109 protein-coding genes, 6 pseudogenes and 2 riboswitches (2 of these 117 running past the window's edge) are annotated in these 115,343 nt (G+C 45.1%); of the genes and pseudogenes, 82 read left to right on the forward strand and 33 right to left on the reverse strand.

Going from position 1 to position 115,343, the window contains the following annotated elements; genetic code table 11:
• From purL to JNUCC1_RS11390, 31 genes and pseudogenes are all read left to right on the forward strand, one after another.
• On the forward strand, positions 1-321 hold the end of the coding sequence (purL, locus tag JNUCC1_RS11240; RefSeq protein WP_156645601.1) for a phosphoribosylformylglycinamidine synthase subunit PurL. Its footprint begins 1,899 nt before the window's first position; the window shows 321 of its 2,220 coding nt (coding positions 1,900-2,220); its start codon lies off the left edge, out of view; its stop codon occupies positions 319-321.
• A gap of 22 nt (positions 322-343) precedes the next feature.
• Positions 344-1,722, forward strand: a pseudogene (gene purF / locus JNUCC1_RS11245) (amidophosphoribosyltransferase).
• A gap of 18 nt (positions 1,723-1,740) precedes the next feature.
• Positions 1,741-2,763, forward strand: coding sequence for a phosphoribosylformylglycinamidine cyclo-ligase (gene purM / locus JNUCC1_RS11250; RefSeq protein WP_156645602.1), 1,023 nt, complete (start codon positions 1,741-1,743; stop codon positions 2,761-2,763).
• A complete protein-coding gene (gene purN, locus JNUCC1_RS11255; protein WP_156645603.1) occupies positions 2,756-3,295 on the forward strand; it encodes a phosphoribosylglycinamide formyltransferase in 540 nt (179 codons plus the stop codon). The genes purM and purN overlap by 8 nt, the downstream gene beginning before the upstream one ends.
• Positions 3,296-3,416: 121 nt before the next feature.
• On the forward strand, positions 3,417-4,949 hold the full coding sequence (gene purH / locus JNUCC1_RS11260; protein ID WP_156645604.1) for a bifunctional phosphoribosylaminoimidazolecarboxamide formyltransferase/IMP cyclohydrolase: 1,533 nt from the start codon (positions 3,417-3,419) through the stop codon (positions 4,947-4,949).
• Positions 4,950-5,664: 715 nt separating this feature from the next.
• The gene (gene purD / locus JNUCC1_RS11265) at positions 5,665-6,900 is read left to right on the forward strand and encodes a phosphoribosylamine--glycine ligase (RefSeq protein WP_156645605.1); all 1,236 of its coding nucleotides are present in this window, start codon (positions 5,665-5,667) and stop codon (positions 6,898-6,900) included.
• Positions 6,901-7,743: 843 nt separating this feature from the next.
• Complete coding sequence (locus JNUCC1_RS11270) at positions 7,744-9,483, forward strand: adenine deaminase C-terminal domain-containing protein (RefSeq protein WP_197431718.1); 1,740 nt, start codon at positions 7,744-7,746, stop codon at positions 9,481-9,483.
• A 45-nt stretch (positions 9,484-9,528) separates the two neighbouring features.
• Complete coding sequence (locus JNUCC1_RS11275) at positions 9,529-10,599, forward strand: DUF3048 domain-containing protein (RefSeq protein WP_156645606.1); 1,071 nt, start codon at positions 9,529-9,531, stop codon at positions 10,597-10,599.
• A gap of 18 nt (positions 10,600-10,617) precedes the next feature.
• The gene (locus JNUCC1_RS11280) at positions 10,618-10,908 is read left to right on the forward strand and encodes a YerC/YecD family TrpR-related protein (RefSeq protein WP_156645607.1); all 291 of its coding nucleotides are present in this window, start codon (positions 10,618-10,620) and stop codon (positions 10,906-10,908) included.
• 537 nt (positions 10,909-11,445) lie between these two features.
• Positions 11,446-12,060: a CalY family protein gene (locus JNUCC1_RS11285; RefSeq protein ID WP_156645608.1), complete on the forward strand. Its 615-nt coding sequence runs from the start codon at positions 11,446-11,448 to the stop codon at positions 12,058-12,060.
• A 108-nt stretch (positions 12,061-12,168) separates the two neighbouring features.
• Complete coding sequence (tapA, locus tag JNUCC1_RS11290) at positions 12,169-13,038, forward strand: amyloid fiber anchoring/assembly protein TapA (protein WP_197431719.1); 870 nt, start codon at positions 12,169-12,171, stop codon at positions 13,036-13,038.
• Entirely contained in the window at positions 13,038-13,604 is a 567-nt protein-coding gene (sipW, locus tag JNUCC1_RS11295; protein ID WP_156645610.1) for a signal peptidase I SipW, read from the forward strand. The genes tapA and sipW overlap by 1 nt, the downstream gene beginning before the upstream one ends.
• A gap of 27 nt (positions 13,605-13,631) precedes the next feature.
• Positions 13,632-14,273, forward strand: coding sequence for an LPXTG cell wall anchor domain-containing protein (locus tag JNUCC1_RS11300; protein WP_156645611.1), 642 nt, complete (start codon positions 13,632-13,634; stop codon positions 14,271-14,273).
• Positions 14,274-14,375: 102 nt separating this feature from the next.
• A riboswitch (cyclic di-GMP riboswitch) is annotated at positions 14,376-14,464 on the forward strand.
• Positions 14,465-14,481: 17 nt separating this feature from the next.
• Positions 14,482-14,622 (forward strand): anti-repressor SinI family protein, encoded by a 141-nt coding sequence (locus tag JNUCC1_RS19045; RefSeq protein ID WP_331713761.1) that lies wholly within the window; start codon positions 14,482-14,484, stop codon positions 14,620-14,622.
• 360 nt (positions 14,623-14,982) lie between these two features.
• On the forward strand, positions 14,983-15,663 hold the full coding sequence (locus JNUCC1_RS11310; protein ID WP_156647092.1) for a heptaprenylglyceryl phosphate synthase: 681 nt from the start codon (positions 14,983-14,985) through the stop codon (positions 15,661-15,663).
• A gap of 18 nt (positions 15,664-15,681) precedes the next feature.
• A pseudogene (gene pcrA / locus JNUCC1_RS19050) lies at positions 15,682-17,897 on the forward strand (DNA helicase PcrA).
• 18 nt (positions 17,898-17,915) lie between these two features.
• Positions 17,916-19,919 carry an NAD-dependent DNA ligase LigA gene (ligA, locus tag JNUCC1_RS11320; protein ID WP_156645613.1) on the forward strand — a complete coding sequence of 668 codons (2,004 nt, stop codon included), beginning with the start codon at positions 17,916-17,918 and terminating at the stop codon, positions 19,917-19,919.
• Positions 19,920-19,932: 13 nt separating this feature from the next.
• Positions 19,933-21,060 carry a CamS family sex pheromone protein gene (locus JNUCC1_RS11325; protein ID WP_156645614.1) on the forward strand — a complete coding sequence of 376 codons (1,128 nt, stop codon included), beginning with the start codon at positions 19,933-19,935 and terminating at the stop codon, positions 21,058-21,060.
• Between the two features lie 111 nt (positions 21,061-21,171).
• Positions 21,172-22,722, forward strand: a complete 1,551-nt coding sequence (gene pruA / locus JNUCC1_RS11330; RefSeq protein ID WP_156645615.1) for an L-glutamate gamma-semialdehyde dehydrogenase — start codon at positions 21,172-21,174, stop codon at positions 22,720-22,722.
• Positions 22,723-22,948: 226 nt separating this feature from the next.
• Positions 22,949-24,214: a helix-turn-helix domain-containing protein gene (locus JNUCC1_RS11335; protein WP_156645616.1), complete on the forward strand. Its 1,266-nt coding sequence runs from the start codon at positions 22,949-22,951 to the stop codon at positions 24,212-24,214.
• Positions 24,215-24,226: 12 nt separating this feature from the next.
• A complete protein-coding gene (locus JNUCC1_RS11340; RefSeq protein ID WP_156645617.1) occupies positions 24,227-24,367 on the forward strand; it encodes a hypothetical protein in 141 nt (46 codons plus the stop codon).
• Between the two features lie 253 nt (positions 24,368-24,620).
• A complete protein-coding gene (gene gatC / locus JNUCC1_RS11345; protein WP_156645618.1) occupies positions 24,621-24,911 on the forward strand; it encodes an Asp-tRNA(Asn)/Glu-tRNA(Gln) amidotransferase subunit GatC in 291 nt (96 codons plus the stop codon).
• A 12-nt stretch (positions 24,912-24,923) separates the two neighbouring features.
• Positions 24,924-26,393, forward strand: coding sequence for an Asp-tRNA(Asn)/Glu-tRNA(Gln) amidotransferase subunit GatA (gatA, locus tag JNUCC1_RS11350; protein WP_156645619.1), 1,470 nt, complete (start codon positions 24,924-24,926; stop codon positions 26,391-26,393).
• A complete protein-coding gene (gene gatB, locus JNUCC1_RS11355) occupies positions 26,393-27,823 on the forward strand; it encodes an Asp-tRNA(Asn)/Glu-tRNA(Gln) amidotransferase subunit GatB (RefSeq protein ID WP_156645620.1) in 1,431 nt (476 codons plus the stop codon). The genes gatA and gatB overlap by 1 nt, the downstream gene beginning before the upstream one ends.
• A 66-nt stretch (positions 27,824-27,889) precedes the next feature.
• Positions 27,890-28,798: a diacylglycerol kinase gene (locus JNUCC1_RS11360; RefSeq protein WP_156645621.1), complete on the forward strand. Its 909-nt coding sequence runs from the start codon at positions 27,890-27,892 to the stop codon at positions 28,796-28,798.
• A gap of 112 nt (positions 28,799-28,910) precedes the next feature.
• The gene (gene rlmD, locus JNUCC1_RS11365; protein ID WP_156645622.1) at positions 28,911-30,287 is read left to right on the forward strand and encodes a 23S rRNA (uracil(1939)-C(5))-methyltransferase RlmD; all 1,377 of its coding nucleotides are present in this window, start codon (positions 28,911-28,913) and stop codon (positions 30,285-30,287) included.
• Between the two features lie 41 nt (positions 30,288-30,328).
• The gene (locus tag JNUCC1_RS11370; RefSeq protein WP_156645623.1) at positions 30,329-31,285 is read left to right on the forward strand and encodes a tRNA dihydrouridine synthase; all 957 of its coding nucleotides are present in this window, start codon (positions 30,329-30,331) and stop codon (positions 31,283-31,285) included.
• A 226-nt stretch (positions 31,286-31,511) separates the two neighbouring features.
• Positions 31,512-32,246 (forward strand): DUF1385 domain-containing protein, encoded by a 735-nt coding sequence (locus JNUCC1_RS11375; RefSeq protein ID WP_156645624.1) that lies wholly within the window; start codon positions 31,512-31,514, stop codon positions 32,244-32,246.
• Between the two features lie 83 nt (positions 32,247-32,329).
• Positions 32,330-32,572: an AbrB/MazE/SpoVT family DNA-binding domain-containing protein gene (locus JNUCC1_RS11380; RefSeq protein WP_156645625.1), complete on the forward strand. Its 243-nt coding sequence runs from the start codon at positions 32,330-32,332 to the stop codon at positions 32,570-32,572.
• Positions 32,569-32,964 carry a type II toxin-antitoxin system death-on-curing family toxin gene (locus JNUCC1_RS11385; protein WP_156645626.1) on the forward strand — a complete coding sequence of 132 codons (396 nt, stop codon included), beginning with the start codon at positions 32,569-32,571 and terminating at the stop codon, positions 32,962-32,964. The genes JNUCC1_RS11380 and JNUCC1_RS11385 overlap by 4 nt, the downstream gene beginning before the upstream one ends.
• Positions 32,965-33,080: 116 nt before the next feature.
• A complete protein-coding gene (locus tag JNUCC1_RS11390; protein ID WP_156645627.1) occupies positions 33,081-33,761 on the forward strand; it encodes an SDR family NAD(P)-dependent oxidoreductase in 681 nt (226 codons plus the stop codon).
• Positions 33,762-33,817: 56 nt separating this feature from the next.
• On the opposite strand, the gene hisC is transcribed toward JNUCC1_RS11390, so the two are convergent.
• The 8 genes from hisC to hisZ are packed head-to-tail and all read right to left on the reverse strand — an operon-like array spanning position 33,818 to position 40,748.
• Complete coding sequence (gene hisC, locus JNUCC1_RS11395; protein ID WP_331713762.1) at positions 33,818-34,882, reverse strand: histidinol-phosphate transaminase; 1,065 nt, start codon at positions 34,880-34,882, stop codon at positions 33,818-33,820.
• Complete coding sequence (gene hisIE, locus JNUCC1_RS11400; RefSeq protein WP_156645628.1) at positions 34,875-35,510, reverse strand: bifunctional phosphoribosyl-AMP cyclohydrolase/phosphoribosyl-ATP diphosphatase HisIE; 636 nt, start codon at positions 35,508-35,510, stop codon at positions 34,875-34,877. The genes hisC and hisIE overlap by 8 nt, the downstream gene beginning before the upstream one ends.
• Positions 35,507-36,274 carry an imidazole glycerol phosphate synthase subunit HisF gene (gene hisF / locus JNUCC1_RS11405; RefSeq protein ID WP_156645629.1) on the reverse strand — a complete coding sequence of 256 codons (768 nt, stop codon included), beginning with the start codon at positions 36,272-36,274 and terminating at the stop codon, positions 35,507-35,509. The genes hisIE and hisF overlap by 4 nt, the downstream gene beginning before the upstream one ends.
• A 3-nt stretch (positions 36,275-36,277) precedes the next feature.
• The gene (gene hisA / locus JNUCC1_RS11410) at positions 36,278-36,985 is read right to left on the reverse strand and encodes a 1-(5-phosphoribosyl)-5-[(5-phosphoribosylamino)methylideneamino]imidazole-4-carboxamide isomerase (RefSeq protein ID WP_156645630.1); all 708 of its coding nucleotides are present in this window, start codon (positions 36,983-36,985) and stop codon (positions 36,278-36,280) included.
• A 24-nt stretch (positions 36,986-37,009) separates the two neighbouring features.
• On the reverse strand, positions 37,010-37,594 hold the full coding sequence (gene hisB / locus JNUCC1_RS11415; RefSeq protein ID WP_156645631.1) for an imidazoleglycerol-phosphate dehydratase HisB: 585 nt from the start codon (positions 37,592-37,594) through the stop codon (positions 37,010-37,012).
• A complete protein-coding gene (gene hisD / locus JNUCC1_RS11420) occupies positions 37,569-38,870 on the reverse strand; it encodes a histidinol dehydrogenase (RefSeq protein WP_156645632.1) in 1,302 nt (433 codons plus the stop codon). The genes hisB and hisD overlap by 26 nt, the downstream gene beginning before the upstream one ends.
• 6 nt (positions 38,871-38,876) lie before the next feature.
• A complete protein-coding gene (hisG, locus tag JNUCC1_RS11425; RefSeq protein WP_156645633.1) occupies positions 38,877-39,503 on the reverse strand; it encodes an ATP phosphoribosyltransferase in 627 nt (208 codons plus the stop codon).
• Positions 39,504-40,748: an ATP phosphoribosyltransferase regulatory subunit gene (gene hisZ / locus JNUCC1_RS11430; RefSeq protein WP_156645634.1), complete on the reverse strand. Its 1,245-nt coding sequence runs from the start codon at positions 40,746-40,748 to the stop codon at positions 39,504-39,506.
• 105 nt (positions 40,749-40,853) lie between these two features.
• Between hisZ and JNUCC1_RS11435 the strand changes: the two genes are divergently transcribed.
• The 3 genes from JNUCC1_RS11435 to JNUCC1_RS11445 all read left to right on the forward strand — a co-directional run bounded on the left by JNUCC1_RS11435 (position 40,854) and on the right by JNUCC1_RS11445 (position 42,739).
• Complete coding sequence (locus tag JNUCC1_RS11435) at positions 40,854-41,657, forward strand: histidinol-phosphatase HisJ family protein (RefSeq protein ID WP_156645635.1); 804 nt, start codon at positions 40,854-40,856, stop codon at positions 41,655-41,657.
• Positions 41,658-41,698: 41 nt separating this feature from the next.
• A complete protein-coding gene (locus tag JNUCC1_RS11440; protein WP_156645636.1) occupies positions 41,699-42,139 on the forward strand; it encodes an OsmC family protein in 441 nt (146 codons plus the stop codon).
• Positions 42,140-42,196: 57 nt separating this feature from the next.
• Positions 42,197-42,241, forward strand: a riboswitch (PreQ1 riboswitch).
• A gap of 6 nt (positions 42,242-42,247) precedes the next feature.
• Positions 42,248-42,739, forward strand: a complete 492-nt coding sequence (locus JNUCC1_RS11445) for a QueT transporter family protein (RefSeq protein WP_156645637.1) — start codon at positions 42,248-42,250, stop codon at positions 42,737-42,739.
• Between the two features lie 48 nt (positions 42,740-42,787).
• On the opposite strand, the gene JNUCC1_RS11450 is transcribed toward JNUCC1_RS11445, so the two are convergent.
• On the reverse strand, positions 42,788-43,129 hold the full coding sequence (locus JNUCC1_RS11450; RefSeq protein WP_156645638.1) for a cupin domain-containing protein: 342 nt from the start codon (positions 43,127-43,129) through the stop codon (positions 42,788-42,790).
• A 184-nt stretch (positions 43,130-43,313) separates the two neighbouring features.
• On the opposite strand from JNUCC1_RS11450, the gene JNUCC1_RS19055 reads away from it, so the two are divergent.
• The 3 genes from JNUCC1_RS19055 (at position 43,314) to JNUCC1_RS18270 (ending at position 45,772) form a co-directional block, all read left to right on the forward strand.
• A complete protein-coding gene (locus JNUCC1_RS19055; RefSeq protein ID WP_269448170.1) occupies positions 43,314-43,445 on the forward strand; it encodes a hypothetical protein in 132 nt (43 codons plus the stop codon).
• Between the two features lie 78 nt (positions 43,446-43,523).
• Positions 43,524-45,584 carry a catalase gene (locus tag JNUCC1_RS11455; protein ID WP_156645639.1) on the forward strand — a complete coding sequence of 687 codons (2,061 nt, stop codon included), beginning with the start codon at positions 43,524-43,526 and terminating at the stop codon, positions 45,582-45,584.
• Between the two features lie 8 nt (positions 45,585-45,592).
• The gene (locus JNUCC1_RS18270) at positions 45,593-45,772 is read left to right on the forward strand and encodes a hypothetical protein (protein WP_197431720.1); all 180 of its coding nucleotides are present in this window, start codon (positions 45,593-45,595) and stop codon (positions 45,770-45,772) included.
• 90 nt (positions 45,773-45,862) lie between these two features.
• On the opposite strand, the gene JNUCC1_RS18275 is transcribed toward JNUCC1_RS18270, so the two are convergent.
• Positions 45,863-46,030: a hypothetical protein gene (locus tag JNUCC1_RS18275; RefSeq protein ID WP_197431721.1), complete on the reverse strand. Its 168-nt coding sequence runs from the start codon at positions 46,028-46,030 to the stop codon at positions 45,863-45,865.
• Between the two features lie 185 nt (positions 46,031-46,215).
• Between JNUCC1_RS18275 and JNUCC1_RS11460 the strand changes: the two genes are divergently transcribed.
• Both JNUCC1_RS11460 and JNUCC1_RS11465 read left to right on the forward strand, forming a co-directional pair.
• Positions 46,216-46,701: a chemotaxis protein CheW gene (locus JNUCC1_RS11460; protein WP_156645640.1), complete on the forward strand. Its 486-nt coding sequence runs from the start codon at positions 46,216-46,218 to the stop codon at positions 46,699-46,701.
• A 30-nt stretch (positions 46,702-46,731) separates the two neighbouring features.
• Complete coding sequence (locus tag JNUCC1_RS11465; RefSeq protein WP_156645641.1) at positions 46,732-48,423, forward strand: methyl-accepting chemotaxis protein; 1,692 nt, start codon at positions 46,732-46,734, stop codon at positions 48,421-48,423.
• Between the two features lie 757 nt (positions 48,424-49,180).
• On the opposite strand, the gene yidC is transcribed toward JNUCC1_RS11465, so the two are convergent.
• Positions 49,181-49,999, reverse strand: coding sequence for a membrane protein insertase YidC (gene yidC, locus JNUCC1_RS11470; RefSeq protein ID WP_156645642.1), 819 nt, complete (start codon positions 49,997-49,999; stop codon positions 49,181-49,183).
• Entirely contained in the window at positions 49,954-50,319 is a 366-nt protein-coding gene (locus JNUCC1_RS11475) for a hypothetical protein (RefSeq protein WP_156645643.1), read from the reverse strand. Before JNUCC1_RS11475 ends, yidC begins: the two co-directional genes overlap by 46 nt.
• 217 nt (positions 50,320-50,536) lie before the next feature.
• On the opposite strand from JNUCC1_RS11475, the gene cyoE reads away from it, so the two are divergent.
• Positions 50,537-51,475, forward strand: coding sequence for a heme o synthase (gene cyoE / locus JNUCC1_RS11480; RefSeq protein WP_156645644.1), 939 nt, complete (start codon positions 50,537-50,539; stop codon positions 51,473-51,475).
• Between the two features lie 222 nt (positions 51,476-51,697).
• Here cyoE and JNUCC1_RS11485 read toward each other — a convergent pair whose 3' ends face one another.
• Entirely contained in the window at positions 51,698-52,390 is a 693-nt protein-coding gene (locus JNUCC1_RS11485; RefSeq protein WP_156645645.1) for a copper homeostasis protein CutC, read from the reverse strand.
• Between the two features lie 19 nt (positions 52,391-52,409).
• A pseudogene (locus tag JNUCC1_RS11490) lies at positions 52,410-53,410 on the reverse strand (DmpA family aminopeptidase).
• A gap of 145 nt (positions 53,411-53,555) precedes the next feature.
• On the opposite strand from JNUCC1_RS11490, the pseudogene mscL reads away from it, so the two are divergent.
• The 12 genes and pseudogenes from mscL to JNUCC1_RS11540 all read left to right on the forward strand — a co-directional run.
• A pseudogene (mscL, locus tag JNUCC1_RS11495) lies at positions 53,556-53,918 on the forward strand (large conductance mechanosensitive channel protein MscL); the annotation flags it as partial.
• Positions 53,919-54,157: 239 nt separating this feature from the next.
• Positions 54,158-54,616 (forward strand): hypothetical protein, encoded by a 459-nt coding sequence (locus tag JNUCC1_RS11500; protein ID WP_156645646.1) that lies wholly within the window; start codon positions 54,158-54,160, stop codon positions 54,614-54,616.
• Between the two features lie 42 nt (positions 54,617-54,658).
• On the forward strand, positions 54,659-54,805 hold the full coding sequence (locus JNUCC1_RS18280) for a hypothetical protein (protein ID WP_197431722.1): 147 nt from the start codon (positions 54,659-54,661) through the stop codon (positions 54,803-54,805).
• The gene (locus JNUCC1_RS11505) at positions 54,802-55,545 is read left to right on the forward strand and encodes a cytochrome c biogenesis CcdA family protein (protein WP_156645647.1); all 744 of its coding nucleotides are present in this window, start codon (positions 54,802-54,804) and stop codon (positions 55,543-55,545) included. The genes JNUCC1_RS18280 and JNUCC1_RS11505 overlap by 4 nt, the downstream gene beginning before the upstream one ends.
• An 18-nt stretch (positions 55,546-55,563) precedes the next feature.
• Positions 55,564-55,788, forward strand: coding sequence for a hypothetical protein (locus tag JNUCC1_RS19275; protein WP_331713763.1), 225 nt, complete (start codon positions 55,564-55,566; stop codon positions 55,786-55,788).
• Entirely contained in the window at positions 55,785-56,108 is a 324-nt protein-coding gene (locus JNUCC1_RS19280; RefSeq protein WP_331713885.1) for a TlpA family protein disulfide reductase, read from the forward strand. Before JNUCC1_RS19275 ends, JNUCC1_RS19280 begins: the two co-directional genes overlap by 4 nt.
• A 29-nt stretch (positions 56,109-56,137) precedes the next feature.
• Positions 56,138-56,821, forward strand: coding sequence for a response regulator transcription factor (locus tag JNUCC1_RS11515; protein ID WP_156645648.1), 684 nt, complete (start codon positions 56,138-56,140; stop codon positions 56,819-56,821).
• Positions 56,808-57,902 carry a sensor histidine kinase gene (locus tag JNUCC1_RS11520; protein ID WP_156645649.1) on the forward strand — a complete coding sequence of 365 codons (1,095 nt, stop codon included), beginning with the start codon at positions 56,808-56,810 and terminating at the stop codon, positions 57,900-57,902. Before JNUCC1_RS11515 ends, JNUCC1_RS11520 begins: the two co-directional genes overlap by 14 nt.
• A gap of 291 nt (positions 57,903-58,193) precedes the next feature.
• Entirely contained in the window at positions 58,194-58,391 is a 198-nt protein-coding gene (locus JNUCC1_RS11525; protein WP_156645650.1) for a hypothetical protein, read from the forward strand.
• A 36-nt stretch (positions 58,392-58,427) separates the two neighbouring features.
• A complete protein-coding gene (locus JNUCC1_RS11530) occupies positions 58,428-59,480 on the forward strand; it encodes a C45 family autoproteolytic acyltransferase/hydolase (RefSeq protein ID WP_156645651.1) in 1,053 nt (350 codons plus the stop codon).
• 28 nt (positions 59,481-59,508) lie between these two features.
• Positions 59,509-60,429 carry a DMT family transporter gene (locus JNUCC1_RS11535; protein ID WP_331713764.1) on the forward strand — a complete coding sequence of 307 codons (921 nt, stop codon included), beginning with the start codon at positions 59,509-59,511 and terminating at the stop codon, positions 60,427-60,429.
• A 79-nt stretch (positions 60,430-60,508) separates the two neighbouring features.
• A complete protein-coding gene (locus tag JNUCC1_RS11540; RefSeq protein ID WP_156645652.1) occupies positions 60,509-61,180 on the forward strand; it encodes a hypothetical protein in 672 nt (223 codons plus the stop codon).
• Between the two features lie 212 nt (positions 61,181-61,392).
• Here the strand turns inward: JNUCC1_RS11540 and JNUCC1_RS11545 are convergent, their stop codons facing one another.
• The 4 genes from JNUCC1_RS11545 to kynU form a co-directional block, all read right to left on the reverse strand.
• On the reverse strand, positions 61,393-62,736 hold the full coding sequence (locus JNUCC1_RS11545) for an FAD-dependent oxidoreductase (RefSeq protein WP_156645653.1): 1,344 nt from the start codon (positions 62,734-62,736) through the stop codon (positions 61,393-61,395).
• Between the two features lie 81 nt (positions 62,737-62,817).
• Entirely contained in the window at positions 62,818-63,657 is an 840-nt protein-coding gene (gene kynA, locus JNUCC1_RS11550; RefSeq protein WP_156645654.1) for a tryptophan 2,3-dioxygenase, read from the reverse strand.
• The gene (kynB, locus tag JNUCC1_RS11555; RefSeq protein ID WP_156645655.1) at positions 63,650-64,297 is read right to left on the reverse strand and encodes an arylformamidase; all 648 of its coding nucleotides are present in this window, start codon (positions 64,295-64,297) and stop codon (positions 63,650-63,652) included. Before kynB ends, kynA begins: the two co-directional genes overlap by 8 nt.
• Positions 64,297-65,562 carry a kynureninase gene (kynU, locus tag JNUCC1_RS11560; RefSeq protein ID WP_156645656.1) on the reverse strand — a complete coding sequence of 422 codons (1,266 nt, stop codon included), beginning with the start codon at positions 65,560-65,562 and terminating at the stop codon, positions 64,297-64,299. The genes kynB and kynU overlap by 1 nt, the downstream gene beginning before the upstream one ends.
• 484 nt (positions 65,563-66,046) lie before the next feature.
• Here kynU and JNUCC1_RS11565 point away from each other — a divergent pair, with 484 nt between their 5' ends.
• The 7 genes and pseudogenes from JNUCC1_RS11565 (at position 66,047) to JNUCC1_RS11595 (ending at position 75,320) form a co-directional block, all read left to right on the forward strand.
• Positions 66,047-67,735: an IS1182 family transposase gene (locus JNUCC1_RS11565; protein ID WP_197431723.1), complete on the forward strand. Its 1,689-nt coding sequence runs from the start codon at positions 66,047-66,049 to the stop codon at positions 67,733-67,735.
• Positions 67,736-68,363: 628 nt separating this feature from the next.
• Complete coding sequence (locus JNUCC1_RS11570) at positions 68,364-69,545, forward strand: aminotransferase class I/II-fold pyridoxal phosphate-dependent enzyme (RefSeq protein WP_156645658.1); 1,182 nt, start codon at positions 68,364-68,366, stop codon at positions 69,543-69,545.
• An 8-nt stretch (positions 69,546-69,553) separates the two neighbouring features.
• Positions 69,554-71,196: pseudogene (locus tag JNUCC1_RS11575) on the forward strand (thiamine pyrophosphate-dependent enzyme).
• A gap of 44 nt (positions 71,197-71,240) precedes the next feature.
• Positions 71,241-72,737 (forward strand): aldehyde dehydrogenase family protein, encoded by a 1,497-nt coding sequence (locus JNUCC1_RS11580; RefSeq protein WP_156645659.1) that lies wholly within the window; start codon positions 71,241-71,243, stop codon positions 72,735-72,737.
• A 71-nt stretch (positions 72,738-72,808) separates the two neighbouring features.
• Entirely contained in the window at positions 72,809-73,981 is a 1,173-nt protein-coding gene (locus tag JNUCC1_RS11585; RefSeq protein ID WP_156645660.1) for a saccharopine dehydrogenase C-terminal domain-containing protein, read from the forward strand.
• A gap of 81 nt (positions 73,982-74,062) precedes the next feature.
• Positions 74,063-74,806, forward strand: coding sequence for an IclR family transcriptional regulator (locus tag JNUCC1_RS11590; protein WP_156645661.1), 744 nt, complete (start codon positions 74,063-74,065; stop codon positions 74,804-74,806).
• A gap of 202 nt (positions 74,807-75,008) precedes the next feature.
• Positions 75,009-75,320, forward strand: coding sequence for a DUF3870 domain-containing protein (locus JNUCC1_RS11595; RefSeq protein ID WP_156645662.1), 312 nt, complete (start codon positions 75,009-75,011; stop codon positions 75,318-75,320).
• A 254-nt stretch (positions 75,321-75,574) separates the two neighbouring features.
• On the opposite strand, the gene JNUCC1_RS11600 is transcribed toward JNUCC1_RS11595, so the two are convergent.
• From JNUCC1_RS11600 to mreBH, 6 genes and pseudogenes are all read right to left on the reverse strand, one after another.
• Positions 75,575-75,901, reverse strand: a complete 327-nt coding sequence (locus JNUCC1_RS11600; protein ID WP_156645663.1) for a helix-turn-helix domain-containing protein — start codon at positions 75,899-75,901, stop codon at positions 75,575-75,577.
• 18 nt (positions 75,902-75,919) lie between these two features.
• Positions 75,920-76,372, reverse strand: a complete 453-nt coding sequence (locus tag JNUCC1_RS11605; RefSeq protein WP_156645664.1) for a hypothetical protein — start codon at positions 76,370-76,372, stop codon at positions 75,920-75,922.
• A 331-nt stretch (positions 76,373-76,703) separates the two neighbouring features.
• A complete protein-coding gene (locus tag JNUCC1_RS11610; protein ID WP_231784193.1) occupies positions 76,704-78,155 on the reverse strand; it encodes an NAD-dependent succinate-semialdehyde dehydrogenase in 1,452 nt (483 codons plus the stop codon).
• Positions 78,156-79,346 (reverse strand): acyl-CoA dehydrogenase family protein, encoded by a 1,191-nt coding sequence (locus JNUCC1_RS11615; RefSeq protein WP_156645666.1) that lies wholly within the window; start codon positions 79,344-79,346, stop codon positions 78,156-78,158.
• Positions 79,347-79,403: 57 nt separating this feature from the next.
• A complete protein-coding gene (locus JNUCC1_RS11620) occupies positions 79,404-80,552 on the reverse strand; it encodes a CaiB/BaiF CoA transferase family protein (protein ID WP_156645667.1) in 1,149 nt (382 codons plus the stop codon).
• Between the two features lie 812 nt (positions 80,553-81,364).
• A pseudogene (gene mreBH / locus JNUCC1_RS11625) lies at positions 81,365-82,370 on the reverse strand (rod-share determining protein MreBH).
• Between the two features lie 235 nt (positions 82,371-82,605).
• Here mreBH and JNUCC1_RS11630 point away from each other — a divergent pair.
• The 8 genes from JNUCC1_RS11630 (at position 82,606) to JNUCC1_RS11660 (ending at position 88,916) form a co-directional block, all read left to right on the forward strand.
• Positions 82,606-83,151, forward strand: a complete 546-nt coding sequence (locus JNUCC1_RS11630; RefSeq protein WP_231784194.1) for a lysophospholipid acyltransferase family protein — start codon at positions 82,606-82,608, stop codon at positions 83,149-83,151.
• The gene (locus tag JNUCC1_RS18740) at positions 83,136-83,360 is read left to right on the forward strand and encodes a hypothetical protein (RefSeq protein WP_231784195.1); all 225 of its coding nucleotides are present in this window, start codon (positions 83,136-83,138) and stop codon (positions 83,358-83,360) included. The genes JNUCC1_RS11630 and JNUCC1_RS18740 overlap by 16 nt, the downstream gene beginning before the upstream one ends.
• Before the next feature lie 116 nt (positions 83,361-83,476).
• Positions 83,477-84,472, forward strand: coding sequence for a glutaminase (locus JNUCC1_RS11635; RefSeq protein WP_156645668.1), 996 nt, complete (start codon positions 83,477-83,479; stop codon positions 84,470-84,472).
• Positions 84,473-84,492: 20 nt separating this feature from the next.
• Entirely contained in the window at positions 84,493-85,164 is a 672-nt protein-coding gene (locus tag JNUCC1_RS11640) for an SOS response-associated peptidase (RefSeq protein WP_156645669.1), read from the forward strand.
• A 454-nt stretch (positions 85,165-85,618) separates the two neighbouring features.
• Positions 85,619-86,092 carry a low molecular weight protein-tyrosine-phosphatase gene (locus JNUCC1_RS11645; RefSeq protein WP_331713766.1) on the forward strand — a complete coding sequence of 158 codons (474 nt, stop codon included), beginning with the start codon at positions 85,619-85,621 and terminating at the stop codon, positions 86,090-86,092.
• A 19-nt stretch (positions 86,093-86,111) separates the two neighbouring features.
• Positions 86,112-86,387 carry a YtxH domain-containing protein gene (locus JNUCC1_RS11650; protein WP_156645670.1) on the forward strand — a complete coding sequence of 92 codons (276 nt, stop codon included), beginning with the start codon at positions 86,112-86,114 and terminating at the stop codon, positions 86,385-86,387.
• A gap of 103 nt (positions 86,388-86,490) precedes the next feature.
• Positions 86,491-87,255 (forward strand): YihY/virulence factor BrkB family protein, encoded by a 765-nt coding sequence (locus tag JNUCC1_RS11655; RefSeq protein ID WP_331713886.1) that lies wholly within the window; start codon positions 86,491-86,493, stop codon positions 87,253-87,255.
• Between the two features lie 173 nt (positions 87,256-87,428).
• Positions 87,429-88,916, forward strand: coding sequence for a BCCT family transporter (locus JNUCC1_RS11660; protein WP_156645671.1), 1,488 nt, complete (start codon positions 87,429-87,431; stop codon positions 88,914-88,916).
• Between the two features lie 38 nt (positions 88,917-88,954).
• On the opposite strand, the gene JNUCC1_RS11665 is transcribed toward JNUCC1_RS11660, so the two are convergent.
• The gene (locus JNUCC1_RS11665) at positions 88,955-90,895 is read right to left on the reverse strand and encodes a heavy metal translocating P-type ATPase (protein WP_197431724.1); all 1,941 of its coding nucleotides are present in this window, start codon (positions 90,893-90,895) and stop codon (positions 88,955-88,957) included.
• Between the two features lie 281 nt (positions 90,896-91,176).
• Between JNUCC1_RS11665 and JNUCC1_RS11670 the strand changes: the two genes are divergently transcribed.
• From JNUCC1_RS11670 to JNUCC1_RS11695, 6 genes are all read left to right on the forward strand, one after another.
• Positions 91,177-91,569, forward strand: a complete 393-nt coding sequence (locus JNUCC1_RS11670; protein ID WP_156647098.1) for an OsmC family protein — start codon at positions 91,177-91,179, stop codon at positions 91,567-91,569.
• Positions 91,570-91,623: 54 nt separating this feature from the next.
• Positions 91,624-92,433 carry a YfkD family protein gene (locus tag JNUCC1_RS11675; RefSeq protein WP_442915472.1) on the forward strand — a complete coding sequence of 270 codons (810 nt, stop codon included), beginning with the start codon at positions 91,624-91,626 and terminating at the stop codon, positions 92,431-92,433.
• Between the two features lie 1,057 nt (positions 92,434-93,490).
• Entirely contained in the window at positions 93,491-94,798 is a 1,308-nt protein-coding gene (locus JNUCC1_RS11680; protein WP_156645672.1) for a Na+/H+ antiporter family protein, read from the forward strand.
• 49 nt (positions 94,799-94,847) lie between these two features.
• Positions 94,848-95,651, forward strand: a complete 804-nt coding sequence (gene pdaA / locus JNUCC1_RS11685; protein ID WP_231784197.1) for a delta-lactam-biosynthetic de-N-acetylase — start codon at positions 94,848-94,850, stop codon at positions 95,649-95,651.
• 120 nt (positions 95,652-95,771) lie between these two features.
• A complete protein-coding gene (mbcS, locus tag JNUCC1_RS11690) occupies positions 95,772-97,340 on the forward strand; it encodes an acyl-CoA synthetase MbcS (protein WP_156645673.1) in 1,569 nt (522 codons plus the stop codon).
• A 753-nt stretch (positions 97,341-98,093) separates the two neighbouring features.
• Positions 98,094-100,232: an ATP-dependent Clp protease ATP-binding subunit gene (locus JNUCC1_RS11695; RefSeq protein WP_156645674.1), complete on the forward strand. Its 2,139-nt coding sequence runs from the start codon at positions 98,094-98,096 to the stop codon at positions 100,230-100,232.
• Here the strand turns inward: JNUCC1_RS11695 and JNUCC1_RS11700 are convergent.
• Positions 100,214-101,233: a tetratricopeptide repeat protein gene (locus JNUCC1_RS11700; RefSeq protein WP_156645675.1), complete on the reverse strand. Its 1,020-nt coding sequence runs from the start codon at positions 101,231-101,233 to the stop codon at positions 100,214-100,216. The two genes, JNUCC1_RS11695 and JNUCC1_RS11700, sit on opposite strands and share 19 nt — an antisense overlap.
• A gap of 55 nt (positions 101,234-101,288) precedes the next feature.
• Here JNUCC1_RS11700 and JNUCC1_RS11705 point away from each other — a divergent pair, with 55 nt between their 5' ends.
• Positions 101,289-102,164, forward strand: a complete 876-nt coding sequence (locus JNUCC1_RS11705) for a ComEC/Rec2 family competence protein (protein ID WP_156645676.1) — start codon at positions 101,289-101,291, stop codon at positions 102,162-102,164.
• A gap of 35 nt (positions 102,165-102,199) precedes the next feature.
• Here JNUCC1_RS11705 and JNUCC1_RS11710 read toward each other — a convergent pair whose 3' ends face one another.
• Genes JNUCC1_RS11710 through JNUCC1_RS11720 form a run of 3 tightly spaced genes read right to left on the reverse strand, consistent with a single transcriptional unit; the run spans position 102,200 to position 104,206 of the window.
• Positions 102,200-102,757 carry a hypothetical protein gene (locus JNUCC1_RS11710; protein WP_156645677.1) on the reverse strand — a complete coding sequence of 186 codons (558 nt, stop codon included), beginning with the start codon at positions 102,755-102,757 and terminating at the stop codon, positions 102,200-102,202.
• A complete protein-coding gene (locus JNUCC1_RS11715; protein ID WP_156645678.1) occupies positions 102,757-103,317 on the reverse strand; it encodes a hypothetical protein in 561 nt (186 codons plus the stop codon). The genes JNUCC1_RS11710 and JNUCC1_RS11715 overlap by 1 nt, the downstream gene beginning before the upstream one ends.
• Positions 103,298-104,206 (reverse strand): ABC transporter ATP-binding protein, encoded by a 909-nt coding sequence (locus JNUCC1_RS11720; protein ID WP_156645679.1) that lies wholly within the window; start codon positions 104,204-104,206, stop codon positions 103,298-103,300. Before JNUCC1_RS11720 ends, JNUCC1_RS11715 begins: the two co-directional genes overlap by 20 nt.
• A 39-nt stretch (positions 104,207-104,245) precedes the next feature.
• On the opposite strand from JNUCC1_RS11720, the gene JNUCC1_RS11725 reads away from it, so the two are divergent.
• Positions 104,246-105,803 (forward strand): IS3 family transposase gene (locus JNUCC1_RS11725; protein ID WP_156645680.1). Its coding sequence is split into 2 segments (ribosomal slippage): positions 104,246-104,715 and positions 104,714-105,803, totalling 1,560 coding nucleotides; the frame shifts between segments, so codons are not numbered across the junction.
• A 164-nt stretch (positions 105,804-105,967) separates the two neighbouring features.
• Here the strand turns inward: JNUCC1_RS11725 and JNUCC1_RS11730 are convergent.
• Positions 105,968-107,230, reverse strand: coding sequence for an ABC transporter permease (locus JNUCC1_RS11730; RefSeq protein WP_156645681.1), 1,263 nt, complete (start codon positions 107,228-107,230; stop codon positions 105,968-105,970).
• 176 nt (positions 107,231-107,406) lie between these two features.
• Here JNUCC1_RS11730 and JNUCC1_RS11735 point away from each other — a divergent pair, with 176 nt between their 5' ends.
• The 7 genes from JNUCC1_RS11735 (at position 107,407) to JNUCC1_RS11765 (ending at position 113,154) form a co-directional block, all read left to right on the forward strand.
• Complete coding sequence (locus JNUCC1_RS11735; protein WP_156645682.1) at positions 107,407-107,721, forward strand: hypothetical protein; 315 nt, start codon at positions 107,407-107,409, stop codon at positions 107,719-107,721.
• A gap of 119 nt (positions 107,722-107,840) precedes the next feature.
• On the forward strand, positions 107,841-108,506 hold the full coding sequence (locus tag JNUCC1_RS11740) for a hypothetical protein (protein WP_156645683.1): 666 nt from the start codon (positions 107,841-107,843) through the stop codon (positions 108,504-108,506).
• Between the two features lie 157 nt (positions 108,507-108,663).
• On the forward strand, positions 108,664-109,947 hold the full coding sequence (locus JNUCC1_RS11745; protein WP_156643628.1) for an IS110 family transposase: 1,284 nt from the start codon (positions 108,664-108,666) through the stop codon (positions 109,945-109,947).
• Between the two features lie 477 nt (positions 109,948-110,424).
• Positions 110,425-111,093 (forward strand): hypothetical protein, encoded by a 669-nt coding sequence (locus JNUCC1_RS11750; protein WP_156645684.1) that lies wholly within the window; start codon positions 110,425-110,427, stop codon positions 111,091-111,093.
• A gap of 126 nt (positions 111,094-111,219) precedes the next feature.
• Complete coding sequence (locus tag JNUCC1_RS11755) at positions 111,220-111,597, forward strand: GntR family transcriptional regulator (protein WP_156645685.1); 378 nt, start codon at positions 111,220-111,222, stop codon at positions 111,595-111,597.
• On the forward strand, positions 111,587-112,450 hold the full coding sequence (locus JNUCC1_RS11760; RefSeq protein ID WP_156645686.1) for an ABC transporter ATP-binding protein: 864 nt from the start codon (positions 111,587-111,589) through the stop codon (positions 112,448-112,450). Before JNUCC1_RS11755 ends, JNUCC1_RS11760 begins: the two co-directional genes overlap by 11 nt.
• 2 nt (positions 112,451-112,452) lie before the next feature.
• On the forward strand, positions 112,453-113,154 hold the full coding sequence (locus JNUCC1_RS11765) for a hypothetical protein (RefSeq protein WP_156645687.1): 702 nt from the start codon (positions 112,453-112,455) through the stop codon (positions 113,152-113,154).
• Positions 113,155-113,290: 136 nt separating this feature from the next.
• Here the strand turns inward: JNUCC1_RS11765 and JNUCC1_RS11770 are convergent, their stop codons facing one another.
• From JNUCC1_RS11770 to JNUCC1_RS11780, 3 genes are all read right to left on the reverse strand, one after another.
• On the reverse strand, positions 113,291-113,545 hold the full coding sequence (locus JNUCC1_RS11770; protein WP_156645688.1) for a hypothetical protein: 255 nt from the start codon (positions 113,543-113,545) through the stop codon (positions 113,291-113,293).
• A gap of 542 nt (positions 113,546-114,087) precedes the next feature.
• Positions 114,088-114,405 (reverse strand): hypothetical protein, encoded by a 318-nt coding sequence (locus JNUCC1_RS11775; RefSeq protein WP_156645478.1) that lies wholly within the window; start codon positions 114,403-114,405, stop codon positions 114,088-114,090.
• A 233-nt stretch (positions 114,406-114,638) separates the two neighbouring features.
• Positions 114,639-115,343, reverse strand: partial view of an ABC transporter permease gene (locus JNUCC1_RS11780; RefSeq protein ID WP_156645689.1) — the 3' portion only. Its footprint extends 72 nt past the window's final position; 705 of the gene's 777 nt are visible here — the last part of the coding sequence; its start codon lies beyond the right edge, outside the window — the gene reads right to left on this strand; its stop codon occupies positions 114,639-114,641.

Raw genomic sequence — 115,343 nt, forward strand, 5'->3', positions numbered from 1 at the left:
AGTCACGATATTTCAGAAGGCGGACTTGGTGTTGCCTTGGCAGAAAGTGTGTTTTCAGATAAAGGGCTTGGGTTTGATGTTGCACTCAAAGGTGATCCGGTTGTTCAACTGTTCAGTGAAAGTCAGTCACGTTTCATTGTCAGCGTGAAACCAGAGCATCAAGAAGCCTTTGAGAACGGTATGGAAGACGCTGTGAACATCGGACGTGTTACAGATGATGGTCAGGTAAACGTCAGCGTAAATGGTGAACCGCACATCAATGAATCTGCAGAAACACTCAGTACGCTTTGGAAAAATGCCATTCCAGCAAAACTGAAATAAATTAAAAAGCGAGGCATGAACAATGTTTGGAATCTGGGGACACGAGAAAGCAGCAGAACTCACGTATTACGGCATGCATGCCATGCAGCACCGGGGACAGGACGGAGCGGGTATTGCTGTCAGTGATAAGAAAACGATCAGATTGCACAAAGATACAGGCCTGGTCAATGACATCTTTGACCGCCCGCAGCTTGAGCGGTTGCCTGGTGAGCGTGCAATTGGTCATATCCATTATGTGACCCACAGTGACACCGGGTATGAGAATGTTCAGCCTCATTTGTTTCATTCACATACCGGCAACATGGCTCTTGGTCATATCGGCAATATCATGAATTCGGATGAACTGCGGAGTGAGCTTGAGTGTGAAGGCAGTATTTTTCAAACCAAGTCAGACACAGAATTGCTTGCACATCTGATTAAACGGAATGGACAAGAACTCTCTGAAGAAACGGTCATATCGGCCCTTAAAAAAATGACCGGCGCCTACGCTTTTACAATTTTGACCGATGACAGAATGTATGTGGCGCTTGATCCTCATGGCATCCGACCCTTATCAATTGGACGGATCGGATCTGCCTATGTGGTTGCATCTGAAACGTGTTCGTTTGATTTGATCGGGGCGACTTTCGAACGGGAAGTCCTGCCGGGTGAGCTGATTACCATTACAGATGAAGGCATGACATCGGTCCGATTTGCCCTTAGGGAAAAACGGGCTTTATGTGGGATGGAATATGTTTATTTTTCCCGACCGGACAGTGATTTGAACCATGTGAATGTGCACGCATCGAGAAAACGCATGGGCATTGAACTAGCAAGGGAAGCCTCGGTAGAAGCAGACGTTGTGACAGGCGTTCCGGATTCCTCGATCTCAGCAGCCATTGGATATGCTGAAGAGGCTGGTCTGCCGTATGAAATGGGTTTGATTAAAAACCGTTATGTCGGACGGACGTTCATTAAACCGTCTCAAGAGTTAAGAGAGCAGGGCGTCAAGATGAAATTGTCCCCGGTCAGAGGCATTGTCGCCGGCAAACGTGTGATCATGATCGACGATTCCATTGTCAGAGGCACAACTTCCAGGCGGATCGTCCGAATGCTTAAAGAAGCCGGTGCGACAGAAGTCCATGTTCGAATCGCCTCACCCCCGTTACAAACCCGTGTTATTACGGAATTGATATGTCAACGAGGGAAGAACTGATTGCAGCGAACCAAACGGTCGAGGACATTGGGAAAGAAATCGGTGCAGACAGCATTGCTTACTTATCACCTGAAGGATTGGAGAAAGCCATTGTTAAGGATAAAACCATTCATCAGGGGATCTGCAAGGCGTGTTTTACAGGCAATTATCCGGTCACAACAGACACACTGGAACATTCTGCCGGCAATGAAAGCCGGACTAATTAGGGGAAAAGGTGGAGACAGATGGCAGACTTATATAAAGAAGCCGGTGTCGATGTACACAAAGGCTATGAAGCAGTCGAACGGATGAAAAAGCATATTGCCCGCACCAATCGTCCGGAAGTGATTGGAGACGTAGGTGCATTTGCCGGTCTTTTCAATATCGCATCGTTTAAATACGAGGAACCTGTTCTCGTATCTGGAACGGACGGTGTCGGCACAAAGCTGAAGCTCGCTTTTCAGTTGGACAAGCATGACACCATTGGCATTGACCTTGTGGCCATGTGTGTGAATGACATCGTCGCCCAAGGTGCTGATCCATTGTTTTTCCTTGACTACATTGCGTGCGGAAAGAACAATCCAGATATGATCGAACAAATCGTGTCTGGTGTTTCAGAAGGATGTGTACAGTCTGGTGCAGCTTTAATAGGCGGCGAGACGGCTGAAATGCCGGGAATGTATGACGAGGACACATATGACTTGGCGGGGTTTGCGGTCGGTATTGCAGATCGAAAAGCCCTCATTACAGGTGAAACAATTGCTCCCGGCGATACGATCATTGGTCTTGCCTCAAGCGGGATCCACTCAAACGGCTATTCGCTCGTCCGAAAGCTGGTTGAGGGTCTGGATCTGGACAAGCAGTACGATGGACTTGATCAAACGCTTGACCAAGAACTCCTCACGCCAACAAAATTATATGCTAAACCCATTGCTGCTTTGAAACAGGCCGTTACAATCAAAGGCATTGCCCATATTACCGGCGGCGGTTTTTATGAAAATCTCCCACGGATGATGCCAGAGGGAATGGGTGCTGAAATCAAACGTAACAGCTGGGAGATCCCTGGAATCTTTAACTTCCTGCAAAAACAAGGCGACGTGAGCGATGAAAATATGTTTGGCGTCTTTAATATGGGGATCGGGATGGCAATTGTCGTGGATGCAGCGGATAAAGATCAGGCATTGGAAGTCCTGCGGCAAAATGAGGAAACTGCATGTGTTTTGGGCACTGTCAGTCAAACGGAAGGCGTGGCTTTTATCGATGGCTAATGTAAGAGCAGCCGTATTTGCTTCTGGAACAGGCAGTAATTTTCAAGCCATTGCAGCATGTCCTGACCTTGCTTGTGACGTGGCTTTGCTCGTCTGCGATCGGCCTGGAGCCGGCGTGATTGATTTGGCTAAGAAGCTTGGCGTTCCGGCGTTTGTCATCAATCGTGACGATTTTGTCTCAAAGACAGATTTTGAAAAAGCAATATTAAGAGAGCTGGAAGTGTATAAGATTGATTGGGTGTTTCTGGCAGGCTATATGCGCCTGATCGGATCGGTTTTACTTGATGAATGGGAAGGACGGATCGTGAATATTCATCCGTCTTTATTGCCGGCTTTTCCGGGGAAAGATGGGATAGGAGATGCTTTCCGAGCAGGAGCCGCGGAGACAGGCGTAACCATTCATTATGTCGACAGCGGGATGGACACCGGAGAAATCATTGCTCAAGAGAAGGTTCCCATCTTGCCTGAGGATACAGAGGTCACGTTAAAACAACGCATCCAGCAAGTGGAACATCGCCTTTATCCCGAGTAATCAATCAGCTTGTCGGTGGGCTGCGGTAGACAGAGAACATTGCGCTCCAACATCAAACACGCCTGCTCTTTTGAGTCGGGCATACATAATCTAACCATATTCTTTCCAAGGAGTTGACATAATGAGAAAACGTGCATTGATGAGTGTTTCTGATAAAACGGGACTGGCCCCTTTTGCATCAGAACTCGCAGATCTCGGCTATGAAATTGTATCAACAGGCGGCACATTGCGGACACTGCTAGACGCAGGTATTCCTGCCGTTCAGGTCGCGGATATCACAGGCTTCCCGGAAATTCTTGACGGACGTGTCAAAACACTTCATCCCTATATTCATGGCGGATTGCTTGCCAAACAAGATGACGAGAATCATATGGCACAGTTGAACGAAGGCGGAATTGAACCCTTTCAACTTGTCTGCGTGAATCTGTATCCGTTTAAAGAAACGCTGCAGCAATCTGAAGCTACCAGTGATGAGATGATCGAGCAAATCGACATCGGTGGTCCGGCTATGTTAAGGGCTTCGGCTAAAAACTTCGCCAGCTTGACTGTCGTTGTGGATCCTGCTGATTATGATCAGGTGCTTGAACATCTTAAAAATAGTCCTGCCGACCTTGAGACACGGAAACGCCTAGCAGCAAAAGTTTTCAGTCATACGGCACACTATGACGCTATGATTGCGGGCTATTTCAACGATCAGATCGGCAATGCATTTCCGGAGACGCTCACCGTGACATATGAAAAGTCGAGTACACTCAGATATGGTGAAAACCCGCACCAGGCAGCAGCTTTTTATCAAACACCGATAGCACCTGAAAACAGCCTAGCACGTGCCAATCAGTTGAATGGCAAAGCACTTTCCTACAACAACATCCAGGACGCAGATGCCGCACTCGCCATGCTTCGTGAATATGAGGTGCCGGCAGCGGTTGCTGTGAAACATATGAATCCATGCGGAATTGGGTGTGGGGACGACTTAAATGAAGCGTTTGAAAAAGCATATAACAGTGACCCTGTCTCAATTTTTGGGGGAATTGTCGCTGTTAATCGTGAAGTCACTGCCGACCTCGCTGATCAGCTGTCTAAGATCTTCTTGGAAATAGTGATTGCGCCTCAGTTTACAGATGAAGCGCTGGCGATTTTAACGCAGAAAAAGAACATCCGGCTTTTAGAATTACCAATGACTGAACATGAGGAAAGGGAACACCTCTTAAAAAGTGTTACCGGTGGACTACTTGTTCAAGATGCAGATCAGCAACCCTTCAGCCGGGACGATGCGGTTTGTGTAACAGATCGACAGCCGACTGAAGCAGAATGGGAAGATTTGATGTTTGCTTGGAAAGCAGTCAAGCATGTGAAGTCTAATGCGATCGTGCTGGCGAAAGATGGTCAGACTATCGGAATTGGAGCAGGTCAGATGAACCGGGTCGGAGCGGCCAAGATTGCGCTTGAACAAGCAGAGGAGAAGGCTGAAGGCGCTGTAATGGGCTCAGATGCATTTTTTCCGATGCCCGATACGGTGGAAACAGCCGCCGCAGCTGGGATTACAGCCATCATTCAACCAGGTGGGTCCAAGCGCGACCAGGACTCCATCGACGCCTGTAACACCCATGACATTGCTATGATCCACACCGGCATGCGTCATTTTAAACATTAAATTCTATCTATGTCATCTTAGTTGATACAAACTGCGAACTAATGAAAACTTGAATGACTGCTTCTGGCAACTAACCATAATGAGAGTATCGTGATTTGCGCTGCGGGAAGTCGCTTTAACTTTATCACAGCTCAAGTGCGACATCTGTTCAAGAAACCCACTTTCACAGTGTCTTCTAGCCGCGGGCACGGCCTCAGCCTCCTTGCCCCGGCAAGGGGTATGTCGACGTTGCCCGCAAAGGGCGGTTTTAGTCGACCCTCCTTAATGTACTCGCTGTGGGGTCTTCGGACTCGTGCTGTTCCCGCAGGAGTCGACTTCCCTCCGCTCCAATCACTCTATGTAATTCAGAGGCTTGGACGGTTCTACTCACATAAGAGTTAGAGAATAACCTCTCATATCCAGCTCGGGGAAAACACGGAGACTCCCGTGGGAGCAAAAGCCTAGATGAGACCCCACAGCGCGCAGTAGGGGAAGGAAGGCTAAAACCGCGACGTCCTGTCGCAACGCCTTCATGACCCACATCCTGTGGGCCCGAGGCTCATCAGCGCCCACTGGACGCGGAGTGTTTTCCCCGAGCGGTTGCCAGTGGCAGCCATAAAATTCCAAATTAGATCTAACTAATTAGTTCGCAGTTTACGGAAACGGTGTCTTAGTAGATACCAACGGAGATATATAAGAAGAAAATCATTCATTTTTTAAAAAAGGGGTTGGTCTGATGAATGTACTTGTGATTGGTAAGGGGGGCAGGGAGCATGCGCTGGTTCAGAAGCTGTCGGAAAGTCCAATGGTGGATGAACTTTATGCTGCCCCGGGAAATGCAGGCATAACAGAAGCGACGTGTGTGGATATCGTTGAAACGGATATTGATGGCTTGATCGCTCTAGTCCATAGCAAAGACATCGGTATGACCATTGTGGGCCCCGAAGCCCCGCTTGAACTGGGAATTGCTGACCGGTTTCACGAAGCAGGATTGAAGGTATTTGCCCCAACCCAAAAAGCGGCACTTCTGGAAGGCAGCAAGAGCTATGCCAAAGCGTTCATGCAGCGCCATGAAATTCCCTCAGCAGCTTATGCGACATTTTCAGACCCTGAAGCAGCAAAGGATTATATTCAAGCACAAGGTGTCCCAATTGTCGTGAAAGCGGACGGACTTGCAGCGGGAAAAGGCGTTGTTGTGGCTGAAACGACCGAAGAAGCCATTGAGGCCGTTGATGATATGCTGGTCAACAAACGGTTTGCTGATGCTGGTGCCACTGTCGTCATCGAAGAATTTATGGAAGGGAAAGAGTTTTCTTTGATGGCCTTTGTAAATGGCAAGGACGTTTATCCAATGATCACAGCCCGTGACCACAAGCGCGCCTACAACCAGGATAAAGGCCCAAACACTGGAGGTATGGGCGGCTATGCACCTGTTCCAGATGTGAGTGCTGAAGATCTGACATTCAGCTATGAACACATCCTGCAAAAAACGGCTGACGGACTCATTGCGGAAGGCCGCTCTTTCACGGGTGTTTTGTACGCCGGTCTCATGATGACTCAAGAAGGTCCGAAAGTCATTGAGTTTAACACACGTTTCGGCGATCCCGAAACACAAATCATTTTGCCGCTTATGAAAAATGATTTGTTGCAGGTCTTTGAAGATGTGTTGGCTGGAAAAGATCCTGAACTTGAGTGGGAAGATCAAGCTTCTGTTGGGGTGGTTCTTGCTGCAAACGGTTATCCAGAAGCATACAAAAAAGGCATGCCAATCCCGCAAATCAATGGTAATGTCTATACAGCCTATGCCGGGGTTGCTGGGACAGACGAGCAGCTTGTGGCAAACGGCGGGCGCGTTCTTCTCGTTGGAGCCAAAAACGATACTGCTCCAGAAGCCGCAAAAACCGTGTACCAAGCACTCAAACAAATTGATAACAACACAGACTACTTTTACCGAACTGACATTGGTTTATAGAAATTGAAATATAGAGAGATCCAGTCCATTACACGACAGGATCTCTTTTTTCTTAGGCTTTTTGTATAGATTGTTGCTATTGATTAACACACAGTATCCGTAGACTGCGAACTAAGTGAGGACGTTATGACTGTTATGACTGCCTCGCCCCACCGATCTCCGGGAAAACACTGTGCTTTCCATGGGCGCTGCTGAGCCTCCTCGCGCTGCGCGCTGTGGGGTCTCACCGAGGCTTTTGCTCCCATAGGAGTCTCCGTGTTTTCCCGGAGCTCGGTGAAAATAAGTATTATACATTTTAATTTAGCACGTAATTTTCCATTATAAAAATTAGGTGTATTTAAAGCGAAAAAGTTATACTGCAGGAACGAGACGCAATGTTAAGGCTTGGACAGGACTGATTGAGAGAGTGTAATGGTTCAAATGCAATTATGTACAGAGCCGTCCAAGCCATAAAATTAAATAGGGTGATTGAAGCGAAGGACACTCGACTCCTGCGGGAATAGCATGAGTCCGAAGACCCCGCAGTGAGCGGTCTTTGCGAACGAGGAGGCTGAGGCCATGCCCGCGGAAAGCGAACTGTCCGTAGCGGAAATCACCCTACGCTTGTCACGCACATTGACTTGTCTTTTCACTTAACAGCCAGAACGAGTTTTCTCTACGTCGCTGTTTGTGTCTACTGTTTAATAAGGGTTTACTGTGAAATTTTAAAAATAAGGGAGATCCTGCTTATCAATTTTTTTGTATGCGATGTCATAAAAAAGTCACTTTCATGCTGAAAAGGTTTACCGTATTAAAGTTAAACTGTGGTAGAATAGTGTAAATTACTTTTTGGAGAGTTGCTTTATGTTGGAAAAAAACTTTCACTGGCGCAATACTGAAATGCGTAAACATGTGGCAGTTGTGGACGGGAAACGTGCTCCGTCATTGGTTTTGAAAGATGCTGTATACTTAAACGCGTATACAAAAAAATGGACGGAAGCGCATATATGGATTGATGGGGATCGGATTATTTATGTTGGAAGCGAATGGCCGGCAAACACAGACGGAACAGAAATTGTGGACTGTACAGACCAATACCTCGTGCCAGGCTATGTAGAACCGCACGCACATCCTTTTCAGCTTTATAATCCAGAGACGCTCGCACGTCAAGCGGCCGCTTATGGGACAACGACACTTGTCAACGACAACCTTATGTGGCATTTTTTATTAAATAAAAAGAAAGCGTTTTCCCTATTGGACGCATTCCAGAGTCTGCCTGTATCAATGTACTGGTGGGCTCGATTGGACTCGCAGACTGCTCTGCAGGACGAAGAATCCTTGTTTAATACGAAAGACATTTTGTCATGGCTTGCACATCCTGCTGTCATTCAGGGTGGCGAACTGACAGCTTGGCCGAGTCTTCTGGATGGGGACGATATTTTATTATACTGGATACAGGAAGCGAAACGGAAAGGCAAGCCTGTCGAAGGTCATTTAGCCGGGGCTTCAGAAAAGACATTGACGAAAATGAAACTGCTGGGCGTGGATGGTGAGCATGAAGCGATATCAGGAGAGGATGTCTTCAAACGTTTGGAGCTTGGGTACAATGTTGGTATGCGCTATTCATCCATCAGGCCGGATCTGCCGCAAATACTGGAGGAGCTGCTGGCCAAGGGGCTGACCAATTTTGAAAATACGACGATGACTACAGATGGATCTACACCGAATTTTTATGAGCAAGGTCTTATGAATATTTGTATTGATATTGCCATCCAGAAGGGTGTGCCGGTTGAAGAAGCGTATCAGATGGCGACGTTCAATCCGGCCCGGCATTTTGGGTTGCATGATCAAATTGGCAGCATTACCCCGGGAAGGATTGCCCACATCAATTTCTTGGAGGCGAAAGACAATCCGCATCCGAAGCGTGTTTTAGCGAAAGGCAAATGGGTGGCAGAAGACGGTGTTTTCCTGAAAGAACGACAGATCGATTGGGAGCAGCATGGTCTGGGCCCTGCCGAACTGAGTTGGGATATTGATGAAAGTGATCTGCAATTTTCGATTCCGGTGGGATTGAAAATGCTGAACGATGTGATCATTGAACCGTATGCAATTGAAGTGGATGTATCGCTGGAACAGCTTCCGATCAACAATGATGATGCATTTCTTGTACTGCTCGACAAACATGGGGAGTGGCGTGTGAATACAACCATTAAAGGCTTTACAAAAGAGCTTGGGGCAATTGTGAGCTCTTACTCGACAACGGGCGATATCGTTTTGATCGGGAAGAATAAACAAGACATGCGGACAGCTTTTCAGCGTATGAAGGCACTTGGAGGTGGCATTGTCGCCGTGCATAACGGCGATATTTTAACAGAAATGCCCCTTACGCTCGGTGGTGCGATGTACAACGGCAGCATGGCTGATTTAATTGCTAAAGAAAAGGAACTGCGTGAGATATTGGTTCAACACGGTTATCCATTTTCAGATCCGATCTACAGCATTCTGTTCTTGTCTTCCACCCACCTGCCTTATATTCGGATCACTCAGCAGGGCATTATTGATGTAAAAAAACGGGAAGTCCTCTTCCCAGCCATCATGAGATAGCGTATAGTAGAGACAGGCATTGACTTTTCGAAAAGGTGGAAACATATGAAACAACATTGGCGCATATGGACCGTCGTTCTGCTCGTTTTGCTTACGCTTACTGCATGTTCTGAAAATGAAGAAACAAAAGAAGCCGAACCGAATAAAACAAAGGACAGTGGTGTGACAACCAAAGAGCCGCCTGAAGAGGAAGCGGGTTATGACAATGTCTATCCTTTTACAGGCATTGGTACGAATGAAACTGTTAACAATCGGGCGGTCGGTGTCATGATTAACAACCACACCAAAGCGCGTCCGCAATCAGGGTTGTCCAAGGCTGATATTGTGTTTGAGATTCTGGCTGAAGGAAAAATCACACGTTTTCTTGCCCTTTTCCAAAGTCAGGAGCCTGAGGTGGTTGGACCTGTGCGCAGTGCGCGGGAATATTACTTCAACCTGGCTGACAGCTATGATGCTCTGTACGTTTACCATGGTGCGGCTGGCTTTATAGACAATATGATTCAAAAGAGGGGTATTGAACATTTGAACGGTGCGATCTATGATAACGATCAGCATTTGTTTAAACGGGAAAGTTTCCGCAAAGCCCCGCACAATTCGTATTTACTCTTTAATGCGGTGGATGATGTGGCCGCTTCTAAAGGGTATGCGACTGAGCATGACTATGAGCCGCTGCCTTTTCTTGATGAAGCAGCTTCAGGTGAAATCCCTGGGGATCAAGCTGACCATGTAGAGATTGTTTACTCCAATACCCCGATGGAAATTGTAGAATTTGACTATCAGTCAGAAGAAGGCACATATACCCGTTTTAATGACCGCGAACAAACAGTTGAATTGAACGATGAAACACCCATTTCCGTGGAAAACGTCTTTATCGTAGAAGCCCCGCATCAGATCATCGATGACGCAGGCCGCCGAGCCATTGATCTGGATTCAGGCGGCAACGCTTTTTTAATCCAAAAGGGCAAAATACAGCGAATTCAGTGGGAAAACCGCTCAGGGCGTCTTATTCCAGTTAAGGACGGCAATCCAGTTGGCTTTGTTCCTGGACAAACATGGGTCAATGTCGTTCCGGCCAACCCAGGCATTGAACAATCGGTGCATATTTCAAACGAATAAATCTCAGGAGGTGCCGGCATGCAAATTGATAAACTGCGCGGTGAACAACTCGATCAGTTATTTGAAGCCATCCTGTCCCTTGAAACGAAAGACGAGTGCTATCGTTTCTTTGATGACTTAGCCACCATGAACGAAATCCATTCATTGACTCAACGCTTTCAAGTGGCAAAAATGCTTTCAGAAGGCCAAACCTATCAAGCGATAGAGGATCAGACCAAAGCTTCAACCGCAACCATCTCCAGAGTACGCAGATGCCTCAACTACGGCAGCGGCGGCTATGAGATGACGCTTGAGAGAATGGAAAAGTAACAGATAAACAGATGAATCAGATCAGGACACCGAACGGGAGGTGTTCTGGTCTTTTTTTATGGTCTGCTTTGAATGAAAGTTTCTGAGCACATGATCATAAAAACGAGATGGAAAACATACCAATAACAGGGTTGAGGTTTATAGGGATGTATCTGTTCAGACAAATTAGTAGAGATTATGTTAAGTGTTCTTTAAAAAAAACGAAATACTGCGTAAAACAAAGGAAAGGAAAGAGGAACACAGCAAATCGTACGTTATAAAGCACATTTGCCTGTTTTTGACGTTTTCAATAAAGAACAAAATCAAGTACACTTCAGTTATCGTTCTCAACTAAGAGCATAGACCCAGTTAAAAAGAACGAATTGCTGGTGGCGCTATTACATACGAAAGGCGGGTGAATGTATCCGGGGGAAACTTTAAAAAAATAAAGCAGTTATTGATGCAGCAGTCGTTGGAGTATGAAATGAATCAGGTATTTCAAATGTGGCGAAAAAGTGTTGTCACACATCATATTAATAATCGGGGAGGAATTTTTAAATGAGTATTAAGAAAAAGTTAGGTATGGGCATTGCAACGGCAATATTGGGTGTCAGCTTGGTTGGCGGTGGAACGTTTGCTTATTTCAGTGATGAAGAAGTTTCAAACAATACTTTTGCAGCGGGAACATTGGATTTGGCTGTGAATCCAACAACTATAATTGATGTTGACAACCTTAAACCGGGTGACTGGATGAACCGTACATTTAAATTGGAGAACAATGGATCACTTGATATCTCTGAAGTGTTCATTCACACAGACTATACAGTCAATGATTATCATGGCGATAATACAGAGGATATGGGTAAACATATTCGTGTTAACTTTCTGAAAAACGAAGATAAAAATGGTGTTCTTCAACCAGAAGAAAATGTCATTGTATCAAGAACATTGGCTGAGCTGCAAGGCGACATGCCAGATGCTGTCAAAAACCAGATCTGGGCTTGGTTTGGCTGGGGAGATGAAGCGAGTGGCATGAAGGCGGGTACTTCTGATGACCTTTATGTCGAGTTCGAATTTGTGGACAATAATAATGATCAAAACATGTTCCAGAAAGATTCACTGGAACTTAAGTGGACATTCGAAGCACATCAAACAGATGGTGAAAGCAGATAAATCATTCAGAGAGGGGATCCCCCCCTCTCGTTTATAACGATTCATAAGACAAAAATTTCTGATTTTCTTTTTATGAATCGTCATAAGCACAGAAAGGCGGGAGCGGGCATGCGGAGTAAACGCGTTATTAAATTCGGAAAGAAAAATCGTCTGTTGATCATTCTAATGAAAACAAGCTTCATTTTCTATCTGGTCTTATTCACAGCGGGTTACATGATTTCAAGTACGACTGCCCACTTCTCCAGCACAACACAGATCAGCCAGCAGGTCGCGACTGGGACATGGAGCATATGGGATGGAAGTGATCTGGCATTCACTGAGGTGATTGATCAAGCTGAGGTTTCTTGTCCAGCGGAGATCACAACCGTGATCTCTAACAAGGGTGAGGGGGCTATGGAAGACACAAGCTTATATGAGGTGTATTATTCCGAAACCGGGAATCCGCAAGAAGATGGAGCAGCGGTAGCACTTAATGCGGGTGAAGGGATCATTGATGTTCTCGAAGCTGGTGAGATGGCTGAGCTTACATATGAGACAGATCAACCCGGCTTTTACCAGTTCGTTATTCATCAGCGTGAAGATCATCCTAGAGATGCACAGGTCTGGAGCGAAAAGATTGAAGTCATCTGTGAAACCGAGCCAGAACCTGAGGAAGAAGAACCACCAGCCACTGAAACTGACAAACAGGAAAACGAAACAGATGAAGAGCCTGAAAAAGCAAAGCAAAAAGAAAAACAACCAGAACAGCCTGAGGCAGAAGGGGAAACAGACCACTCAGAAGAGATAGAAGGAGAACCTGAAAAGAAGCAGAAAACCAAGGAAACAAACTCAGAGCAAGATTCAGCTAAAGATGAGGCTAAAAAGGAAAAACCATCAAATGACGATAAAAAGAGAGAGCAAAAGTCACCAGGCACTAAATCAGACCAATCAGAACAAACTGAGGAGCCTGCTGGTGTGAAAGAGGAGGAACCATCTTGATGAAAAAGCGGAAAGTGATGAAATGGGTCAATAATATTGTAACAACTGTATTGTTTGTGCTGCTCATCAGTGTCGCCACCATGGTGATGGTGACCAAGATTTCGGGCGGAGAGCCTGAAATGTTCGGCTATCAGCTTAAGACTGTTTTGTCAGGATCCATGGAGCCCGGTATTCAAACAGGATCAATCATTGCTGTCAAGCCTGGCGGCGATATGACACGATTCAAAGCGAATGACGTTATCACGTTTCAGGAAGAAGACGGTAAGCTGATCACCCACCGCATAACAGAAGTTCAAAACAGTGGTGACCATGTGATGTACCGGACCAAAGGCGACAACAATAATGCTGAAGATTCCAGCCCGGTATTATCCGGAAATGTGGTAGCAGAATACACGGGATTCACCGTTCCTTATGTTGGTTACCTTGTCAACGCCATTCAAACGAAGAACGGCGCATTCTTTATGCTGATCCCTGGTATCCTGATGTTGATTTACTCCGGATTCGTTATCTGGAAAGCGTTATCGGAACTTGAATTGAAACAAAAAAGAAACCAGGAATCATCTTAAACGGGCGTTGTAAAAGGAGGGGTCGGGTTGAAAAACATCTTATCGGTATGCACGATGCTGGCATTAGGGATCTGTGTTTTGATGCTGCCGGGACATACAGCTTTTGCGGAGACGGAAGAGAGCAGAGATGTTGTGCTGGACCTTTCTCCCAGTGGCTCTCTATTTAATATTGAAAATATGAAACCTGGTGATTGGGCGCCGAGAACAGTGACGGTTGAAAACAACGGATCTCAGAATTTCAGTTATACCATGCAGCTGAAAAATCAGCCATCAGATTTGTTGTTTGATGAATTATGGCTTGAAATTAAACAAGACACAGATGAATTGTACAATGGAAAACTCGCGGATTTTTCAAAGGTTACGGGCAGCTTGCAGTCAAAATCACAGGAAACGCTGGATGTCACCATCCGCTTTCCGGAACATTTGGGAAATGAATTTCAGGGCCTTAACACTTCCTTTTCTTTTGTCCTTAAAGCAGAAGGAGATGCCATAGCAAGCGGAACAGATACCGCCTACATTGATGGTATGATCGACAGCGGCACATCTGGTTTTAAACTGCCGTACACAGCAACATCCATGTTCATGTTTTTACTGGCAGGTCTTTTGACCCTGGCAGCTGGTCTGTTCATAGCAGTCTATCAGAGGAAAAGAGCCCTCAAAGCGGGTTAACGGGAATTATCGTCACAAACGTGACAAAACTAGTACACGATTGACAAAAGAAGACAGAAAATAAACATCCTTTCTATAGTATAATAGTCTCAGTAGAACATTCCCTGACAAGGGCAAACTCATTGAAAAATGACGACGCAAAATCACAGGTCTAATGTTTAACTTTACACGATGACGGCTGGATTTCCAGGGGATATGGGGCGGGAATGTGGAAAAGGTAACTTACAAACATGTATACGATGAAGAATGGGTCGAGCTGTTAAGGGAAGCCAAAGCGTTCGGGCTGACGCCCAAGGAAGTGAGGGCATTTCTGAACCGTGACAAAGAACCACAAGATATTATATGTTAAATAAAACAGGTGCAAACAGAAGGCCAATTCTTGTTTGCACCTGTTTTTTAATGTACAGAAAAATATTAGTGCCGTCACTGTACGTTCTTGCTTATGCTTTTCGGGGGTGAGCAAGACGCCTGCGCTTTTGATTCCTCCAGCTCCGGCGCCTACCCCCTCGAGTCATAAGCAAGAACGCTCCGTGGCACAGACCGCCACTGCACGTTCTTGCTTATGCTTTTCGGGGGTGAGCAAGGCGCCTGCGCTTTTGATTCCTCATAAGTTATCTGTGAAAGATATCAGGCACCCCAAACAGGTGCTTTTTTGTTATAATGAATGAACGTACTACAATGATGGAGGCGTCAGCTGTTGAACTATGCAATGAATGAGTGGAAACATATATTTAAGCTGGATCCGGCGAAAGAGATTTCGGATGAAGCGCTGGATGCGGTGTGTGAATCGGGCACTGATGCGGTCATTGTTGGCGGAACAGATGATGTGACGCTTGATGGTGTGCTTGATTTGCTGTCGCGCATTCGCCGTCACACTGTGCCGTGCATTCTGGAAATATCCAATGTCGAATCAGTGACACCGGGCTTTGATTACTATTTCATCCCGATGGTGATGAACAGCCAAGATAAGAAATGGATGATGGATGTTCAGCACGAAGCGATTAAAACGTTCAAGCCGATGATGAACTGGGAAGAGATTATGATGGAAGGCTACTGTATTTTAAATGAAGATGCAAAAGCCTTCACACATACGAACTGTCTGATGCCGGATGAAGACGATGTTCTGACCTATGCTTATATGGCAGAGCGGATGTTTCGTTTGCCGATTTTTTACATGGAGTACAGTGGTACATATGGGGATCCCGGTCTGGTGGAGCGGGTCAGCAATGAATTGGATGAAACCCTTTTGGTCTATGGGGGAGGAATTATAACACCAGAGCAGGCACAAGAGATGAAGACCTATGCAGATATCGTCGTGGTCGGCAACAGTTTATACACGAATTTAAAACAGGCCCTTAAAACGGTTAAAGCCGTTCAGGGTATGTCATAAAGGAAGGTGTGTGATCAAATGCATGAATTACTGAAAGGTTTGAATAAAGAGCAGCAGGAAGCTGTTCAGCATACAGACGGTCCTTTACTGATTATGGCAGGGGCTGGAAGCGGCAAGACGCGTGTGCTGACACACCGAATTGCTTACTTGCTCGATGAAAAGGATGTCGCCCCGCGCAATGTGCTGGCGATTACGTTTACCAATAAGGCGGCCCGTGAAATGAAAGACAGGGTGGCACGCCTTGTCGGTCCGGAAGGCGCATATATGTGGGTCTCCACCTTTCATTCGATGTGTGTGCGTATTTTAAGACGGGATATCGATCGAATCGGGTATAACCGCAACTTTTCAATACTGGATTCAGGGATCAGCTGTCGGTCATTAAACAAATTCTTAAAAACCTTAATATCGACCCGAAAAAATTTGAGCCGCGGGCGATGCTCGGGCAGATCAGTTCTGCCAAGAACGAACTGATCACACCTGAAAAATACAGCGCGGAAGTTGGCAATTTTTATGAGCGTCAAGTGGCGCAAGTCTATGAAAACTATCAGAAAACATTGCAAAAGAATGAGGCACTCGATTTCGACGACCTGATCATGCAGACGATTCAGCTGTTCAACCGTGTGCCTGAAGTGCTTGAGTACTATCAGCGCCGTTTCCAATACATCCATGTGGACGAGTATCAGGATACCAACCATGCCCAGTACCAGCTCGTGAAGCTTCTGGCAGCGAGGTTTCAGAACCTGTGTGTGGTCGGCGATTCCGATCAATCGATTTATCGCTGGCGAGGTGCGGACATCCAGAACATCCTAACGTTTGAAAAGGATTATCCGTCGGCAGAGACGATCTTTTTGGAGCAGAATTACCGGTCGACGAAAGCGATTCTTGAAGCAGCAAACACCGTTATAGACAACAACACCGGCCGCAAGCCAAAGAATCTGTGGACAGACAATCCCAGCGGCAAAAACATTCATTACTATCAAGGATCCACTGAACAGGAAGAAGCGTTCTTTGTGACTGAAAAGATTCAGGAACTGACAGGATCAGGCGGATTCACGCCTGCAGAGATCGCCATTTTATACCGGACAAATGCGCAGTCCCGTGCGATTGAGGAAACACTCATGAAATCCAATATGAACTATCAGCTGATCGGCGGCACCAAGTTCTATGAGCGCAAGGAAATCAAGGACATGACCGCGTATTTGCGCCTGATCGTCAACCCTGATGATGACATCAGTTTCGAACGGGTGGTGAACGAGCCCAAGCGGGGCATCGGTGCTACATCGATTGAACGGCTGCGGGCCTATGCGAATGCACATGATATTTCTTTGTTTACAGCGACAAAAGAAGTGGATTTCACAGGTGTTCCGAAGAAGGCAGCTCAGGCACTGGCAGAATTCTCAGGCCTGATCAAATCCCTGTCCCAGCAACAGGAATTCCTGACAGCAACAGACATGGTGGAAGCGGTTCTGGAGCGGACAGGCTATGAAACGATGCTGAAAAATGAACGGACCATTGAAGCCCAATCACGTCTTGAGAACCTGGAGGAATTCATGACCGTTACAAAGTCATTTGAAGAATCCAGTGAAGATAAAACACTTGTGGCCTTTTTGACAGACCTCGCTTTGATTGCGGATATTGACCGGGTTGATGCTAATGATCCCGATCATGAAGAAAAAATTACGCTCATGACGCTGCATTCAGCTAAAGGCCTGGAATTCCCGGTTGTCTTTTTGATTGGAATGGAGGAAAACGTCTTTCCCCACAGCCGGTCAATTTTTGATGAAGAAGAGCTAGAGGAAGAGCGCCGTCTTGCTTATGTCGGTATCACCCGAGCAGAGCAGGAGCTATACATGACAAATGCGAAAATGCGTACGCTATATGGCAGGACGAATATGAACCCGATCAGCCGGTTTATCAGTGAAATACCGGAACATTTAATCGAAGGCATAGAAGAAGCCCAACAAACGATGTTCGGCAGCCGTTCTTCGCAAACAGGCAGCGGGTTCGCCCCCGAAAAGCCCAAACCGAAACGCGCCGCTAGAAAAGTACGAACAACCGGAGCAGAATCAGAAGTTTGGGCACCCGGAGATAAACTGAATCACAAAAAATGGGGAACAGGTACGGTGGTGAAAGTCCAGGGTGAAGGCGATGCAATGGAATTGGATATCGCTTTTCCTGCGCCGACCGGTTTGAAGCGTGTGCTGGCTCAGTTTGCCCCGATTACAAAGCAGTAAGGAGTGACATGGCAAAAAATGAACAAACAAGATGCAGAAAAAGAAATCAATCATTTGCGGGAGTTGCTTAGACAGTATAACCATGATTACTTTGTGCTGGACGATCCATCAGTAACTGACGCAGAATATGATCAAACCATGCGCCGGCTGCTTGATCTGGAAGCGGAATACCCGGACCTCGTCACACCGGATTCACCTTCCCAGCGTGTGGGTGCGGAGCCAGTTGACGCGTTTGAAAAAGTACAGCACCGTGTGCCGATGCTCAGCCTCGGCAATGCCTTTAACGAACAGGAACTCAGGGATTTTGACCGCCGTGTCCGCCAGGGTGTCGATTCAGACATCACCTATGTCTGTGAATTGAAGATTGACGGGCTGGCAGTGTCTCTGACATATGAAAATGGACAATTCGTCCGCGGGGCAACACGAGGAGACGGCACAACAGGTGAAGATATAACAAGCAACCTGCGCACGATCCGGTCGATACCGCTAAAAGTCAAGGATCAGACAACGATAGAAGTGCGCGGTGAAGCGTTTATGCCGCACAAGTCTTTTCTAGGCCTGAACAAAGATCGGGATGAACGCGGTGAAGAGCCGTTTGCGAATCCGCGTAATGCGGCAGCGGGATCTCTGCGTCAGCTTGATCCGAAAATTGCTGCCCGCCGCAATCTGGATATCTTCTTATATGGTGTAGGCGAATGGGAAGACGGTGAGCTCGAAGCACACAGTGAACGACTGGATTATTTAAAGTCACTCGGATTTAAAACCAATCCCGAATGGAAGAAATGTGCCACCATTGATGACGTCATTGATTATGTGAACAAATGGACGGTCGAACGCCCAGAGCTCAATTATGAAATTGATGGCATTGTGATTAAAGTTGACAATCTTGAACAGCAGGAGACATTGGGCTACACTGCCCGCAGCCCGCGCTGGGCGATTGCTTATAAATTCCCTGCTGAGGAAGCTGTGACCACTCTGACTGGCATTGAACTGAGTGTGGGACGCACCGGTGTCGTGACCCCAACAGCGATTTTGACCCCTGTCAAAGTTGCAGGGACGACTGTGCAGCGGGCGTCACTGCATAATGCTGATTTTATCGAGGAAAAAGACATCCGGATTGGGGATGCTGTTGCGATTAAAAAAGCAGGCGACATTATTCCGGAAGTCATTCGTGTGATTATGGAAAAACGTGCGGAAGATGCTGAACCCTACGCCATGCCTGATGACTGTCCAGCATGCGGCAGTGAGCTGGTTCATCTGGAAGATGAGGTTGCACTCCGCTGCATCAACCCGGATTGTCCGGCCCAACTTCAGGAAGGGCTCATCCATTTTGTCTCAAGGGATGCCATGAATATAGACGGACTGGGTGAGAAGGTCATTGCACAGCTTTTCAAAGAGAAGCTTGTTCAAACCATATCCGATATTTATCGGCTACAAAAACCTTCCTTATTGGAGCTGGAGCGGATGGGCGAAAAATCAGCCACAAACCTATTGAATGCCATCGAAGTGTCCAAAAATAATTCTTTGGAAAAATTGCTTTTTGGCCTCGGGATCCGTTTTATTGGCGCCAAAGCCGCAAAGACCCTTGCTGCACATTTTCGGACAATGGATGCTCTTTCGGAGGCAACTTACGATGACTTGGTTGCTGTCGATGAAATCGGAGAAAAAATGGCGGATTCAGTCGTACGCTATTTTGCCGAGCCACATGTAACAGAATTGCTTGAAGATCTGAAACAGCTGGACGTCAATATGATCTATAAAGGGCCTGAGCTCAGTGCGCCTGAAGCTGATTCACCTTTTAATGACAAAACAGTTGTTCTGACCGGGAAACTGGAGAATTACACACGGAATGAGCTTAAGGAAACAATCGAAGCTATGGGCGGATCTGTCACAGGCAGTGTGAGTGCGAACACTGATATTGTCATTGCCGGAGAAGCAGCCGGATCAAAATATGAGAAAGCACGTGAATTAGGGATCGACATTTGGGACGAGACGAAACTCCAAGACGTCCTGAATGCATAGGGAGCGACATAATATGAAAAAACTCGCAATCGGCATCATGAGCCTGTTCCTTGTTGTGACAGGCTGTGTACCGAATATGAATCAAGAAGAGGAAGTCGTGGAAAAAGAGGATGAACCAAAGGAAGAACCATCGATCGTTACAAGTTACCAGTTAAACGAAGAAAACTACCGGACCATTTTGCCATACAAAACAAGCGCGGCGCGTGGTGTGATTACAGATCAGGTAGCCAATCGTGTCGATATTGATGAAATGGAAGAAGGGCTCAAGCGGCTTTCCAAATCACACTTTGATCCGGAGAAGTACTTTTTTAGAGAAGGACAGTACTTGTCAAATGTCAAAACATTAATTGACCAATTGAACCCGGATAAAGACCCATTTGACGATAAAGAAGATGTAAGTCTTAAAGCGAAGGCAGATTATCAGAAAGAAAACCCACGCTATTTGTCTCATATTCTGGAGCAAAACTTTCTAAAGAAAAATGAAGATAATACTGTAGAAGTCGTTGGTGTATCAATCGCCCTCGCCCTAAAGTCTGTCTACCATTTTACAGTCGATGGTCACCAATACTCCAAAAAGCTGGATAAGAAAAAAGCACTTCAGGCCGGAAAAGAAGACGCCCAAGCCATTCTTGAAGAATTGCGCAAAAACGAAGAACTTCAAAACGTACCAATCATGATTGCTTTGTACCAAGAAGAAGACCAGGCCTCACCTGTACCGGGAAACTACGAAGCCGTTACCTATGCTGAGCCGCCCGGAAGAATGGTTGGGGATTGGGAACAGGTCAAGGAAGAAAATATTTTATTCCCTTCCAAAGAAGCTGAGGAAAAATATTTTGATGATTATCAAATGATGAAGCGTTTTGGCGAGGGCATTGCTGAATTCTTCCCAAACTATGTCGGATATGTCGGTAAAGGGTTTTATATCGATGAGAATCTAAAACAGTTGAATATCGAAATACCAATCGAGTTTTACGGCAAAGGTGAAAGTGTTGGGTTCACCCAATACGTATATGGACTTGTTAAAGAAACATTCGGCACACAGTATGATTTGCAAATTGAAGTCACATCAGAAAATCGAACAGAAAGTCTCATTTACCGAAAAGCAGGTGAAGATGAACCAAACGTATATATTACCAATTGAAAACGCATTTAATTGAAGTACTTAATGAAATACGTTAAAATATAGAGTGGAAAATGACTGGCCTAATCTACTTGAGCTGGTTTATAGATCAACAAGGGGAGGTTTTAAAAAATGGTCGTACCTTATAAACACGAACCGTTTACAGATTTCACAGTTGAAGAGAACAAACAAGCTTTGTTGAAAGCGATTAAAGCCGTTGAGGCAGACATGGGCAAAGAATACCCGCTGATCATTGGCGGCGAGCGCATTACAACTGAAGATAAAATTGTTTCAGTCAACCCTGCCAACAAAGAAGAGGTCGTTGGCTATGTTTCAAAGGCTGATAAAGATTTGGCTGAAAAAGCCATGCAAGTTGCTGATAAAACGTTTGAAACATGGAGAAAATCTGACCCGAAATTCCGTGCAGACATCCTTTTCCGGAGTGCTGCCATTATTCGTCGTCGTAAAGCTGAATTTACAGCGCACTTGATCAAAGAAGGCGGGAAACCTTGGAAAGAAGCCGATGCCGACGTTGCTGAAGGCATTGACTTTCTGGAATATTACGGCCGTCAAATGCTTGAATTGAAAGATGGCGTACCAGTCAACAGCCGCCCAATTGAATCTAACCAGTATCATTATATTCCGCTTGGCGTCGGTGTTGTAATTTCACCTTGGAACTTCCTATTTGCGATTATGACAGGTACAACAGTTGCTGCCATGGTTACAGGCAACACTGTGCTTCTGAAACCGGCAAGCGCTACACCGGTTATTGCTTATAAATTGATGGAAGTTCTTGAAGAAGCAGGTATGCCAGCAGGGGTCATCAACTACATCCCTGGCCCAGGCAGCGAGGTTGGCGACTATCTTGTAGACCATCCGCGCACCCGCTTTGTCAGCTTCACTGGCTCTCGCGATGTCGGCACACGCATCTTTGAACGTGCGGCCAAGATTCAGGAAGGCCAGAAGTGGCTGAAGCGCACTATTATTGAAATGGGCGGTAAGGATACAATTGTTGTAGATAAAGAAGCTGATCTGGAGTTAGCAGCTCAGTCAATCGTTCAGTCAGCATTCGGATTCTCAGGCCAGAAGTGTTCAGCATGTTCACGTGCCATCATTCACGAGGACGTGTATGACCAGGTGCAGAACCGTGTTGTTGAATTGACAAACGAATTGACAGTCGGCAACCCAGCAGATGAAAACAACCTATACATGGGTCCGGTTATTGACCAGGCAGCCTATGATAAAATTACCGGGTATATTGAAATCGGTGAAAAAGAAGGCGAATTGCTTGCCGGCGGTAAAGGTGACGACTCCACAGGCTGGTTCGTAAACCCAACTGTATTTGGCAACTTGGACCCTGATGCACGTATTATGCATGAAGAAATCTTCGGACCTGTCGTTGCGCTTGCTAAAGCGAAGAACTTTGACGAAGCCATCGAGATTGCGAACAATACAGATTATGGCTTGACTGGTGCTGTTATCACGAACAACCGTGAACACCAAGAGCAAGCACGCCAAGACTTCCATGTCGGTAATCTGTACTTTAACCGTGGCTGTACAGCCGCAATCGTCGGCTATCACCCATTTGGCGGATTCAACATGTCAGGAACAGATTCCAAAGCTGGTGGCCCGGATTATCTGATCCACCACATGCAAGGCAAGTCAACATCTGAAATGCTATAAGCTAACAACCAAATAACTTTAAAATGCCCCTTGCAATAAATGTAAGGGGCGTTTTCATAACCGATTTTCATAGATATAGGAAAGTAGGAAAGTTTTCAACGGGTTTAAAGGGGTTTATACCCCCTGACTTTCCCAATAACAGCCCATTAAATCTATGTTATGATAGATATACAGGAAAGTTAAGGAAAGTTCACCCGTCAAGAATTCAAAAGAGAGTGTGAACGCGATGGGAATAGGAGCAAAAATTAAATGGACACGCCTTGAACAGGGCATGACCCAGGAAAATCTAGCTGAAGGCATCGTATCCATGTCTTACCTGTCAAAAATAGAAAACGAACGCACCACTCCAAGCGTGGACATCGTTGAAATGTTATGTGCCCGACTTGGGATAGAAGCAGATGTCGACGTTGATGAGCGTTTGCATGAAAAAGTTCTTGAATGGTGTTCTTTATTAAGAGATATGCAAAACAGAGACAAAATTAAATACTTATACGAAGAAATTGTACAAATGCTGAGCATCAGCAGACTGAAAGCACATTTATTGTTTGAAATTCATCAGATTAAATATTACTTGATTTTTGCAGAGTATGATGAAGCGCTGGTTCAAATCAATAAACTAAAAAAAATTGATGATAGTTTTGATCTGCTTCAAAAATATTACTGGTATAAATTTAGAGGCAACTACTATTCACTTACTGGAGACCATGTAGAAGCTCTCAGGTTATATGAACTCGCTGAAGAAAATATGAAGCGGATGGAATTAGAAGATGAGGAAGTCGCCGATACGCAATATACAATTGCAGTTTCTCATAGCAAATTGCGGCAAACCTTGGAAACTATTGAGTATACAGAACCAGCATTAGATGTTTATCAAAAATCTTATAATTTCACTAGATGTGCACATTGTCATATTTTATTGGGAATCGCATATAGACGACTAAAAATGTATGATAAGGCAATTAAAAACCAGAATCTGGCAAAGCATTTGGGTGAGATGGTTAACAATAAACAAATTATACAGTTGTCCAATCAAAATCTTGGTTATTTACACTCAGTGCAAGGGAATCCAACCGAAGCCATTAACCATTATGAGGAGGTAGCATTCGCTGATGATGTACAACTTATTGAGAAAATAGCGGCTACCACAGCTCTCATTAGGGAATACCATAGTCTTAATAAATTAAAAGAAGCCAAAGAAATGATTAAAAAAAATAAGGAATTACTTGATACAAATATGTATAACGACGAATATAAGTATTTTTACTTTACAACCTACACATATGATTATGCGTTAAATGATGAGATAGAAAAGTTCGAATCAATCATTAAAGACGATTTCTTACCTTATCTGCGCAAAAATAAGGATTATGCAAACCTTGTAACTTATACAAGAATGATAGCTGATCATTTCGAAAGCCAGAAGAAATATAAGGAAGCATCTAAGTATTACAAGCTTGCTAATGTGAATTATGAGGAGCTTGTTGACATATAAAGGGGGATATAAATGAAGAAATTTGTTGCAGCAATTTTGCTGGGGTCCATGCTGACAGTTGCATTGTCACTAACAACAGGCCATTACACGGATCAAACGATTGAGCGTGAACCGCCAATCATCATTCAAGATGGCGTTACCACCGCTTCATAGCCTATGAAGTGCTGGTAGTAGTTTTTTTACCCTATTACTATATGATGTTTTTGCCTGAAATAGCTGTTGCTGTTTCAGGTCTTTTTTTGCTCTGGGATGCGCTGTGCGACTGTCAATAGTTGCTAAAGAGGCGTTCATTCTGCTATTATCAATAGTGTTGCATCAGTTTTTTTAGCGGAAAACTGATAGGTGATACAGTTATTTGGTTAAACTGTCTATAAACGATTAAACATAATAAATGGAGGTGCTGTTCATGGCTCATATTACTCGGGATCAAGTCATGCACGTGGCCGACTTGGCGAGGCTTGCGATCACTGAAGATGAAGCAGATGTCTTTGCTAAAGACCTGGACAATATTATCAGTTATGCTGAACAGTTAAATGAATTGGATACAGAAGGTGTAGAACCGACAACGCATGTACTTGATTTGAAAAATGTGATGCGGGAAGACGAAGCGAAAAAATGGGAACACCGTGACGCCGCTCTGGAAAATGCACCTGATGCACATAACGGTCAATTCAAAGTACCATCAATCCTGGAATAGGGAGGGACAACGATGTCATTATTTGATTTAAGCTTTAAAGAACTTGAAGAGAAGTTACATACCAAAGAAATCACAGCCCAGGACCTTGTCGATACGTCTTACAGCAGAATTCAGGAAGTTGACAGCAAAGTCCAGGCTTTTTTATCCCTGAATGAAGAACAAGCACGGGAAAATGCCCGCAAACTGGATGAAAATGGGCATGATGCACAGGCCAAGTTATTTGGTATTCCTGCAGGCATTAAAGATAACATTGCCATTCAAGGTCAGCCATTAACGTGTGCCAGCCAATTTTTGAAAAACTTTAACGATCCTTTGTATGACGCAACAGCTATCCAAAAGCTAAAGCATCATCAGTCGGTGACAATCGGTAAATTAAATCTTGATGAGTTCGCCATGGGCTCATCCAACGAGAATTCCAGTTTTACACCAACACGTAATCCATGGGACCTTGAGCGCGTGCCAGGCGGTTCAAGTGGTGGCAGTGCAGCATCTGTTGCAGCTGGTGAAGTCTTGTTTGCCCTTGGATCTGACACAGGTGGCTCTATCAGACAGCCGGCCTCTTTCTGTGGTGTTGTAGGTATGAAACCGACATATGGCCGTGTGTCCCGTTACGGACTGGTAGCCTTTGCTTCTTCACTTGATCAAATTGGTCCCATCACACGCCGTGTTACCGATAACGCCCGGGTTCTAGAGGTGATCGCAGGACATGACAAGATGGATGCGACCAGTGCAGATGTCGAAGTTCCTGATTACACCTCTTCTTTGAACGGAGACATAAAGGGTTTGAAAATCGCTGTTCCAAAAGAATATTTGGGTGAAGGTGTTTCCGAAGAAGTCAGAAATACGATTTTAAACGCCTTAAAAACGTATGAATCCATGGGAGCGACATGGGAAGAAGTATCCCTGCCCCACTCAAAATATGCGGTTGCAGCCTATTACTTATTGTCCTCATCAGAAGCATCAGCCAACCTCGCCCGTTTTGACGGTGTCCGGTATGGTGTACGTTCCGAGAAAGCTGAAAACATGATTGATATGTTTAAAATGTCCCGCAGTGAAGGGTTTGGCGATGAAGTGAAACGCCGGATCATGCTTGGAACATTTGCACTCAGCTCCGGGTATTACGATGCGTATTACAAAAAAGCCCAGCAGGTTCGCACGTTGATCAAACGTGACTTTGACGAAGTGTTGGCCAACTATGATGTAATTGTTGGACCGACCGCACCGACAACGGCTTTTAAAATCGGGGAAAAAATAGACGATCCGCTGACTATGTATGCAAACGACATTTTAACCATTCCTGTGAACTTGGCCGGAAACCCGGCATTGTCCGTTCCGGGTGGATTTTCGGAGGATGGCTTGCCAATTGGCTTGCAAATCATTGGACGACCATTCGCTGAAGGAACCGTCTATGAAGCGGCTTATGCCTATGAACAGGCGACAGAATTTTGTCTTAAAAAGCCTCATCTTGGAGGTGACGCATAATGAACTTTGAAACGATTATCGGACTTGAAGTCCACGTTGAACTCAAAACCGATTCTAAAATCTTCAGCTCGAGCCCGAATGCGTTTGGCGATCAACCGAACAGCAATGTGAACCCGATTGACCTTGGGTATCCAGGAACATTGCCGGTTTTGAACGAGGAAGCTGTGAATTTTGCCATGAAAGCAGCTATGGCGCTTAATTGTGACATTGCGACAGATACGAAATTTGACCGGAAGAATTATTTCTATCCGGACAACCCGAAAGCCTATCAGATCTCGCAATTCGATAAACCGATCGGCGAAAATGGCTGGATTGAAATTGAAGTTGGCGGGCGCAAAAAGCGCATCGGCATTACCCGTCTGCACTTAGAGGAAGATGCCGGTAAGCTGACACACGGTGACGATGGTTATTCACTTGTTGACTTCAACCGTCAGGGCGCACCATTAATTGAAATTGTCTCAGAACCCGACATGCGTTCACCGGAAGAAGCGTATGCCTACTTGGAGAAATTGAAGAATATTATCCAGTATACTGGTGTCTCTGATTGTAAGATGCAGGAAGGCTCACTGCGCTGTGATGCGAACCTTTCCTTGCGTCCAATTGGTCAGGAGGCATTCGGAACCAAGACGGAATTAAAGAACCTAAACTCGTTCACTTTTGTGCAAAAAGGTCTTGAATTTGAGGAAAAACGTCAGGAAAAAGAACTTTTATCAGGCGGTGTCATCGGTCAGGAAACCCGCCGCTATGACGAGAAAACAAAAGAAACTATTCTAATGCGTGTTAAAGAAGGTTCAGATGACTACCGTTATTTCCCGGAACCAGACCTTGTGCCGTTATATATTGATGAAGCATGGAAAGAACGGATCCGTCAGTCCATTCCGGAATTGCCGGATGCCCGTAAACAGCGGTTTGTTGAGGAACTTGGGTTGCCGGAGTATGACGCAGAAGTCTTGACCAATTCCAAGGAAATGGCTGACTTCTTTGAAGGGGCCGTTGCAGAAGGCGCCGATATTAAGCAAGCGTCCAACTGGCTGATGGGCGAGATCTCAGGCTATATGAACAAACATCTTAAAGAATTGAATGAGCTTGCGATTACCCCTGAATCACTTGGCAAGATGATCAAGTTAATCGAAGACGGCACCATTTCATCCAAAATCGCAAAGAAAGTCTTTGCTGAGCTTGTTGAAAAAGGTGGCGATCCTGAGAAAATCGTTAAGGAAAAAGGTCTTGTACAGATTTCTGATGAAAGCGAATTGACCCCGATCATTACGAAGATTCTGGATGAAAATGAACAATCCATTATAGACTATAAAAACGGTAAAGACCGGGCTCTTGGATTCCTGGTTGGACAGGTCATGAAAGCAACTAAAGGCCAGGCCAATCCGCCTATGGTCAATAAAATTCTCAAGCGAGAAATGGATCAACGGTGACATGGGAGGAGCGGCTGCTGAACAAACCGGCAGCCGCCGCTTATGTCTGAAATTGGAGGGATCTTTTTGAAACGAGCCCGTGTTATATATAACCCTACATCAGGGCGAGAGTTACTTAAAAAGGAACTCGCACATGTGCTTGAGCAGTTGGAAATCGCTGGGTATGAGGCAAGTGCCCATGCCACCATTGGGGAAAGTGATGCCATTCATGCGGCGCGAACAGCTGTGGAGCGGAAGTTTGATCTCGTGGTTGCTGCTGGTGGTGATGGCACGATTAACGAGGTCATTAATGGGATCAGTGAACAGGAATGGCGGCCTAAATTGGGCATCCTTCCAGGCGGAACGACCAACGACTTTGCTAGAGCCTTAAATATTCCCCGCGATATTAAAAAAGCACTTGAAGTGATTGTGGCCGGTGAAACGATGAAACTGGATGTGGGCCGTGTGAACGAGCAATATTTCATTAATATCGCAGGCGGCGGCAAACTGACAGAACTCACCTATGATGTGCCCATTAAACTGAAAACCATGCTGGGCCAACTGGCGTATTATATGAAGGGGATTGAGATGCTGCCCTCACTGAAACCGATTCGGGCGCGGATCGAATACGATGGAAACGTTTTTGATGAGAACATTATGCTGTTCCTCGTGTCCAACTCAAATTCAGTGGGCGGTTTTGAAAAACTCGCTCCGACTGCAAAACTGAATGATGGTTATTTTGACCTCATCATTTTGAAGGAAGCTAACCTTGCTGAATTCATTCGAATTGCGACACTGGCTTTACGTGGTGCACACCTTGAGGATAAGCACGTGATCTACACCCAAGCAAAGCATATCAAAGTGGACACCGAAGAAAAAATGCAGCTCAACATCGATGGTGAATACGGCGGACTTTTGCCAGGTGAATTTATTAATCTGCAAGAACACATTGAATTCTGTGTCCCAACTTCATTTATCGAAAAACAAAACACCTGACCGGGGTGACTCGGGCGGGTGTTTGATGTTGTTTTGAGTTTTTTGCCCCAGCATGAGATATGATAAGATATACATCATACACGTATGACAGCATATCTAAAAGGAGTTTCCAATGGCTAAACAGACCACACCTGTTCAAAAAAATGACCGACTGACCCTTAATATAGAAGACCTGACCCATGAAGGAAACGGCGTTGGCAAAATTGATGGCTATCCATTGTTTATCCCGTACGCCCTTCCAGGTGAAAAAGTAAATGTGCACGTCGTCAAAGTTAAGAAAAATTTTGGTTTTGGCAAGCTGCTTGACGTTCTGGAAGCAAGTCCTGACCGGGTAGAACCACCTTGCAATGTGTTTTACAAATGCGGTGGCTGTCAAATTCAGCATATGAGCTATCCGATGCAGCTCGACATGAAGCATAATCAGGTTAAAAATGTCATGAAAAAGATCGCTCACCTTGAACATGTGCCCGTTCACCCGGTTATCGGCATGGAAGATCCGTGGCGCTATCGCAATAAGGTCGCGATTCCGGTGGGAGAACATGAGGATGAGCTCATCACTGGGTTTTACCGCATGCGCAGCCACGATATCATTACCGATATGGATACTTGTGTTGTCCAGGACGAGGTAAATGATCGGATGATTGAAGCGGTTAGACGCATTGCTGACAGTCTCGGTATTTCTGCTTACGATGAAAAGACAGATCGTGGTGTACTGCGGCATATTATGGTGCGAACCGGGCAGGCCACAAGCGAAACAATGATCGTTTTAATTACCCGTACGGAAAAGTTGCCTCACCAGGATAAGCTCATCAAGGAATTGACTGAAACCTATCCTCATGTCAAATCGATTGCTCATAACATCAACAACAAGCGAACGAATGTGATTATGGGCAAAAAGACGCATGTCATCTGGGGCGAGGAATATATTTATGATACGATTGGCGACATCCGGTTTGCCATTTCCGCCAAGTCATTTTATCAAGTCAATCCTACTCAGACGAAAAATTTATACGACAAAGCACTGGAGTACGCTCAGGTCGGGCATAAGGATATCGTGATCGACGCCTACTGCGGGATCGGTACCATTGCATTGTTTCTGGCTCAGTCTGCCAAAAAAGTTTACGGTGTTGATGTCGTTTCCGAAGCTATCAGTGATGCCAAGAAAAACGCACACCTGAATCACATTGATAACGCAGAATTTTACGTGGGCGAAGCAGAAAAAGTGATGCCTTGGTGGCAGGCACAAGGTTTGAAACCGGATGTAATTGTCGTGGATCCGCCTCGCAAAGGCTGTGACGAAGCATTGCTCGAGGCTATGACTACCATGAAACCGAAACGTATCGTCTACGTATCCTGCAACCCATCAACATTGGCAAGAGACCTGCGAATACTAGAGGATGGCGGCTATGAAACCAAAGAAGTACAGCCGGTGGACATGTTCCCACAGAGCATGCACATTGAATGTGTAACAAAACTTGAGATAAAATAACAAAAGATAGTTCGACATCATTCGGGGGTGACAGGCACCTTATGGAAAAGAATAATTTTTGGGCTGATTTGCCGCGGCCGTTTTTTGTGTTGGCGCCGATGGAGGATGTGACACATGTGGTTTTCCGTCATGTGGTAAGTGCGGCAGCGCGGCCTGATGTGTTTTTTACGGAGTTTACAAATACAGAGAGTTTCTGCCATCCGGAAGGGATCTTCAGTGTGCGTGGTCGTCTGACCTTCACTGAGGATGAGCAGCCCATGGTTGCTCATATTTGGGGAGACAAGCCCGAACACTTCCGTGAAATGAGCATTGGTATGGCAGAGCAAGGGTTTAAAGGACTGGATATCAATATGGGGTGCCCTGTGCCAAACGTTGCTACTAAGGGGAAGGGCAGTGGTCTGATCCGGCGCCCGGATGTCGCTGCAGAGATTATCCAGGCAGCAAAAGCTGGTGGCCTGCCCGTTAGTGTGAAGACACGCCTTGGTTATACAAGTTTGGATGAATGGCGGGATTGGCTGACACACTTATTCAAACAAGACATCGCCAACCTGTCCATCCATCTGCGTACCCGAAAAGAAATGAGTAATTATGAAGCACATTGGGAGCTGATTCCTGAGATTAAAAAGTTGCGTGATGAAGTCGCGCCTGACACGCTGCTTACAATCAATGGAGATATCCCTGACCGTCAAACCGGCTTAGAGCTTGTGAATCAGTACGGCGTCGACGGCGTGATGATTGGCCGGGGGATTTTTAAAAATCCATTTGCCTTTGAAAGAGAACCGAAAGAGCACAGCAGTGATGAACTCCTGGGTCTTTTAAGGCTGCAGCTTGACCTCCACGACCAGTATTCCGAATTAGAACCACGTCCGTTCAAGCCTTTACGCCGCTTTTTTAAGATTTATGTGCGTGGATTTCGTGGCGCAAGCGAACTGAGGAACCAGTTGATGGATACTGAGTCTACAGATGAAGTGCGTGAGTTGCTCGACAGCTTTGAATAAAAGTCATATCATTCACGACCCTAAATTAAAGAACATACACTTAACAATAAAACACTCTCGACAGGATTCGACATAGTTCGGGAAGTGACAGGCACCATATCGACCCCGGTTTTCTCTTAAGAGGAAGCTGGGGTTTTAGTTGGTTTAAATATGAGGGGTGTGATATTGTATTATTGTGAAAATAATGTAATCATCATGCGTTAAAAAACGGTGAAGGAGCAGGGGGATGAACATTCGCGGTGGCAGGGCTGGTCTTAATTCTGTGAGTTTTGCTGGAGACAATTATTATGTGATTTCTAGATTGAAAAAAGGACAGGTTGTAACTAAGAAAAAAAAGATCAAGAAATATGAAAACAAACTAACCAGTATCATTGATGGTATTCCTTTTGTTCGCTCGCTCTCACTAATGCTTCGGTTCTTGCTAACAACCTGGAAAGTCTATTTGTTTGGTTTCCTGTTTATTATTCTAAGTTCCCTTCTGTTTAAGGGAAGCAGGGACCCTATTACGACGATTATAATCCAGATTAACGATTATATTGTGCTAATATTCCTCGTGATCGGTGTGGGGTTGGTCTTTAAAGTAACCTCTATTGCAAAATATCATGCTGCTGAACATATGGTGGCTAATGCTTATGTGGTGGATTCCGATCTGACAGTTGATAAAGTTAGAGTTCAGCCTAGAACACATAATCATTGTGGGACTAATCTGGTTGTCACAATTCTTTTCTTACTCGCTATCCTTCACATGTTCTTTGGCAGTACACGATGGATTTATTTGGGAGCTTGGGTGGTTGGATATGAAATTTGGAGATTTGAACCTAAATTCATATGGACTGTTATTCTGGCGATTAGCAAGACTGCACAATACATACTTTTTACATCCCCTCCGAGTGACAAGCACATTGTTGTTGCGATGGCAGCTATGCAGGGACTTGAGAAGGCAGAATTGAAAAATGATTAACGGTTCCCTTTATACATACACCAGTTAATTCAACATCTTATGTTATAATAATTATACAATCTTACAAGCGAGAGGTGAGTTAAATGGAAAGAAAAATAACTAAGATTGGCAATAGCTATGGGATCACTTTGCCGAAGCAATTGCTCAAGGAAGCCAATATGAATTATGGGGATCAATTACAAATGAAAGTGAAAGATGGTGACATCGTTCTTTCAAAGAAAAAAGAGGTCAAACTTCCAGAAGGGTTAAGTGAGGACTTTTTTGAGGTGCTGGAGCGGAATACACAGAAGCACAAATCGACAATAGAGGATCTCGTTGACAGATGACGAGATATTTGACGTATACAGAAATTGCAGCTATCAACCAATACACCATCCAGAAATTCAGCCCGTCCGAACAAATCGGAATTCATTCACCGGGTTTGCTGGATTCTGCTGTACACCGACCTCAACAATCCGCTTTCGGTAAAGATGCGTATAACACCATCTTTGAAAAAGCAGCCGCGTTGTTTGAATCAGTCGCACAAAATCACGCTTTTCACAATGGTAACAAGCGGACTGCCTTTCTATCCCTCACACAATTTCTCTTCTATAATGGCTATGATTTTGCAATGGAAACGCCAAAGAAACAAGCTGATTTTACTGTGGATGTTGTCAATAAACACTACACGACTACACAATTGGTGACTACAATTGAGGCGTATAGCTCACCCTTATGAAGTTCTCATTACACCCATGAGCATATAAGTAACCGTTTTCATGAGAGAATGCTACACTAAAGGTGGTAAATATTTACCTTAGAGAGCTTTTTAAAAGCAGAGAGGGGAAATTTATATTGGGTAAGTTAGACGGCAAAGTCGCATTGGTGACAGGTGCAGGAACAGGACTTGGACGTGCGATAGCCATTACCTTTGCGAAAGAAGGCGCAACAGTCGTCTTAAATGGAAGACGCGAAGACAAATTGCGTGAGGTTGAAAAGGAAATTGGTGACCACGCGATTGTGATTCCTGCCGATATGGCCGATGAAGCTGGTGTTAAAGGCTTGGTGGAAAAGCTTCAGACACAAACAAACGGTAAGTTGGATATTCTGGTCAATAATGCCGGTGGCGTTAATGCGATGGGCAAGGTTGACGAGATGACACTTGAGCAGTGGAAAAAGATGCTTGATCTGAATCTGTTCACCCAAGTTCTGGCAACTCGAGAGCTTCTGCCTATCTTGCGTGAAAGCAAGAGCGGTAAATTGATCTCTGTCACTTCAGGTATGGTTAACTTCTTCATGGAAGGTATGGGTGCTTATTCGGCAACCAAAGCCGCTGCTGAAAAAATGATGAAGACCGTGGCTGAGGAAGAAAAAGATACAGGCGTACAGGTTAATATGTTTGATCCGTTAAATGCGATATCAGAGGGGAACCCGCAAGGCCAATACGATCCGATGGATATTGTCGGAGTGTTGGTGGACTTAGCGGCTGCTCCTGGTGTGGAAAAACACGGTGAAATCATTAAGCCTGAAGTTTAAATAGTAAGAGCCAGCCAATAAGTCATGTGACTTGTTGGCTGGCTTTTTTAGCATGGTTAGGCATCGTTTAATATTTCACTAAGAACGGATAACAAGCGTGCCATATCCGTGCTTGTGCCAATGGTGATGCGCAGGTAATCTTTGGTTCTCGGTTTGTTGAAGTGTCTTACAATGATGCCCCTTTTTTTCAATTCCTCATATAATCTTGCTCCTGCGAACGTTGGATGCTGTACGAACAGGAAGTTTGTTTGGGACGGCAGTACTTCAAACCCTAATGTTTTCAAACTTTGAGCAAACGATTCCCGCGTGTCTATGATCTTGCTCGTAGTGGTCTTGAAATAATCAACATCCTCTATAGCGGCTTCAGCTCCTGCAATGGCCAGACGGTCAATTGTATAAGAATTAAAGGAGTCTTTGATACGCATTAACCCTTCAATCAAGTCTGGATTTCCCATTGCAAAACCTATGCGCAGGCCTGCAAGCGATCTTGACTTGGACATCGTCTGGACGACTAGAAGGTTATCATACATTTTGATGAACGAAACAGCAGAAGCCGCTGCAAAATCAACATAGGCTTCATCAATAATGACAACTTGATCAGGATTGTTCTGCAAAATTGCTTCAACATCCTGCAATGATAAAAACACGCTGGTCGGAGCGTTCGGATTTGGAAAAATAACACCGCCTTTTGAATTGAAGAATGTATCTGGCCGCAAGCTGAAATCAGGATTTAAAGGGGCAGTTTCATAAGGTATATTAAATAATTTCGCATAGACGGGATAAAAGCTATAGGAAATTTCGGGAAATATAATCGGCTGATTTGGTTCAAAAAAGGCCATAAATGAAAAGGCGAGCACTTCATCTGAACCATTCCCAATAAACACGTTTTCTTTGTTCAAATGATGATAGGCAGCTATTTTCTCCCGCAGATGGTCAACTGTTGGAGATGGATAAAATTGCATTCCGTTTTGTACGGTTTCCTGTATTGCTTCAATCACTTTGGGTGACGGGGGATACGGGTTTTCATTTGTGTTTAATTTTAATATGTCGGATCGGTCAGGTTGTTCCCCGGGGATATAGGGTTCTGTGCGCCTGAGCACTTCACTCCAGTATTTAGTCACCCGGACCACCTTCTTTTTCGATATGGCGACGATAGAGTTCAGTTTTGATGTCGCTTGAGGAAACACCGAGCGCTTCCATTAACACGAGTGTATGATAAGTCAGGTCAGCGATTTCCCAAGTAACTTCTTGTCGATCATCATTTTTAGCCCCAATAATGACTTCGCTCGTTTCTTCACCGATCTTCTTCAGTATTTTATCGATTCCTTCACGAAACAGATAGCTTGTATAGGCGCCTTCTTTCGGGTTTTGGCGGCGGTCACGAATGTTCTGCGTGATTTGCGTCATGATATCTGCTGATGGAGAGTCGGTGGTATATAAGTTTTTATGAAAACAGGTATGTGCTCCGGTATGGCATGCTGGCCCATGTCGTTCAACTTGTACAAGCAAGGCATCGTTGTCGCAATCATAGCTTATATGTTTGACAGACTGCGTGTTACCGGATGACTCTCCTTTGAGCCATAGAACCTGTCTCGATCGGCTGAACAACCAAGTTTCGCCTGTTTCGAGCGTTTTATCCAGTGCAGCCTGATTCATATAGGCGAGTGTGAGCACACGACCATCTTGTACGTCTTGGATAATCGCAGGAATTAAGCCGTTTTGATTAAAATGAAGCTCGTCCATTGTCATGAAAGGGGCCTCCTTATTTCTACACCATTTGCTGTTAACGCGGTTTTTAATTCATGCATGTCTATTTCATTGTAGTGAAAAACAGAGGCTCCAAGTGCTGCATCTGCTCTTCCAGGCTGGAGCACTTCGACAAAATGGTCAATTGTACCGGCTCCTCCACTCGCGATGATGGGAATGCTGACACTGGCGGCGGTGGCTTCAATCAATTCTAGATCATAACCATTTTTAGCACCATCCTCATTAATGGCATTTAAGACAATCTCACCCGCTCCAAGGGCTTCACCTTTTTTGGCCCACTCGATAACATCCATTCCAGCTGGCTCCTGACCGCCGTTAATATAAACGTCCCACTGGCCTTCCTTCATTTTTTTGGCATCAATTGAAAGGACGACCCGCTGAGATCCAAATCGTTCAGCTGCTTCTTTGATCAAAGAAGGATTTCCTACAGCAGCACTGTTGATGGATACTTTATCAGCGCCTGCATCAAGCGCTTCTTGAATATTATTTAAAGAGCGGATGCCACCACCGATAGTAAACGGGATTGTGATGACCGCAGCGATTTGTTGTGCAACACTCAGAAAAGTTGGCCGGGAATCGGTCGAAGCGGTAATATCATAAAAAACCAATTCATCTGCTCCTGCATCATTATACCGTTTGGCTGATGACACGGGGTCTGCCACATCCGTAATATCTAGGAACTTTTTTCCTTTTACAACCCTTCCATTGTCTACGTCAAGACACGGGATAATCCGTTTAACTGCCATAGGTTATACCTCCAATAATTTTTTGAGTGTCGTGGTGCCATCGTAAAGCGCTCTCCCGACAATTGCCCCGTATAAACCCATTTGACGCAAGGCGCGTATATCGTCTTCAGTTGTAACGCCCCCCGAGGCGATTATGTCAACGTCGACTGTGCTTTGGATGGCTTCGAGTTCTGTGAGATTGGGACCTTCCAGCATCCCGTCCTTGGATATGTCTGTATATATGACGGTTTGAACGCCAAGGTCTCGCAGCTTCTTGACAAAGTCCAAAGCGCGGACATCACTTGTTTCCGTCCAGCCTTCTGTTGCCATATAACCATTGCGTGCATCAATTGAGACGGCGATACGTGCCCCGTATCTGTCGCCTGCTGTTTTTAACAGGTGATCATCCTGAAGCGCGGCAGTTCCTAGAATAACGCGGTCAACGCCGGCATTTATATACGCATTTATCTGGGCTTGTGTGCGAATACCGCCTCCGACCTGGATTGGAATCGAGATTTGTTTAGCAATGTCTGTAATCAGGTTTTCGTTGACAGCTTGCGCGTTTTTCGCCCCATCTAAGTCAACAATATGGAGATACGCAGCATTTTCACGTTCCCATGTTTTTGCCATTTCAACGGGTGAGTCACTATATATTCTTTCTTGGTTATAATCACCTTGAATCAAGCGAACGCATTTGCCGTTTCGTATATCAATCGCTGGAAATAATATCATAGAATCATCCCTTTTTAATGTGTTTCAGATCATCCCTTTTGTACTTGGGATACCTTCAATACGACCTTTGATACTGGTTGCTTCATCAAGTGCTCGACCAAATCCCTTAAAAATTGATTCGATCATGTGATGGGTGTTATGGCCATAGGAGAGGGTGATGTGGAGTGTGACCTTCGCATGGCTTGTAAATCCGCGGAAAAATTCTTCCACCAATTCTGTGTCAAATTGGCCGGCTTTATCTTTTAAACCATCGACATGATAGACAAGGTAAGGGCGTCCGCTTATATCAAGGGATACCGTGGAAAGGGCTTCATCCATTGGAGTCGTAACACTGGCATACCTGGTAATGCCGTTTTTATCCCCTAAGGCTTCTGCAAATGCTTGTCCTAGAAGGATCCCAATATCCTCAACGGTATGATGCTGGTCGACTTCAAGATCGCCTTCGCAAAAAAGGGACAGATCAAATAATCCATGCTTGGTCATAAGAATGAGCATATGGTCAAAAAAACCAACGCCAGAGTTTATGTCAGCTTTGCCTTCACCGTCAATTGCCCAGTTCAATCGTATAGCTGTTTCTGAGGTGTTACGACTTTTCTTTGCTTGTCTCAAAACGTTCATCCTTTCTGATTTGAATGGCATTGGCATGAGCGGTCAGCTGCTCAGAACGGGCCAACGTGGTAATCATGTCTGCGGCCTGAAGCAAGGCGGTTTCGCTATATTGAATGATGCTCGATTTTTTCACAAAATCATACACCCCGAGTGGGGAAGAAAATTTAGCTGTCCCTGATGTTGGCAATGTATGATTGGGGCCTGCAAAGTAATCTCCTAAAGCCTCAGGAGAATAGTTTCCAAGAAATATCGCCCCTGCATGTTCTACGGCTTCTGTATATTTATGAGGGTCATCGATCATGAGCTGCAAATGTTCGGGGGCCAGGTCATTTACGATATTAATAGCCTCATCCATATTGTCGGCGATTATGATTGCCCCGTGACGCTCAAGTGACGTTTCGATAATCGCTTGCCGCTCCAGTTGTGCGGTTTGTTTTAAAATTTCTTTTTGAATCGCTTCTGCCGTTGCGAGAGATGTTGTGATGCAGATCGCTGCGGCGTCTTCATCGTGTTCTGCCTGTGATAGGAGATCGGCGGCGACAAAAGCTGGCGGGGCTGATGGTTCAGCAACAATACAAATTTCACTCGGCCCGGCAATCATATCGATGGCAACATCTCCATACACCCACTTCTTGGCACGAGCGACATACGCATTGCCCGGGCCGACAATTTTATAAACCTTTTCAACACTTTCGGTCCCATAAGCTAAGGCTGCAATTGCCTGGGCCCCGCCCAACTTGTAAATGGTTTTCACGCCTGCGAGATCAGCAGCTACGAGAACTTCGGGTGAGACCGAGCCGTTTTCGTCAGGTGGCGTTGTCATAACCAGATTTTTAACCCCGGCAATCTGCGCTGGAATAGCATTCATTAAAACAGTGGAGGGATAAGCTGCTTTTCCGCCGGGGACATACACACCGACTTTTTCAATCGGGGTTACCTTTTGGCCAAGCCACTTTTGATGTGTTTGTTCAAGAAACCATGACATTTCTTTTTGAGCTTCATGAAATGCTTTAATATGATCGCTTGCCGTTTTCAGGGCATGGATAAAATCTTTCGAAACATTGGTCCAGGCTGCTTCAATCTCTTTATCTGAAACCGTGAGCTGGTCCAAACGCGCGCCATCAAATTGCTCGGTTAAGGCAAATAAGGCTTGATCACCATCTGCTTGCACCTGACGAATGATGGTTAATACGGACTCATCCAATTGTTCATTTTGGTTCGACGTTTGACGAACCTTTTGCCGCTCAGCAAATTCTTTTCCACTAATAATCCTCATATATGCTCACTCCATCACCCTTTTGAGGTTGTTTATAAAAGTATGAATGTCTTTTGATTTTGTCGTAAAACTGGCCTTATTTACAATGAGTCGTGTACTGATCGCTTCTATCTGGTCCAGGACGACGAGGCCATTTTCTCGTAAAGTGGCTCCAGTTTCCATAATGTCGACGATGACATCAGACAGTCCGATTAAAGGGGCAAGCTCCACAGACCCGTTAAGTTTGATCAACTCAGCCGGAATGCCTTGTTTCTTAAAGTGTCTTTTAGCAACTTCAGGATATTTTGAAGCGATGACGACTTTGTTGTTTGAGTTAAGATCAGTATCTGGTTTTCCGGAAATAACAAATTGACATTCACCGAGTTTTAAATCCAGAATTTCGTATATATCAGCGCCTGCTTCAAGTATGTGGTCCTTGCCCGCTATGCCGATGTCTGCAGCTCCTTTTTCAACGTAAGTAGGAACGTCATCTGCTTTGACAAGGATCAATTTAACAGTATATTCCTGGTCAAAAAAGATTAACTTTCGATTGTTGGAAAGCAGATCTGGAAAAGTGTACCCCGCTTGTTCAAGAAAATTGATTGCATGTTCTGCTGTGCGTCCTTTGGCAAGCGCCAGTGTGATTTCATCCATTTATTCATCTCCAATTGCGATTTTTAACAGGCTCAGCAATTCTGATGCACTGGTGAAACGCTGGATCGTTTCTTTGCTGTAAAATTGATTGCCAGTTTGATAGAAATAAGCTGTGGTCGAACTGGAATCAGCTGGTCCTTCATGTTTTTCACCTAAGTGGGTGATCACCGAATACCCAGCGTTTCGTATGCAGCTGGCATATTTTAAAGCAGAGTTCTGTTGGCTTTGGCTATAGAATATGACCATATCTGTTTTTGAAGATGTATGGTCGATATGGGCATTATTTTGTTTCAGTGCTTTTAAGAGCCGATCGATTTCAAAGGCAAATCCTACAGCTGGAAGTGCTGTTCCGAACTGCTCTGCCAACTGGTCGTATCGGCCTCCCATCATAATCGGTTTGCCGTATCCGGCGACAAACCCTTGAAAGATCACGTCAGAATAATAATCCATGTTATTGATTAAGCCGAGATCGAAAACAACAGAATCCGTGACGTCGTATATCTCTAAAAGTGTGTATAAGGTGCTTAAATACTGTATTTTATCTTGCATGGCAGACGTTAAAGGGAGGCGCAAGACCTGTTTCAGCACATTTTGCGGATCGCCATATAGTAACGGGATAGCCTGCAAAATCTCCCTTGTGTCATTTGGAATGTTTAATTCAGACAGATAGGGCTGAATCTCGGCCAGGTTTTTTGATTGAATGATTGTTGTCAGGTGGTCTTTTTGATTGGGATTTAAATCAAGCTGTTTCATAACCACTTTTAAAAATCCTGCATGGCCTATTTCAACTTTAAAATCTTTAAAACCAAGATCCTTTAAAGCGTGAATAGCAAGGGCCATCACTTCAGCGTCCGTTTCGGGAGTCCCATTGCCAAAATGTTCAATTCCCGCTTGCAGGCGTTCTTTCAATTCCGCAGCTTCCTGATACTGACGAAAGACATTCAAAACATAAAACAAACGTGTTTCGGCTTGGAGCGATAATGCGTTCATACGGGTGATAGGGATGGTGACATCTGGCCTCATCACTAAGACCTCTCCTGATTGATCAATAACCTTAACCATGTTTTCTCGTTTAACCGTCCCGCTTACTGAATGGTATAAATCATAGTTTTCAAATGTTGACGTGCGTACCTGCTTGTAGCCATATGTTTGAAAACGATGTTTCAGTTTGGAGATCAGACCATAATAAGCTTGGAATTCGATCGATTCTGTTTCACGTGTGTTGTCAAATAAGTAGGGCTGCATAGGACGCCTCCTTTCACTTTATTACTTTATCACTTTAATTAGGTGAAGTTTTATAGTAGTATAATAGCCATATTGATTCATGTCAACACATCAGGAGGTTTTATTATGTTAGATTATCACATACACAGTCATTTTTCGGCTGATTGCGAAGCACCGATGGAAGCGGTGATTCAAGCTGCTATTGAAAAAGGACTCACAGAAATATGCTTCACCGAGCACATTGATTATGAGTATCCGGATCCATCCATCGTATTTGAATTCGATTTGAAACACTATGATCAGACGATCCGGCACTTTCAAAATATGTATGACGGCAGGATAAAAGTAAAAAAGGGAATAGAAATTGGTGTCCAACCTCATCTGCTGGAACGATATGAAACGTTAATGGAAGAGGAGGTCTTTGATTTTGTCATATGTTCCATGCACACAGTGGCTCGGCAAGATCTGCATTCGAAGGCTTTTTTTAAGGGGAAAACAATAGAAGAAGCACATGAGGTGTATTATGAAGAACTGCTGGATTGTGTCCGGCGTTTTAAAGGTTTCAATGTACTCGGTCATGTGGACTTGATTAAGCGCTATTCGGAACGGCCAAGTGAAAAGTCGTTTCAGCCTGTCATTCGTGATATTTTTAAAGAGATTATTGCTGATGGAAAAGGAATTGAATTAAATACATCGGGCACACGTTATGGGCTTAACAGTGGCATGCCGAGCTGCGATATTTTACAATTATATAAGGATAGTGGAGGCGAGATCATTACACTTGGTTCGGATGCGCATACCGAGAAAAACTTGGGGTATGATTTTCAGAACGCCCTTATTTTGTTAAGGGATATCGGATTTCGTTTTGTTGCATCTTTTGATGGTGGTGAGCCTGAATTTCATACGATTGAAAAGTTAATACAGCGTTGAACCTATGCTTATTTTGAGAAATTTAATAGGAAGGTGATGGTATGGCGGAACATACTTTTCGTTTGAAAGCAGATTGGCCGGGTGGCCGAAACAGTGTGGGGAGAATTGCGGCAGGGCATTTGCAGACGCAAATATCCATACCACCTGAAATGGACGGGCCTGGAGTCGGAACCAATCCTGATGAAATGTTGCTTGGCGCAGCGGCCACCTGTTATATCATTACTTTGGCTGCCATGATTGAACGCGCTGATTTGCCCCTTCAGGAAATGGAATTGCAGTCAGAGGGAATTGTCGACGTGACAAAAGGTGTCATCACATATAAACAGATCATTCACAAGCCTGTCATTGCTTTGACCAGTGCAGCTGGGGAACAAGATTATGTAAAACTAAATACTCTTATTGAAAAAGCAGAAGCCAATTGCATGATCTCTCGAGCTGTAAGAGGGAATGTGGATGTGTCCGTATCACCGACAATTCGATAGAGAGCCTATTGCTTTTTTCACGTTTTCATATATAATGAAATCGTTTGGTACACGATCCAAACCGTGGTTCGAAACCATCCCACGATAAAAAACTAGGGAGTGAAACACTTGAATATCAAAACTTTGGCTATCAATGCATTGGTAGCGGCTGCTTATGTCGCTTTATCCTTAATTGCGGCACCGATTGCCTTCTCGAACATTCAGTTTCGTATACCTGAGATGTTTAACCATCTCATCGTTTTCAACAAAAAATACTTTTTCGGCATTATATTAGGTGTTCTTTTGACGAACCTATTCTCGCCAACTGGGGTATATGACCTGGTATTTGGAGTGGCACATTCGGCTCTATCGCTTGGAATTGTTATCTTTTTTGCCTATTTTATTAAACATAAACTGACACTGCTTGTGATTAACACACTTGTCTTTACGTTTAATATGTTTATCATTGCTTTTCAGCTTTATCTGGCAGCTGATTTACCGTTTCTTTTAACATGGCTGACAACAGCTGTAGGCGAATTTGGCATTATGGCGATCGGTATTCCGGTCATGTATGCTTTGAATAAAAAATTAAATTTTAATCAGCTTATGGAAAGGCGTTAATAAAAACCCAGTTCAGGACAATACCTGGACTGGGTTTTTTATAACAGTTTAAACGTCTTGAGCGTATGAATCATCTGGTGTTTTACTTAAAATTACATGGATGCTTGTGTTGGTAAGACTGTTATTTGAAAATGACAGGTTCTCGTCACCGTTCACAAAAAAGACGTCACCTTGGACAGCGGGCGTAATGCTGCCATCAAAGGTAAATTCTCCTTCGCCTTCAATGACGTGCAAATGAACATTAGAGCCAGGATGTTTATGTTCTGGAAGCTTTTGGCCGGGCTTAAAGTTCAAAACGAAAACAGTGTCTTTGTTCTCTTTGTAGATGACACGCTTAGTAAAACGGTCATCATTGTATTCCATATACTGTTGAATATTTTCTTGCTTCATCTGTGATTCCTCCTTCTTTAAAATGGTGTACCCGTTTAAGGGTATTGGTATTCACGTCTCCTAGTATACGCGATCCATTGGTTGTGATCTCTTACTCGATAAAATTTTGGTAGAACGAAAACACCCAAAAATGTTCTTCTGTCGGCTTCAACCAGGCAGCCTTTTGAGGCGGATCCAACAATGTTTGAGAAAATGGAAGAGATCGCGCGCAGCAATCCTGAAACCGACTTTTACATGGGTGGCGATGGCGTACAATCTCATTTATGAATCAGGCTGGATTTCCTTCACAGAAGATATTCATGAAGTTATTCAATAAGTAAGTCATTAACACCGTTTCTCAAACATATGTATATGAGTGGAATTTAAATATGCTGAGAGGACAGGTGAATACATCATGGATGAGTCTTCAAACAACAGGAAACACCATGCCAAAGACGAAAAGGATGAGCAACTGGAGCAGTATCGTGAGCAAAATACAGGCGGTGATATGACAAGTGACGCCGGTATGAAAATATCTAATGACAGATGGTCGTTACGTGCTGGCAAACGGGGGCCAACACTGTTTCAGGACTTTCATTTTTATAAAAAACAATCGCATTTTAACAGAGAGCGCATACCGGAAAAGGTTGTCCATGCAAGAGGTGACGGGGCGTATGGGGAGTTTGAACTTTATAAATCAATGAAGCATGTGACAAAGGCGCACTTTTTGCAAGAGCCAGGTTGCAAAACGCCTGTATTTGTGCGTTTTTCTACTTTTATAGGCAGTAAAGGGGCAAAGGACACAGCTATAGACATACGCGGATTCGCAACGAAATTTTATACCCAGGAAGGCAACTATGACATGCTGGGGCTTTCGTTCGCGATTTTCGCCATTATGGATGCGATGAAATTCTCTGATTTAACACATGCGGTAAAACCAAATCCGCGTACAGGTGTGCCACAAGCGACCGTGGCTCATGATAATGCTTGGGATTACATCACAAGCAATCAGGAAATTGCTCATTTTGTGATGTGGCTGATGTCCAATCGCGGTCGGCCAAGAAGCTGGCGCATGATGGAAGGGTATCCCGTCAATACATTCCGGTTGATCAATGATCAGGGCAAATCTACCTTTGTCCGATTTGTGTGGAAACCGGTGCTCGGTGTCCATTCGCTGTTGCTTGACGAGGCTAATATTATTGGTGGTGTGGACCCTGACTTTCATAGACGTGATTTGCATGATGCTATTCGGAAAGGGGCCTATCCCGAGTATGAACTGGGTGTCCAGCTGATTGCTGAGGAAGATGAATTTAAATACGACTTCGACATCCTGGATGACACGAAGTTCTGGCCGGAAAATGTGATCCCTGTTGAGATCATCGGTAAAATGACATTGAATCGGTTGGTTGATAATCATTTTGCGGAAGAAGAGCAGTCTTCATTTGACCCGTCCACCCTTGTGCCGGGGATTGACTTTTCCAATGATCCTGTCCTGCAGGGAAGGTCTTTTGCCTATAGGGATACGGATTATCATAGGCTGGGTACTGCGAACATCAACCAAATTCCAGTCAATAAACCGATTGTTGAAACAAACTTCAACCAAAGAGAAGGCGTTGCCCGTCACCGCATTGATGTTGATTCTGTCCATTATCATGAGAATGCCTTAGCTGACAATACCCCTTCAGAAACACCTCCCGAAAAGGGCGGGTATGCGCATTATCCAGAAAAGGTTGAGGGCCATAAAACAAGAGAGAGACCAAGTGAATCGTACTTTGACTTCTTTTCGCAGCCAAGGCTCTTCTGGAACAGTATGTCCTCGGTTGAAAAGCAGCATATCGTTGAAACGTTCATTTTTCATCTTGGGTATGTTCAAAGTGAAATGGTCAGGCAAAAAGTTGTAGATATGTTTGCGAATGTGGATCAGGAGATGGCGGCGGCGATCGCTGCTGATGTGGGTGTGAATCCGCCAAGCCATGGAAATGTCCCTGTGTCAAAAAGCTCTCCGGTTCTCAGTGAGTCTAATTCACCGAGTTATGCTTATACACGCAAAGTGGGAATCTTAATTGCGGATGGCTTTAATGGTGAGGAAGTCAGGCGGACGCTGGATGCCTTTAAGCAGCACGGCGTGTTTACCGAGGTGGTCAGCAGCAAGCTTGGTCCGATTAAGGGGTCTGATGGCACAACGGTTAAAGCAGAAAAAACGTTTGTTTCAACATATTCTGTTCTGTATGATGCTCTTTATATTGTCGGTGGGAGCACGCACAACCAGGCCAATTTTGATCACCATGTGAAACATTTTATGAATGAAGCCTACAAACATTATAAACCGATTGGCATCGCCACAACTGCGCAGAATTACCTTCAAACCTCCCAGGCAAACAACCTGGCTGGCGTTGTGTTTGCAGCAAACAATCCCGACTTCGCTAAGGACTTTGTAGCAGCGATTGCAAAAGCAAGGTTTTGGGATCGGAAATAGAAAAGAATATGATCAAAAGCAGAGAAAACGGCAAAAGTGCTCATATGACGAGCGCTTTTGCCGTTTTGGATCATTCGAGAAAACACGCCGCTTTTCGAGGAGGCTATGTTATATCGGCGATTTCGGCAGGGATATCGGCGTTTTTGCGACGTATATCGGCGAAATCACCTTATTTATCGGCGATTTGATGAATATATCGGCGAATCCCATTTAATGCGTCAAAACTTAATGGGACGATGACACCATCGCAAATATCTTCAGCGTGTGAGGGGGATTGATCAGTTGTGTTCGGGTCGTTTTTCACACAACAGCAATGCCAGTGTTGCGATGGGGCCGAGGAGTAATGACAGCAGAAACCAGTTCAGTCCGCTTCTGTTCTTCCCCTGGGCGAGTCCGGCATTAATTAATGACAAGGTGCCCCACCCTACAAAATAACCGTCGTTCATCTGTTTCACACTCCTCTTGAACTATTATATCGATATGTATGCAATTATAATAACAGAAATTTTCCTCTTTCACATATCCCTTGAATTAACTTGAAATTAATGGAATCTATCCGATATGATTAATAGGTCAAAAGAATGAGAGTCTATTGAGATTACATAAAGTTTGTCAAAAAGGAGTAGGGCGGATGGATGAGATGATCAAAGTGATTGTGTGCCAACTGGACAACCAGACATATGGGGTAGACGTGCAGCATGTGTTATCAATTGAAGAAATGACCTCTTTAACCCCTGTGCCAAAAGCATCTGAGTTTATCAAAGGGATTCTTTATCTGCGGGGAGATATGATTCCTGTGATTGATTTAAAAGAAAGGCTTGAAATCAGAGGACAGAAGAATGCATCCACTCAACGGATTGTTATAGTGATGCTGGATGATGTTCAAGCCGGCTTTATTGTTGACGCAGCGACAGATGTAATTGATATTGAGACGTCAACAATCGAGGAGGCACCTGAATTACTGGGGAGTATTGACAAGACATTTATTCAAGGTGTGGCTAAGCGCGAGAATGACATACTGATCTTGCTGGATCTTGTCAAAGTTCTTAATTTCGAGGAAACCAATGAAGTGAAGCAGCTTGAAGAAGATCTATCGGAAGCACAGGAAACCAATTGATATAGAAGTGGATTAACAGGGGGATACATCATGAGAAAGATATTTAATTTTAAAAGTGTGCGGACGAAAATTCTATTTGGTTTTGGCGTTGTCATCGTCTTGGCCGTTGCCATTATGAGTTTGGCTTTTTTGGCTTTCAGTGATATTAGCGAAGAAACAGAGGCCATTGTGGAAGATCAGTTACCCCTGATCAAAGCAGGTGAAGGCGTAACATTGAATATGTCTGAATCAAATGCCCTTTTAAGAGGTTATTTTATTTATAAAGATGATTCAATTAAAGAAACTTTACGCGATGCTCTTGATGAAGGGGAACAATTGGAAAAACAGTATATGAAAATGACGGATGACCCCGAAGCGAAAGCATTATTTGCACAAAAGGAAGAATGGGAAGGGCTGGTGCAAAAAGCTATACGGGATATCGATTTCGGTTATCAGGATAGTGTCAGTTCCCTTATGTCTGAAATGAAGCCCATGTCAGATGAAATTATGGTCGGTTTTAAAGAACTGTCTGATCGGGAAATGGCTGCAATCGAATCGGCTGGCGAGGGTGTGCAGTCCACTTTAAAAGATGCTTCCTTTGTCATACTTGTGATCGCTATTGTGGTGCTGCTGGTCAGCATCATTATGGCGTTTATAACTTCCCGCGCCATTACCAAGCCTGTTAAAACAGTGGTGGAACGCATGAGTGCTTTGGCTCAGGGGGATCTCAGCCAAGAGCCGCTTACGACGCGTTCACGAGATGAGATTGCCGAACTGGTCCATGCCACAAACACCATGAATGCAAATAATCGCGAATTGATGCAGCATATTGCTTCTGTGTCAGAAACTGTATCGACTCAAAGTAAAGATCTGAACCAATCCGCCTATGAGGTGAAATCAGGCAACGAACAGATTGCGTCTACAATGGAGGAGCTTTCAACAGGTGCCGAAACCCAGGCTAACAGTGCAGGTGAACTCGCAAGTGTGATGAATTCATTTGCCGATAAAATTGAAGCAGCTCATCAGCATGGGGCACAGATTGAAGAACGTTCTCAAAGTATGACAGACCTGAGCGGTGAAGGCCGTGACATGATGAGAGCTTCGACAGAACAGATGACACGTATTAATGACATAGTGAAGAACGCTGCGGAAAAAATGCATGATCTGGATCAGAAATCCCGTCAAATTTCCACACTTGTTCAAGTGATCAATGATATTGCTGATCAAACGAACTTGCTGGCGCTAAATGCTGCCATTGAAGCTGCGCGTGCAGGAGAGCATGGAAAAGGGTTTGCGGTGGTTGCGGATGAGGTTCGTAAACTAGCTGAACAGGTCAGTCATTCTGCTGAAGATATTACGGGGATTGTCACGGATATCCAAACAGAATCCCAGTCAATGACCGTTTCTCTTAATGACGGGTTTTCTGAAGTGGAGCAGGGCACGAAGCAGATTGAATCCACTGGCAGTACCTTTGAAGAGATTCGGTCTGGTTTGTCTGGCATGGTTGAAGCCATTCATACGATATCAGATCATTTGGATGATATCGCTGGTGGTGGTCAGCAGATGAATACTGCTGTGGAAGATATTGCATCTGTTTCAGAAGAATCTGCTGCCGGTGTTGAAGAGGCAGCTGCTTCTGCTCAACAAGCAAGCAGCTCCATGGACGAAGTAGCCACAAGCGCCCAACAGCTCGCACATTCCGCTGAAGAACTAAACGGACTGCTGCAGCGGTTTAAACTATAACCCTAAAAACCCATTACAACCGCACTGCGTCAACGTGGATATTTCATTCAGCAAAAATCTTATATCTATAAACGTTTCAAGCCTATAATGCATAATAGATACAAACTGCGAACTAATGAAAATTTGAATGACTGCTTCTGGCAACTAACCACATTGAGAGTATCGTGATTTGCACTCCGGGAAGTCGCTTTCCGCGGGCACGGCCTCAGCCTCCTCGCGGAAAGACCACCGCTGTGGGGTCTTCGGACTCGTGCTGTTCCCGCAGGAGTCGACTTCCCTCCGCTCCAATCACTATATGTTAATGTGGTGCTTGGACGGTTCTGCTCAAAATTCAAGTAAGAACGTAACCGCTTCTTTAGTAGTTAGTACTAGGTCCACATATGCATATTAATTCGATTTATGCGTAACCACGGCTTACTTATGAGCATTTATTTCCGGTTATAAGTGATTTCAGCTCCTATATGCGCATTCGCACCTCCAACCGTTCTGCTTACGCAAGAGAAAGAAGGTGAGCATTCCACACCTAGCTCGGGGAAAACACGGAGACTCCCGTGGGAGCAAAAGCCTAGATGAGACCCACAGCGCGCAGCGCGAGGAGGCTCATCAGCGCCCACTGGACGCGGAGTGTTTTCCCCGAGCGGTTGCCAGTGGCAGTCATAAGTTAGTTCGCAGTTTACTTATATTGCGTCTTTGAGGATGGTGTACGTTATGCGAAAAACCCCTGTCACTACAGACAGGGGGCTTTTGTGTGTTTGTGTTATTGTTCTGTGACGGCTTCTCGTTCTTTTTGGCGTTTGTGGGCCAGGAAGATGCGTTTTGATATTAGGGTTTGAACGATGATGAACAAGCCGCCGACTGCCCAATACAATGGAAGGGCCGCTGGTGCATTTAAAGAAACGAACCCGATCATAATCGGAGAAATCAGCCCAATCATGGCCATTTGTTTCTTCTGCTGAGGGTCAAGCCCGATTTGTGAAACTCTGAATTGCAGGAAGTAAATGATCACAGCAAGGGCCGTTAACAGCAAATCGGTTTCGCCAAGATTAAACCAAAGAAAATTGTGTGTTGCAATTTCCGGGGTTTTGCGAATGGCATAATAAAAACCGATTAATATCGGAAACTGAATCAGCATGGGCAAACAGCCTGCCATTGAGGCCAGCGGATTGAAATTGTGTTTCTGATACAGCTGCATCGTTTCCTGCTGCATTTTCATTTGGGACTCTTTATCTTTCTTGCCTTTATATTTCTTTTGGATTTCGTCTAATTCAGGTTTGATGAATTTCATTTTGTCTTGCATTTCCAGACTGCTTCTTGTCTGTTTCAGCATAAACGGCATAACCGCCAGACGTATGAGAAGCGTAATAATGATAATCGCCAGTCCATAACTGTCATTTAAAAAATGGGCCAGACCTTTAATCAAGACTGAGAATGTGTAGACAAAATAATGGTTAAACCAGCCTTCAGTGTCTGAATTGATTGGTTCGTTCAGATCTGTACAGCCCGTCAGGACAAGCAGTAACAGGAGTCCGATCAGACCGTATTTTTTAACGAGCGTGAATATAGATGAGTGTTGCATAATAGTCCTCCTTGTATTTTCCGAGTTGGGTTGGAAATCAAGAGGACTTGGTCATCTCTATCATCATCAGGCGCATCTATTCGCTTGAAGATGTGTGTGAGTCTTGTTTGAATGCTCATGTTTTCTGTGAATGGCTGCTGGGAAAATACCGTGTTTTCATAGATCCCGGGGCTTTTCCTAAAATGCAACCGTTGTTTGATTGAAACAGGCTTGTGCATGTGGATGAGCTTCACAGCTCCCGCAGCAGCCCAGAACATACTGATATAAAAGTAAAACGGTGATGTGTCATTTAAAATTTCATTCAGCAACTCAATAAGCATCTATATTCACCTCCTTCGATTTAAGCTATAAATCATATTATATCATAGAATGAAAGCTTTCTTCGAGATTTCCTTCAATGCCGAGTGGACAAAATAACAACATTTTTGTGAACATATGGGAACTTGGTCGAGATTGGTTGGCGTTTGGATAGAATCGTGATATATTTATACATGTATGCACTGTTCTATTGCTGTTAATTATAAGGAGCTGCAATTAATGAATAAAATTGAAACCTTATCGACTGAAACAAATCAGATCAGCCAGGGAAAGCAGGATGTGGGGATGATACTGACAGACTTGAAATCTTTGTTTAAAGGACTTGTATTGGTCTTGAATGTGCTGCCAGTGGTAGTAGGTTTTTGGCTGGCAATTTATTTTACAACAGGCACTTTTTCAGGACAATGGGAGACATTTTTTCTAACCATTATTGGAAGTACGCTAGTGATGGCCGGTGCACTTGCGCTGAATAATTGGTATGAAGTGGATCTTGACCAGAAGATGGAACGCACGCAAGCACGCCCGACTGTAACTGGCAATTTTAATATGAAAACTGTTCTTTATATAGGGATCGGGTTAAGTGCTGCCGGGATGCTCCTGCTTTTATTTACGACTCTTGAAGCGGCTGTTTATGGGTTGATCGGCTGGTTTACGTATGTGGTTTTGTACACGTTCTGGTCGAAACGGAAGTATACATTGAACACAATCATTGGAAGTGTGTCTGGTGCGGTGACGCCGCTTATCGGCTGGGCAGCAGTAGATTCGGCTTTTCATATTGTGCCGATCACACTGGCATTGATTATTTTCGTTTGGCAAGTGCCACATACATTTGCGATTGCGATTAAAAGACATGATGAATATAAAGCTGCAGGTGTGCCAATGCTTCCGGTCGTTTACGGATTTGATATTACGAAGCGGCAGATGCTGATTTATATTATCGCATTGTTCCCATTGCCATTTTTTGTAGTGGGGCAGATCGGTGGGCTTTTTGCAGCAGTTGCTTCGGTACTGAACATAGCCTGGATTATGCTTTCGGTTAAAGGGTTCAAAGCAAAAGATAACCGGGCCTGGGCCCAGCGCATGTTTATATACTCACTAGCCTATCTTACAACCGTATTATTACTTATGTTTATCGTCACAGTTCCTTCGTTTAGTTAAAGAATTTAAATAAACCCACACAAAAACCTCCGGAGACGGAGGTTTTTGTGTTTCAATATGAAGGGTGTTTTATGTGATTTTCCGATATATGGGTCTAAGTCGCCGATATAGGTGTCAAAATTTCCGATATAACACACAGAATTCCGATATCGACAGTGAAATTTCCGATATATTAGTTGAACGTCAAATATATTTGGAAAAGCACAGTGCAAAAGGTGTTTGTTATTTGCCGAGTATTGTCTTGACCTGATCCATCAGTGCAGGGTCAAGGGGATGGTTGAATGCGCCGCTGGTGCGGACGCCTGAGCCGATGTGATAATCTTGGGCGCCGACTTGCTTATGCAGTTCGGCCAGGTTGTCTGTGTTGATTCCGCTCCCGGGCATGATCCGGGGGCCGCCTGTTGCTTCTGACAAGGCGACCAATTGTTTGAGTTCGTTCGCTGCTTCCGTGGACTTGTCTTTTCCGCCTGAAGTGAGAATGCGTGAGACATGCGGCGTGTATTTTACCAGTGTATGATAGGCTTCTGTTAGATCGTCTGTCTGATCGAACGCGCGATGAAAGGTGATGTCCATATCAGGGGCAAGTTCTATCACGCGGGAAAGCAGTGACTCGTCGATCTTTCCCGCCTCTGTTAAACAGCCAAAAACGATATGGGTTCCGCCCAGCTGCTGGATCATTTGAACATCTTCTGCAATGGCTTCTGCATCTTCGTCATCGTACACAAACCCGTAAGCGTGGGGGCGGACCATGACGTGTACGGGCAGTGGTGCGCCTGGAAGGATGCGTTTAAGGGTTCCGTAGCTTGGTGTCAGACCGCCAGCCTCCATAGCGCTGACGAGCTCTACGCGTGATGCGCCGAGTTGTGCGGCTTGTGCGGTGTCTTGCTTGTTTAGTGTAATCACTTCAATGTTCATTTTCTGTCACCTCGTATTGTTAGTCGCTTTTTACATTCGGTAAGGGGGCTTTCTTGACAATGCGTCCTTTTCTTCCTTGCGTTGTTTCAGCATGCAAGAGTGCATTCATAATCGAGGCTTCCGTTGTTTCGACGGCTGCTTGAAACAGTTTGTCCATTAGAGGGTTATCGTCTGGGATAAAATGCATCTTTTCTGTGCTGCCAGAGCCTCGACTGACAGTTTGAGCGGTCGAAAAAGCGATGGCAATATCGCCGCTGCCATTGGCAATGATGCTGCCGGTACGAGCCAAACCTGCGCCAGACCGTTTGGCGAGACGCTTAAGCTGGCGATCATAGAGCGGTGCGTCGGTTGCCAGGATGATCATGATGGAACCATCGGGCATCTTTGTGTCCTGAGGGGTCCAATCGGCAAACAAGGCATGTTCAGGCTTTCCGAAGTTCGTCAGCACCAGGCACCCGACGGTATAAGCGTGTTCATCTGTTTCTGCGAGTCGTGAAGCGGATCCGATTCCACCTTTAAACCCAAAGCAGACCATCCCTTTGCCAGCTCCGACTGCGCCTTGTTCAACTGAGCCGGCATGAGCATTTTCGATGGCGGATATGGCGTGCTCTGGTCTCACAGCCATGTTGCGCATGCTGTTCAAATAGCTGTCATTGCATTCACCTGTCACAACATTAAGAGAACTGGCAGTGTCCCGATGGTTTCATTTTGATCAAACATGTATTGCAGCGTGCCTTCCAGGACTGCGCCCACACTAAACGTATTCGTCAACATAATCGGCGCTTCCAGCAAACCGAGTTCGTCCAGCTGGACCAATCCGGTTGTTTTGCCAAAGCCGTTGATGACATGTGCGGCAGCAGGTACCTTATGTTCGAATAAGTCTTTTCCATGCGGCATGATTGCAGTAACACCTGTGCATATGGCATCAGTGCCGTTTAACGTGTCTTCAAGCGTAACATGGCCCACTTTCACGTCGGAAACATCTGTTAAACTGTTCGACGGGCCTTTTTTTAGTGTCATTGACGTGATTCCCCTTCAGCCTGTATTCCTATGATCAGCTTATCACCCATGCACGCAAATGGGAAATGATCATGAATGAAAGCGGCTGATACAGACATATATATGCAGTGTACAGGCTGATTTCATATATGCAGGGGGTTTTGTCGTGTGGAATGAATTTAAGGAATTTGCTGTCAGAGGGAATGTGATGGATCTTGCCATAGCAGTGGTGATCGGGGCTGCTTTTGGTAAGGTTGTATCGTCTCTGGTGGAAAACATAATGACACCGCTGCTCAGTCTCGTGCTGGATGTTGTCGATGTGTCCCATTTGTTTTTCACCATTGGGCATACAGACATTCTTTACGGTGAGTTTATGCAATCCATTCTTGACTTTGTGTTTATTTCGATGGCGACCTTTTTTCTAGTACGCCTCATTAATCGTTTTAGAAAAGAAGAAGAGAAGAAGGCTAAAACGAAAGAAAACCCAGAAGTAAAAGTTTTGAAAGAGATTCGAGAGCTTTTGAAACAAGACCAGAAACCGACGCATGTAAGCCAGAAACACATGGTTATCAATATTGCTGGTCGAAAAGATGAGCACAACCGGACACTATAGCGTACAGTCAAGCGGTTAGATAACGTTTGGAAGCTCAATCGTGATAGAATGGCAGAGAGGTTCTGATACAATCCAAAAAATTAAACAGGCTTTCATCAAATTTTCATAAACGTGTTTTATAATAAGGCTGAATGCGTGTTTCGGGAGGAAGATTTATGCCAGCAGCCTGGGTGTTGAAATCAATTGCCGTATTAGCCGGCAGTATTGCAGCGGGTTTTGTATTTTATATGTTGTTGAGTGCACTCGGCAAACAAGAGCGCAAACAGATGATGGAGGATGTGCTCGGAAGTATCATTAATTTCATTATTTACATATGGCTGGGGAAAATTTTGCTGAACCTGCCGACCATGTTCGGTGATCCGTTTGCTGTCTTGGCCTATCCGAGTGATTCCAAAGCGTTTTATCTGGCAACACTTTTCAGTGCCGTGCATATCGCTATCAAAGTGTACAAGGGCAAGCTGAACGCTTGGTCACATCTGCACGCATTGTTGTACGTTTTGGTTGGTGCGATGTTTACATTTGAGTTTATTGGCATGGCTACAGAGGATGGGGACAGCATTGGGGAGTTTGGCCCTGTTGTTTGTGCTGTTGTTGCTGATGGTGTTTCTGCATAATCGCATGGCGAAAGCGTTGCAGGTGCCATTGTATATGTTTGTATGGGGGCAGGCTATTTGGTCTTGAGTCTGAGCCTTTCTTATGTCGCCGTTTTTGATTATATGCTTGCCTGGTGGTACTTTGCCATAATGGCTGCTGGCGGCGGCATCATGTTTGTTTTGAGTTTTAGAAAGAAGGTGTCTGTATGACAGGAGCAGCGGATTTATCTATATGGTTAGCGCTTGGTGCAGGGATGTTATCTTTTCTGTCACCATGTACACTGCCGATTTTTCCGGCTTATTTATCTTATATTACCGGGGTGAGTGTTAAAGAGCTGCAGGGGAGTAAGGACGTTAAGATTCGCAGTAAGCTGCTTGTGCATTCGGTCTTTTTCCTGATTGGTGTCTCTTTGGTGTTTATCGGACTTGGTGTTGGTGTGTCCTTTCTTGGCTCGTGGATTCAAGGGTTGATGACTGGTGCATCAGGTGTGTTATTGCAGCGGGTTGCCGGGATCTTTATTATTGTCATGGGTCTTTTTGTGGGCGGCTGGCTGAATATCGGCGCATTTATGAAAGAGAAACGCATGAAGGTAACGAAAAAGCCTGTTGGCTACTTAGGAACGATTTTTGTCGGCGTCGGATTTGCGGCTGGATGGACGCCTTGTATCGGACCGATCTTCGCCTCTATCCTATTTCTGGCTGCAAGCAATCCGGGACAGGGCACATTGTATACGATTATGTATGTGATCGGGTTCGCTCTGCCATTCTTGATTCTAACCTTTTTCATTGGATCATCACGCTGGATTGTGCGATACAGCGGAATCATCATGAAAGTCGGCGGCGTGGTTATGATCATCATGGGTGTGCTGTTATTTACAGGACAGCTGACACGGATTTCAGAAGTGCTTCTGGACCTTGTTGAAGATACTTGGCTTGGGAATCTGGGCTAAACTGGGAGGAATTTAACGATGAAAAAAGCAATTATCGTGATTGTGATTGCCGCGATGTTCGGCTATGCAATATATGAATTTGTTGGCAGTTCAGGCGCGGACACAGGCGGTGAAACGTTTGATGAGAGTGAATATGATGTCGGTTTAGAGGTTGGCAATCTGGCGCCTGACTTTGAACTGACAACCCTTGAAGGGGAGAACCGCAAAAGCTGTCTGATTTCCGCGGTGAGCGTGTCTTTCTGAATTTCTGGGCTTCCTGGTGCGGCCCGTGCCGCTCGGAAATGCCGGATATGGAGAAGCTTCATAACGAAAAAGACGTCCAAATTCTGGCGGTGAATTTAACCCAAACCGAGAATAACCGTGAAAATGTCGAGAACTTCGTGGATGAATACGGATTGACTTTTAAAATTTTAATGGATGAAGAGACAACGGTTGCGAATAAATATCAAATCCAGCCGATCCCGACAACGTTCCTGATTGATTCTAATGGTTTGATTCACCGAAAAGCGATGGGTGCCTTAAATTATGAAATGATGGTTCAGGAATTGGATAAAATGGATTGATAACCTGACTTGAAACCGAGGTGGCCGCAATGAAACAAACGATTATGGTTGTTGAAGATGATCGTATGATCCGGCATCTTATCAAGCTTTATCTGGAAAAACATGACTACCGTGTTGTGGAAGCGGCTGATGGCGAGGCAGCCAAAACCGTCTTCCTCGATCACCGTCCATGTCTTGTGATTTTGGACTTAATGCTTCCCAAAGTAAGTGGGGAAGCATTTTGTCGTTGGATGAAAGACGTCGCTGAAGATGATGTGGCCATTATCATGCTGTCTGCCAAAGTTCAGACCGAGGATAAAATAGCCGGACTGAAAATGGGGGCTGACGGGTATATGACAAAACCGTTTGAACCGGAAGAACTGATCGCCCAGGTTGAAGCTGTTTTAAGGCGGACAGGTCAATTCTGCCAAAAGGTTGTCCATGACGGGTTATGTCTGATGCCGCGGAAGGGACGGGTGCTGCTTTATGATCAAGAGCTGGATTTGACCAAACATGAATTTACGCTTTTGTATCATTTTATGCAGCAGCCGAATGTTGTCTTTTCCAGGGAAGCACTGATGGATGAACTGTATCCCCACGAAGAAACGGCTGTTTTGGACCGGACGATTGATGCCCATATCAAAAAGCTGCGCAGCAAAATTGAGAAAGAGCCATCACAGCCGAAACGGATTGTGACCGTTAGAGGGATGGGGTATAAATATGCGACTGATTAACCGATTCCTGCCCCACAGTCTGATTGGGCGGCTGACATTCATGAACGTTGGCGTGATTGCGGTGGTGATCATCGCGAGCAGCTGGGGTGTTTATAATACGGCTTGTTTTTTGGCAGAAGGGCTTGGAGGCTTGGATGAGCAGCGGCAGCTTATGTTCAACCGGACACTGGCGAATTATTTAATTACCTTTATCATCACGTCACTGATCGCTGGCGGTGTGCTCCATTTTTATTTAACGAAAAAGCTGATTAAGCCGGTCCGCGAATTGCTGGAATCAACGAAGCAGCTCCGGGGCGGCCAATATCCTGAGCCACTGCCGGTAAATACGCGTGATGAGCTTGGCTTATTTGTCGAACAGTATAACGCACTGATTGCCCAGTTGAAAACAACCGAGGCACAACGAGTGAAACTGGTGCAGGATTTGTCCCACGAGTTTCGCACACCGCTTTCCAATTTAAATGGTTATTTAAATGCCCTCTCGAAAGGCGATATTGAGGGAGATCCGGAGTTATTTGCTTCCCTTCACGAAGAGGCAAAGCGGTTGACGTCCATGGTCGAGCAGTTGGACCGTTTAAAGGAATGGGACCAAGCTGCCCTGAGTCTCTCGTCAAAACGTGAACAGACCAACATGAAAGACTTGATCCATCAATGTGCAGTCATATTCGATTGGACCTTGAAGCAACAGGGATTGAACATGGAAATTTCCGCTTCTGAACAAGTGTTGTCCGTTCATCAAGAGGGAATTCAACAAGTTCTCAGCAACCTATTGGACAATGCCATTCGTTATTACGACGGAAGCGGCCCGATCAAAGTAGAAGGACAATGGCTGCACAATGCGTACCAGATTAGGGTGGCGGGTCCAAGTGCCCCCCTATCAGAAGAACAGCAAGAACATATATTTGAACGGTTTTACCGGTTAGACCCTTCACGCAGTCGTGACACTGGCGGGAGCGGCCTAGGCCTGTCCATTGCGCAGGAAATCGTGACACAGCACGGCGGCACGATTAAAGCAACTCACGACACAGGAACGACCACGGTGACGTTCACATTGCCAGACAGTAAAACAACACCTGAAATATAATTGTTTTAATGGAAATAACGCGCACCCTCCGTTAAAATCAATATAGTTAACACTTCTTATTCGCTCGGGGAAAACATGAAGACTCCTGTGGGATGCAAAGCCCCGGTGAGTCCCCGGAGCGCGGTATAGGGGAAGGAAGGCTAAGAACGCGACGTCAATCGCCACTTCTTCATGACCCACGTCCTGTGGGCCCGAGGCTCGTGCCGCGCCCACGGAAAGCGTAATGTTTTCCCCGAGCGGCTGCAAGGGGTAGGCAAAAAAGCGATGTGTGACAGACAGGAGGGGCTGTTGATGAAATTTCTTCTGTATCAAATACTGGCAATCGGTGTGATCTGGGGAGGCATGTTCTTTTTCAGAGAGCACTTCGGCAGTGTGGAAAAAGCAATTTTTTACGTTGTGACCGCTTGGCTGATCTTTCTGGTTCTGATACTGATTAAGAATATCTTGACTGGGCAATGGAAACACAATGACCAAGACCCTGAGCGCTAGGGTCTTTTTAAACTGTGAATTAAAGAGGGATAAGGAATGAAACAGATCTACAGTGATGTGATTCAGTTTAGAGGCAGCCACTATGATTTCGGTTATAAACAAGGCGAGTTGCTCAGAAATTCACGGCTCATGACCAATCGTGAGAAACAATGGCGTACGAGACGCCCCAGATTCGAGATCAAGCCTGATGAAACGAAGGCAGCCTTTGAACAATTTGCCCCACAAATATGGGACGAGCTGATCGGACTTAGGGATGCTTTAGAGCTCCCGTTACATGATGTACTGCAGGAATTCAGCGGGTACCGCACGGAAATTACCAAAAGCGGCTGTTCTGTCGTAACCGGCACTGATTATATGGTGCGTAATTATGATTACCATCCGAAGACCTATGAAGGGCGTTTCGTCATGTATGCACCGAATGATGGCGGTTATGCGGTGATTGGCCCCTCACAGCGCATTACGGGCCGAATGGATGGCATGAATGAAAAAGGGCTTGTCATGGCGTATAATTTTGTCCATCGCAGACAGCCCGGGGACGGTTTTATTTGCAGTGCGATCGGGCGGCTGGTTCTGGAAAGGTGTGCGACAGTTGATGAAGCTGTTGACATGCTTCAAGAAATCCCCCATAGGCATTCGTTCAGTTACACCGTCTTCGATAGAAGTGGCCAGGCGTATGTTGTGGAAGCGACCCCTAGAGACACGAGCGTCCGAACAGCTTATGCCTGTACCAATCACTTTGAAGAGCTGAGACATGAAAACCGCCACCATTTGGATGATTCATTTAAACGGATGAAGGCGATTGAGCAACAAAGTGATGGTGGGCTGGAAGCTTATGAGGCGTTCAGGCTGATGAATGACAGGAATAGAGGTGTGTTTTCCGATCAATATAAGAATTGGTCCGGAACCATCCATACGTCTGTTTATTTGCCTAGTGCAGGGAAGGTGTGGTTTGCGCTTGGCGGTGATCGAGAGCCGCTTGTTTTTGATTTCAAAACATGGCTTGAAGGCAAAAATATACTGACAAAGCGTATCACCGGGGAGGTTGACACCGATCTGCCATTTGGTCATATGGACCGGAACGCCAGATAATGAACAGACACCAGGGAGATGAACAGCAGTGAACAAATTTTTGACCAAAAAGTGGAGCGTCATCACGATTGCGATCTTTTGTGCCGTGCTCTGGGGCAGTGCATTTCCGGTTTTGAAAATCGGTTATGTGGAAATGGAAATGGCTCAAGATGATACCATTGCAAAAGTCGTGTTTGCCGGTATCCGCTTTCTGATGGCAGGACTTATTTTATTGATTGCATTATTTTTCATGAGCCGGCGTCATTTGAAAGTCACTGGCAAACAGTGGCCTATTCTGATTTTATTCGGGATTATCCAGACAGCCGTTCAATATTATTTCTTTTATAATGGACTCGCCAATACATCTGGGATTCAGGGTGCGATTCTTGTGTCGAGTGGTACATTTTTCACCGTCCTGCTGGCTCATTTCTTCTATCGTAACGATCGTTTGAACTGGCAAAAGGGTGTTGGCCTAATCGCCGGATTTGCTGGAATCATTGCGGCGAATTGGGGACAGAACTGGTCGTTTGGTTTTGATTGGAACGGGGAAGGTTATATGATTATGGCTGCCTTAACTGGAGCGATTGGTACCATTATGGCCAAGGAGATGGCAGTTGGGATTCATCCCTTTGCGTTAACAGGATGGCAACTGACAATTGGATCTGTACTGATGCTGGCCATCGGTTTGCCGCAAATGGCACCTGGCGCAATTGTATTTACACCTTTTGGCTGGGGACTGATTATTTATTCAGCACTGCTTTCGGCGGTGGCCTTCGCATTGTGGTATTCACTTCTTAAGTACAATAAAGCAGGGGAAATCAGCATTTATAAATTTATGACGCCTGTTTCGGGGGCGTTGTTATCGACTTGGTTTATTGAAGGAGAAGTCCTGAATCTCATGGTCATTGCAGCGCTTGCACTCGTTGCTGTCGGGATTATTGTCATCAATTATAAGCCGGCTGGACATTAAATTTGAAAATGGCTGGTTAATTTCGTCCAATTATGGGAAAATGAGTATTAGAGTATAAGCATTTGCAAGGAGGGCGTATATGAAACTTTTCCAAGTAAGAAAAGGACAATTTGTATTTTATCAAAATGAGCTCCATAAAGTGTATTCGGTGAAGCCGATGTTCCGTAAGTCCGTGCATTTATACCGTCTGAAAGATATGAAACAGATTTTGACGAGTGCTCCGGAGATTCATTACTATAAACCGAAGCACGGGGATACGTTTATCTTTTATGGGAAAAGATACACGATTGATAAGGATGTAAAGCCAAGCTCCGGCGATTACATCTTAATCACGAAACCAGCACCAGATTTTCTTGATCATTATTCGTTGAATGATATTGAGAAGGTTGACAGTGTTGAAAACGGAAACGTCGTAACCACGCGTGATAATGGGGTCAGACATCATGAGTATGTCGTTCTTGTCCCCGGGCGTGAAGAAGGTTCAACAGAAATTGCTTATTACGATAAGACCCTTGTCCCTGAGGAGCAGCAAATAGAAGACGAGTCGATCTCTTATCTGGCTGAAAACGATGAAACGTTGAAACCGTCCGTCGGTGATATTTATTATGATATTCATCAGGAAACCAAAACTATGATCGTCGCGATGACAGTTGATGAGGTGATCTTTGGCCACGGTGTCAAAGTGCACATCAGCGAGATCCTGGACGACACCAAATTTGAACTTGTCTATCAGGCAAGCGAAGATATCTAGAAAAACTGCACAAAAAAGAAGGAGAGTCGTTAGTTTAACGGCTCTCCTTCTTTTTAAAATGATATCAGAGGATCGTGATTTCCGCTCTGGGAAGTCGCTTTAACTTTATAACAGCTCAAGTGCGACATCTGTTCAAAAAAACCACTTTCACAGTGTCTTCTAGCCGCGGGCGGCTGCACGTATGAGTTATATACGCCTTTAGAAATTACCGGTTATCTCACAAGCTTGGCTTGGGCTTTGTAGGCAATAATGTTGATTGGGTCTTTTGGTCCTGAGTAGGGTGGGGCATAGCCGATTTCGAGTTCGGTTAAGTCTGTGACGCTCATGCCTGCTTTAACGGCTGTGGCAAATACGGCGAGTCGTTTATCAACGCCATCTTTTCCGACAACTTGCCCGCCGTAAATTTCCCCGTTTTCAGTATCAAATAACATTTTTAGCGTGAGTGGCTCGGCACCTGGGAAATAGCTGGCGTGTGAGGCGGCTTCCAGTGTTGCACTTGAATAATCTCGGCCAAGGTCGTCGAGTGCGGCACTGTTCAGCCCTGTCGCACCGGCATCAAGATCGAACGCTTTAAGAATGCCTGTACCAATTGTGCCGCCGTATGGATACCCTTCGCCTGCAATATGGCTGGCAACAATAAATGCCTGACGGTGGGCAGGGCCGGCAAGAGCGACATGTCGAGGCGTGCCGGTTTTAGCATCGGGAATTTCCACAGAATCACCGATGGCATAAATGTTATCATCATTTGTTTGCATATGCTGATTGGTTTTTATGCCGCCGGTTGATCCGATTTCAAGATCAGCTGCTTCAGCCAATGCCGTGTTTTGCTTGATGCCGACAGCAAGTATTGTCATATCAGCTTCAAGCTGCTTGCCGCTGGATAAGTGTACTGTTTTTCCGTCATTGGAGAAGGATTCAAGCCCTTCTTCCAAGAGCACATCCACCCCTTTTTCCTCCAAATGGTCTTGAATGAGTGCTCCCATGTCTGGGTCAAGAAGTTTAAACACAGAGGAAGACCGATCGACCATGGTACACTTGAGTCCGCGGGCCACGAGATTCTCAGCCATTTCCAGCCCGACAAAGCTTGCACCGACAATTACCACGTTTTGCGGATCTTTTCCCCGGATAAACGCATCCATTTTGTCCATGTCTTCGAGGTCATGCAGGGTGAATGTTCTTTCCATATTGATTCCGTCAAGAGGGGGCACGCTCGCGGTTGCCCCAGGGGAAAGAATCAGTTTGTCGTAATGAATGGTGTCTTTTTCATCTTGAGACGTAACAGAGACTTCATGCTTAGAACGGTCGATCCCAGTAACCTTTGTGCCGGTCCTGACATCGACATTGAAATGTTCTGCAAAATCCTTTCCGTTCATATATAAATCATCACGGCTCTCGACAACGTCACCTATGTAATATGGCAATCCACATGTCGATACAGCGATCTCTTCATTTTGATCAAGTAAAATAATATGTGAGACGTCATCCATACGTCTGAGTTGAGCTGCGGTAGTAGCACCACCGGCAATTGCGCCTACAATAACAATGGTTTGTGACATATTTGCTTCCTCCCAATGTCTGTCATACTCTTAATCTTCCCTATTTCGATCAGGGAAAAACTAGGGGAATAACAGGTGACATCACAATTCAGTCCGAATCGCCCACAGTTCTGGGAAGAAAGTGTGGTCGAGGACTTTTTTCAAATAGCCGACACCGGAAGAGCCGCCCGTTCCTTTCTTATGCCCGATAATCCGCTCAACGGTCTTCATATGCCGGAAACGCCACTGCTGGAAAGCATCCTCAATATCGACAAGTTTTTCTGCGAGTTCATACAGCTCCCAATGTGTCTGCACGTCTTTGTAGACGGCTTTCCATGCTTCCTGAACACTCTCGTTCCCACGGTAGGTTTGGGACATATCACGTTCAAGCACGGCTTCGTCGATGTCAAACCCGGCTTTGGCCAGAGCTTCGATCGCAGCGTCATATAATCCCGGCTTATTGTAAGCTTCTTGAAGTTTGGCATGCAGTTCAGGCCGTTTTTCATAGATCTTGAGAATGAACGGGGTTTTATAACCGAGTACAAATTCTACCATCCGGTACTGGTACGATTGAAACCCTGATGCATTGCCAAGGTCGTCGCGGAATTCCATGTATTCGCTTGGGGTCAAGGTGGCCAGCACGTCCCACGCGTGGATAATTTGGGTCTGGGTTTTGGACACGCGGGCAAGCATTTTGAACGATGCTTGGAGATCACCTTTTTGAATGGCTGAAATGGCCCCTTGAATTTCGTGAATGATCAACTTCATCCACAGCTCGCTCACTTGGTGGATGATGATGAATAGCATCTCATCATGGTGATTGGATAACGGCTTTTGGCTGGATAGCAATTGCTCAAGTCCGAGGTAATCACCATAAGTCATTTTGTCGGTGAAATCGGTATGAATGTCTTGTTCTGATTTAAAGGTTTTATTGTCATTCATTTGCGTGTCCCTCCGATCTGACGGGTTTAATGACAGCGCGCACTGGGCTTCCGTCGGCATCTTGGATGGCGAGGGGCAGGGCGATCAGCTCATACAAACCAGGATCAACATGGTCGAGCATTAAGTTTTCCAGGATAAGTATGCTGTGCTCATGAAGCGCATGATGCATCGCCAGGCTCTTGCTTTCCGGTGGATCAACGGAGGGGATATCGACACCGAGCAGTTTCACCCCTTTTTCATGTAAGAATCCAGCGAGTGACGGGTCAAGAATGGGCATATCTTCTGGGAAAACTTTTGGGTCATTCGGTAGAGAAGTCCGCAACAGTACACGTTCAACCTCAGAAAAGTCAACGTTTTTCAGAGCCTCTGGTGTGACGGGATCAAACACACTGACGTCAACGATAAGAGCCTTCCCGATATAGGTGTTGATGTCGAGCGCGTTAATCGTTGTACCCTTGTCGTCAAAGTGAAATGGTGCATCCACATGTGTCCCGATATGCAAACTTGTCGTGATCTGACCAATGTTTACGGATCCGGTGTCTTCTTTAGAATAGGTGAGTCCATATTCAAAAGGCGTATCACCCGGCCAATGGGCCATGTCGTTGGTGAGCGGCTGAGAAATATCGATCCATCTTGTCATTATGCAATCACTCCTCGTTTATTTTCGAATTCAAGATAGCGTTTTTCCTGCATGATTGTTTTTAAAATACCAACAGCGTCATACACGTCCTCAAATGTGTTGTATAAAGCGACTGGTGCCAATCTGATGCCGTTTGGTTCTCTGTAATCTGGTATGACTCCGTCTGCCTTGAGAGCTTTACAGATCCGTGCAGCTTCTTTGTGCTCCAGAAATACATGGCCGCCGCGTTCGTGATCGTCCCGTGGGTTGACAATCGTGAAGTCGTATTCAGATAGCTCTTGTTCAACCAAGTTCATTAAAAACGCTGTGAGTTGTAGTGATTTGGTGCGAATATGGGTCATCCCGGCTTCCTGGAACAATTCCAATGCGCCCACAAGCGGTGCTGCACTGAAAAGGTGGGGGGTGCCAATTTGAAAAGCGCCTGCAGTTTCAGCCGGTGTGAACGTATGGGACATATCGAATTGCTTAGCTTTATCGGAACCGAACCAACCTGCAAGCCCAGGCTGCTGGTCAAAATGCTTCTGGTTCACATATAATCCGCCTACACTGCCGGGACCGCCGTTCAAATGCTTGTACGTACACCAGAAAGCGAAGTCTACATCCCAAGCTGATAAGTGATGCTCGATCGCACCAATTGAATGGCATAAATCAAAGCCGATTAAAATCCCGCGCTCATGCGCAGCTTTGGTTAAAGCTTTCATATCGAGAATTTGTCCACTTCGATAAAGCACAGCGGGTAATACGATCAATGCAACATCTTCATTCATCTTGGCAATAATGTCGTCAGTGGTGAGTGTATGACCATCGCGGCTTTTCACCTGAACAAGGTGGGTTTCAGGATCGAGTCCTTTAATCTGCAGCTGACTTTTGAGTGCATAAATGTCTGAGGGGAAATTCAGTTCATCCGCCAGAATTTTGTTTTTCTGTCCCTCGGGTTTGAAAAAGGTGGCTGCGAGCTGATGCAGATTGGTTGTCGTCGATCCGGTGGTTATGACTTCTTCGGGGTGCGCACCGATGAGCGGTGCTGTCATGTTTCCGAGCTTTTCAGATAGGTGAAACCATGGTTGCGCTTCGTTTGTCCAGCCGTCTATAGCAAACTTTTTCCAGCTCTCCACCATGTCATAAAGCGTCGCCTCTGCTCGTTTTGACAACAGCCCAAGCGAATTTCCATCAAAGTAAATCGCATCTTCCGGTATGTAAAATTCCTTTCGAAACCGACCAAGCACATCCGCCCGATCCAACTCCTGAGCACACAAACGATCCATATCCAAAACACATCCTTTTAATATACTTATTTTCATTTAAAAACCTAAATCCACTATAATTTTATGAGAGCACCGTGATTTGAGCTGCGGGAAGTCGCTTTCCGCGGGCACGGCCTCAGCCTCCTCGCGGAAAGACCACCGCTGTGGGGTCTTCGGACTCGTGCTGTTCCCGCAGGAGTCGACTTCCCTCCGCTCCAATCACTCTATGTAAATCAGAGACTTAGACGGCTCTGCACACATATTCATCTAGGAGCCCTGGACAGAAGTAAATTGCGAAACTTCACTAATATACGTATTAAAATTATTGTGCGGTGTTTATCATGATTTGGACATAGAAAAAAGCACTCCTTTGATGATACAATGTTTTTTGGGAAAAACATACCAACGAAGAGTGCTTTATACCGTTCATTATACCTTGTTTTGCCCAAAAAAACCATCGTTTTTAGGTACTCTTTGTTGGGATTAAAAAATGAGGAGAGATTTTATGGCACATCGCAGCCCGAATTGTCCAAATCAGATTGTTCTTTTTGAGGAATTATTACAGGAGAGAGTTGAACACAAGCCACACGCTGCCCGTTTCTTTATGTACTTAGCAAATGTACTGGATCTAAGGTACTATGCATCTCTATCTATGGGAGCTCCACGCTATTCCCGCCGGGAATTGACAGCAGTTATACTTTACGCCATGTATCATGGTCATTATGCGGCGCAGAAAATCCAACAATTTGCTGAAGACAGCATTGGCGCACAATGGATCTTATCCGGCATGCGAATGCCCAGCTATAAAACGGTGGAACGCACAATTGATGCCTTATTCGAAGAAGTTGATCATCTCTTCATTCAGATCATCGGAATTTGTGATGGGTTATTCCTGGTTGGTTGGAAACGTATGTATATTGATGGTACAAAGATTCAAGCTAATGCCTCTAAACACAAGGCGATGAGTTATGAACGTCTAACAAAGAAAATTGATAATCAATCAATTAATATTGAGTCGTTATTTGAAACGATGAAGCCATACATCAGCAGCTTGGAACAGGTACCGGATGATAAGTTAAACGCTTGTATCCATGATCAGGCCCAATTAGTTAACCACATTTTACGACAACAACACGAAAGAGAACTTCGGAAAAAAGAACAGCAAGTGTTCAACCTTGACCTTGATGAGGCTGAGAAAACGCAGGGCTTGAATTTGGAAGAAACGTTAAAAGCGTCTTCTATGCTTCTGAATAACGTTCCATCTGAAACATTTAACCAGGTGGTAAATGTGTTAAACGATATTGCGATCACAAGTGATCGACTCAACACGATGGAGCAGGCAAAAACAGCTCTGGAGCAAAGATGGAAAGAAGAGAAGGGGAACAAAAAAATCCCACCGGAAAAGCAAATCAATTTTACGGACGCAGACTCTAACATTATGATGACAAAACATCAAGGAGTGCAGCAGTGTTACAACAATTTTGCCTGGGTGGATGATAAGACCCATATTATACTTGGTACACACACGGGCAACAGCGCTTCTGATCAACTTGAATTACAGCCAACACTACTTGATGCGCAAAACATGTGCGGCTCATTGGAAGGGATGCAGGCTGGTGCCGATGCCGGATTTTTTTCCGCCGAGAATATTCGTTTCATGAAGGATAAAGGCATCGACTTTTATGTATCCTATCCAGAGCTAAAGAGTCCGTTTGGAAAAGATAAATTTGATTATGACCCGGCATCTGATACATACACATGTCCAGAAGGAAGTACATTGGGGAGAAAAAAAATAAAAAAGTCCGGAAAAATTGGGGAGTACAGTAATTTAGAAGCTTGCCAAAAATGTCCTCTCAGTGCGCAATGTACGAAAGCAACAGACGGTATTCGCAGAATAGAGAGGCATTTGGAAGATGATAGTCTTCGTGAAGATGCGAAGGCAAAGGCCAATAGTGAGAAAGGCAAGGAAATTTTAAGACAAAGAAAAAGCGTACCAGAACCAGTGTGGGGAAATATCCAAACACAAGATGGCTGGAAACAGATGCATATGCGGGGGAAGAAAAATGCCTCCCGTGAGTTCAAATTACACTGTGTGATGCACAACATTCGAAAAATAGTCAAGCTCTACTTGAATAGTTTGTCATATCAGCAGGTGGTCCAAGAGAAAGAAAACAGCCTACGGTATCCCGCCTGATGGAAGAAGCCCGAGAGGAGGTGCTGAACGTTTAGTCGCAATAGCAGAAAGTTTAAAATCGTGATGTTTATTTGTCATACCTATTTTTTTCTTGATTTATTTTATGTCAATAAAAAAGTTAAATAACGCCATCTTTAGCTTTTTAAAAAATACTTTTGTCTAGGGCTCCTAGGGCATTTGCAAGCTCTACCCAAGCTCGGGGAAAACACGGAGACTCCAGCGGGAGGACAAGCCTCGGTGAGACCCCGCAGCTCGCAGTAGGGGAAGGAAGGCTAAAACCGCGACGTCCTGTCGCAACGCCTTCATGACCCACGTCCTGTGGGCCCGAGGCTCAGCAGCGCCCGCGGAAAGCGCAGTGTTTTTTTTTCGAGCGATTGCCAGAGGCAGTCATTCAAGTATTTAGCAATTGTTTTTAAGGCTGTTTAAATGTGAGCGCTTTATAAGAGGCTTAGTTATATCTTAACAATAATTCACTTGTTTGTGATGTTTTTGGGGGTAAAAACATAGATTGGTTGTATGGGTCGTTTTCATGAGTTTTTTTAGAAAGCATTGATTAATTAAAAAAGATGCATTATACTTGAGTTATGCAAATGAAATGACATTTCAAACAATGAAACGGAGGGTGTTCATGGCACTCGTTTCGCGCAGAGTTAAGCATTTGCCGCCTTATTTGTTTTCAAAGTTTCAGAAGCGTAAAGAAAGTCTGCAGGCCAAAGGGGTCGATGTGATTGACCTTGGTATTGGTGCGCCCGATTTGCCCACACCGCAATTTGTTGTGGACGAATTGATTAAAGAAGTCGGCAACAGTGCAAATCACCGTTATTCCACATACCATGGCGATGCCGTTTTCCGCGAGGCAGTTGCGGAATTTTACTCGCGTCAATACGGTGTTGAGCTGGACCCGGAAAAAGAGATTCTCGCTTTAATAGGCTCCAAAGAAGGAATCGCCCATCTGCTGCAAGCGGTCATTGACCCGGGTGACCGAGTGCTGGTACCTGACCCCGGTTATCCTGTGTATAGAACAGGCGTGCAACTTGCAGGCGGTAAGGTTGTGGATTTGCCGCTGGATTCAAAAGCCGGCTATGTGCCCTCGTATGATCAGGTATCGCTCGTTGATGCTGAGCATGCCAAACTGATGCTGCTCAACTACCCAGGCAATCCGACAGCTGCAACGGTTAATTTGTCGACTTTTGTGGAAGCGGTTGCATTTGCGCGCCGGCACCGGTTAATGATTGCACATGACGCCGCTTATGACTTGGTAACGTTTGGTGATTACACGGCACCGAGTCTTATGCAAGTTGAAGGGGCGAAGGATGTTGCAGTGGAATTCGGTTCCCTGTCAAAAGGTTTTGGAATGACAGGGTGGAGAATTGGTTATGTGGTGGGGAATCCGACGTTAATCAGTGCCCTCACGCGGTTGAAAAGCAATATTGACACCTGCCAATTTTTACCGATTCAAAAGGCAGCTGCAAAAGCTTTAACAAGTGATTTATCTGAAGTGAAAGCGCACAATGCCATCTATGAGGAGCGGATGGAAGTGTTGCATCAGGCCCTTACCCAATTAGGGTTACAAGCTGAAAAGCCAAAGGGAACCATTTTTATTTGGTGTAAGGTGCCACAAAGCTTTTCTTCCATTGACTTTGCCGACTATCTGCTGGAAACGGCAGGTGTGATTGTGACACCTGGGACAGCGTTTGGTCCTTCTGGAGAGGGCTATGTCCGTATATCGTTATCGGTGGACAAAGACCGGCTTAAGGAAGTGGCAGACCGTCTCGCTCAACTTGATTTCAACAAGGGGGGATCAAACTGACCATTAAAATGAAAACGGTAACAGCTGCACAAGCTGTTGTCAGTTGTATTGAGAAAGAGTCGATTGAACACGTTTTCTGTGTGCCGGGTGAAAGCTACTTGCCCGTACTGGACGCTTTATACGATACACCTTCCATTAACGTAATTGCAGGCAGGCATGAGGGCGGCGCCTCGTTCATGGCTGAAGCCTATGCGAAGGCCAGTGGCAAGCCCGGCGTGGTTATGGCAACCCGTGGGGTAGGGGCTGCCAATCTGTCAATTGGCGTTCATACAGCATATCAGGATTCGACGCCGATGGTTGTGTTTTTGGGACAGGTTCATCGTAAGTTCCGCGGAAGGGAGGGCTTTCAGGAGGTTGATCTGGATCAGCTTTTTCAGCCAATCAGCAAGTGGGCTGTTGAAGTAAATGATCCTGAGCGCATGCCAGAGCTGGTCCAAAGAGCCTTTCGCATTGCTCAGACGGGCAGACCGGGGCCTGTTGTTGTCTCGCTGCCGGAAGATGTTTTGCCGGTAGAAGTGGCTTCCGTTGATTTGACGCCTATTGTAAAACCCGCGCCTGCCCCAGGAAAAAAGGAAGTGGAGCAGGTGTCTCAGCTGCTCAGCAAGTCCAAACGACCGGTGATGATTGCCGGGGGAGGGGTGAAGAGCGCTGGTGCTGAAGAAGCCCTTCAAATCTTTGCCGAAAAATACACATTGCCTGTTGTGTCGGCGTTTCGTCGTCATGACGTGTTTCCGAATAATCATCCGCTTTATACAGGTCATCTTGGGCTGGGAACACATGCGGATATTTTGGATACGGTGCGTCAGGCTGATACAGTGCTGGCGATCGGAACCCGCCTATCAGAAGTGACCACCCAGGATTATCAATTGTTACATCCGGATCAAACGCTGATTCACATTGATATTGCTGAATCTGTACTCGGCAAGTCGTTTCCGCCGTCGCTAGGAATTGTAGCTTCAGCTGATGAGGCTTTGGAGGCTTTAAAAGAAATGCATGTACAGTGTGCCTGGGGCAAGTGGACCGAAAGTCGGCGTCTGGCTTATGAACAGGTCAGCCTGCTCGGTGATGCGGTCAGAGAGAGCGATATGATGCGCGGTATGATCGCATCTATGCAGGAACAACTGCCCGCGAATACTGTGATCACCAACGATGCGGGCAATTTTGCCAGTTGGCTGCACACATTTTATCAGTTTAAAGAAAAGCAGACTTATGTCGGTCCAACATCAGGCGCAATGGGATATGGCATGCCGGCAGCGGTCGGGGTGAAACTTGCTCGTCCTCATAAAACAGTTGTTTCCCTCTCAGGGACGGAGGTTTTATGATGACAGCAAATGAATTGGAAACATCTATCCGCTACAACATTCCGGTTATTGCTTTGGTTTTCAACAACCAGTCCTATGGCACCATTCGCATGCACCAGGAGAAAGTGTATCCGGAAAGAGTAATGGCAACCGATTTAGGTCATATTTCTTTCGTGGAGTTGGCCAAGAGTCTTGGGGCAGACGGGAAACAAGTCAGGTCAGCTGCAGGTTTTTCTCAAGCGCTCGAGTGGGCTCTTGCACAGAAGAAGAGTGTTGTGATCGAAATCATGACGGACGTCGAACAGATTTCACCGCGAGCGACGATTACCGACATACGCCAGAAGTCATGAATGAAGGGAACGTTCAATACTTATTATTTCAGGAGGGTTTTTAAATGACACAAACATTATTACAAGAAAAGACTTTAACGAACTTCATCGATGGGAAGTGGGCAGAAGCGGGCGAAACAACGCCTGTGAACAATCCCGCAACTGGTGAAACGGTTGTCCATGTACCGCTTTCAACAGCCAAAGATGTGGACCAGGCAGTGGACGTGGCTAAAAAAGCCCAGAAGGAATGGGCACGTGTTCCTGCTCCACAGCGTGCGGACGTGCTTTACCGGGTTGGCCAGCTCATGATTGAACGTAAAGAACGGTTGTCACAGCTGCTTACAATGGAAAACGGTAAAGTGCTTGAGGAAGCACGCGGTGAGGTGCAGGAAGGCATTGACATGGCATTTTATATGGCAGGTGAGGGCAGACGTTTGTTTGGCCATACCACACCGGCTGAGCTTGATAACAAATTTGCCATGAGTGTCCGTGCCCCGGTGGGCGTTGTCGGGATTATTACACCTTGGAACTTCCCAATTGCAATCGCCACATGGAAGTCTTTTCCGGCTATTGTCGCGGGGAATGCTGTAATTTGGAAACCCGCAACTGAAACACCGATCATGGCATATGAACTGGCCAAGATTTTTGAAGAAGCCGGTCTCCCAAGTGGTGTTGTAAACGTTGTGTTCGGTTCGGGATCAACTGTTGGGGATGCCATGGTTCATCACAAGGACATTCGCGTGATTTCTTTTACAGGGTCCAACGATACAGGCCGGAGCATCGCGGCTAAATGCGGTGAACAGCTGAAGAAGGTGTCGCTCGAAATGGGCGGTAAGAACGCGGTCATCGTAATGGATGATGCTGATCTTGACTTGGCAGCTGACGGAATCATTTGGAGTGCATATGGCACGAGCGGCCAGCGGTGTACGGCAGCGAGCCGTGTCATTGTCCACCAGGCTGTGAAGGCGCAACTGGAAGAAAAGTTGCTGACGAAAATGCAGGATCTCAATATCGGCAATGGCCTTGATGAAACGAACAAAGTCGGACCGATTATCAACAAAGCAGGTCTCGATAAAATTAAAAAATACATCGATATCGGTAAAGACGAAGGAGCCGAGTTATTGGCTGGCGGTTACGAGCTGACAGACGGCGATTATAAGGGCGGATTTTATTTTGCACCGACGTTGTTTACAAATGTAACCTCAGAAATGCGCATCGCTCAAGAAGAGATTTTTGGACCGGTGATCTCGCTGATTTCGGTGGAAAGTTTTGAAGAAGCCATTGAAGTGAACAACGGTGTCTCTTACGGTCTGTCCAGTTCGATATTTACAGCGGATGTGAACCGGGTGTTCAGAGCTCAGCGTGACCTTGATACTGGAATTGTATATGTCAATGCCGGTACGACAGGTGCTGAGATCCATCTGCCATTTGGCGGCACAAAGGGAACAGGGAATGGGCACCGTGATTCTGGTGTTCAGGCGCTCGACGTCTTTACTGAATGGAAAGCGGTTTATGTTGACTACAGCGGTAAATTACAGCGTGCTCAGATAGACGTTGAATAATCATGCAACACCAGCCGATGCGCTTTAGTATAGGGCGCATCGGCTCCTAAACAAACAGAAGGGGTGGTTGAATGAAAATAGGGGTACTTGGTTCAGGATTAATGGGAAAAGAGGCTGCGCGTGACCTGGCAGCACAAGACGCCGTTGAAAAAGTTGGACTGGCTGATATTGATCTGGAACGGGCCCAAGCGGTCTGTGACCAGCTAGCTTCACCAAAATTGCAAGCCTATCAGGTGAATGCCAGTGATGAAGAAGAACTCGCCAATTATATGCGTCAATTTGACGTCGTTATCAATGCTCTATTTTATTCCTTCAACGAAATTGTGGCCAGAACGGCGATCCGTGTCGGTGTGAACTCTGTAGATCTTGGCGGTCACATCGGTCATATTACAGACCATGTGCTTGCGATGAAAGACGATGCGGAAACGGCCGGGGTAACCATCATCCCTGACCTTGGGGTGGCACCGGGCATGATTAATATTCTTTCAGGTTACGGGGTGTCAAAGCTTGATCAAGCTGAGTCCATTCGGCTGTTTGTCGGGGGCATTCCTGTTAAACCGGAACCGCCGCTTGAATACAATCATGTTTTCTCAATGGAAGGGCTGCTGGATCATTACACAGACCCGTGCCTGATTATCCGTAACGGGGTTAAGCAGGAGATCTCTGCCTTATCGGAAGTGGAGCGGCTTCATTTTGAACGTTTTGGGCCTCTGGAAGCCTTCCATACGTCAGGGGGCACTTCAACACTGCCGCATTCCTATCCGGATTTAAATACCCTTGAGTACAAAACGATTCGGTACCCTGGTCATGCGGAAAAGTTCAAATTGCTTGTTGATCTGAATTTGACCCGTACGGACTTTGAAGTCGAAGTGGACGGTCAGTCGATCAATCCGCGCAAAGTCTTACTTAAAACGCTCGATCCGATTGTGGAATTGAAAGATAAGGAAGATGCGGTCCTGCTCCGTGTGGAAGTTTCAGGCGTGAAAGACGGGCAGCCGACGACATACACATATGAAATGACAACAGTGAAAGATGGAGAAAATAACGTTACAGCCATGGCGCGGGCTACAGCGAATACCATTTCAGTTGCAGCCCAGATGATCGCACGGGGAGACATTACCGCACGCGGCGTCCATCCCCCGGAAAGGGCCGTGCCTGGAGCCGTCTATATTGAAGAGATGAAGCGGCGCGGGGTTGTGATTAAAGAATATAAGCACGTGCATCACGAAACGCTCAACGTCTAGACGCTCATGAAGGCTGGTCCACAAACATGAAAGGTGTGGCTCAGCCTTCTTGTCTATACAGAACGATAAGGAGACGGGACTATGAACCAAAGCGTGCACAAAGCTCTGAAGCTATTGGACCAATTTACTGAAGATACGAAGGAACTCACACTGAAAGAGCTTGCAGAACAGACCAATATGCCCAAACCCACTGTGTACCGGCTTTTAACAACTTTGGAAGCCCGCAATTACGTTTATAAGATAAAACGCAATGATCATGACAGCAGGTACCGTCTGGGGCTCAAACTGTTGGAGCTTGGTTCGCTTGTATCGAGTCATATGCAGCTGAGAGAAATTGCCCGGCCGTTTATGGAACAGCTTGTTGGTGACATTAATGAAGTTGTCCACCTTGTCATTGTCAATCACAGTCAGGCAACCTATATTGAAAAGGTTGAAAGCACACGAGCCCTAAGGCTTCATACAAGAATCGGCAAAACCTTGCCGCTCTACATCGGTTCAGGACCAAAATTGCTGCTGGCCTATTTAGAGGAAGAGGCGCAAGCTGCTATCTTTGAACAGATTCATCCAGCTGATAAGCGTCCAGAAACGTTGAAAAAGGAGTTGCAGCAGATCCGCCGGCAGGGTTATGCTTTAAGTATCAGTGAACAAGACCCGGACACAACCGGATTGTCGTTTCCGATTAAGAATCACACCGGGGAAGTTGTTGCGGCTTTGGCTGTCAGTGGCTTGTCCAGTTATTTTGAAGGTGAAGGTTTGACAGATATCAAAGAAAAAACAAGGCAGACAGCCGAACGGATTTCCGCTAAACTGGGCTATACGGGTTAAAATCATTAACAAAAGCGCAAGCGCCTTGGTCAGCCCCGAAAAGCATAAGCAAGAACGGGTAGTGGCGATCTTTGCCACGAAGCGGTATTGCTTATGACTCGAGGGGTAGGCGCTGGAGCTGGACATGGCTATTGCTGACAGATAGAGTCATTAAGCCTAAATTTTATACTTTGTTATCTTTCAAGAGAAACGGGGACGTCTTATGAACACAATTTTCATTGCTGGTCATTCCAGATTGCCATCAGGCATGGCAGCGAAAAGCATGTACGATATGCTGACGATTACGGCCGAAATTGATAAGAAATACGGGGTGATTGTCGCGGCAAATTGCACGCTGGCCACTGAACATGGCCGGGCTTATATTCAGCAGCTGCTGCGAGGCTACAGTCTGGAAGATGGTATTGAACACCCAGTGCGTGAGGTGAAAGATCATTATCTGGGTAAAGCAGGTGGCGCGTTGGCATCTGCACTGCACGATTTGTATAAGCAATATGAGACTTATAAAGACGCTTGATCAAGTATAGAAAAGACATAAGTCATCCCTAATGGGGAAAAGGTCAAGCATGGGCGCTAGTCATTATTCAGGATTAGCGTCCGTTAGTTAATATACGAGATTCAGTTCAAGTTTTACAAGACAATCGGGCATGATGACTGATTAGTCTTTTCGTATGTACATAATTCTATAATATATAATCAATAATTTATTTGTATTTTTAATTCAAATTAAATGCGCTCCCCAATCTATTAAAGACAGGGGAGATTCTATGATCAATGGTAGACTATTTCATTTTTTTTAGGATCTCTAGTAAATTTTGGTTCAATATCCTCTAAACCGCCTAAGACATTGAATATTTTATCATATGTTTTAGACGTGATGTTATCGTCCCCACACTCTACTTTAGATAAAGTGGCTTGTGTTATTTTTGCATTATTAGAGCGAATGGCTTCGATTACCTCTTTTTGGGTTAGCCCCAATTGGAGTCTACGCTTTAATATTTTCTTTCCCATTATGACTGAATGTTTATTAAGATGTTCACTAACACCTGGTGCTGTTTTTAATGTAGCCATTAAATCTTCATAAGACTTCTTGCTCATAGTACCATCTCCTTTTACTCAGTCGTTTAAGAAACCTTCAAGCATTTTTAAGCTCTCGTTCACAATTTGATTAAATTCCGGTGGATTGTTCTCCTTTTTAATAATTGCTTTTGTAAAATATATGTGATGCTTATCATTTATATCCTCATAGAAAAACAAAGCTCTGAATGCTCCGTATCCACGTCTGTTAGCTCGCAGTTCCAACAAGGGAGGTGCGTGGTTTAATTCCTTTACTACATTTGCAATAGTGATTGGATCGCCACTTAAGTTTTCCCCGGTAAAGAGCCTCTCATGTTTAGGGGGAACACCTACATATTCTAAATAATCAAATGCTTGAGCTACCAAATGGGCAAGTTCTGCAGCGTTCGTGTCACGCTTGGCGTCTGCTGAGAGTTTTGCTACCACGTCGAATAGTTGCTGATTTCCGTTTTTATCTTCTAATATTGTAATTATAGCTTTAGTATTATCCATATTATATTGTTTAGAATATAAATTGTCTAATTACTAATATCCTATACAATATATTCCCCCTTTGTGCAGAAATTATTCATTGAGTTTAGATATTAAATCCATAAAACAAACCTTTCTTGTTATCACACAAAAGACAGAACGTTTTTGTTAAAGGAGATAATGACATTAAACAAAAGTCCATATAAGAATTGATCTCTCCAAACAGTGATGGTTAGCTCTGACGGTGTGTAGTTAATCGAATTATATTGGGTGTCATTCCTTTAACGCTATAAAGCTTTAGCCAAAGCGTAGGAACGACACCCAGGGTTGCTCTTTTTTTAGGTAACTGTTACTACGACTCAATTCCAAGCGATACAAGTTTCTTCTCGAGAAATTCATCCATGCCGTGGTGTCCGCCTTCTTTGCCTGTGCCCGATTGTTTGACCCCGCCAAAAGGGGCTTCGGGAACGGCAGGGAAGACGTCGTTGACACCGATGATGCCATAATCCAGTGCCTCTGAGACTCTGATCGCCCGGCTGGTGTTTTCGGTGAAGAAATAGGCGGCCAATCCATAGTCTGTGTCATTGGCTTTTTCAATCACAGCCTGCTCATCTGAGAAGATTTGAATTGGCATGATCGGTCCAAACGTCTCCTCACGCATAATTCGCATATCGTCTGTAACGCCCGCCAGAACGGTAGGCGACATAAAGTAACTGTCGGGTTGCTCTGCTGTGTCACCGCCGCAGACAATGTCAGCTCCTTTTTGCATGGCGTCGTCCAAATGGGTTTGGACTTTGTCTTTGGCCTGTGCGTTGATTAAAGGGCCAAGGTCTGTATCTTCTTCCAAACCATTTCCGACTTTGAGCGTTTCCACTTGTTTTTGTAGTTTGGTTTGGAACGTTTCCGCAACCGATTCATGGACATACACCCGGTTGGCGCAGATGCACGTCTGGCCGTTATTCCGGAATTTGCTGGCAAGGCTCAGGCTGACAGCTTTATCTAGATCAGCGTCTTCAAATATAATGATCGGTGCATGACCGCCAAGTTCGAGTGACAGCTTTTTGACCTGGTCGGCACTTTCACGCATTAAATACTTCCCGACAGCTGTTGACCCGGTGAATGTAATGTGACGCACATGCTTGTTTGAAAGCATCTCCTGTCCGATCGCCTCAGCGTCACCTGTCACAAGATTGACAACGCCAGGGGGCATACCGGCCTGTTCGAAAATCTTTACAATTTCAATGGCAGACAGCGGTGTCTCTGGTGCAGGTTTTAAGACGACCGTACAGCCGGCAGCGAGCGCTGGACCAAGCTTTCGGGTGATCATGGACGACGGGAAATTCCAAGGTGTAATCGCACCTACAACCCCCACAGGCTGTGGCATAACGATCATGCGTTTTGATCGGACGGACGAGGGGAGCCATTCACCGTAACTTCTGCTCGCTTCCTCGGCATACCATAGCAGAAAGCCTGCTGCTCCTTTCACTTCTCCGATGGCTTCTTTCAGCGGCTTGCCCTGCTCCATGGTCAAAATTTCCCCCAGACGCTCAGCATCTGCAAGCATCAATTCATGTGCTTTGTACAAAATTCTGGAGCGCTTACGTCCACTCATGCTGCCCCAACTTTTAAAAGCGCGGTGAGCAGCTGAAATTGCTTTTTTCGTTTCAGCTTCACCGCCGGCAGAAATGGTGGTCAGCGGTTCAAGGATGGCTGGATTATAAATGATGTCGCTATGCGCTTCATCTACTTTAAGCCACTCTCCGTCAATGTAAATGCTTTGTGTGACCTTATCAATCAAGCTCAATCACTCCTTCTCCCATGCGGGCAGCATTTTGTTTAGTGGTTTATCTTTACGGTATCCAAGGACATATTGCGCCTGCATGATGGTGTGAATTTCACGCGTGCCTTCATAGATGACAGGGGCTTTAGAGTTGCGCAGATAACGCTCAACCGGATATTCATCTGAATAACCGTACGCACCGTGAATCTGAACGGCATCATCGGCTGCTTTGTTGGCGAAATCGCACGCCTGCCATTTGGCCATGGAGGTTTCGCGTGTATTGCGCTTGCCTTGGTTTTTAAGTTCTCCCGCTTTATAAACGAGCAAGCGGCTCATTTGCAAGCCTGCTTCCATCTTGGCAAGCATTTGCTGGACAAGCTGGTGCTGGCCAATGGGTTTGCCGAATGTTTCGCGCTCATGACAGTAATCCACACTTGCTTCAATACAAGCCATGATCTGACCGACAGCTCCCGCAGCGACGGTGAAGCGTCCATTGTCGAGCGCAGCCATGGCAATTTTAAAGCCTTCTCCTTCGTCACCAAGGAGGTTTTCAGCAGGGACTTTGACGTCTTCAAAAAACAGTTCTCCTGTGTTGCCAGCACGAATGCCATGCTTGCCTTTTGTTGCTTTTGAGGAAAAGCCATCCATCGCCCGCTCAACAATGAAAGCAGAGATGCCATGGTGGCGTTTGTCTTTTTCTGTATAGGCAAAAACGATAAAGTGATCTGCCGTGTCACAAAGGGAAATCCAGTTTTTCTGACCGTTCAGCACATAATGATCCCCTTTTTTAACGGCTGTTGTTTGAATGGAAGCGACGTCTGAACCGGCGGCGGGTTCTGTTAAGCCAAATGCCCCCAGTTTTTCACCTTTCGCCTGGGGTACGAGAAACTTTTGTTTTTGCTCTTCATTTCCCCATTGCAGCAGGGTCATGCTGTTGAGTCCGGTGTGTACGGATACGGCTGTGCGAAAAGCCGTATCGCCGCGCTCGAGTTCTTCGCAGACGATGGCGAGTGCATTATAATCCATGCCGCTGCCGCCATATGCTTCCGGAATGCAGACGCCCATCAGGCCAAGGTCAGCGAGTTTTTCAACCACAGATGGGTCGAATTTTCCTTCGCGGTCCCAATCTGCTATATAAGGCATAATCTCTTTATCAACAAATTGTCTTACTGTCTGTCTTAACATCGTTTGTTCTTCTGTGAAATCAAAATTCATCAAAATCTCTCCCGTCATTAAAATATAAGTTGATGTAATTGTTTCTGAATAACACCTTTAATATTTGTCTGTTATTCCGACTATTTCTTGGTTGTGTTCCCCTGGTTCTGGGGGATGGTGTCTGTAGGTGACTGGGGTGCGTGACAGCTTCAATGGGCTGCCGATCATTTTAATATCTCCTGCTTTAGGATGGCCGTGGCTGATAAACATGTCTCTTGCGGCCAGTTGTGGATCGGCGGCAACTTCTTTGACGTTTTGAATCGGGCCACATGGAATATTGTTTGCACGACACTGCTGTTCCCAGTGATCTGTCGTGTGTTTTGAAAAAGCTTCTTGCAGCATCTGTGTCAGTTCATCCCGGTTGCTGACACGGGAAGGGTTGCTTTCAAAGCGTTCATCCTGTGCAATTTCCGGACGCTCGAGAATGCCGCACAATGCTTTAAACTGCCTGTCGTTTCCAACCGCGATGACCATTTCACCGTCTTTCGTATGGAATGTCTGATAGGGCACAATGTTGGCGTGTTGATTGCCGAGCGCTTTAGGAATGTCCCCGGACATCAAATGATTGCTGCCGATATTGACAAGTGCACTGACAGCGGAATCGTACAGCGAAATATCCAGCTTTTGTCCTTTGCCAGATTGCCCCCGTTCCAAAAGGGCAGATTGTATTCCGATGCAGGCATATAGCCCCGTAAGAATGTCCGTAATTGCCACACCCATTTTCTGAGGACCGGATTCCGCATCTCCTGTGATGCTCATCAGCCCGCTCATTGCCTGGATAATGTAATCATACCCTGGGTAATCTTTATAGGGACCGGTTTCCCCGAATCCCGTAATGGAACAATAGACAATGCCAGGGTTAAGATCTTTCATAGTTTCATAATCAATTCCAAAACGGGTCATTGTGCCGGTTTTGAAGTTGTTGATCATGACATCGGATTCGGCAGCAAGAGCTTTGATGGTTTCTATGCCTTGCTCTGATTTCAAATCAACGGTGATGCTCTTTTTATTGCGGTTGGCTGAGAGATAATAGGCGCTCACATCGTTTTGAAAAGGCGGGCCCCATTTGCGTGTGTCATCACTGCCGCCGGGTGCTTCCACTTTAATCACTTCTGCTCCGAGGTCTCCAAGTATCATCGTGCAGTAGGGACCGGCAAGCACCCGCGACAAATCCAGAACCTTCATTCCTTCAAGTGGTCCAGTCATATCAATCACCTCTTTTCAATGAGAATCAAGCAACAATAAAAAGCCACTCCAAAACGGTTACAGTCATGCTGTAAGCGTTCTGAACTGGCTTAGTTATGCTGGAACAAACCCGGCATGGGCCTGTGAGCAAAATAGGCAGTTATAGTTGGTTTATTGTAAACGATTTCAAAATAAGTATAACGTAAAATTGATCCTTTGTAAAGATTTTTTGAAAAAAGCAGTGCGCAAAGCCCCGCAGAACCCTGCGCAATCAGCCTTATTCATCAACCTGAGATCTTAAAGAATAGAAAACACTAACTGCGAACCAATGAAAGCTTTTTTTGACTGCCTCTTGCAACCGCTCGGGGAAAACACTCCGCTTTCCGCGGGCACTGCTGAGCCTCCTCGGTCTAACGACCTCCGGGGTCTCACCGAGGCTTTGCATCCCGCAGGAGTCTCCGTGTTTCCCCCGAGCTGGTAAGTGAGGTTATTCTTTAACTCATATGTGAGTAGTACCGTCCAAGCCACTGAATTAAATAGAGTGATTGGAGCGGAGGGAAGTCGACTCCTGCGGGAACAGCACGAGTCCGAAGACCCCACAGCGGTGGTCTTTCCGCGAGGAGGCTGAGGCCGTGCCCGCGGAAAGCGACTTCCCGCAGCGCAAATCACGGTGCTCTTATTAACATATATGGGGTTTCTTTTTATATACTCTTCTTTATTGTTCTTACAAAAGAGTAACTACATATACGTAACCTCCTAAGTGAACGCACTTTGTGGCAACGGTTGCTACAAAGTGCGTTCACTTTAGCTTGTGAGGTCAAGGTGCTTTTGGTTTAAGTTGCTGCTTTTTCCAGTTTGGTGATCATTTTCAATGCGCGTCCTGTGCCGATGGCAACGGCTTCGAGTGGGTTTGGTGCCATGTGCACGGGACGTTCAGTTCTTGGGAGAGCCAGTCCTGCATGCCGTTCAGAAGGGCGCCGCCGCCCGCTAGTACAATACCGCGGTCAACGATGTCACCACTGAGTTCTGGCGGGCAGTTCTCTAAAGTCGTATGAATGGTTTCGAGAATTTTATCGAGTGACTCTCTGATCGCATTATGAATTTCGGTCGAAGTAACCGTGATGGTCTTCGGCAGTCCACTCACAAGGTCACGGCCGCGTACTTCCATAGTGATTTCTTCATGGTCCGGATGGGCATAGCCGACTTCAAGCTTGATATTCTCAGCTGTTCGTTCACCAATCAAGATGTTATATTTTTACGGATATGGTTGATAATTTCTTCGTCCATTTTATCACCACCGCTTCTGACAGCTTGGCAGGACACGACACCGCCAAAGGAAATGATGCCCACTTCTGAAGTTCCGCCGCCGATGTCCACGATGACGTTTGCGATCGGTTCTTCAACAGGTAGGTCAGCCCCGATGGCAGCTGCAATTGGTTCTTCGATTAAGTGCACATGCTTTGCACCATAACTTGACACAGCATTATGAATGGCACGGCGTTCTACTGTAGTGCTGCCGGACGGGGTACAAACGACAACCGTTGGCTTGCGCATAGAGAGGCCTGCTTTCCGGCTGACTTTCTTCAAAAAGGCTTTAAGCATTTGGGCGGTGATATCATAGTCTGCGATCACGCCGTCTCTTAATGGTCTGATGGCAACAATATTTTGAGGTGTTTTACCGACCATTTGCTTGGCTTCTTCACCAACTGCAATGACTTTCTTTGAGTTGACATCGATGGCTACGATGGATGGTTCATTCAGGACAATACCTTTTGTTTTTGTGTAAATCAATATATTTGCGGTACCAAGGTCAATTCCAATTTCAGCATTTGAAAACATGTGTATATTCCTCCAGAAGTGCATTTTATCGTATTGCGTATTTATGCGTATTTTTTTAGATTCAATGTGACGTACAGGAAATTCGACATAAAAAACGCCACTACTTTGTTATTATATACTACTTTTCCCTAAAATAGCGCACTTTATGGGTCGGAATCAAGTAACATTTTCATTACAAAATGTCGAATGGTGTAATATACTATATAGGAAGTGTTCGATTAGGGGGAAGAGGCTTATGTTATTAAGTATACGGGTGTACTTATATGCGGGATGGCTCGTGTTAACGAGCTGGTTTAAATTACCAAAGGCTAGGCAGCTTTATCAGAAAAATGGCCTATATGCTGAAGAAATATTTGAGACGCCAAAAGCAATCTCACGGAAAGTCCTTGCTAAAACTGGGACTCGCGTTGAAGTTTCAGGGGTGTCTGGTATTCCGGAAGGTCCTGTTTTGTTTGTAGCAAATCATCAAGGGCTGTTTGATATTTTGGCATTTCTTGGATTTCTCGACAGGCCTGTTGGTTTTATCGCTAAACAAGAGATCAAACGGCTGCCGGTTATTCCTCAATGGATGGATTTGATTCATTGTGTCTTTATCAATCGTAAAGATACGCGGCAGTCTGTTAAAGCAATCCAACAAGGCACTGCCAATTTAAAAGAAGGGCATTCCATGGTTGTTTTTCCTGAAGGGACCCGAAGCAGGAGTCATCGGTTGAACGACTTCAAGCCAGGCAGTTTACGTTTGGCGGTAAAGGCGGGGTGCCCATTGTGCCTGTTGCAATAGATGGAACTTATCAGATGCTCGAAGCGGGAAATGGACGTGTGCAAGCCTCTCACATACACATAGAAGTCAAAGAAGCAGTCTTGCCCGAGGATTATCAGGGACTCAACACCAGCCAACTTGCGAAAAGAATCCAGGATTCCATTGAAGAAACATTGGCACATCATGCTCATCCAACACAAGAAACACCTCCTGCTGTTCAGGTGCCGTAACATAGGACATGGCGTTTGCTACAGATGGTTAAGTTCTGTAATATGAGGTCATGAACACAAATCTGTATTCAACATAAATTGAATAACGGACATAATAGGATCGTGGAGGTGGTGTAATGGTTCAGGGTATCGCAAACTGGAGTACAGAACAAAGCAGAGAGTGGCTGCAAAGCTATGTGGATGACTGGGTGTCTTTCTACAGAAAACATACAGGGGAAGGCAGCGTGGCAGAATATATCCCACAGCTCGCCACAGCCGATCCAGATGCCCTAGGAATTACAATTATAGGAAGAAACGGGATCAAAGTCAGTTCTGGAGATGTGGATCTTCCATTCACCATTCAAAGTATATCTAAAGTAATTAGCTTTATTGTTGCATGTATGGACCGGGGTGTTTCTTATATGCTGGACCGAGTGGATGTCGAACCGACGGGTGAAGCGTTTAATTCCATTATGCACCTTGAAATGAAACAAGTCCGCAAGCCGCTTAACCCTTTTGTGAACGCCGGTGCCATTACGGTTACTTCCACTTTGGAAGGCAAAACGTCTGATGAAAAAATGGAATCCATTTTCGCTTTACTTGAAAAATTGCTCGGTTACCGCCCTGCTCTTAATATCGACGTGTATGAATCTGAACGTGACTCGTCAATGCGCAACAGAGCGATTGGCTATTATTTGCTTGAAACCGGTTTTCTGGAGTCGGATATGAATACGACGCTTGAGACCTATTTCAAGCAATGCTCCATTGAAATCACTGTACAAGATCTGGCACGAATTGGTCTGATTCTTGCCAACGATGGTGAAGATGTTGAAACCAATGAAGAAATCATCCCGAGACCAATCGCACGGATTACAAAAGCCCTTATGCTGACTTGCGGCATGTATGATGCTTCCGGAAAATTCGCCACATATGTCGGGATTCCGGCTAAAAGTGGTGTCTCAGGCGGTATTATCGGCGCTGTGCCACCGCGTGTGCGTGAGGAAGTTCTGCCGTTTATGGAAGGATGCGGCATCGGTGTTTATGGACCAGCACTTGATGACAACGGCAACAGTGTCTCAGGCATCAGACTGTTAAGGCATATCGCCAGTCAGTGGGATTTGAGTATATTTTAAGATATTAGGGAGGGGAAAAGATGTGTGGACGATATACACTACTGGCCGAAGAACGTGATATCCAGGAAACTTTTGGATTGTCAGACGGCATTTCCGAGTATGAACCGAGCTATAACGTCGCTCCAGGCCAGAATGTGTTATCGATTATTCACGATGGCAAAGAAAAACGAGGCGGCTATATGCGGTGGGGACTCGTGCCTTCATGGGCCAAAGATCCAAAAATCGGCTATAAGATGATCAATGCCAGGAGTGAATCAGCTCATGAGAAACCGAGTTTTAAATCCTTAATGGCACGAAAACGCTGCTTGATCATTGCTGACAGTTTTTACGAATGGCAAGCATCACAGGATGGCAAACAGCCTAAACGCATTCAGACCGAGGATGGATCTTTGTTTGCTTTCGCCGGCTTGTGGGATAAATGGCAGCAAGGCGATGAAGTGTTGTTTACGTGCACCATTTTGACGCGTGATGCCAATACGTTCATGCAAGATATTCACCATCGCATGCCGATTATTTTGCCAAAAGGGAAAGAAGCAGACTGGATCGCTCCAACCGTATATCGGCCTGAAGAAGCTCAAGCATTTTTGACGTCACTCACAAGCGTTCCCCTGAAAGCCCATAATGTCAGTACATACGTCAACTCAGCCAAACACAACGATCCCGAGTGCATCACACCACTCACATCAAATTAACAAACCGCAGCTTACTTGGTGTAAAATAGGGGTAATAATATTAGACAAATGGGTTTCTGGGGGAAACATCAATAAATGTACTAAGAGTATCATGATTCCTGTTGCGCGAAGTCGCTTCAATTACTTTACGTTAATCACTGAGCGGACAGATTTGCTCATATAGTAAAGAGATGGTATGTACTTCTCACCAAGCTCTGGGAAAACACGGAGACTCCTATGGGAGTAAAAGCCCCGGTGAGACCCCACAGCGCGCAGTAGGGGAAGGAAGGCTAAAACCGCGACGTCCTGTCGCAACGCCTTCATGACCCACATCCTGTGGGCCCGAGGCTCAGCAGCGCCCATGGAAAGCGCAGTGTTTTCCCAGAGCGATCGTCTGGGCTGGTCCTCAAATGATTAACGAAAGCTGCGTTGTAAGTGTAATCTATTCAGAAGCCAATTGGAAAGGGGGAGTAGTGTGGTTCGTGTTATTTTTGTTTGTCTGGGTAATATTTGCCGTTCTCCGATGGCAGAGGCTGTTTTTCGGGACATGCTTGAGAAAGAAGGGCTTGAAAAGCAGGTGGTGGTTGACTCAGCCGGTACGGGAAATTGGCATGCGGGAAAGCCGCCGCATGAAGGCACAAGACATATACTGGACCAAAAAGGGATCAGTTATGCTGGCATGAAAGCACGCATGTTTGAACCAGCCGATTGGCATTCATTTGATTATATCATCACGATGGACAGCAGCAATATGAACGACTTGGACAAGGTTCAGCCTGCAGACGATGAAGGTGTCACAGTGGCCAAATTAATGGATTTTGTGCCCGATGCCGAAGACAAAGATGTTCCTGATCCGTACTTCACAGGCAACTTTGAACAGACCTATGCGTTAGTGCAAGCTGGCTGTTTTGAACTTATTAAACATATAAAAGCCAAACACAAACTATAATATAAAAGGAGACATGATGATGGGACGAAATAAATTATTGACAGGTATATTACTGGGAGCTGCAGTTGGAGGTCTGGCTATGCTGTTCGACCGGGAAACACGGGAATACACAGGCAGAAAACTGAGTGCTGCTAAGACAAGCACCGTAAATTGTGTTAAAAACCCGTCAAACACAGTTATGCAATTGCGGACGACAGTGGATAAATACAATACAGCATTTGTTCAGAATGCAGAACAAGCTATTAACGCGCTGGAGCAAGTTGGGGAGACCATCGAGAAGTTTCAGGATAAGTAACAGAACTCCAGCTGCTCAGCCATGTCATTGGAGGGATAGCCATTATAGATCAAATAAAAAACTTCCTGAAAACATTGTTTAAACGAGCAATGGATGCTGATTTATTCGGCATGGCTGCCCAGCTGGCTTACTTCTTTCTCTTGTCTTTGTTTCCGTTTCTCTTATTTACTTTGACAGCGGTTGGTTATCTGCCCTCGAATCAGACGACATCATGGGCTTTATTGAAACTTATGCACCTTCAAGCATTAATGAATTGATTAATACCAACATTAATACGGTCGTTAATAACCAAAATGGGAGTCTGTTGTCCATCAGTGTGATCGGTACGTTATGGGCAGCCTCAAATGCGATTAATGCGATTATGCGTGTGTTCAACAAGGCGTATGAAGTTGAGGAAGACCGTTCCTTTATTGTAGCGCGTCTGATTGCCATCGTTTTAACAATTGGTATGATCGTCGTGATTATTGTCGCTTTTCTGCTCCCGATTTTCGGGAAATTAATTGGGGAATATATCTTTTCATTCATTGGTTTATCGGAAACCTTTATCAACACATGGTCAGCCTTGCGCTGGGTCATGTCTTCACTTGTGTTCTTTATCGTTTTCCTTACGCTGTACCGGCTTGCCCCTAACGTTAAAATATACACTAAAAATGTGATATGGGGTGCTTTGTTTGCGACGGTAAGCTGGCAGATTGCGTCACTGCTCTTCTCTTATTACGTCAGCAACATCAGTAATTATTCGGCGACATATGGGAGTCTTGGGGCCGTCATTGCTCTGATGATCTGGTTCTATATTTCCGGAATTATCATCATCATCGGCGGGCTGATCAACGCTGTTATCCGTAAGATGAAATTAGAACATACATGACGATAATAAAAAAAATCAACCAAATAAGCCCGAACAATGCTGTCTTAGGATGGTTTTGTTCGGGCTTTGTATATTCTAGGCTTGGTCCTATGGTGCTGTTTATCTTTCACTGGATCGGGGTAAGGATAATTACATAAATAGCAGTGATACTTTTGACGACTGAGGTGGACTGGATGAACAAGGTGACGGCAGTATTTTGGTATGCAGCGGCAGGGTGTTTGCTGCTGGTGATTTGGGGGTCTATTGCCCCAACGAATCTCGAAACAGTGACGACGCAGGTGACTCAATTCATTTCTAATACATTTGGATGGTATTATTTGATACTGGTTATGTTAATTATTATTTTTTGTGTGTATCTGATTTTCTCAAAGTACGGCAAGATTACGTTAGGCAAGCCAAACGAAAAGCCAGAGTTTAGTCTGGCCTCCTGGTTTGCTATGTTGTTCAGTGCCGGAATGGGGATCGGGGTCGTCTTTTGGTCGACAGCTGAGCCGGTTACATATGCATTTAAAAATCCGCCCCTCGCTGAAAAGGGGTCAGAGCAAGCGTTAAATGAAGCGCTGCAATACACATTCTTACATTGGGGTGTGAGCGCCTGGGCGATTTATGCGCTTGTCGGACTGGTTCTTGCTTATTTTAAATTCCACAAAGACTACCCTGGTCTTGTGAGTGCAACGCTGATCCCGCTCTTGGGTGAGGATCTGATGAAAGGGTATATGGGGAAAATGATTGACGTTCTTGCCGTTCTCGCGACAGTTGTTGGGGTTGCAGCGGCGCTTGGGTTCGGGTCAGCTCAGATTACAAGCGGCTTTCATTTTTTGTTTGATACGCCGCAGACATTTATGATGCAACTGCTCGTGCTTACCGTTACGACCGTTCTGTTCATCATGTCTGCATGGTCAGGGATTGGCCGCGGGATTAAATATTTGAGCAATATCAATATGGGCCTTGGCACGATTTTATTTATTATGCTATTTGTGATTGGTCCAACTCTGTATATTCTCGACATGTTCACTCAGGCTGTAGGAGGCTATATTTCTGACTTTGTGAATATGAGTTTTCACCTTGCACCGAATAATGAAGGAGAACGGGAATGGATTAACTCATGGACTTTGTTCTACTGGGCATTCTGGATTTCCTGGTCTCCATTTGTCGGAACATTTATCGCGCGTATCTCGAGAGGACGCACGGTTAAAGAATTCATGATGGGTGTCTTGTTTGTTCCTGCGATTGTCTGTTTTATTATTTTCTCGATCTTTGGCGTATCGGCGCTGAATGTAGAGGCCAATGGGTTAGCCAAATTGTCAGAGCTAAAGATTGAAACGATGACATTCGGGATGCTGGAGCAGTACCCGCTTGGTTCAATTATGTCGGTAATGACGATCGTTGTGGTCGCAATTTTCTTCATTACGTCGGCCGATTCGGCTACATTCGTTTTGGGCATGCTCACCACAAATGGACTTGTGAACCCGCACAATAGCGTTAAAATTTCCTGGGGACTGATACAAGCTGCTGTTGCCGCTATTGTTGTTTATTTTGGAGGAACACAAGGGCTGCAAAACACGGTTATCATCTCTGCATTGCCGTTTTCCATTATTATGATCATGATGGGCTTATCGTTTATGAAATCCGCACGGCAGGAAATTAAGAAGAAAGAATGAAAGAACACGCGCGGCATTCGTATGCTGCGCGTGTTCTTTCAGGTTTTTAACAGTCTGAGCCCGTTTAGGATGACAAGGATGGTGCTGCCTTCGTGCCCAATGACGCCAAGTGGTAAGTCAATGACTTGCATGAAGTTGGATGCGATCAGGAGAAGAATAACGCCAAGTGAAAAGTAGACATTTTGCTTAACGATTCTGTTCATCCGCTGTGACAGTTTTCTGGTTTGGGTAATTTTGGACAGATCGTTCTTCATCAAAACCATGTCAGCTGTTTCAAGCGCGACATCTGTGCCTTCCCCCATGGATACGCCGAGGTCGGCTGTTGCCAGGGCTGGCGCGTCATTAATACCGTCACCAATCATAGCCACGCTGCTGTACTTTTCCTTCAAGGCTTTGACTTCTGTCACTTTATGTTCGGGCAGACATTCCGCTACAAATGAGTCGATGCCGGTTTCTTCGGCAATCACCCTGGCCGTTTCAGGATTGTCGCCTGTCAGCATAACGGTATGAATGCCTTGTGATTTCAGGTTGGCAATGGCTGCTTTGGCATCCTCTCTTACAGTGTCCTTAAGAGCGAATAGGGCCACAAGTTCTTGATCACGCTGGACAAAAACCAATGTCTTTCCTTCTCTGGCTAATTTCGCAGCTGCTGCGTTTTGAAATTGATCAGCGTCATGAGTGCCAATAAATGAGGCGTTTCCGATGCGCCATTCATGACCTTCTGCAACAGCTGAGACCCCGTTGCCGCTGTGTGTTTTCATATTATTTACTTGAATGGGAGCAGATTTTCCCGCAGATTGCTCTTTATATCGCGTGATGGCTTGTGCCAATGGATGTGTAGATTCTTCCTCGATTGCGCCTGTAATGTTGATGACATCGTCCCGGTCTACATCCGGGTGGACCAAAACATCTGTCACAACCGGTTTGCCGTTTGTTAATGTGCCTGTTTTATCAAAAGCGATCGCCTTCACATGGTCAAGGTTTTCCAGGTGGACACCGCCCTTAAACAAGACCCCGGCTTTTGCGCTGTTTGAGATCGCAGACAGGGTTGCCGGCATGATCGAGGCAACCAGGGCACAGGGTGAAGCGACCACAAGCAGGATCATTGCCCGGTAAATGCTATCAGTCAAGGACCATCCCAAAACGAGGTAAGGCAAGAACATCATAACAGCAACGACGGCGAGGACGATTTTTACATACAGTCCTTCAAATCGTTCGATAAACAGTTGGGAAGGGGACTTCTCATCTTGTGCGGATTGAACAAGCTGAATGATTTTCTGGAAGAGTGTTTCATCGGCTGTCTTAGTAATTTCAACTGTAATGGTGCCATCAAGCGCTACAGTTCCGGCAAACACATCGGCCTGTTTTGTTTTCTCTACAGGAAGGGATTCTCCGGTTATCGCACTTTCATCAACAGCGGTGGTTCCGGTAACGATTCTTCCATCTGCAGGGATGCGTTCACTTGCCCGCACCAGAATGTGATCGCCAATGGCCAGCTCAGAGACATGCACAGTGCGGTTTCCTGCTGAATCGAGCAGCAAAGCAGTTTCCGGCTGCATATCAACCAAGGATGAGATTTCCTTATGACTCTTATTCATGGTATAGGTTTCCAAAGCACCCGAAAGCGCGAAGATGAATATGAGGATCGCACCCTCCGTCCAGTAGCCGATGATCGCGGATCCAATTGCAGCGAGAAACATAAGTAATTCCACATTGAGATCTCGTTCTTTAATCGTTTCGGTAATCCCTTCTTTTGCTTTGGCATAGCCTCCGATGACAAAGGCGGTAAGGTGCAGTCCAACCCATACCTGATGTGACAGCTGCTGTTCAAATGACCATGCAACCAAGATGATCACACCGCTTATTATGGCGGCCAGCAACTCCCAATGAATGTTCATCCGTTTGAACACACTTTGCTTCTTCTGTTGGTTTTCCGGCTTTTTTTCAGTTGACATATAGCCCTCGGCTTGAGCTTCCATTGATAATACCCTCCTGTAATTGAGAATTGTTTTCATTGTAATTGAGAATGCAAATCACTATTAACTAACATTAAAACCTATAAACACAGTGCTTATGCAACCTATTTATAATTATTATAAACTGATATATAGTTTATATTACCATTTAAAAGTTATAAGTCAACACAAAGAGGACCTATTTCTAAAAAACATGATAAATGCCTGTCAGATGCAAATGGTTGGCAGTCATAGTAAGATGAAAGAAAAGAAGATTGGAGTGCTTAGTAATGTCAAATGGAAAAATGACGTATATGATGAAAGACCAAGGCGTTCGAACTGAATTGTCATACGGAGAATTGAATATTGCAGGTGATGAAACATATGGATTTCGTCCTTATCAGTTACTTGTTTCCTCTGTTGCAGCCTGCAGCAGTTCCGTTTTCCGCAAAATCCTGGAGAAGCAGCGGGTTCAACTGGCTGACATGACAACCACTGCAGAAGTGGAGCGGAATCCAGATGAAGCCAATCGCATCGAGAAAATCAGTCTTGAATATACAGTTAAGGGCTATGATCTTGATCCCGAAAAACTTCATAAGAACATGGCGCTTGCCCGTAAAAACTGCTCAATGGTGCGCTCTGTTGAAGGCAGTATCGAAATTGAGGAGAGCCTCAATATTATTCAATTAAGTCAGTAAGTATAAAAATCATGTGCCTGAAAAAACTATAGGAAAATGAAAGGACTGTGGCACATGATTAAAATGAAGTTTTGGAGTGCGTTTTTCCTTGTGTTCCTAATGCTGTTTGGTCTATCACAGGCAGCTTTTGCGAAAGAAACGGAAGAAAAAAGCAAGGAGAAAGATGAATATGCGGTTCCGGATCATGTTTTAAACATTGGCAAAGAGAACACGTATCCCAATTCCGGTGAAGATCAGGAAGTGGTGGAACCCAGTGGATCTACAAAAGAACTGCTGGATGACTTGGATATGGACATCGACAACCCCGAACTGATCAAGCTGCTGAATGAATCTGACATTGACCCGTCCCCGATCGGCTTCGGCTATCGTGGTATGGTGTACATCGGGCGCTGGGCGCTCAATTACGAATCTGAAGACACGACCATCAACTGGGAGTATCAGCATGTCAATACGAATGAGTTGAACAATATTGGCGGAGATACAGGTCAAAAAATGAGTTATAATCAGAACGAGCAAAAAGATGTTAAAGGCGCCTTAACCGGCAAAATTTCTGATGCTGAAGATGTGAAAAGAATGATGCTGATGAAAGCTGCACACAAAACCAAGCTTTCATTAGCTTTCCAGACAACGATCGGCAAGAATACGAAAAAAGGGAATTCCTATAATATCCCGGTTAAGAAAGCAGCGGAGCTTCAGGCATACGCTCCGGCTGTCAGTGAAAAAGGGCAAGTGACATTTGGCGAGGTGTACTTTCAGTTGAAGGGCACAAAAAAATCACTCGTCATCAAAAATGTCACCAAACAAGGCATCGGCGCCTGGATCCCAATTGAAGACCACCTCTCATTCGCCTTCCAACTCAATTAGTATACACACGCGCTGCACAAAACGTCCCACCAGACAAGCAGCGCGTTTTGTGTTTGCACGAAACCCCTTCACAGACCCTGATCGTGTGTAAGCTTTGCTGTCGTAGAAGACACAAACAGCGGCAGAGAGAAAACTGGAAATGACTGCTTCTGGCAACCGCTCGGGGAAAACACTGCGCTTTCCGCGGGCGCTGCTGAGCCTCCTCGCGCTACCGCACTCCGGGGTCTCACCGAGGCTTATCCTCCCGCTGGAGTCTCCGTGTTTTCCCCGAGCTTAGAGAGAGGGGGTAATTCAGTAACACTTGTGTGAGCAGAACCGCCCAAGCACCTTTTAATGCAGAGTGATTGGAGCGGAGGGAAGTCGACTCCTACCATGAAAATTAAATCTCTTAAGAATCGCAAAAAGACAATATTTAAGTAGACGCAGCTCATGTTTTTTAAAAAAACTAAGATGAGAGCGTCGCTGTATTGGTGCATTTAGGTTAGTATGATAATGTGTTCTTGATCTCCTTCCTAAGACATACGGCATCCGTTATTTATTAAGGCTGGCGCAACAACCAGAATAGGGTTAATCTACCATGAGTGCTTCCCGAATGGGAGCAACAATAAGTGATGCGCCGTGGTCGAAGGAGTCAGACTGCGGGTAGGGCTCTAAGGCACCAAGGAGTATCGACCTTCCTCATCCAGCCGTAGCACTAGTATCGCCACCCTACATCTATTTTCATCCCCTTGTGGTGTATAGCGCTTTTCGCGATACATGGTTGACTGCGGGAACAGCACGAGTCCGAAGACCCCACAGCGGTGGTCTTTCCGCGAGGAGGCTGAGGCCGTGCCCGCGGAAAGCGACTTCCCGCAGCGGAAATCACGGTTCCCTCATGAACTTATACAGGTTTTATTCCTCCCACATAAATTACAGCCATAAATTACAGCTTGCTGAAAAAGTTTTTTGAGTGGGTATTTGTACTAGAGGATTTTTAAAAAAAGGGGTTGACGGTTTCACTTTATTACTTTATCATGGTAAAGTAATAAAGTGAGAGATTGAGAGGGGAAGTCGTCTTATGGAATGGGTTGTTATTGTATCTGTATTGGTTATGACCGTATTAAGCTTGTTAAGGGTTAACGTGATTATTGCAATCATTGCCGCAGCACTCACTGCAGGGTTGATGGCTGGTCTGTCAATGGTGGACTCAGTCACAATGCTCGTGAATGGAATGGGAGGACAGTCTGAAACAGCGCTCAGTTATATTTTGCTTGGGGCCTTTGCCGTTGCCATCAGCTACACAGGCATTACGTCAATTCTTGTTCGTCAGCTCATCAAAATATTAACAGGTAAACGGATTTTGCTGCTGTTCGTCATCGCAGGCGTTGCATCATTATCTCAAAACCTTGTACCTGTGCATATTGCATTTATACCTATATTAATCCCACCGTTGCTAAAGTTATTTGACGACATGCAAATCGATCGCCGGGCGGTTGCGACAGCTTTGACATTCGGTTTAAAAGCCCCTTACATTATGATCCCGGCCGGTTTTGGGATACTATTTCATAAAACCATTGTAAAAGGGATGGAACAAAATGGCGTTTCATTATCAATGAGCGATGCCGCTCTGGCTATGCTGATTCCCGGGTCTGGCATGATTGTTGGTCTCGTCATTGCGATTCTTTTCACCTATCGTAAAAAACGGGATCCGATTCCCGGTGCAGGCGGAAGTGATGGGGTAATCATACCTGAAGAAAAAGATGTCACGTTTAATAAAACACATGCTTTAACACTGGTTGCAATCGTCGCTGCACTTGTTGTTCAAATTGTGACGCAGAATTTAATTATCGGTGCTTTGACTGGTCTTGTACTCATGTTTCTCTTTGTCGCTGTTCCGTTCAAAAAAGGCGAGAAAGTTATGGCTGACGGGATCAGCATGATGGGCATGATTGCAATTGTGATGCTTGTTGCCTCAGGATTTGGCAATGTATTGACAGAAACAGGAGCAGTAGATGCTCTCGTAGAAGCGTCTTCAGGCTTCCTGAGTGGAAATAAATCACTTGTTGCGATTGTGCTGCTTTTGGTTGGCTTGCTTGTCACGATCGGTATTGGTTCATCATTTGGCACCATTCCGATTATCGCGGCATTGTTCGTTCCAATCTGTGTTACGGCTGGCTTTTCACCGCTGGCAACTGCAGCTTTAATCGGAACTGCCGGTGCACTTGGTGATGCAGGGTCACCAGCATCTGACAGCACACTTGGACCGACATCTGGGCTGAATGCTGACGGGAAACACCACCACATTTGGGATACATGTGTGCCGACATTTATTCACTTTAACATTCCGCTCGTGATCTTCGGCTGGGCCGGAGCCATGTTATTATAAGTATAAAGTTCAGACCTCCGTTTAAACTAAGCAAAAACGGAGGTCTGTTATGCGCTACGATCATAAACGAATGATATGTGTTGTCCTGAGTGCCTTGTTGCTGCTCTCCATTCTCCCGGTATCCACGGCCATGGGCGCCGGTTATGGCTGGGGCTATAAGAAAAATAACGACCACACCATTCCTGATGTGGGGAAATATAAAGCAATGCTGGATGAGTACGGGGCCTATTATGCTGATCATTCCGGCGATAAAGTCATCTATCTAACCTTTGATAACGGCTATGAAGAAGGGTATACGGGTGATGTGCTTGACGTTTTAAAAGAGGCGAATGTGCCGGCTGCGTTTTTTGTAACAGGGCATTATGTTGAAAGTGAACCAAAATTGGTCAAACGTATGTCTGATGAAGGCCACATCATTGGGAATCACTCATTCCATCATCCAGACTTTACGATTATGTCCAAAGCATCTATTCAAGAAGAACTTGAAAGTCTGGAATCAGCTGTGGCTGAAGTTTCAGGACAGAAATCCATGAAATACTTGCGTCCGCCCCGGGGCACTTTTAGCAAAGATACATTGAAATGGGCGCATGAACTCGGCTATGTCCACGTGTTCTGGTCACTGGCTTTTAAAGATTGGAACACAGATCAGCAGAAGGGGTGGGAATACGCCTATAATCAGGTAATGGATCAGGTTCATCCCGGCGCCATTATGCTGCTTCATGCTGTGTCATCTGACAACGCTGAAGCACTGGCCAAGCTGATCCAGGATCTGAAAAAAGACGGTTACACCTTTAAAAGCCTTGACGAGCTCCTAATAAAAGATCTGCTTCCGGTTGGGTTTTATGAACTTTAATATGAAAAGCTCCATTGCTCCATTTGCAGTGGAGTTTTTTAATGATTTAATAGGAATTTTATTTAAAATGATCAAAAGGTTTGCTATGATTGTAATAAGTTAAAAAGGAGGCTTGCTTGTATGAAGAAAGAAGATCTGCTTGCACCGGACATGTATAACATTGCAATGGAAGTTGAAAAGTATGCCGGCTCCGGGAAAAAAGCGCTCGTTTGGATGGATGATCAAGGCCAGCGTGAAACGGCAACATATGATGAACTGCTGAATGACGTCAATAAAATTGGAAACGTTTTCTTGGAGAAGGGCTTGAATCCAGGTGACAAGATTATGATTATGGTTCCGCGAGTTCTGGCGGCTTACAAGGTATATCTGGCGGCACTTAAAACAGGAATCGTCATCGTGCCGGCCTCGGAAATGCTGAAAACGAAAGATCTTCAGTACCGAATCAGTCACGGGGAAGTGAAGGCTGTTGCAAGCTTTTATCCGTACGTGAATGAATATAAAGGTGTTGAGGAATATGACGAGCTGGTGAAATTTTCAGTTGGCGGGGAGGCAGAAGGCTGGCATGACTTGGATCAGCTGATCGAGTCGGCCTCTGGTGAACTGGCTATGGCGCAGACGACCAAAGACGACATCGCGTTCCTGCCTTATACATCAGGTACAACCGGCAATCCAAAAGGCGTTGTCCACACGCATGGCTGGGGATTTGCACACTTAAAAACAGCAGCTCCCAACTGGCTTGGCATCGAGGAAGGTGACAAGGTGTGGGCAACAGCAGGCCCTGGCTGGCAGAAATGGATTTGGAGTCCGTTTTTATCTGTTCTCGGCAGCGGGGCAACCGGGTTTGTTTACCAGGGGAAATTTGACCCGAAAACATATTTGCAGCTGCTGCAGGATGAGGAGATCAACGTCTTGTGCTGTACACCGACAGAGTATCGCCTGATGGCCAAGGTTGATAATCTAGCAGACTATCAATTGCCAGGACTGCATAGTGCTGTGTCGGCAGGCGAGCCATTGAACGTGGAAGTTATTGACACTTTCCGCAAATATTTTTCAGTGACGGTTCGAGATGGGTATGGTCAGACCGAAAATACATTGCTGTTGGGCATTACAAAAGATATGGACGTGAAGCCGGGCTCCATGGGCAAACCGACGCCAGGCAATGATGTTGCGATTATCGATGAAAATGGCGAGCCGCTGCCGCCAGGAGAAATTGGTGACATCGCTTTGAAACTCGGCAGTCCGGCTCTGTTCCGTGAGTATTATAAGGACACGGAGCGGACGAAAATGTCACGGCGCGGAGAGTATTACGTGACAGGTGACCAAGCTTCCATGGATGAGGACGGCTACTTCTGGTTCGAGGGACGCCGCGACGACATCATCATCAGTTCCGGCTATACGATTGGGCCGTTTGAAGTTGAAGATGCCCTCGTCAAACATTCAGCCGTTCAGGAATGTGCTGTGGTTGGGAAGCCGGATGAGATCCGCGGAACGATTGTTAAGGCGTTTATTGTTTTAAAGCCAGGGGTGTCCGGTGATGCTGAACTTGTTAAAGACCTTCAGGATCACGTTAAACAAATGACTGCACCTTATAAGTATCCGAGAGAAATCAGTTTTATAGAAGAGCTTCCGAAAACCACCTCCGGGAAGATCAGACGGATTGAACTGAGGAAACAAGAACAAATGCAATAACAGACTAGTACCGGTGCCTGAATCCAGGGCACCGGTTTTTTGATGTTTAAAATGAGGTTGGAACGTTAATATATGGAGAGAGAAAAGAAATATCCTTACTAATGGTCCTTTAAACTACGAATCAACTAAGTTTATATGAGAAAGGGCATCGCTCCGAAAATACATTTCGCTTTCCGCGGGCACGGCCTCAGCCTCCTCGCGGAAAGCCCACCGCTGTGGGGTCTTCGGACTCGTGCTGTTCCCGCAGGAGTCTTCATGTATTTTCTCCGCTATATGTGTGCCTCCTATTTTTGTAACGTATATGCTCGGCTAACAGTAGCGAATTGTTCTACTAAAAATAGAATGGATTCTTCCACCACATCTAGATCGGGGAAAACACGGAGACTCCAGCGGGAGGACAAGCCTCGGAGAGACCCCAGCGCGATATAGGGGAAGGAAGGCTAAAACCGCGACGTCAATCGTCACTTCTTCATGACCCACATCCTGTGGGACCGAGGCTCAGCAGCGCCCACGGAAAGCGCAGTGTTTTCTCCGAGCGGTTGCCAGAAGCAGTTTTCTTAAGCTACCCATATTTCTGATTTATGTTTTATATAAATAGAAGCAAGTGTCACAAAGCACATCTTAAAAATATAAGCATAGGGGTTGAAAGTCAAAGAAGGTCAGAGTATAATAAGATTTGTAAGGTCAAAGATAGTCAAAGTCAAACTCAAAACAACTACCTTAACATATTAAAAATACAGGAGGAATGTAAAGATGAACTGTCAAAAATGTGGCATCAATCCAGCAAGTATTAACATGGCAATGCAAATGAACAACCAAAAGATGCAGCTTCATTTATGTCATTCATGCTTTCAAGAAATCCGCGAAGAAATGATGAACTCTGATGGAATGAACAATCCATTTATGGAAGGAGCCGATTTTGCCGGACAATTTCAGGCAAACGGCGGTGCTGCTGGACAGCATCAAGCTGGCACACGTACCAAGCAAAAAGGCAACAAAGGCAACGGCCTGCTTGATCAACTCGGTAAAAACGTTACCGACGCTGCAAAAGCAGGGCTCGTGGACCCGGTCATCGGCCGAGACAATGAAGTTAAACGGGTGATTGAAACGTTGAATCGCCGCAATAAAAACAACCCGGTTCTGATTGGTGAGCCTGGTGTTGGTAAAACAGCCATTGCAGAAGGCCTGGCATTGAAAATTGCTGAAGGTCAAGTGCCTGCGAAATTGATGAACAAGCAATTGTATTTGCTTGATGTGGCTTCACTTGTGGCCAACACAGGCGTGCGCGGTCAATTTGAAGAACGGATGAAGCAATTGATCAGCGAACTGCAGGAGCGTCAAGATGTGATCTTGTTCGTTGATGAAATCCATCTGCTCGTTGGGGCAGGTACCGCAGAAGGTTCGCAAATGGATGCTGGCAACATTTTGAAACCAGCCCTTGCTCGCGGTGAACTGCAACTGATCGGGGCTACCACGTTGAAAGAGTACCGTCAAATTGAAAAAGACGCTGCCCTTGAACGCAGATTGCAGCCCGTTATGGTCAAAGAACCATCGATTGAAGAAGCGACATTGATCTTGCAAGGCATCAAAGATAAATATGAAGCGTTCCATGAAGTGCGCTATTCCGATGACGTGATCCAGGCTTTTGTAACCTTGTCGCAGCGTTACATTCAAGATCGCTTCCTGCCAGACAAAGCCATTGATTTAATGGATGAAGTCGGCTCACGCTTAAACTTGGATAATGCGTCCAAAGATTCTAATGCAATCGAACAGCAAATGAATGAGATTATAAAAGACAAAGAAGCTGCAGCTGAACAAGAGGATTATGAACGTGCAGCCAACTTGCGCTATCAGGAAATCCAGCTGCAGAAGCAACTTGAAAAAGCAAAAGGTGAGGAACAGACCATTGACGTGGAACTGTCTGATATCCAATTGCTGATCGAGGAGAAAACCGGTATTCCGGTTACGAAACTGCAGGCAGATGAACAAGAACAGATGAAGAATTTAGCTGATAACCTTGGTCAAAAAGTGATTGGTCAAGAGTATCCTGTCAGTCAGGTGGCCAAAGCGATTCGCCGCAGCCGCGCTGGACTGAAGTCTAAATATCGTCCGATCGGTTCATTCTTGTTTGTCGGTCCAACCGGTGTCGGTAAAACAGAATTGACCAAAGCACTTGCCGAAGAAATATTCGGATCTCGTGATGCGATGATCCGTCTTGACATGAGTGAGTATATGGAGAAACACACCGTGTCTAAAATCATCGGTTCACCTCCAGGATATGTCGGCCATGAAGAAGCTGGTCAGCTGACAGAGAAAGTCCGTCACAACCCGTACGCTATTATTTTGCTGGACGAAATTGAAAAAGCACACCCAGATGTGCAAAACATGTTCCTGCAAATCATGGAAGACGGGCAGTTGACTGACTCACATGGCCGTACCGTCAGCTTCAAAGAGACAGTCATTATTATGACAAGCAACGCTGGAACTGGTGTGAAAGAAGTTAATGTCGGTTTCAATTCTGCACCCAACAGCCAGGTCTCAACGCTTGAACATCTGAGCGATTACTTCAAGCCAGAGTTCCTGAACCGCTTCGATTCCATTATTGAATTCAGTCAGCTGACAGAAGAGCATCTCGTCCAGATTGTTGATCTCATGCTCGCCGATCTGGAAGCTACGATTGAAGAAAACGACATTAAGATTGAAGTGAGCGACGAAGCTAAGCATGAGCTGGCCCGTCTTGGCTATGACCCACGCTTTGGCGCCCGTCCGCTCCGCAGAGTTATTCAGGAAAAAGTTGAAGATCAGCTTACCGACTTGATTCTTGAAAATGGTTCTGTAGATGATGTGAAAGTTGACGTTGTGGATGAAGAGATTCAAGTTACAACAGCATAAGCTACTATGATGCGGATCCGGATGCCTGCTTGATGAGCAGGTATCCGGATTTTTTTGTGTTGAGGTGGTGGGGAGCTCGTGGCATCCGTCTTGCGGATGCCCGAGCGCCGATATAATGTCCCGAGCGCCGATATAATGTCCCGAGCGCCGATATAATGTCCCGAGCGCCGATATAATGTCCCGAGCGCCGATATAATGTCCCGAGCGCCGATATAATGTCCCGAGCGCCGATATAATGTCCCGAGCGCCGATATAATGTCCCGAGCGCCGATATAATGTCCCGAGCGCCGATATAATGTCCCGAGCGCCGATATAATGTCCCGAGCGCCGATATAATGTCCCGAGCGCCGATATAATGTCCCGAGCGCCGATATAATGTCCCGAGCGCCGATATAATGTCCCGAGCGCCGATATAATGTCCCGAGCGCCGATATAATGTCCCGAGCGCCGATATACTGTCCGAGCGCCGATATATGTCCCGAGCGCCGATATACTGTCCCGAGCGCCGATATACTGTCCCGAGCGCCGATATACTGTCCCGAGCGCCGATATACTGTCCCGAGCGCCGATATACTGTCCCGAGCGCCGATATACTGTCCGAGCGCCGATATACTGTCCCGAGCGCCGATATACTGTCCCGAGCGCCGATATACTGTCCCGAGCGCCGATATACTGTCCCGAGCGCCGATATACTGTCCCGAGCGCCGATATACTGTCCCGAGCGCCGATATACTGTCCCGAGCGCCGATATACTGTCCCGAGCGCCGATATACTGTCCCGAGCGCCGATATAATGTCCCGAGCGCCGATATACTGGCTCGAGCGCCGATATACTGGCTCGAGCGCCGATATATTCTCGTGAGCGCCGATATATCCACTCGAGCGCTGATATATTCTCGTGAGCGCCGATATATCCACTCGAGCGCTGTTATAATCCCACGAGCGCCGATATAATCCCCCAGCGCCCGACCCCCAATCTAAACGCATCTTCTCAAAATTCATAAACTCTCCATTCCGTGGCACACTATCAAAAAACTGTACAGCAAAGGAAGATTGGATGAAACGAATCGCTGTCATACTCATTTTCACGCTGACCATTACAGCTTGGCCGTACCACACCCAAGCGCAAACCCCAACGTCCCTGCTGAAAGTTCATTTTATCGACGTCGGCCAGGGGGACAGTATTTTAATCGAGACGCCTGCAGACAAGGTCATTCTCGTGGACGGCGGACCACCCGACGCAGGCCCCGCTGTTGTCGACTATCTCAACAAGCAACAGATTGACACCATTGATCTCCTGGTCGCGACCCATCCGGATATCGATCATATTGGCGGTTTGGTGGAAGTTATGAAACAGTTCAAGATCGGCCATGTCCTTGATAATGGGAAATTTCACGTCACGAAAACGTATCTGAAATACGTTCATCAGATCCGCCGGCAGATGATTCCTGTTTATGAAGCGGGGGAGGATGATCACATTGAATTTGATCCCTTTTTAAAAATGCAAATCCTGAATGCAGACGAAGAGACACGCACTAACAACCAGTCGTCGATCGTCTTGGCAATCGAGTATTTGCAAAAGTCACTTCTCCTAGCTGGCGACATCGACAAAGATATGGAATACCAGCTCATGAAAGCATACGACTTAAAAGGCGACTTCCTAAAAATACCGCATCACGGCTCAGATACAAGTTCGACCATGGCTTTTATTGAAGCCGTCCATCCGAAAGCAGCTATTCTCTCTTACGCCAGGGAAAATAAATTCGGTCACCCTGTTGAACGTGTGATGGGCAACTTGCAAAGGATGCAAATCGATTTATACTCAACAGCGATTCATGGCAATATCGTGCTTATGACAGACGGCAAACATCATGTGATCCAAACAGAAAAAGACCCCCTCGACTATGTAGGGGATCAGAACGAGGCGGGTTGACGAAAAGCTGACAACGAAAAGGGGGGACCACCCTCTCAAGCAATTCGGCTCTTGCTGATCTTTTTCACTGCCAATCCATAAAACAGCAAACTCAACATCAACACAACGGGCAGACCTTGATACCACGCCGTTCCATTTTGATGTAAAATCGGCTCTGTAGGAAACACGTACTGAAACGGGTTCAACCAAGCGAAAAAGTCCCATGAAATAAGCGACGCTCCGCCATACCCGCCCACTATGATAACGACTAAAACAAACAATGTCGCGATCGTTTGTTTAAAAAATAAGCCGAGTAACAGATACAAAGAAATCATACCGACCATCATGACAGATATGCTAACCAAGCCATAGATGATGTAGTCAGCTGTCGCGATAAAGGCCAACTCACCGTTCTGCTCGATTAAAATGGGATAGTCAAAAGTCCCGTTATCGCCGAAAACGCCTCCGACCACAAAAACAGTCAGCCATATAACAGCAACGATCAACACGTAAGAACAGATCGCCGTCCATAGCTTGCTCGTGATGATGTTCATGCGTTTTAAAGGCTGGGTAAACAATAATTTCGCCGAGTGATCCTCGAATTCTGCTGTCATCAGGTCCCGATTAAAATGAACATGATAATCATGGCACCGAACTGAAAGAAGAATTCAAATACCTGCTTCATGAAATTTGGAAACGCCAGGCTGTATACGCCGTGCTCAGGCTTGATGTTCTCGTCCAGAAGCTTTTGATTCATGGCGTATTTGCGGACGATGTCTGAGGCGGCAAGCGGATATTCACCACCGGCTTCATTGTAGGTCACAACGCTTTTAAAAAATGCATTTTCTTTCGTTAATTGCGCCTCCCAGTCATCTGCACGAACGGCGCCTTTCAATTCCGCCAAAATGTTCATGTTCTCATACATCATTTTTTCCAAAGCAAGCTCTGTCTCATTGTTAGGATCATCTTCAAGCTTGTATTGGTGCCCTCTTAACATCATTTCACTTGTGCTCCACCGCTCATCCGCGACTTGAAGCTGATCTTCCTTAATGACCGGCTGAAAAACAACATTATGTATAAACAACGGAACGATCGCCCCGATGACAGCCAGAAGCAGAACAACGAATTTTTTGCTGTAAACCATTTTTTTTAATTCAAAGGGAAACAGTTTCATGATGGTCAACCCCTTTGAATAATTGCTGGTACCGCTTTTCGGCGCCGACCATTTCGTTGTGAATGTTCTCAAGTGAGATGTTGTGCCCGTTCATAAGATCAATGAACGATTGCAGGTGCAAGTCGCTTTCTTCAAATGTGACCTCTCCTTTGTCGGTGGTGTCAAACGTGACGCCAGCTTCATGCAACACGGTTTGGGCGCACGGAAGATTGGAAACGGTTACAAAATATTGATTTGACGCAACGTCTGCCAGTGATTCCTTTAATAGGCGGCCACCTTTGAGGAAATAAATGGTATTGGTCACCCGGTCGATTTCATCCAGATTGTGTGAGGAGAGCAAGATTGTGGTGCCTTCGTCGTGTAATTCCAGCAAAATGTTGCGCACAGACACGGCGCTTGTCGGATCAAGGCCATTGAGCGGCTCATCCAATAACAGCAATTTGGGATCATTAATAATCACCATAGCAAGCAGCAAATGTTGTTTCATACCGAGAGAATAATTTCTTACCCGTTTTTTAACATAGCCGGACATGCCGACACGATCTGTGACTTCTTTGATGCGAGACAGGGGGATTTTCTGCACTTTACAGATGAATTTCAAATGATCCAGGCCTGTCAAATGCTCATACAAAATTCGGTTATCCTGTAAATACGAGGCATCGTAAAATATGGTTGGATCCGTATGTTTTTTACCTAGCAATTGAACGTCACCTTCGTCAAACGGGAGCAGGTTCGTCATACAATTCAATAAGGTTGTTTTACCAGATCCATTTGGTCCAACGAGGGCTGCAATTTGCGGTTCCTCAATGGAGATATCGATGCCATTTAAAACCCACTGCTTTTTGTATTTCTTTTCCCCCTCTGTTAGGATAGTTGTCGTACGAGGCAAACGTGGTATGATTAACTAAATCACACGGAGGTCATCGTAATGACAAATAAGCGATATTCAGAGGAACAAAAAACGGCGGCATTGAAGCGGATGATGCCACCACAAAATGAATCAGTGAAAGCATTGAGTAAAGAGACTGGCATCTCAGACGTGACACTGTATAAGTGGCGAAAGGAGGCCAGAGCGTCTGGTAACGCAGCTCCTGGCAATGGGCAAACCAGCGATCGATGGAGCAGCGAAGATAAGTTTCTTGTCGTCATGGAGACATATGCCATGAACGAGAAAGAAATAGCGGAATATTGCCGGAAAAAAGGCTTATACCGCGAACAGATCAATGCCTGGCAAGAAGCTTGCCTTCAGGCGAATGGAAAAGCTCTTGGCTTGTCTAAAGAGCTGAATGGACAGTTGAAAGAGGAAAAACAACGATCACAGTCTTTAGAAAAAGATCTAAAAAAGAAGGAGAAAGCATTGGCGGAAGCGGCTGCGTTGTTACTTCTTAGAAAAAAGGCCCGAGCGATTTGGGGGACCAAGAGGACGAATGATCGATCCGTCAGATCGCTTACGTGCCGTAGAATTAATTCAGGAAGCCAATCGAAATGGCGCGCGTCTTTCAAAAGCATGTGAAGAATTGCATATTCACGTACGGACTTATCAAAGGTGGGTGGCTGAAGGCGATGTCAAGATCGATCAACGTCCTCACGCAGAGCGGCCAATACCCAAGAACAAAATATCAGAAGAAGAAAGAACCGAAATTCTGGAGGTTGTAAACCAGGAATCATATGCCGATTTACCTCCCACACAAATTATCCCCCTTCTGGCTGATCAGGGGAAATATATTGCATCCGAATCAACGTTTTATCGCGTACTACGCGAAGAAAAAATGCAGAATCATCGTGGCCGCAGTCAAAAGCCCAAAAAGCGAATTCCCGAAAGTCACTTGGCAACGGCACCGAATCAGGTTTGGACTTGGGATATCACATGGCTCGGCGGCCCTGTGAAAGGATTATTCTACCGATTGTACTTGATCCTTGATCTGTTTAGTCGCAAAGTTGTTGGTTGGGAAGTGTGGGAAACAGAGGAAGCTCAGTACGCTGAAAAGCTCGTCAAAAAAGCTGTACTGAAAGAGGAAATCAAAGGCAGGCCTTTAGTACTGCACTCTGATAATGGCAGCCCTATGAAAGCCGCAACGTTCCTTGGATTGCTTGAGACCTTGGGTATTCAAAGCTCATTTTCCAGGCCCCGAGTAAGCAATGACAATCCATATTCGGAAGCGATGTTCCGGACACTTAAGTACCGACCGGAGTTTCCTCATGAAGGTTTTGTCTCCTTGGAGGAGGCGAGAAAATGGGCAAGTCAGTTTGTCGAATGGTATAACGACGTTCATTTACACAGTGCTTTAAATTTCGTGACACCTGTACAGTGCCATAATGGGGCATATAAAGATATTTTGGCACAACGTCAAGTCATCTATGAACAGGCAAAACAAAAACATCCAGAACGTTGGGGATCCAGGGGCACAAGGGATTGGTCTCCTCATGAAGAGGTTGCACTGAATCCAATGCGTGAGGATACTGCCGTGGCCTCAGGTGATTCATAGAGTGCCTATCACCTGATGATTTGAAATGAAAAATGGTTCACCTTTCATTTTAAATCATCAGGGCAGCAAGCGAAGCGCGGTAGCTATGATCACTGGGTATGAAATTTTAAAAAATAATTAGCTGAATGCGACAACTATGTTGACAAACACCGTTTTTTAAATTCCTAACGTTGATGATCATGTCTACCCCTCCTCAATAAGATAAGTCCTTGTCGAAGCTTTATTTGTGTGACGATATAAACGGCCAAAGCAAGCAATGCACTGGCCGTTGCCAAGACGATCAGTCCGTTTGTGAATGAGATATTAAAGTTTTGCAAGGAAGCGGCTAATTCCTGGGTGGCAACATCAACAACCGAAAAATACTGGAACGGATTCAGCGGCACGACATCCAGAGCGCCCAATGGTTCACTCAGGCTGGCACCAATAAAGACTGTTGCCAATGTTAATCCAATCGCAAGAACCGCTCGCTTCGTTATAATCGAGTAAAACATGAGCAATAGGTAACAAAAAAGCAGCACCATCAAAAACAACCCGACTGATTTTATGAGGAGCGTACTCATATTCATAAATGAAAACGTGAAATCATCTCCGTAAACTAGTACAGGATAATCATAATCTCCAAAGCGGTCAAACACTGTTCCCATAAGAAGAGAAACGACAATGACACCGAATAAAACGGCTGCACTTAAGGCTAAAGCCACCAACACTTTACCGACCATAATTCTCCAAAAATGTAAAGGCTGTGTTCTTAGAAAATGTATGGGACCATGGCGGCCTAGCCCTTCTTTGGTAAACATATCTCCAAACAGAAAAACAAAGAAGGCCGCACCAATTACCCCAAGAGAAGTTTGAAACATTCGATTAAGAAAGTTCAGGCCGACCGAAGAATATTTATTGCTGTATTCTAAAACTGACTTCTCCAGTAGGGATGTTTCATAAGTAACATCATAAATCGTCCGCTGTGATACAAAATGGATGGGCAGCACAGGTGCAATATCTCTATCACGCATCAGCCTATATTTCTCCAAAAAACTAACTTCTGTAAAAAACGATGGCCACTGGGAAGGCCCCATATACTCAAGGTCCATTCTTTGGCTCATACCTGGTTCCATTTGCTTAATTTCTATATCCAAAAGCGTATGCCAGTCCTTTTGCTCTAGTGCCTGCACCTTTTTTTGGGTTTTAGTCAGCTGATCGCTATTAATGTCATTCACCGAATTCCCTTCTGACTGCTCCTGTTCAGCGATTGTCTGTTCAAGCTGCGAGATTTTCATCTTTTCATCGGCAATCAAATGGTCCGTTCGTACGGTATTCATATAAACGAAAATGTAATATGTAATGATCAATAAAATAATCAATAAAAGCATGAGACGAAAAAAAAGCGATTTATATACCTTTTTAAATTCGAATAGAATTAATTGGAACAACGGATGCACCTCCATTCTTGGCCACTGGAAAAAGTTTCTTTAAGTTTATGTTATTATAACACAAAAATAATTATGAATGTCAAAATTAATTGATAAATAAAAAGGGTTTTTAATACAATTTGTAGAATATATATGTTATTAGGAGAGACAGAAAAATACAGGAGAGAAAGATAGGTATGAAACGTGTCGGATTATCTATTACCATGCTTTTAACTTGTATCGTGTTCTTAACCGCACCTGTAGGATCATATGCATCTGATGAAGGCTCAACGGTAGAATCTATGACTAAAACTGTAAGTGTGTGGGAGCGTTACCCACTCGGAACTATCCCCCCTTCCATATATATTTATGACAGACTCGGATGGAAGGGCACACTTAAACTGGTTGACTATCAAACCGCACCTGATTTTGTTATTGCCAATTACAAAGGCACGGTTACTTGCCATGGAACTTGCGCTGTTGGTGAGCCGGGGGATCAAGAAAAGGAATAGCATGAGGGTGCATGTAGTAGTTGAGTGTTATTAGAATATATCTGTCTCTTCTAATTTAATTCTACTTCCAAGCAATTAGGTAAAGGAAATTGTTTTCATTAAAACAAGGAGGCGTTAACTTGATTAACGTTGTTCGTATACTAACAATGGTTTTATTCGTATTCTTTTTAGTTGGGTGCACGAATGAGAGTGTGAACGATGAGGCAGCGCTCAATGACTTAATGAAGGACGAAACTCACTCTGATCATAACGGTGAAAATGACTTAAACAATACCCTCAACACCTCGCAAAATGAAAGCGAACAAAAAAAACCGTCTTCATCATCTAATAAAAAAACTGAAACAAGAAAAAAATTTCCGGCGGGTTTTAAACTAAAAGTTAACAGTGGGGGAAAGGGGTATGATGCTGGATTTATTTCATCTTGTGCGGATGATGGAAAAAGGTGTAACGCTGAGATTAAAGATCGCGATAAATTGCTAGAGCGGTTTGTTAAGGGGGATGATTATCAACCAATTCCCAGGTTGAAGGTGAGAACAGAGAATTATATAACTTTTCGAACATCAGCAAGTGGGAAATCTGGAGACTTCCTACCGATGCCTGATCAAATAGAGTTAATACAAATAGAAAGAGAAGAAGAGGATATTAGAGCAGAGTTAGATGTTCCACGATTTGAAGCGTCTGAGGAAAGAGGCAGGTATAATTATGTTGTAAGGGTAAGATGGAATCAGGAGAATGTTTTCAAGGGGGAAGCTCTGTATGCATTTTCAGTGTTGGTAACGGAATAATGAGTAAGAGTTCCAACTTTTGCGACATTTAGTTATTTTTAAGGAGCATTCCTGTAATGAAGAAATTTGAGGTTTGAACAGAAAAGAGCCCTCTTGGTATAGTACAGGGTGTCATGATCATGACCCCGAATTAAATAAATACCAAGGAGGACTCGCAATGAATTATAACCAAAATCACAAAATCGCGCAAATCACAGAATCCACATTGATCGTGGGGATTGACATCGCAAAAGACAAACACGTAGCTCGCGCACAAGATTATCGAGGTATTGAATTTGGCAAACGATTGATCTTTGAAAATCGAATACACGGTTATCAAAAGCTGCTTGATTGGGTAGCTAGGCTTCAAGAGAAAAACCAAAAGACACATGTCATGTTTGGCGTTGAACCGACTGGCCACTTTTGGAAGAGTCTAGCCTACTACCTGAACGCCAAAGGTTATGACTTTGTGTTAGTTAACCCGATGCATGTTAAAAAAAGCAAAGAGCTGGACGACAATTCGCCCACAAAAAATGATACGAAAGACGCACGTGTTATTGCACAGATGGTTAAGGATGGTCGATACTCTGTACCGAACCTTCTTGACGGTGTTTATGCCGAGTTAAGGGAAGGGATTAAATTACGAGATCAACTCACCAAACAGCTGATGATTGTCGAAGGACGCATCCAAAACGCCATACAACGGTATTTTCCGGAGTTTGATGATGTGTTTAATGACTGGAATGGTAAGACAGCTATTTGTACACTGCGTGAATTCCCATTTCCATCTGATATTCAGGATATGACCCCTGAAGACGTGCTTTCAACGTGGAAAACAGTCGTTAAAAGTGGTGTGGGCATCAAACGTGCCAATCAGCTTGTCCAAGCTGCCCAGAAAAGCATTGGTGTTCAGATAGGTTTGCGCTTTGCCAGGCAGGAATTACAGACTCTGCTTGATCAATATGAATTGTACAACCAACAACTTGTGTCATTGGATAAAGAGATCGAAACACTTATAACAGATCTACCTGGAGCTAAAGAAATGATGGCTATTAAAGGCATTGGTCCCACGACAGTGGCCACGTTTTTCGCCGAGGTCGGAGACCTCTCCAACTACAGTCATCCCCAGCAAATTGTAAGTATGGCTGGTCTATCCTTAAAAGAACACAGCTCGGGTAAATTCAAAGGGCAAACACGAATAGACAAGCGTGGACGCAAGCGATTGAGAAGAGCGATCTATTTAGCTGTGCGCCCACTGGTAGCACATAATTCGACGTTCAAGACATTGCATCATTATTACACCACGCGTCCCGATCGTCCTTTGAAAAAGCAACAATCTCTGATCGCTTTGTGCGGTAAGTTGATACGTGTCTTATTCGCCATTGGCACGAAGCAGTGTGAATTTGATGGAAGTAAACTACTACAAGGACTACCTGAATTACAAACAAGTCAGGTGGCATGAATATTGATGTTAACTACTCCACGTAGATAAGTGGTTCTGAATGAGCGATTAATAAACCTTTTTAATTCATTTGGGATGTTTCAACAAATGCATCTGATGGCCTTAGGATTGAACAAACACCAATAGTGCAGAGTCGGAGCTTATTTAACCCATTCGGGCAATAGACCCAGCTAAGGAGCATTTCCGACCTCCACCTTGTGGATACGCAGGACGAAGGAATGTATGGATAATAATCCCGTGATACATGGGAGGGTGAGCGACCATAAGTTGTGTGGAGATTTTCAGCACGGTTATCACGTCTCTTGTCACCAAATGTTCACAATTTGGGCGTTAGGATGGCATAGACTACGTCCGAAATTTCCGAAATCAACACCTGATACTCAACCCGCATTCAATATGTCAATGAAGTGTTTGAGTAATTCTAAGAAAGTAAGAGCATTTTGGAGATATTTTAATTATATAGAGGGAGGCGTTAACTTGAATAACGTTGTTCGTATACTAACAATGGTTTTATTCATTGTTTTTTTAGTTGGATGTGCGGATAAAGGCGTTGACGATGAAGCAGCGCTTGAAGGATTATTGGAAGATGAAGCGCCCTCTAATAATAACGATGAGAATGACTTAAACAATACCTTCAACTCCTCCCAAAATGAAAGCGAACAAAAAAAGCCGTCTTCTACATCTAATAAAAAAGAAACTGAAACAAGAAAAAAATTTCCGGCGGGTTTTAATTTTGAAGTTATTGGAGGGGGAAAGTCTTATGAAGCTGGATTTATTACCTCCTGTGTGGATGACGGAAAAAGGTGTAATGCTGAGATTAAGGATCATGATAAATTACTAGAGCGATTTGTTAAGGGGGATGATTCAAAACCAGTTCCGAGATTGAAGGTAAGAACAGGCGACTACATAACCTTTCAAACATCTGCAAGAGCAGGATCTGGAGACTTGCTTCCTATGCCTGATCAAATAGAGTTAATACAGATAGATAGAGAAGAAAAAGATATAAAAACAGAGTTGGATGTTCCACGATTTGAAGCCTCTGAGGAAAAAGGCAGGTATAATTATGTTGTCAGGGTAAGGTGGAACTTGGAAAATGTGTTCAAAGGAGAAGCCCTGTATGCTTTTTCGGTGTTGGTGACGGAATAATAATGATGAGCATCCTTGAAGGGTGCTTTTTTTTATGAAATTTAACCATTGACTTTTAACTCACTTAGTCATATGGTTAGTTACATAAGTAATGAACCATATAAGTTAACTTAAAAGGTGATGTTGATGAAAAAGGCGCTTGATGAAACGAAACCAATTTATGTGCAAATTAAGGAACATATTGAGGATTCGATTATAGGCGGGACGCTCAATCCGGATGAGCGGGCACCGTCAACGAATGAGTTTGCGGCGTTTTATAAAATCAATCCAGCGACAGCCGCAAAAGGGATTAATGAACTGGTTGCGGAAGATATTTTGGTGAAACGAAGGGGGATTGGCATGTTTGTGACGGCACATGCGAAGTCGGTCATTATTGAAAAACGCAAGAAGACCTTTTATGATCATTATATTTTGCCGTTAAAACAGGAAGCCGAAAAGCTTGAGATTAATGAAGCAGAACTCATTGAATGGGTGAAAGGGGAGCGAAAAAGGGATGAGAATTGATGTGGATCAACTGACGAAAAGCTATGGGAATAAGCCGGCTCTTGATCATGTTTCCTTTACGCTTGATGAGCCGAAAATCTTTGGCTTGCTTGGGCGAAATGGTGCGGGGAAGACATCGTTTATGGATATATTGGCCGGACAGATTCTCGCAACGGGCGGGACTTTGCATGTGAACGGGGAGAATCCGTTTGATAATCAGAAACTGATGGAATCGATCTGTTTAATTAAAGAGGGCAACAATTTCAAAAAAGAACTGAAGATCAAGAATGTGCTCAAGCTTTACAGCATTTTTTATCCAAAGTGGGATCAGGCGCTTGCGGATGAGTTGATCGCGCTGTACGGGCTAAATAAGAATGCGCGGATCAAGTCGCTGTCGAAAGGGATGGAGTCGGCACTTGGAATTATTGTAGGACTCGCGAGCAGGGCGCCGATTACGATGTTTGATGAGCCCTATATTGGGCTTGACGCGTCTGCGCGAAAAATGTTTTATGACAAGCTCGTTGAAGTGTATGAACAAGAGAAGCGGATGATCATATTTTCAACCCATTTAATTGATGAAGTGAGTACACTGTTTGAAGAAATTCTGATCTTGCAAAATGGCACGCTTGCACTTCAAGAGGATGCGGATGTGTTGAGAGAGAAGGCATGTGCCGTTTCCGGTCCAAAAGCAGATGTCACGGCCTTTCTCCAGGATAAAAAAGTCATCCAGACGAAGGAAATCGCCGGCATGATGACGGCGTATGTGTACGGTGAATCAGCGATGGATGAGGCTTATGCACATGGACTGACGGTTGAAGGCATACCGATTCAGGACTTGATGGTGTATTTAACTGAGGAAAAACGGGGGGCATAGAGATGAGTCAAATCAAAGGGACGCTTTATTTTTTCGGAACGGGCGCGCGGTATAACTTCACGATCTTCTGGTCGATCTTGCTCGGGACCATGCTGATTTCACTGACGATCGCTTTCTTCATCAGTGACATGATGGGAGACACGCGGATGGTCTTTGCCGTATCAATGCCGGCGTATATTTATGGCTCTATTGTGGGGTATGCGACTGTGAAAGAATCCATTCCGCATTTGCTGAAATTGGGGGCGACACGGAAGAATATATTTCTCGGCCTCGGGCTCAGTTTTCTGGGATTATCCATCGTGATGGCGGTACTGGTAAGTGTGGTGCATGTTCTGTTCACATGGCTGACGGAGACGTTTAATATTGGCGGTTATGAGTTGCTGCATGCGGCTCAGGTTTTTGACGATACGTTTCTCAATCGGGTATTGATCGATGCAAGTGTCATGTTCTTTATTTTGGCGAGCATGTTTTTACTTGGGCTGCTATTTTATAAATATGGTTTGCTTGGTGGGGGTATCGTAGTTGGGGTGCTGGTTGTCCTGTTTCTCGTGGGCCTTGCCACAAGCTGGATTCCGGATGCGGTGAAAAGTCTGTATGAACATAGGGCTTTGATGCAGTTCGTGTGGTTGTTTACGATTGGGGCTGTGCTTTACAGCTTGGTCTGGACGATGATTCGGCGTATTACAATTGTTAAAACGCGGTAAATGGAAAAAGGGATCTTTTTTCCGATCCCTTTCTACTTTTTTGATTCATTTCGAGATGTAATAAGTCTATGGTAAATCCTGCGTGCATTAGCAAATGCAACCAAGTAATCCGTTAATATCTTCATACCCAAAATCGTTAAAGTCGAACATCTTGTCGGAGTTCGAGAACGATATTTTCATGAGAAGTATGATAAATCAAATCTTCACCTTTTGATTTAAAAAGTTCCTTTGTTGCTAATTCGTCCGGTACAGGTCTGATCACAGCCATCCCCTCGACGATTTCTTGATTACCTTCAATATAAGATGAAAGTACTTTTAGTTTTACAAATTGATTGGGGTACATTTTTTTACTTCTGACCACTTCAACTTTATCGCCCCTTTCAATTAACATTATTATATCATTATTTCACATCTGTCATAGTACTTACTACTTTACGATGCTTTGGCTTGTTAAAGAAGAGCGCAAGATTATAAAACAACGGGTTATCATGCTTCAGGATCCGGGTTGGCTTCCTTCCGACTTTTGTGGCTTTTCCAAGTTAGAACAACTTCATCTATCAAGGGAAGAGTGACTCCTATCCAAGCAAAAGTCCATTCTATCAAACCAAAACTCTATTCTATCCAAGCAAGAACTGTATCTATCAAACGAAGAACGCATTCTATCCAAGCAAGAACGACTTCTATCCAACGACAACGACGTCCTATCCAAGCAATATAGTCTCTTGGCAACCTCACACCGTAATATTCATGAGAATTTTAACGTAACGACTTTTATAACGGGTGTCAGTCCCCTGACTCTTTAAAGTTTAAACAGAGTGGGGGGCTGACACCTATAATTCAAATTAATATGCCTCAAGATAAAAAAACCGCTCATATTGATTGAACGGTTCTTGATATATTCCCTTTGTTATTCAACAAACGCGCCCGATTGTTTTACAAAGCACCCCTATTCCGATGTAAAAACAACGTAAAGACATTTAATAAAATGGTAACAATGACAAGTACCGTTGAAGCAACAGCTACACCGCGCATTGTATCCGCCAGAGCAGCAAAGTCTTCAATCTTTACCAAGTAAAGGTTATAAAAGATTTGAAAACATATTGCGATAGCGCAAGCGCTGAAACTGATAATGGTAAGAGTAACCCATTTATTATTCTTTTGTTTTTTTTCCACAAGATTAATAGCAGGGATTATCCAAGCTACTAACCCAAGAATCAAACTGCCGATGTTAAGCCAACCAGCATCAATCATATTTCATCCCACCCCATTTTCCCTTCTAAATTTTTCCTCAACAAACTGGCCCGTTTGCGGAACATTTCAGTTAAGTCTTATATACATTTTAACATTAATCTGCTATTTACCTGCAAAAATCCGAGACAATATTGTATTGTTATTCTTAGGGTAGGCTAAATAGAGGCCCAACCTATGTGCTCAGACCTCTAATTTTGTATGTTATTTTAACTTTTGTACGCTCGATACTGATCCTATGCAGCCATTTCCTTTTTACGAAAAATGAATACGGCCCCGATGACTAGGGCGATTGAAAGGATGAGCGTCACGGCAGCTGATCCCCATAAGTCGCTCGTTGTCTGTCCAGTGAGCAACATTTCCTGAATGTGCGGAGACAGCTTGTTCGGACTCCACGTAAGGACATGGCCAAAGATTTGGGTGACAATGCTCATCACCATGACCGTCGCGAGGGTGAAAAAGAGCACGAGACCTTGGTTGTTGACGAGTGCGTTATAAAAAATGGCTAAGCTCACAACAAGTGTCAGCCAGAGGCCATAGAATCCCACGACCTGCAGCATGGCGGTAAAAGCCAGGTCTCCAAAAAGAATGTTGATATAATACCAGCTTGCCAGTATGCCAAGGAACAAGGATACCCAAACGAGCAGGAGTAAAACCGTCCATTTGGCTGTGATGTAATTGGCAAATGAGACCGGCTTGACAAGCACAAGTTCGAGAACACCGCTTTTGCGTTCACCTGCGATTGTGCCCATGGAAATGAGGCCAATGACCAGGACACCCATCAGGCTGTACTGGGATAAACTCATCATAATGACTTCAGGCGGTGTGAGTTCCGGCAGTTCCAGCACACTCCCTTCCGGCAATCCGCCAACAGAGTCGATGATCATAGGGGTATAATAGGTTGTGATCGGGTCCATGATGGCAATCAGGATCATTACGAG

Origin of the sequence: Lentibacillus sp. JNUCC-1, assembly GCF_009741735.1 — a bacterium.
Classification (GTDB): Bacteria; Bacillota; Bacilli; order Bacillales; family Amphibacillaceae; genus Lentibacillus_B.

Bases quoted from the DNA above. Each gene is read 5' to 3' on its own strand.
- purM (WP_156645602.1), top strand. From the start codon at position 1,741: ATGGCAGACTTATATAAAGAAGCCGGTGTCGATGTACACAAAGGCTAT.
- purN (WP_156645603.1), top strand. From the start codon at position 2,756: ATGGCTAATGTAAGAGCAGCCGTATTTGCTTCTGGAACAGGCAGTAAT.
- purH (WP_156645604.1), top strand. From the start codon at position 3,417: ATGAGAAAACGTGCATTGATGAGTGTTTCTGATAAAACGGGACTGGCC.
- purD (WP_156645605.1), top strand. From the start codon at position 5,665: ATGAATGTACTTGTGATTGGTAAGGGGGGCAGGGAGCATGCGCTGGTT.
- JNUCC1_RS11270 (WP_197431718.1), top strand. From the start codon at position 7,744: ATGTTGGAAAAAAACTTTCACTGGCGCAATACTGAAATGCGTAAACAT.
- JNUCC1_RS11275 (WP_156645606.1), top strand. From the start codon at position 9,529: ATGAAACAACATTGGCGCATATGGACCGTCGTTCTGCTCGTTTTGCTT.
- JNUCC1_RS11280 (WP_156645607.1), top strand. From the start codon at position 10,618: ATGCAAATTGATAAACTGCGCGGTGAACAACTCGATCAGTTATTTGAA.
- JNUCC1_RS11285 (WP_156645608.1), top strand. From the start codon at position 11,446: ATGAGTATTAAGAAAAAGTTAGGTATGGGCATTGCAACGGCAATATTG.
- tapA (WP_197431719.1), top strand. From the start codon at position 12,169: ATGCGGAGTAAACGCGTTATTAAATTCGGAAAGAAAAATCGTCTGTTG.
- sipW (WP_156645610.1), top strand. From the start codon at position 13,038: ATGAAAAAGCGGAAAGTGATGAAATGGGTCAATAATATTGTAACAACT.
- JNUCC1_RS11310 (WP_156647092.1), top strand. From the start codon at position 14,983: ATGAATGAGTGGAAACATATATTTAAGCTGGATCCGGCGAAAGAGATT.
- ligA (WP_156645613.1), top strand. From the start codon at position 17,916: ATGAACAAACAAGATGCAGAAAAAGAAATCAATCATTTGCGGGAGTTG.
- JNUCC1_RS11325 (WP_156645614.1), top strand. From the start codon at position 19,933: ATGAAAAAACTCGCAATCGGCATCATGAGCCTGTTCCTTGTTGTGACA.
- pruA (WP_156645615.1), top strand. From the start codon at position 21,172: ATGGTCGTACCTTATAAACACGAACCGTTTACAGATTTCACAGTTGAA.
- JNUCC1_RS11335 (WP_156645616.1), top strand. From the start codon at position 22,949: ATGGGAATAGGAGCAAAAATTAAATGGACACGCCTTGAACAGGGCATG.
- JNUCC1_RS11340 (WP_156645617.1), top strand. From the start codon at position 24,227: ATGAAGAAATTTGTTGCAGCAATTTTGCTGGGGTCCATGCTGACAGTT.
- gatC (WP_156645618.1), top strand. From the start codon at position 24,621: ATGGCTCATATTACTCGGGATCAAGTCATGCACGTGGCCGACTTGGCG.
- gatA (WP_156645619.1), top strand. From the start codon at position 24,924: ATGTCATTATTTGATTTAAGCTTTAAAGAACTTGAAGAGAAGTTACAT.
- gatB (WP_156645620.1), top strand. From the start codon at position 26,393: ATGAACTTTGAAACGATTATCGGACTTGAAGTCCACGTTGAACTCAAA.
- rlmD (WP_156645622.1), top strand. From the start codon at position 28,911: ATGGCTAAACAGACCACACCTGTTCAAAAAAATGACCGACTGACCCTT.
- JNUCC1_RS11370 (WP_156645623.1), top strand. From the start codon at position 30,329: ATGGAAAAGAATAATTTTTGGGCTGATTTGCCGCGGCCGTTTTTTGTG.
- JNUCC1_RS11375 (WP_156645624.1), top strand. From the start codon at position 31,512: ATGAACATTCGCGGTGGCAGGGCTGGTCTTAATTCTGTGAGTTTTGCT.
- JNUCC1_RS11380 (WP_156645625.1), top strand. From the start codon at position 32,330: ATGGAAAGAAAAATAACTAAGATTGGCAATAGCTATGGGATCACTTTG.
- JNUCC1_RS11385 (WP_156645626.1), top strand. From the start codon at position 32,569: ATGACGAGATATTTGACGTATACAGAAATTGCAGCTATCAACCAATAC.
- hisIE (WP_156645628.1), bottom strand. From the start codon at position 35,510: ATGACAATGGACGAGCTTCATTTTAATCAAAACGGCTTAATTCCTGCG.
- hisF (WP_156645629.1), bottom strand. From the start codon at position 36,274: ATGGCAGTTAAACGGATTATCCCGTGTCTTGACGTAGACAATGGAAGG.
- hisA (WP_156645630.1), bottom strand. From the start codon at position 36,985: ATGATATTATTTCCAGCGATTGATATACGAAACGGCAAATGCGTTCGC.
- hisD (WP_156645632.1), bottom strand. From the start codon at position 38,870: ATGAGGATTATTAGTGGAAAAGAATTTGCTGAGCGGCAAAAGGTTCGT.
- hisG (WP_156645633.1), bottom strand. From the start codon at position 39,503: ATGGATGAAATCACACTGGCGCTTGCCAAAGGACGCACAGCAGAACAT.
- hisZ (WP_156645634.1), bottom strand. From the start codon at position 40,748: ATGCAGCCCTACTTATTTGACAACACACGTGAAACAGAATCGATCGAA.
- JNUCC1_RS11435 (WP_156645635.1), top strand. From the start codon at position 40,854: ATGTTAGATTATCACATACACAGTCATTTTTCGGCTGATTGCGAAGCA.
- JNUCC1_RS11440 (WP_156645636.1), top strand. From the start codon at position 41,699: ATGGCGGAACATACTTTTCGTTTGAAAGCAGATTGGCCGGGTGGCCGA.
- JNUCC1_RS11450 (WP_156645638.1), bottom strand. From the start codon at position 43,129: ATGAAGCAAGAAAATATTCAACAGTATATGGAATACAATGATGACCGT.
- JNUCC1_RS11455 (WP_156645639.1), top strand. From the start codon at position 43,524: ATGGATGAGTCTTCAAACAACAGGAAACACCATGCCAAAGACGAAAAG.
- JNUCC1_RS18270 (WP_197431720.1), top strand. From the start codon at position 45,593: ATGATCAAAAGCAGAGAAAACGGCAAAAGTGCTCATATGACGAGCGCT.
- JNUCC1_RS18275 (WP_197431721.1), bottom strand. From the start codon at position 46,030: ATGAACGACGGTTATTTTGTAGGGTGGGGCACCTTGTCATTAATTAAT.
- JNUCC1_RS11460 (WP_156645640.1), top strand. From the start codon at position 46,216: ATGGATGAGATGATCAAAGTGATTGTGTGCCAACTGGACAACCAGACA.
- JNUCC1_RS11465 (WP_156645641.1), top strand. From the start codon at position 46,732: ATGAGAAAGATATTTAATTTTAAAAGTGTGCGGACGAAAATTCTATTT.
- yidC (WP_156645642.1), bottom strand. From the start codon at position 49,999: ATGCAACACTCATCTATATTCACGCTCGTTAAAAAATACGGTCTGATC.
- JNUCC1_RS11475 (WP_156645643.1), bottom strand. From the start codon at position 50,319: ATGCTTATTGAGTTGCTGAATGAAATTTTAAATGACACATCACCGTTT.
- cyoE (WP_156645644.1), top strand. From the start codon at position 50,537: ATGAATAAAATTGAAACCTTATCGACTGAAACAAATCAGATCAGCCAG.
- JNUCC1_RS11485 (WP_156645645.1), bottom strand. From the start codon at position 52,390: ATGAACATTGAAGTGATTACACTAAACAAGCAAGACACCGCACAAGCC.
- JNUCC1_RS11500 (WP_156645646.1), top strand. From the start codon at position 54,158: ATGCCAGCAGCCTGGGTGTTGAAATCAATTGCCGTATTAGCCGGCAGT.
- JNUCC1_RS18280 (WP_197431722.1), top strand. From the start codon at position 54,659: ATGGGGGCAGGCTATTTGGTCTTGAGTCTGAGCCTTTCTTATGTCGCC.
- JNUCC1_RS11505 (WP_156645647.1), top strand. From the start codon at position 54,802: ATGACAGGAGCAGCGGATTTATCTATATGGTTAGCGCTTGGTGCAGGG.
- JNUCC1_RS19275 (WP_331713763.1), top strand. From the start codon at position 55,564: ATGAAAAAAGCAATTATCGTGATTGTGATTGCCGCGATGTTCGGCTAT.
- JNUCC1_RS11515 (WP_156645648.1), top strand. From the start codon at position 56,138: ATGAAACAAACGATTATGGTTGTTGAAGATGATCGTATGATCCGGCAT.
- JNUCC1_RS11520 (WP_156645649.1), top strand. From the start codon at position 56,808: ATGCGACTGATTAACCGATTCCTGCCCCACAGTCTGATTGGGCGGCTG.
- JNUCC1_RS11525 (WP_156645650.1), top strand. From the start codon at position 58,194: ATGAAATTTCTTCTGTATCAAATACTGGCAATCGGTGTGATCTGGGGA.
- JNUCC1_RS11530 (WP_156645651.1), top strand. From the start codon at position 58,428: ATGAAACAGATCTACAGTGATGTGATTCAGTTTAGAGGCAGCCACTAT.
- JNUCC1_RS11540 (WP_156645652.1), top strand. From the start codon at position 60,509: ATGAAACTTTTCCAAGTAAGAAAAGGACAATTTGTATTTTATCAAAAT.
- JNUCC1_RS11545 (WP_156645653.1), bottom strand. From the start codon at position 62,736: ATGTCACAAACCATTGTTATTGTAGGCGCAATTGCCGGTGGTGCTACT.
- kynA (WP_156645654.1), bottom strand. From the start codon at position 63,657: ATGAATGACAATAAAACCTTTAAATCAGAACAAGACATTCATACCGAT.
- kynB (WP_156645655.1), bottom strand. From the start codon at position 64,297: ATGACAAGATGGATCGATATTTCTCAGCCGCTCACCAACGACATGGCC.
- kynU (WP_156645656.1), bottom strand. From the start codon at position 65,562: ATGGATCGTTTGTGTGCTCAGGAGTTGGATCGGGCGGATGTGCTTGGT.
- JNUCC1_RS11565 (WP_197431723.1), top strand. From the start codon at position 66,047: ATGGCACATCGCAGCCCGAATTGTCCAAATCAGATTGTTCTTTTTGAG.
- JNUCC1_RS11570 (WP_156645658.1), top strand. From the start codon at position 68,364: ATGGCACTCGTTTCGCGCAGAGTTAAGCATTTGCCGCCTTATTTGTTT.
- JNUCC1_RS11580 (WP_156645659.1), top strand. From the start codon at position 71,241: ATGACACAAACATTATTACAAGAAAAGACTTTAACGAACTTCATCGAT.
- JNUCC1_RS11585 (WP_156645660.1), top strand. From the start codon at position 72,809: ATGAAAATAGGGGTACTTGGTTCAGGATTAATGGGAAAAGAGGCTGCG.
- JNUCC1_RS11590 (WP_156645661.1), top strand. From the start codon at position 74,063: ATGAACCAAAGCGTGCACAAAGCTCTGAAGCTATTGGACCAATTTACT.
- JNUCC1_RS11595 (WP_156645662.1), top strand. From the start codon at position 75,009: ATGAACACAATTTTCATTGCTGGTCATTCCAGATTGCCATCAGGCATG.
- JNUCC1_RS11600 (WP_156645663.1), bottom strand. From the start codon at position 75,901: ATGAGCAAGAAGTCTTATGAAGATTTAATGGCTACATTAAAAACAGCA.
- JNUCC1_RS11605 (WP_156645664.1), bottom strand. From the start codon at position 76,372: ATGGATAATACTAAAGCTATAATTACAATATTAGAAGATAAAAACGGA.
- JNUCC1_RS11615 (WP_156645666.1), bottom strand. From the start codon at position 79,346: ATGAATTTTGATTTCACAGAAGAACAAACGATGTTAAGACAGACAGTA.
- JNUCC1_RS11620 (WP_156645667.1), bottom strand. From the start codon at position 80,552: ATGACTGGACCACTTGAAGGAATGAAGGTTCTGGATTTGTCGCGGGTG.
- JNUCC1_RS11630 (WP_231784194.1), top strand. From the start codon at position 82,606: ATGTTATTAAGTATACGGGTGTACTTATATGCGGGATGGCTCGTGTTA.
- JNUCC1_RS11635 (WP_156645668.1), top strand. From the start codon at position 83,477: ATGGTTCAGGGTATCGCAAACTGGAGTACAGAACAAAGCAGAGAGTGG.
- JNUCC1_RS11640 (WP_156645669.1), top strand. From the start codon at position 84,493: ATGTGTGGACGATATACACTACTGGCCGAAGAACGTGATATCCAGGAA.
- JNUCC1_RS11650 (WP_156645670.1), top strand. From the start codon at position 86,112: ATGGGACGAAATAAATTATTGACAGGTATATTACTGGGAGCTGCAGTT.
- JNUCC1_RS11660 (WP_156645671.1), top strand. From the start codon at position 87,429: ATGAACAAGGTGACGGCAGTATTTTGGTATGCAGCGGCAGGGTGTTTG.
- JNUCC1_RS11665 (WP_197431724.1), bottom strand. From the start codon at position 90,895: ATGGAAGCTCAAGCCGAGGGCTATATGTCAACTGAAAAAAAGCCGGAA.
- JNUCC1_RS11670 (WP_156647098.1), top strand. From the start codon at position 91,177: ATGACGTATATGATGAAAGACCAAGGCGTTCGAACTGAATTGTCATAC.
- JNUCC1_RS11675 (WP_442915472.1), top strand. From the start codon at position 91,624: ATGATTAAAATGAAGTTTTGGAGTGCGTTTTTCCTTGTGTTCCTAATG.
- JNUCC1_RS11680 (WP_156645672.1), top strand. From the start codon at position 93,491: ATGGAATGGGTTGTTATTGTATCTGTATTGGTTATGACCGTATTAAGC.
- pdaA (WP_231784197.1), top strand. From the start codon at position 94,848: ATGCGCTACGATCATAAACGAATGATATGTGTTGTCCTGAGTGCCTTG.
- mbcS (WP_156645673.1), top strand. From the start codon at position 95,772: ATGAAGAAAGAAGATCTGCTTGCACCGGACATGTATAACATTGCAATG.
- JNUCC1_RS11695 (WP_156645674.1), top strand. From the start codon at position 98,094: ATGAACTGTCAAAAATGTGGCATCAATCCAGCAAGTATTAACATGGCA.
- JNUCC1_RS11700 (WP_156645675.1), bottom strand. From the start codon at position 101,233: ATGAATTTTGAGAAGATGCGTTTAGATTGGGGGTCGGGCGCTGGGGGA.
- JNUCC1_RS11705 (WP_156645676.1), top strand. From the start codon at position 101,289: ATGAAACGAATCGCTGTCATACTCATTTTCACGCTGACCATTACAGCT.
- JNUCC1_RS11710 (WP_156645677.1), bottom strand. From the start codon at position 102,757: ATGACAGCAGAATTCGAGGATCACTCGGCGAAATTATTGTTTACCCAG.
- JNUCC1_RS11715 (WP_156645678.1), bottom strand. From the start codon at position 103,317: ATGAAACTGTTTCCCTTTGAATTAAAAAAAATGGTTTACAGCAAAAAA.
- JNUCC1_RS11735 (WP_156645682.1), top strand. From the start codon at position 107,407: ATGAAACGTGTCGGATTATCTATTACCATGCTTTTAACTTGTATCGTG.
- JNUCC1_RS11745 (WP_156643628.1), top strand. From the start codon at position 108,664: ATGAATTATAACCAAAATCACAAAATCGCGCAAATCACAGAATCCACA.
- JNUCC1_RS11755 (WP_156645685.1), top strand. From the start codon at position 111,220: ATGAAAAAGGCGCTTGATGAAACGAAACCAATTTATGTGCAAATTAAG.
- JNUCC1_RS11760 (WP_156645686.1), top strand. From the start codon at position 111,587: ATGAGAATTGATGTGGATCAACTGACGAAAAGCTATGGGAATAAGCCG.
- JNUCC1_RS11765 (WP_156645687.1), top strand. From the start codon at position 112,453: ATGAGTCAAATCAAAGGGACGCTTTATTTTTTCGGAACGGGCGCGCGG.
- JNUCC1_RS11770 (WP_156645688.1), bottom strand. From the start codon at position 113,545: ATGTTAATTGAAAGGGGCGATAAAGTTGAAGTGGTCAGAAGTAAAAAA.
- JNUCC1_RS11775 (WP_156645478.1), bottom strand. From the start codon at position 114,405: ATGATTGATGCTGGTTGGCTTAACATCGGCAGTTTGATTCTTGGGTTA.